At 70.7% G+C, this 109,537-nt stretch carries 113 protein-coding genes and 2 pseudogenes (2 of these 115 cut by a window edge); 51 read left to right on the top strand and 64 right to left on the bottom strand.

Translation table 11 applies throughout. From position 1 onward, the window contains the following. From ACQP1V_RS22790 to ACQP1V_RS22780, 3 genes are all read right to left on the bottom strand, one after another. Positions 1-262: the start of a DinB family protein gene (locus ACQP1V_RS22790; RefSeq protein WP_433411506.1), read on the bottom strand. Its footprint begins 284 nt before the window's first position; 262 of the gene's 546 nt are visible here — the first part of the coding sequence; the start codon lies at positions 260-262; its stop codon lies beyond the left edge, outside the window. Positions 263-272: 10 nt separating this feature from the next. Beyond that, positions 273-833 carry a hypothetical protein gene (locus ACQP1V_RS22785; protein WP_433411504.1) on the bottom strand — a complete coding sequence of 187 codons (561 nt, stop codon included), beginning with the start codon at positions 831-833 and terminating at the stop codon, positions 273-275. Positions 834-1,031: 198 nt separating this feature from the next. After that, on the bottom strand, positions 1,032-1,406 hold the full coding sequence (locus tag ACQP1V_RS22780; protein ID WP_433411502.1) for a nitroreductase family deazaflavin-dependent oxidoreductase: 375 nt from the start codon (positions 1,404-1,406) through the stop codon (positions 1,032-1,034). 200 nt (positions 1,407-1,606) lie between these two features. Here ACQP1V_RS22780 and ACQP1V_RS22775 point away from each other — a divergent pair, with 200 nt between their 5' ends. The 4 genes from ACQP1V_RS22775 (at position 1,607) to ACQP1V_RS22760 (ending at position 4,543) form a co-directional block, all read left to right on the top strand. Further along, a complete protein-coding gene (locus ACQP1V_RS22775; protein WP_433411500.1) occupies positions 1,607-2,221 on the top strand; it encodes a TetR/AcrR family transcriptional regulator in 615 nt (204 codons plus the stop codon). A gap of 660 nt (positions 2,222-2,881) precedes the next feature. Next, on the top strand, positions 2,882-3,310 hold the full coding sequence (locus tag ACQP1V_RS22770; protein WP_433411499.1) for a helix-turn-helix domain-containing protein: 429 nt from the start codon (positions 2,882-2,884) through the stop codon (positions 3,308-3,310). Beyond that, positions 3,307-4,182: an alpha/beta fold hydrolase gene (locus ACQP1V_RS22765; RefSeq protein WP_433411497.1), complete on the top strand. Its 876-nt coding sequence runs from the start codon at positions 3,307-3,309 to the stop codon at positions 4,180-4,182. The genes ACQP1V_RS22770 and ACQP1V_RS22765 overlap by 4 nt, the downstream gene beginning before the upstream one ends. Continuing rightward, complete coding sequence (locus ACQP1V_RS22760) at positions 4,175-4,543, top strand: DUF4180 domain-containing protein (protein ID WP_387416747.1); 369 nt, start codon at positions 4,175-4,177, stop codon at positions 4,541-4,543. The genes ACQP1V_RS22765 and ACQP1V_RS22760 overlap by 8 nt, the downstream gene beginning before the upstream one ends. Positions 4,544-4,558: 15 nt before the next feature. Here ACQP1V_RS22760 and ACQP1V_RS22755 read toward each other — a convergent pair whose 3' ends face one another. Next, entirely contained in the window at positions 4,559-4,741 is a 183-nt protein-coding gene (locus tag ACQP1V_RS22755) for a hypothetical protein (RefSeq protein ID WP_433411495.1), read from the bottom strand. A 231-nt stretch (positions 4,742-4,972) separates the two neighbouring features. On the opposite strand from ACQP1V_RS22755, the gene ACQP1V_RS22750 reads away from it, so the two are divergent. Further along, positions 4,973-5,617, top strand: coding sequence for a LysE family translocator (locus ACQP1V_RS22750; protein WP_433411493.1), 645 nt, complete (start codon positions 4,973-4,975; stop codon positions 5,615-5,617). 119 nt (positions 5,618-5,736) lie between these two features. Here ACQP1V_RS22750 and ACQP1V_RS22745 read toward each other — a convergent pair whose 3' ends face one another. The 5 genes from ACQP1V_RS22745 to ACQP1V_RS22725 all read right to left on the bottom strand — a co-directional run bounded on the left by ACQP1V_RS22745 (position 5,737) and on the right by ACQP1V_RS22725 (position 9,658). After that, positions 5,737-6,192, bottom strand: a complete 456-nt coding sequence (locus tag ACQP1V_RS22745; RefSeq protein ID WP_433411491.1) for a hypothetical protein — start codon at positions 6,190-6,192, stop codon at positions 5,737-5,739. A gap of 156 nt (positions 6,193-6,348) precedes the next feature. Further along, a complete protein-coding gene (locus ACQP1V_RS22740; RefSeq protein ID WP_433411489.1) occupies positions 6,349-7,188 on the bottom strand; it encodes an alpha/beta fold hydrolase in 840 nt (279 codons plus the stop codon). Then, positions 7,185-7,781, bottom strand: coding sequence for a TetR/AcrR family transcriptional regulator (locus ACQP1V_RS22735; RefSeq protein ID WP_387416782.1), 597 nt, complete (start codon positions 7,779-7,781; stop codon positions 7,185-7,187). The genes ACQP1V_RS22740 and ACQP1V_RS22735 overlap by 4 nt, the downstream gene beginning before the upstream one ends. Before the next feature lie 238 nt (positions 7,782-8,019). Then, positions 8,020-8,400 carry a VOC family protein gene (locus ACQP1V_RS22730; protein ID WP_433411487.1) on the bottom strand — a complete coding sequence of 127 codons (381 nt, stop codon included), beginning with the start codon at positions 8,398-8,400 and terminating at the stop codon, positions 8,020-8,022. 40 nt (positions 8,401-8,440) lie between these two features. Then, a complete protein-coding gene (locus ACQP1V_RS22725; protein ID WP_433411485.1) occupies positions 8,441-9,658 on the bottom strand; it encodes an MFS transporter in 1,218 nt (405 codons plus the stop codon). An 80-nt stretch (positions 9,659-9,738) separates the two neighbouring features. On the opposite strand from ACQP1V_RS22725, the gene ACQP1V_RS22720 reads away from it, so the two are divergent. The 5 genes from ACQP1V_RS22720 (at position 9,739) to ACQP1V_RS22700 (ending at position 13,106) form a co-directional block, all read left to right on the top strand. Further along, on the top strand, positions 9,739-10,617 hold the full coding sequence (locus tag ACQP1V_RS22720) for a LysR family transcriptional regulator (protein ID WP_433411483.1): 879 nt from the start codon (positions 9,739-9,741) through the stop codon (positions 10,615-10,617). A 9-nt stretch (positions 10,618-10,626) separates the two neighbouring features. Continuing rightward, positions 10,627-10,776, top strand: a complete 150-nt coding sequence (locus ACQP1V_RS22715; RefSeq protein WP_433411481.1) for a hypothetical protein — start codon at positions 10,627-10,629, stop codon at positions 10,774-10,776. A gap of 116 nt (positions 10,777-10,892) precedes the next feature. Then, a complete protein-coding gene (locus tag ACQP1V_RS22710) occupies positions 10,893-11,465 on the top strand; it encodes a dihydrofolate reductase family protein (protein WP_433411479.1) in 573 nt (190 codons plus the stop codon). A gap of 218 nt (positions 11,466-11,683) precedes the next feature. After that, positions 11,684-12,145, top strand: a complete 462-nt coding sequence (locus tag ACQP1V_RS22705) for a calmodulin-binding protein (RefSeq protein WP_433411477.1) — start codon at positions 11,684-11,686, stop codon at positions 12,143-12,145. Between the two features lie 352 nt (positions 12,146-12,497). Beyond that, positions 12,498-13,106, top strand: a complete 609-nt coding sequence (locus ACQP1V_RS22700; protein ID WP_387416759.1) for a TetR/AcrR family transcriptional regulator — start codon at positions 12,498-12,500, stop codon at positions 13,104-13,106. Between the two features lie 69 nt (positions 13,107-13,175). Here ACQP1V_RS22700 and menC read toward each other — a convergent pair whose 3' ends face one another. The 9 genes from menC to ACQP1V_RS22655 form a co-directional block, all read right to left on the bottom strand. Beyond that, positions 13,176-14,282 (bottom strand): o-succinylbenzoate synthase, encoded by a 1,107-nt coding sequence (gene menC / locus ACQP1V_RS22695; protein WP_387416760.1) that lies wholly within the window; start codon positions 14,280-14,282, stop codon positions 13,176-13,178. After that, a complete protein-coding gene (locus ACQP1V_RS22690) occupies positions 14,279-15,076 on the bottom strand; it encodes a GNAT family N-acetyltransferase (RefSeq protein WP_433411474.1) in 798 nt (265 codons plus the stop codon). The genes menC and ACQP1V_RS22690 overlap by 4 nt, the downstream gene beginning before the upstream one ends. A 55-nt stretch (positions 15,077-15,131) precedes the next feature. Continuing rightward, positions 15,132-16,700, bottom strand: a complete 1,569-nt coding sequence (locus ACQP1V_RS22685; RefSeq protein WP_433411472.1) for a PucR family transcriptional regulator — start codon at positions 16,698-16,700, stop codon at positions 15,132-15,134. Then, the gene (locus tag ACQP1V_RS22680) at positions 16,697-18,241 is read right to left on the bottom strand and encodes an N-acyl-D-amino-acid deacylase family protein (protein WP_433411470.1); all 1,545 of its coding nucleotides are present in this window, start codon (positions 18,239-18,241) and stop codon (positions 16,697-16,699) included. The genes ACQP1V_RS22685 and ACQP1V_RS22680 overlap by 4 nt, the downstream gene beginning before the upstream one ends. Before the next feature lie 100 nt (positions 18,242-18,341). After that, the gene (locus ACQP1V_RS22675) at positions 18,342-20,069 is read right to left on the bottom strand and encodes a dipeptide ABC transporter ATP-binding protein (protein ID WP_433411468.1); all 1,728 of its coding nucleotides are present in this window, start codon (positions 20,067-20,069) and stop codon (positions 18,342-18,344) included. Continuing rightward, positions 20,066-20,860 (bottom strand): ABC transporter permease, encoded by a 795-nt coding sequence (locus tag ACQP1V_RS22670; protein WP_433411466.1) that lies wholly within the window; start codon positions 20,858-20,860, stop codon positions 20,066-20,068. Before ACQP1V_RS22670 ends, ACQP1V_RS22675 begins: the two co-directional genes overlap by 4 nt. Next, positions 20,857-21,813: an ABC transporter permease gene (locus tag ACQP1V_RS22665; RefSeq protein ID WP_433411463.1), complete on the bottom strand. Its 957-nt coding sequence runs from the start codon at positions 21,811-21,813 to the stop codon at positions 20,857-20,859. Before ACQP1V_RS22665 ends, ACQP1V_RS22670 begins: the two co-directional genes overlap by 4 nt. A 1-nt stretch (position 21,814) precedes the next feature. Then, a complete protein-coding gene (locus ACQP1V_RS22660; protein WP_433411461.1) occupies positions 21,815-23,377 on the bottom strand; it encodes an ABC transporter substrate-binding protein in 1,563 nt (520 codons plus the stop codon). Between the two features lie 120 nt (positions 23,378-23,497). Next, positions 23,498-25,033 carry a serine hydrolase domain-containing protein gene (locus ACQP1V_RS22655; protein WP_433411459.1) on the bottom strand — a complete coding sequence of 512 codons (1,536 nt, stop codon included), beginning with the start codon at positions 25,031-25,033 and terminating at the stop codon, positions 23,498-23,500. A 151-nt stretch (positions 25,034-25,184) separates the two neighbouring features. Between ACQP1V_RS22655 and ACQP1V_RS22650 the strand changes: the two genes are divergently transcribed. From ACQP1V_RS22650 to ACQP1V_RS22640, 3 genes are all read left to right on the top strand, one after another. After that, the gene (locus ACQP1V_RS22650; protein WP_433411457.1) at positions 25,185-26,312 is read left to right on the top strand and encodes an alpha/beta hydrolase family protein; all 1,128 of its coding nucleotides are present in this window, start codon (positions 25,185-25,187) and stop codon (positions 26,310-26,312) included. 166 nt (positions 26,313-26,478) lie between these two features. After that, the gene (locus tag ACQP1V_RS22645) at positions 26,479-26,790 is read left to right on the top strand and encodes a DUF6247 family protein (protein WP_433411455.1); all 312 of its coding nucleotides are present in this window, start codon (positions 26,479-26,481) and stop codon (positions 26,788-26,790) included. Beyond that, on the top strand, positions 26,791-27,033 hold the full coding sequence (locus ACQP1V_RS22640; RefSeq protein ID WP_433411453.1) for a hypothetical protein: 243 nt from the start codon (positions 26,791-26,793) through the stop codon (positions 27,031-27,033). A gap of 76 nt (positions 27,034-27,109) precedes the next feature. On the opposite strand, the gene ACQP1V_RS22635 is transcribed toward ACQP1V_RS22640, so the two are convergent. Further along, positions 27,110-27,889 (bottom strand): crotonase/enoyl-CoA hydratase family protein, encoded by a 780-nt coding sequence (locus tag ACQP1V_RS22635; RefSeq protein ID WP_433411451.1) that lies wholly within the window; start codon positions 27,887-27,889, stop codon positions 27,110-27,112. Beyond that, on the bottom strand, positions 27,886-28,746 hold the full coding sequence (locus ACQP1V_RS22630) for an SCO6745 family protein (protein WP_433411449.1): 861 nt from the start codon (positions 28,744-28,746) through the stop codon (positions 27,886-27,888). The genes ACQP1V_RS22635 and ACQP1V_RS22630 overlap by 4 nt, the downstream gene beginning before the upstream one ends. Before the next feature lie 85 nt (positions 28,747-28,831). Between ACQP1V_RS22630 and ACQP1V_RS22625 the strand changes: the two genes are divergently transcribed. Continuing rightward, positions 28,832-30,289, top strand: coding sequence for a PLP-dependent aminotransferase family protein (locus ACQP1V_RS22625; RefSeq protein ID WP_433411447.1), 1,458 nt, complete (start codon positions 28,832-28,834; stop codon positions 30,287-30,289). 16 nt (positions 30,290-30,305) lie between these two features. Here ACQP1V_RS22625 and ACQP1V_RS22620 read toward each other — a convergent pair whose 3' ends face one another. The 6 genes from ACQP1V_RS22620 to ACQP1V_RS22595 are packed head-to-tail and all read right to left on the bottom strand — an operon-like array spanning position 30,306 to position 36,587. After that, complete coding sequence (locus ACQP1V_RS22620) at positions 30,306-31,934, bottom strand: amidohydrolase (RefSeq protein WP_433411445.1); 1,629 nt, start codon at positions 31,932-31,934, stop codon at positions 30,306-30,308. Between the two features lie 46 nt (positions 31,935-31,980). Then, positions 31,981-32,826, bottom strand: a complete 846-nt coding sequence (locus tag ACQP1V_RS22615; protein WP_433411443.1) for an ABC transporter permease — start codon at positions 32,824-32,826, stop codon at positions 31,981-31,983. Next, positions 32,823-33,758: an ABC transporter permease gene (locus tag ACQP1V_RS22610; RefSeq protein ID WP_433411441.1), complete on the bottom strand. Its 936-nt coding sequence runs from the start codon at positions 33,756-33,758 to the stop codon at positions 32,823-32,825. The genes ACQP1V_RS22615 and ACQP1V_RS22610 overlap by 4 nt, the downstream gene beginning before the upstream one ends. Further along, on the bottom strand, positions 33,755-34,912 hold the full coding sequence (locus ACQP1V_RS22605) for a polyamine ABC transporter substrate-binding protein (RefSeq protein WP_433411439.1): 1,158 nt from the start codon (positions 34,910-34,912) through the stop codon (positions 33,755-33,757). The genes ACQP1V_RS22610 and ACQP1V_RS22605 overlap by 4 nt, the downstream gene beginning before the upstream one ends. Next, a complete protein-coding gene (locus tag ACQP1V_RS22600) occupies positions 34,909-36,087 on the bottom strand; it encodes an ABC transporter ATP-binding protein (protein ID WP_433411437.1) in 1,179 nt (392 codons plus the stop codon). Before ACQP1V_RS22600 ends, ACQP1V_RS22605 begins: the two co-directional genes overlap by 4 nt. Further along, positions 36,084-36,587, bottom strand: coding sequence for a gluconokinase (locus ACQP1V_RS22595; protein WP_433411435.1), 504 nt, complete (start codon positions 36,585-36,587; stop codon positions 36,084-36,086). The genes ACQP1V_RS22600 and ACQP1V_RS22595 overlap by 4 nt, the downstream gene beginning before the upstream one ends. Before the next feature lie 142 nt (positions 36,588-36,729). Between ACQP1V_RS22595 and ACQP1V_RS22590 the strand changes: the two genes are divergently transcribed. Continuing rightward, positions 36,730-37,467, top strand: coding sequence for a FadR/GntR family transcriptional regulator (locus ACQP1V_RS22590; RefSeq protein WP_433211677.1), 738 nt, complete (start codon positions 36,730-36,732; stop codon positions 37,465-37,467). Positions 37,468-37,564: 97 nt separating this feature from the next. Here ACQP1V_RS22590 and ACQP1V_RS22585 read toward each other — a convergent pair whose 3' ends face one another. Further along, positions 37,565-38,155 (bottom strand): helix-turn-helix domain-containing protein, encoded by a 591-nt coding sequence (locus tag ACQP1V_RS22585; protein ID WP_067139217.1) that lies wholly within the window; start codon positions 38,153-38,155, stop codon positions 37,565-37,567. Between the two features lie 47 nt (positions 38,156-38,202). On the opposite strand from ACQP1V_RS22585, the gene ACQP1V_RS22580 reads away from it, so the two are divergent. Continuing rightward, positions 38,203-39,036 (top strand): class I SAM-dependent methyltransferase, encoded by an 834-nt coding sequence (locus tag ACQP1V_RS22580; RefSeq protein ID WP_433411433.1) that lies wholly within the window; start codon positions 38,203-38,205, stop codon positions 39,034-39,036. Positions 39,037-39,096: 60 nt separating this feature from the next. On the opposite strand, the gene ACQP1V_RS22575 is transcribed toward ACQP1V_RS22580, so the two are convergent. From ACQP1V_RS22575 to ACQP1V_RS22560, 4 genes are read right to left on the bottom strand one after another with little or no spacing between them, the layout of a single operon-like run. After that, positions 39,097-39,720: a hypothetical protein gene (locus ACQP1V_RS22575; protein ID WP_433411431.1), complete on the bottom strand. Its 624-nt coding sequence runs from the start codon at positions 39,718-39,720 to the stop codon at positions 39,097-39,099. Beyond that, entirely contained in the window at positions 39,707-41,251 is a 1,545-nt protein-coding gene (locus ACQP1V_RS22570) for a VWA domain-containing protein (RefSeq protein WP_433411429.1), read from the bottom strand. Before ACQP1V_RS22570 ends, ACQP1V_RS22575 begins: the two co-directional genes overlap by 14 nt. Beyond that, positions 41,248-42,390, bottom strand: a complete 1,143-nt coding sequence (locus tag ACQP1V_RS22565) for a toxic anion resistance protein (RefSeq protein ID WP_433411427.1) — start codon at positions 42,388-42,390, stop codon at positions 41,248-41,250. The genes ACQP1V_RS22570 and ACQP1V_RS22565 overlap by 4 nt, the downstream gene beginning before the upstream one ends. Positions 42,391-42,406: 16 nt before the next feature. Continuing rightward, positions 42,407-43,492, bottom strand: coding sequence for a hypothetical protein (locus ACQP1V_RS22560; RefSeq protein WP_433411425.1), 1,086 nt, complete (start codon positions 43,490-43,492; stop codon positions 42,407-42,409). 712 nt (positions 43,493-44,204) lie between these two features. Between ACQP1V_RS22560 and ACQP1V_RS22555 the strand changes: the two genes are divergently transcribed. Then, a complete protein-coding gene (locus ACQP1V_RS22555) occupies positions 44,205-44,453 on the top strand; it encodes a hypothetical protein (RefSeq protein WP_433411423.1) in 249 nt (82 codons plus the stop codon). 433 nt (positions 44,454-44,886) lie between these two features. Here ACQP1V_RS22555 and ACQP1V_RS22550 read toward each other — a convergent pair whose 3' ends face one another. Beyond that, the gene (locus tag ACQP1V_RS22550; protein WP_433411421.1) at positions 44,887-45,129 is read right to left on the bottom strand and encodes a nuclear transport factor 2 family protein; all 243 of its coding nucleotides are present in this window, start codon (positions 45,127-45,129) and stop codon (positions 44,887-44,889) included. Here ACQP1V_RS22550 and ACQP1V_RS22545 point away from each other — a divergent pair. After that, positions 45,056-45,550 carry a TetR/AcrR family transcriptional regulator gene (locus ACQP1V_RS22545; RefSeq protein ID WP_433411419.1) on the top strand — a complete coding sequence of 165 codons (495 nt, stop codon included), beginning with the start codon at positions 45,056-45,058 and terminating at the stop codon, positions 45,548-45,550. The two genes, ACQP1V_RS22550 and ACQP1V_RS22545, sit on opposite strands and share 74 nt — an antisense overlap. A gap of 204 nt (positions 45,551-45,754) precedes the next feature. After that, positions 45,755-46,198, top strand: a complete 444-nt coding sequence (locus tag ACQP1V_RS22540) for a YybH family protein (RefSeq protein WP_433411417.1) — start codon at positions 45,755-45,757, stop codon at positions 46,196-46,198. A gap of 328 nt (positions 46,199-46,526) precedes the next feature. Here the strand turns inward: ACQP1V_RS22540 and ACQP1V_RS22535 are convergent, their stop codons facing one another. Beyond that, a complete protein-coding gene (locus ACQP1V_RS22535) occupies positions 46,527-47,708 on the bottom strand; it encodes an MFS transporter (protein ID WP_433411415.1) in 1,182 nt (393 codons plus the stop codon). Between the two features lie 161 nt (positions 47,709-47,869). Here ACQP1V_RS22535 and ACQP1V_RS22530 point away from each other — a divergent pair, with 161 nt between their 5' ends. The 4 genes and pseudogenes from ACQP1V_RS22530 to ACQP1V_RS22515 all read left to right on the top strand — a co-directional run. Further along, positions 47,870-48,526 carry a TetR/AcrR family transcriptional regulator gene (locus ACQP1V_RS22530; RefSeq protein WP_433411413.1) on the top strand — a complete coding sequence of 219 codons (657 nt, stop codon included), beginning with the start codon at positions 47,870-47,872 and terminating at the stop codon, positions 48,524-48,526. Positions 48,527-48,770: 244 nt separating this feature from the next. Next, positions 48,771-49,328 carry a MarR family winged helix-turn-helix transcriptional regulator gene (locus ACQP1V_RS22525; protein ID WP_433411411.1) on the top strand — a complete coding sequence of 186 codons (558 nt, stop codon included), beginning with the start codon at positions 48,771-48,773 and terminating at the stop codon, positions 49,326-49,328. Continuing rightward, complete coding sequence (locus ACQP1V_RS22520) at positions 49,325-49,705, top strand: hypothetical protein (RefSeq protein ID WP_433411409.1); 381 nt, start codon at positions 49,325-49,327, stop codon at positions 49,703-49,705. Before ACQP1V_RS22525 ends, ACQP1V_RS22520 begins: the two co-directional genes overlap by 4 nt. A gap of 32 nt (positions 49,706-49,737) precedes the next feature. Continuing rightward, a pseudogene (locus ACQP1V_RS22515) lies at positions 49,738-50,195 on the top strand (IS30 family transposase); the annotation flags it as partial. 114 nt (positions 50,196-50,309) lie between these two features. Here the strand turns inward: ACQP1V_RS22515 and ACQP1V_RS22510 are convergent. From ACQP1V_RS22510 to ACQP1V_RS22500, 3 genes are all read right to left on the bottom strand, one after another. After that, positions 50,310-50,858 carry a YciI family protein gene (locus tag ACQP1V_RS22510; RefSeq protein WP_433411407.1) on the bottom strand — a complete coding sequence of 183 codons (549 nt, stop codon included), beginning with the start codon at positions 50,856-50,858 and terminating at the stop codon, positions 50,310-50,312. Between the two features lie 301 nt (positions 50,859-51,159). After that, entirely contained in the window at positions 51,160-51,354 is a 195-nt protein-coding gene (locus tag ACQP1V_RS22505) for a ferredoxin (protein WP_387418055.1), read from the bottom strand. Between the two features lie 37 nt (positions 51,355-51,391). Further along, a complete protein-coding gene (locus ACQP1V_RS22500) occupies positions 51,392-52,600 on the bottom strand; it encodes a cytochrome P450 (RefSeq protein ID WP_433411405.1) in 1,209 nt (402 codons plus the stop codon). Positions 52,601-52,785: 185 nt separating this feature from the next. Between ACQP1V_RS22500 and ACQP1V_RS22495 the strand changes: the two genes are divergently transcribed. Then, positions 52,786-53,412, top strand: a complete 627-nt coding sequence (locus ACQP1V_RS22495; protein ID WP_433411403.1) for a TetR/AcrR family transcriptional regulator — start codon at positions 52,786-52,788, stop codon at positions 53,410-53,412. Positions 53,413-53,502: 90 nt separating this feature from the next. Here ACQP1V_RS22495 and ACQP1V_RS22490 read toward each other — a convergent pair whose 3' ends face one another. Further along, a complete protein-coding gene (locus ACQP1V_RS22490) occupies positions 53,503-55,824 on the bottom strand; it encodes an HAD-IC family P-type ATPase (protein ID WP_433411401.1) in 2,322 nt (773 codons plus the stop codon). Between the two features lie 297 nt (positions 55,825-56,121). Between ACQP1V_RS22490 and ACQP1V_RS22485 the strand changes: the two genes are divergently transcribed. Next, positions 56,122-57,396, top strand: a complete 1,275-nt coding sequence (locus ACQP1V_RS22485) for an MFS transporter (protein ID WP_433411399.1) — start codon at positions 56,122-56,124, stop codon at positions 57,394-57,396. Between the two features lie 33 nt (positions 57,397-57,429). On the opposite strand, the gene ACQP1V_RS22480 is transcribed toward ACQP1V_RS22485, so the two are convergent. Next, entirely contained in the window at positions 57,430-58,236 is an 807-nt protein-coding gene (locus tag ACQP1V_RS22480; protein WP_433411397.1) for a MerR family DNA-binding transcriptional regulator, read from the bottom strand. Positions 58,237-58,344: 108 nt separating this feature from the next. After that, positions 58,345-59,493: an epoxide hydrolase family protein gene (locus ACQP1V_RS22475; RefSeq protein ID WP_433411395.1), complete on the bottom strand. Its 1,149-nt coding sequence runs from the start codon at positions 59,491-59,493 to the stop codon at positions 58,345-58,347. Between the two features lie 63 nt (positions 59,494-59,556). On the opposite strand from ACQP1V_RS22475, the gene ACQP1V_RS22470 reads away from it, so the two are divergent. Further along, a complete protein-coding gene (locus tag ACQP1V_RS22470) occupies positions 59,557-60,513 on the top strand; it encodes a helix-turn-helix transcriptional regulator (RefSeq protein WP_433411393.1) in 957 nt (318 codons plus the stop codon). Between the two features lie 19 nt (positions 60,514-60,532). On the opposite strand, the gene ACQP1V_RS22465 is transcribed toward ACQP1V_RS22470, so the two are convergent. Further along, positions 60,533-63,847 carry a serine/threonine-protein kinase gene (locus ACQP1V_RS22465; RefSeq protein WP_433411391.1) on the bottom strand — a complete coding sequence of 1,105 codons (3,315 nt, stop codon included), beginning with the start codon at positions 63,845-63,847 and terminating at the stop codon, positions 60,533-60,535. Positions 63,848-63,958: 111 nt separating this feature from the next. Between ACQP1V_RS22465 and ACQP1V_RS22460 the strand changes: the two genes are divergently transcribed. After that, entirely contained in the window at positions 63,959-64,486 is a 528-nt protein-coding gene (locus ACQP1V_RS22460; protein ID WP_433411389.1) for a hypothetical protein, read from the top strand. Positions 64,487-64,641: 155 nt separating this feature from the next. After that, complete coding sequence (locus ACQP1V_RS22455; RefSeq protein WP_433411387.1) at positions 64,642-65,055, top strand: glutaredoxin domain-containing protein; 414 nt, start codon at positions 64,642-64,644, stop codon at positions 65,053-65,055. 31 nt (positions 65,056-65,086) lie between these two features. Here ACQP1V_RS22455 and ACQP1V_RS22450 read toward each other — a convergent pair whose 3' ends face one another. After that, positions 65,087-65,938 carry an SDR family NAD(P)-dependent oxidoreductase gene (locus ACQP1V_RS22450; RefSeq protein WP_433411385.1) on the bottom strand — a complete coding sequence of 284 codons (852 nt, stop codon included), beginning with the start codon at positions 65,936-65,938 and terminating at the stop codon, positions 65,087-65,089. A gap of 252 nt (positions 65,939-66,190) precedes the next feature. On the opposite strand from ACQP1V_RS22450, the gene ACQP1V_RS22445 reads away from it, so the two are divergent. Continuing rightward, positions 66,191-67,132: an RNA polymerase sigma-70 factor gene (locus tag ACQP1V_RS22445; protein ID WP_433411383.1), complete on the top strand. Its 942-nt coding sequence runs from the start codon at positions 66,191-66,193 to the stop codon at positions 67,130-67,132. A gap of 68 nt (positions 67,133-67,200) precedes the next feature. Here the strand turns inward: ACQP1V_RS22445 and ACQP1V_RS22440 are convergent, their stop codons facing one another. Further along, positions 67,201-68,199: a DUF5937 family protein gene (locus ACQP1V_RS22440; RefSeq protein WP_433411381.1), complete on the bottom strand. Its 999-nt coding sequence runs from the start codon at positions 68,197-68,199 to the stop codon at positions 67,201-67,203. Positions 68,200-68,258: 59 nt separating this feature from the next. Here ACQP1V_RS22440 and ACQP1V_RS22435 point away from each other — a divergent pair, with 59 nt between their 5' ends. Next, complete coding sequence (locus ACQP1V_RS22435) at positions 68,259-69,470, top strand: MFS transporter (RefSeq protein WP_433411379.1); 1,212 nt, start codon at positions 68,259-68,261, stop codon at positions 69,468-69,470. 62 nt (positions 69,471-69,532) lie between these two features. Here ACQP1V_RS22435 and ACQP1V_RS22430 read toward each other — a convergent pair whose 3' ends face one another. Then, the gene (locus ACQP1V_RS22430; protein WP_433411377.1) at positions 69,533-70,225 is read right to left on the bottom strand and encodes a TetR/AcrR family transcriptional regulator; all 693 of its coding nucleotides are present in this window, start codon (positions 70,223-70,225) and stop codon (positions 69,533-69,535) included. Positions 70,226-70,344: 119 nt separating this feature from the next. Here ACQP1V_RS22430 and ACQP1V_RS22425 point away from each other — a divergent pair, with 119 nt between their 5' ends. Together ACQP1V_RS22425 and ACQP1V_RS22420 are read left to right on the top strand one after the other, a co-directional pair. Further along, a complete protein-coding gene (locus ACQP1V_RS22425; RefSeq protein ID WP_433411375.1) occupies positions 70,345-70,962 on the top strand; it encodes an NADPH-dependent FMN reductase in 618 nt (205 codons plus the stop codon). A gap of 6 nt (positions 70,963-70,968) precedes the next feature. After that, the gene (locus tag ACQP1V_RS22420; protein WP_433411373.1) at positions 70,969-72,465 is read left to right on the top strand and encodes a DHA2 family efflux MFS transporter permease subunit; all 1,497 of its coding nucleotides are present in this window, start codon (positions 70,969-70,971) and stop codon (positions 72,463-72,465) included. 100 nt (positions 72,466-72,565) lie between these two features. Here ACQP1V_RS22420 and ACQP1V_RS22415 read toward each other — a convergent pair whose 3' ends face one another. After that, the gene (locus tag ACQP1V_RS22415; RefSeq protein WP_433411371.1) at positions 72,566-72,901 is read right to left on the bottom strand and encodes a hypothetical protein; all 336 of its coding nucleotides are present in this window, start codon (positions 72,899-72,901) and stop codon (positions 72,566-72,568) included. A gap of 100 nt (positions 72,902-73,001) precedes the next feature. Between ACQP1V_RS22415 and ACQP1V_RS22410 the strand changes: the two genes are divergently transcribed. Continuing rightward, positions 73,002-74,135 carry an IS630 family transposase gene (locus ACQP1V_RS22410; protein ID WP_433411369.1) on the top strand — a complete coding sequence of 378 codons (1,134 nt, stop codon included), beginning with the start codon at positions 73,002-73,004 and terminating at the stop codon, positions 74,133-74,135. 44 nt (positions 74,136-74,179) lie between these two features. Here ACQP1V_RS22410 and ACQP1V_RS22405 read toward each other — a convergent pair whose 3' ends face one another. Beyond that, on the bottom strand, positions 74,180-75,634 hold the full coding sequence (locus ACQP1V_RS22405; RefSeq protein WP_433411367.1) for a transposase: 1,455 nt from the start codon (positions 75,632-75,634) through the stop codon (positions 74,180-74,182). 477 nt (positions 75,635-76,111) lie between these two features. Between ACQP1V_RS22405 and ACQP1V_RS22400 the strand changes: the two genes are divergently transcribed. Then, positions 76,112-77,080: a zinc-binding dehydrogenase gene (locus tag ACQP1V_RS22400; RefSeq protein ID WP_433411365.1), complete on the top strand. Its 969-nt coding sequence runs from the start codon at positions 76,112-76,114 to the stop codon at positions 77,078-77,080. On the opposite strand, the gene ACQP1V_RS22395 is transcribed toward ACQP1V_RS22400, so the two are convergent. Continuing rightward, the gene (locus ACQP1V_RS22395; protein WP_433411363.1) at positions 76,977-77,984 is read right to left on the bottom strand and encodes a GlxA family transcriptional regulator; all 1,008 of its coding nucleotides are present in this window, start codon (positions 77,982-77,984) and stop codon (positions 76,977-76,979) included. The two genes, ACQP1V_RS22400 and ACQP1V_RS22395, sit on opposite strands and share 104 nt — an antisense overlap. A 96-nt stretch (positions 77,985-78,080) precedes the next feature. Between ACQP1V_RS22395 and ACQP1V_RS22390 the strand changes: the two genes are divergently transcribed. Beyond that, positions 78,081-78,899 (top strand): dienelactone hydrolase family protein, encoded by an 819-nt coding sequence (locus ACQP1V_RS22390; protein ID WP_387417155.1) that lies wholly within the window; start codon positions 78,081-78,083, stop codon positions 78,897-78,899. A 69-nt stretch (positions 78,900-78,968) separates the two neighbouring features. On the opposite strand, the gene ACQP1V_RS22385 is transcribed toward ACQP1V_RS22390, so the two are convergent. From ACQP1V_RS22385 to ACQP1V_RS22375, 3 genes are all read right to left on the bottom strand, one after another. Continuing rightward, complete coding sequence (locus ACQP1V_RS22385) at positions 78,969-80,231, bottom strand: epoxide hydrolase family protein (protein WP_433411360.1); 1,263 nt, start codon at positions 80,229-80,231, stop codon at positions 78,969-78,971. Then, positions 80,228-80,746: a MarR family winged helix-turn-helix transcriptional regulator gene (locus ACQP1V_RS22380; protein WP_433411358.1), complete on the bottom strand. Its 519-nt coding sequence runs from the start codon at positions 80,744-80,746 to the stop codon at positions 80,228-80,230. Before ACQP1V_RS22380 ends, ACQP1V_RS22385 begins: the two co-directional genes overlap by 4 nt. 176 nt (positions 80,747-80,922) lie before the next feature. Continuing rightward, positions 80,923-82,068, bottom strand: coding sequence for an FAD-dependent monooxygenase (locus tag ACQP1V_RS22375; RefSeq protein WP_433411356.1), 1,146 nt, complete (start codon positions 82,066-82,068; stop codon positions 80,923-80,925). An 85-nt stretch (positions 82,069-82,153) separates the two neighbouring features. Between ACQP1V_RS22375 and ACQP1V_RS22370 the strand changes: the two genes are divergently transcribed. After that, a complete protein-coding gene (locus ACQP1V_RS22370; RefSeq protein WP_433411354.1) occupies positions 82,154-82,690 on the top strand; it encodes a TetR family transcriptional regulator in 537 nt (178 codons plus the stop codon). A gap of 197 nt (positions 82,691-82,887) precedes the next feature. On the opposite strand, the gene ACQP1V_RS22365 is transcribed toward ACQP1V_RS22370, so the two are convergent. Next, positions 82,888-83,376, bottom strand: coding sequence for a L,D-transpeptidase (locus ACQP1V_RS22365; protein ID WP_433425920.1), 489 nt, complete (start codon positions 83,374-83,376; stop codon positions 82,888-82,890). Between the two features lie 195 nt (positions 83,377-83,571). On the opposite strand from ACQP1V_RS22365, the gene ACQP1V_RS22360 reads away from it, so the two are divergent. From ACQP1V_RS22360 to ACQP1V_RS22345, 4 genes are all read left to right on the top strand, one after another. Then, a complete protein-coding gene (locus ACQP1V_RS22360) occupies positions 83,572-84,711 on the top strand; it encodes a sensor histidine kinase (protein ID WP_433411352.1) in 1,140 nt (379 codons plus the stop codon). 43 nt (positions 84,712-84,754) lie between these two features. Further along, complete coding sequence (locus ACQP1V_RS22355) at positions 84,755-85,393, top strand: response regulator (protein ID WP_067139308.1); 639 nt, start codon at positions 84,755-84,757, stop codon at positions 85,391-85,393. A gap of 123 nt (positions 85,394-85,516) precedes the next feature. Next, positions 85,517-86,719, top strand: a complete 1,203-nt coding sequence (locus tag ACQP1V_RS22350; RefSeq protein ID WP_433411350.1) for an alpha/beta hydrolase family protein — start codon at positions 85,517-85,519, stop codon at positions 86,717-86,719. 277 nt (positions 86,720-86,996) lie between these two features. Then, positions 86,997-88,088: a sensor histidine kinase gene (locus ACQP1V_RS22345; RefSeq protein ID WP_433411348.1), complete on the top strand. Its 1,092-nt coding sequence runs from the start codon at positions 86,997-86,999 to the stop codon at positions 88,086-88,088. Positions 88,089-88,118: 30 nt separating this feature from the next. Here ACQP1V_RS22345 and ACQP1V_RS22340 read toward each other — a convergent pair whose 3' ends face one another. The 3 genes and pseudogenes from ACQP1V_RS22340 to ACQP1V_RS22330 form a co-directional block, all read right to left on the bottom strand. Next, on the bottom strand, positions 88,119-89,120 hold the full coding sequence (locus ACQP1V_RS22340) for a pirin family protein (RefSeq protein ID WP_433411346.1): 1,002 nt from the start codon (positions 89,118-89,120) through the stop codon (positions 88,119-88,121). Further along, positions 89,117-89,593: pseudogene (locus tag ACQP1V_RS22335) on the bottom strand (GNAT family N-acetyltransferase); the annotation flags it as partial. The pseudogene ACQP1V_RS22335 and the gene ACQP1V_RS22340, both read right to left, overlap by 4 nt. Further along, positions 89,551-90,321 carry a pirin family protein gene (locus tag ACQP1V_RS22330; RefSeq protein ID WP_433411344.1) on the bottom strand — a complete coding sequence of 257 codons (771 nt, stop codon included), beginning with the start codon at positions 90,319-90,321 and terminating at the stop codon, positions 89,551-89,553. The pseudogene ACQP1V_RS22335 and the gene ACQP1V_RS22330, both read right to left, overlap by 43 nt. 151 nt (positions 90,322-90,472) lie before the next feature. On the opposite strand from ACQP1V_RS22330, the gene ACQP1V_RS22325 reads away from it, so the two are divergent. Further along, the gene (locus ACQP1V_RS22325) at positions 90,473-91,018 is read left to right on the top strand and encodes a MarR family winged helix-turn-helix transcriptional regulator (protein WP_433411342.1); all 546 of its coding nucleotides are present in this window, start codon (positions 90,473-90,475) and stop codon (positions 91,016-91,018) included. 145 nt (positions 91,019-91,163) lie between these two features. Here ACQP1V_RS22325 and ACQP1V_RS22320 read toward each other — a convergent pair whose 3' ends face one another. The 3 genes from ACQP1V_RS22320 to ACQP1V_RS22310 form a co-directional block, all read right to left on the bottom strand. Continuing rightward, positions 91,164-91,541 (bottom strand): DUF4440 domain-containing protein, encoded by a 378-nt coding sequence (locus tag ACQP1V_RS22320; protein WP_433411340.1) that lies wholly within the window; start codon positions 91,539-91,541, stop codon positions 91,164-91,166. A 184-nt stretch (positions 91,542-91,725) separates the two neighbouring features. Beyond that, positions 91,726-92,529, bottom strand: a complete 804-nt coding sequence (locus ACQP1V_RS22315) for an aminoglycoside N(3)-acetyltransferase (protein WP_433411338.1) — start codon at positions 92,527-92,529, stop codon at positions 91,726-91,728. Then, positions 92,526-93,512 carry an alpha/beta hydrolase gene (locus ACQP1V_RS22310; protein ID WP_433411336.1) on the bottom strand — a complete coding sequence of 329 codons (987 nt, stop codon included), beginning with the start codon at positions 93,510-93,512 and terminating at the stop codon, positions 92,526-92,528. The genes ACQP1V_RS22315 and ACQP1V_RS22310 overlap by 4 nt, the downstream gene beginning before the upstream one ends. A 178-nt stretch (positions 93,513-93,690) precedes the next feature. On the opposite strand from ACQP1V_RS22310, the gene ACQP1V_RS22305 reads away from it, so the two are divergent. After that, positions 93,691-94,344 carry a TetR/AcrR family transcriptional regulator gene (locus ACQP1V_RS22305; RefSeq protein ID WP_433411334.1) on the top strand — a complete coding sequence of 218 codons (654 nt, stop codon included), beginning with the start codon at positions 93,691-93,693 and terminating at the stop codon, positions 94,342-94,344. A gap of 274 nt (positions 94,345-94,618) precedes the next feature. Here the strand turns inward: ACQP1V_RS22305 and ACQP1V_RS22300 are convergent, their stop codons facing one another. From ACQP1V_RS22300 to ACQP1V_RS22285, 4 genes are all read right to left on the bottom strand, one after another. Further along, positions 94,619-95,794, bottom strand: coding sequence for an acyl-CoA dehydrogenase family protein (locus tag ACQP1V_RS22300; RefSeq protein WP_067139345.1), 1,176 nt, complete (start codon positions 95,792-95,794; stop codon positions 94,619-94,621). A gap of 113 nt (positions 95,795-95,907) precedes the next feature. Further along, positions 95,908-96,480 (bottom strand): TetR/AcrR family transcriptional regulator, encoded by a 573-nt coding sequence (locus ACQP1V_RS22295; RefSeq protein ID WP_432860514.1) that lies wholly within the window; start codon positions 96,478-96,480, stop codon positions 95,908-95,910. Positions 96,481-96,556: 76 nt separating this feature from the next. Next, entirely contained in the window at positions 96,557-97,231 is a 675-nt protein-coding gene (locus tag ACQP1V_RS22290) for a response regulator (protein WP_387417173.1), read from the bottom strand. Next, on the bottom strand, positions 97,228-98,373 hold the full coding sequence (locus ACQP1V_RS22285; RefSeq protein WP_433411331.1) for a sensor histidine kinase: 1,146 nt from the start codon (positions 98,371-98,373) through the stop codon (positions 97,228-97,230). The genes ACQP1V_RS22290 and ACQP1V_RS22285 overlap by 4 nt, the downstream gene beginning before the upstream one ends. A gap of 275 nt (positions 98,374-98,648) precedes the next feature. Between ACQP1V_RS22285 and ACQP1V_RS22280 the strand changes: the two genes are divergently transcribed. The 4 genes from ACQP1V_RS22280 to ACQP1V_RS22265 are packed head-to-tail and all read left to right on the top strand — an operon-like array spanning position 98,649 to position 101,450. Then, complete coding sequence (locus ACQP1V_RS22280) at positions 98,649-98,996, top strand: hypothetical protein (protein WP_433411329.1); 348 nt, start codon at positions 98,649-98,651, stop codon at positions 98,994-98,996. Beyond that, a complete protein-coding gene (locus ACQP1V_RS22275; protein WP_433411327.1) occupies positions 98,993-100,453 on the top strand; it encodes a multicopper oxidase family protein in 1,461 nt (486 codons plus the stop codon). Before ACQP1V_RS22280 ends, ACQP1V_RS22275 begins: the two co-directional genes overlap by 4 nt. After that, positions 100,453-100,815 carry a nuclear transport factor 2 family protein gene (locus ACQP1V_RS22270; protein ID WP_433411325.1) on the top strand — a complete coding sequence of 121 codons (363 nt, stop codon included), beginning with the start codon at positions 100,453-100,455 and terminating at the stop codon, positions 100,813-100,815. The genes ACQP1V_RS22275 and ACQP1V_RS22270 overlap by 1 nt, the downstream gene beginning before the upstream one ends. Then, complete coding sequence (locus ACQP1V_RS22265; protein WP_433411323.1) at positions 100,812-101,450, top strand: NAD(P)-dependent oxidoreductase; 639 nt, start codon at positions 100,812-100,814, stop codon at positions 101,448-101,450. The genes ACQP1V_RS22270 and ACQP1V_RS22265 overlap by 4 nt, the downstream gene beginning before the upstream one ends. Positions 101,451-101,754: 304 nt before the next feature. On the opposite strand, the gene ACQP1V_RS22260 is transcribed toward ACQP1V_RS22265, so the two are convergent. Continuing rightward, positions 101,755-102,006, bottom strand: coding sequence for a hypothetical protein (locus ACQP1V_RS22260; RefSeq protein ID WP_433411321.1), 252 nt, complete (start codon positions 102,004-102,006; stop codon positions 101,755-101,757). 238 nt (positions 102,007-102,244) lie between these two features. Between ACQP1V_RS22260 and ACQP1V_RS22255 the strand changes: the two genes are divergently transcribed. After that, entirely contained in the window at positions 102,245-102,700 is a 456-nt protein-coding gene (locus ACQP1V_RS22255) for a GbsR/MarR family transcriptional regulator (RefSeq protein ID WP_433411319.1), read from the top strand. A 9-nt stretch (positions 102,701-102,709) separates the two neighbouring features. Continuing rightward, a complete protein-coding gene (locus ACQP1V_RS22250) occupies positions 102,710-103,522 on the top strand; it encodes a class I SAM-dependent methyltransferase (RefSeq protein WP_433411316.1) in 813 nt (270 codons plus the stop codon). A gap of 51 nt (positions 103,523-103,573) precedes the next feature. On the opposite strand, the gene bla is transcribed toward ACQP1V_RS22250, so the two are convergent. The 3 genes from bla to ACQP1V_RS22235 all read right to left on the bottom strand — a co-directional run bounded on the left by bla (position 103,574) and on the right by ACQP1V_RS22235 (position 108,256). After that, on the bottom strand, positions 103,574-104,521 hold the full coding sequence (bla, locus tag ACQP1V_RS22245; protein WP_433411314.1) for a class A beta-lactamase: 948 nt from the start codon (positions 104,519-104,521) through the stop codon (positions 103,574-103,576). 149 nt (positions 104,522-104,670) lie between these two features. Next, positions 104,671-106,821 (bottom strand): RNA polymerase recycling motor ATPase HelR, encoded by a 2,151-nt coding sequence (gene helR, locus ACQP1V_RS22240; RefSeq protein ID WP_433411312.1) that lies wholly within the window; start codon positions 106,819-106,821, stop codon positions 104,671-104,673. A gap of 187 nt (positions 106,822-107,008) precedes the next feature. Further along, positions 107,009-108,256, bottom strand: a complete 1,248-nt coding sequence (locus ACQP1V_RS22235; protein WP_433411310.1) for a glycosyltransferase — start codon at positions 108,254-108,256, stop codon at positions 107,009-107,011. Positions 108,257-108,791: 535 nt separating this feature from the next. Between ACQP1V_RS22235 and ACQP1V_RS22230 the strand changes: the two genes are divergently transcribed. The 3 genes in view from ACQP1V_RS22230 to ACQP1V_RS22220 are tightly spaced (at most 26 nt apart) and all read left to right on the top strand, a layout consistent with a single transcriptional unit that may run on beyond the window. Next, on the top strand, positions 108,792-109,151 hold the full coding sequence (locus ACQP1V_RS22230; protein ID WP_433411308.1) for a hypothetical protein: 360 nt from the start codon (positions 108,792-108,794) through the stop codon (positions 109,149-109,151). After that, the gene (locus ACQP1V_RS22225) at positions 109,148-109,297 is read left to right on the top strand and encodes a hypothetical protein (protein ID WP_433411306.1); all 150 of its coding nucleotides are present in this window, start codon (positions 109,148-109,150) and stop codon (positions 109,295-109,297) included. Before ACQP1V_RS22230 ends, ACQP1V_RS22225 begins: the two co-directional genes overlap by 4 nt. Before the next feature lie 26 nt (positions 109,298-109,323). Then, positions 109,324-109,537, top strand: partial view of a sensor histidine kinase gene (locus tag ACQP1V_RS22220; protein ID WP_433411304.1) — the 5' end (the start) only. Its footprint extends 1,052 nt past the window's final position; the window shows 214 of its 1,266 coding nt (coding positions 1-214); it begins with the start codon at positions 109,324-109,326; the stop codon falls past the right edge of the window.

Below are 109,537 nucleotides of genomic sequence, written 5' to 3'. Positions count from 1 at the left end.
AGCCTCGCAGGCAGAGGTTGCCGATGTGCCAGATGCGCCAGGCGATCGTCGTGACGGGGTCCGGCGCCTCCGGACTCGATTCCGGAAAGAGCGTGGCGACACGGAAGACGCCGTCGTCGCCGGGGCGGATGCCGATGCAGTCGCCGACCGGCTCCCAGTGGTACTCGGCGTCGGTCAGGCCCTCCAGGCGCCCGAACAGCCGGGATCGCGCGCGTTCGAAGATCGCGAGAATGTCCCGCGTGGCGGGGTCGGGCACGATCATGTCAGCCATGTCAACTCCAGGGCTCGGTGGTTCCGTGTCGGTCGGGATGATCAGGATCGACGGGTCGGCAGACTCGGTCACGTGCCGCCGCCTCGGCGTGTGTCGCCGGGTGCGAGCAGGCTGGTGAGTTCGGCGGCCGCGACTTGGCCATCAACATCAGCAGGCTCGCCCCCTGCTCCCCGAGGTGGGTCAGCCCGGAGTGCCGGAACTCGTGCAGATCCCAGCCTGTGCCCGGCCCGGGGCAGCGGTGAGTGACGAACACCGGGCCGCGGGTGCGGTTCTTCAGCAGCCGGGCGGTGCCGGCGTCCCAGTACACGGGCTCCAGCACGAAATCCTCGCGGGCCTGGCCGCGGCGGCGGGCCTTGGACTGCGCGCCTTTGGCCTTCACCAGCGCGCGGCGGCCAGCGAAGTCCAGGTCCTCGATGTTCAGCGGCAGGATCTCCTCCGCCCGCGCCACGGTCTCATACAGCATCCGGTAGAAGCACTTCTCCCGCAGGTGCACCTCGCGGCGCTCCCGCGCCGACACCGCCCGCGTGAACCTGGGGTACGCCGTCCGATCGATCGACGCCACCCGAACCCCCGGAAACCGTCACGAACGGCACGGACACCGAGATCCTAACGACCAGCGATCACACCCGCGGCCCGTTTCTGCCGTACTCCGGTCGGCACCCCCAGTGAAGCGGGCTTAGCGAGGACCGCAGGTTCCCTTCTGGCGAAATGACTGATCCGGCCAAGATTCGCGGACACCCCACCCAGTAGGCGTCGATCGTCAGTGTGTGACGAGGTCCATGCGGAGGAACTCGGTGATGCGGAGCAGCCTCGGCGGGCGCGCCACCTCATCGGGGAGGGCCTGGAACGCCTCGGCTTCCCCGACGAGGCGTGGGGCGGTGAGTTCCACCTCCCTGCCGTCGGCCCGGAGCCGCGCACCGTCGGCCGCCAGGACGTTCTGCACCCAGTCCGAGCGCGATCCATACACCAGCACGAACAGGTAGCCGCCGTCGACAGGATGTGCGTCGAGCGGCGTGCGGTACGTCGCACCGGAGGCGCGGCCGACGTGAATCAGTACCGGCCACTTCCCGCCCGCGATCGCGCGAGGGTTGAACACCCTCTTGTTCACGTGCCCCCACCACTTCGGCATCGGCATCGGGATCTCCTTGTCCCACCCCGGCGGGGCGCGTCGCAGGTCAGGCATTCACCGAGCCGCCGGCTGATGCCGGCCCCGGAGGACTTACACCTGTAAGGCGGCTTACGCATGTAAGGCTGGCTTACGCTTGTAAGGTTGTCAACCGCCCATGCCCCGGAGCCGTCGTGTCGCCACCACTACAACCGCTCAGCAGAGGTCTCGTGCTGGAAGCCGCGATCCGGGTCGCGGATCGCGGCGGCGTCGAGGCGATCACGATGCGACGGGTGGCGCAGGAACTGGGCGTGGAGGCGATGTCGCTCTACCACCACGTACCGAACAAGGACGCGATCCTCGACGGCGTGGTCGACATGGTGTTCGCGGCGATCGAGCTGCCCGGTGCCGAGTTCGACGACTGGCGCGACGCGATCCGTGCGCGCGCTTCCTCGGCACGCGCGGTCCTGTCCCGGCACAGCTGGGCTCTGGGCCTGATGGATTCTCGTCGCAACCCGGGACCGGCGACCCTACGCCACCACGACGCCGTCCTCGGCGTCCTGCGGAAGGCGGGGTTCACGCTGCCGATGGCCGCGCATGCCGTCTCGCTCATCGACAGCTACGTCGGCGGGTTCGTCCTCCAGGAGGCGAACCTGCCGGTGATGACGCCGGACGACGTCGAGGAAGTGGCCGGCGGCATCCTTGAGCACCTGCCGGCGGACGAGTTGCCGTACCTCACAGAGATGATCGTCGACCACGCCCTGCGGCCGGGCTATGACCACACGAGCGAGTTCGGCTATGGCCTGGACCTGATTCTGGATGGGCTCGAAGCTCGCCGGAGGTAGAGCTTCCGGCACCGCCATGGTCGCCGGCCCGCGTTCCTGAACGTGAAAAGTGCCCTTGATGGACGCTGGCAGGACCTCGGGCGAGCCCTGTCCTTTCCGTTCAAAGGCACTTCTCTTCACCGCATGTTCATCAGCAGCAGACGGGCACATCGGCCGACGCGGACGATGCGACGGCCACGCCACCGGCCGTGGCGGACACGGCGAACAGCAAGGCGGCCGCCAGGCGTACGAACGTGCGCTTCATGGGATCTCCTTCGTTGGCAACAGCCGGCCACCTCGGTCCGGGGGTGGATCCGACGGCGACCGCGCCGGTTCGTAGACGACGATGCGCGGCCGACCTTGGACAATCCTTGCGAACAACCTTGAATCGGCGGCTCGGAACCGTCGCAGACTGACGATCGAGAGGTGGGGTGTCGGCACTCCGCCGCCGAGCCCGCCCGCGACGCCGCACATCGCCACGTACGCCGGTGCTCGCCCCCCCGGCCAGGCCGGGGGCGATGGTGTCATCCAGACGGGGCGCCGACAGGGCGCCGTTCAGGGGCACGCTCACGGGCCCGCTAACCCAAACCTTCCCTATCATCATCTATACTGCGCAATATTGGGCATTTAGGGAGTGATAGGGTATAAAACGTCATAAGGCGGGCCTCGGAGGGGGATGCGGTGGCGCAGCAGTACTACTCGGTCGACCAGGTGGCGGAGCTGCTTGATCTCCACGTCAGGACCGTGCGCGGCTACGTGCGGGACGGCCGGTTGAAGGCGGCCCGCATCGGCAAGCAGTACCGGATCACGCGCGAGGATCTGGAAGCGTTCACCGGCGGCTCGGCGCCGTCCCCGTCCCCGTCCCCGGCGGAGCCGAGGGCCGAGGTGTCCGGCATCGTGCAGATCGACGGGATCGACCGCGACGCCGCGTCCCGCCTGGCCAACGCCCTCATCGCCACCGTCAACAGCCCGCGCACGGACGTTCGCCTGCACGTCCAGACCGTCTACGACGAACAGAGAGCCGCGCTGAAGGTCGTCATCCTCGGCGGCCTGGAGGACACCGCTGAGCTACTCAAAATCATCGAAGCGTTGATCGGACCATCGAAATGAGCGACATTTACAAATCTGCCGAGGGCGAGCGCGTTCTGCGGGAGCGCTACCTCGCCTACCTGGACCGATGGCCGGTGCCCGCCGACCGGCTGCGCGTGCCGACCCGCCAAGGGGAGACGTTCGTCATGGCGAGCGGCCCCGAGGACGCGCCGCCGCTGGTTCTGTTGCACGGCTCCGGCGCGAACGCCGCGATGTGGATGCCCGACGTGCCGGTGTGGGCGCAGCACTTCCGCGTTCTCGCCGTCGACATGATCGGCGAGCCGGGCCTGAGCGCGCCCTCGCGCGCGCCCCTGGACTCCGACGCCCACGCGCTGTGGCTGGACGACGTGCTGGAGGCGCTGGGCGTCCGGAGCGCGGCGTTCGCCGGGACCTCGCTCGGCGGCTGGCTGGCCCTCGACTACGCCATCCGCCGTCCGGAGCGGGTCGAGCGGCTGGCGCTCCAGTGCCCGGGCGGGGTCGGCCGGCAGAAGTACGGTCTGCTGCTGGCGTCAGTGCTGCTGCTGCCGTTCGGCCGGTGGGGCAGGCGGCTGACGATGAACCGGGCCATGGGAGCCGCGTCAACCGGGGCGACGCCGGAGGACCGGGAGCGCAGCGAATATGTGATGCTCGTCCACCGGAACTTCCGGCCACGGATGGAGAAGCTGCCGATCTTCGGCGACGACGCCCTGCGCGGCCTGACCATGCCGATGCTGGTCGTCCTCGGCGGCCGGGACGCGCTGATGGACTCCCACGAAACCCGCCGCCGCCTCCAGCAGGCCGTGCCGCACGCACGGATCTCCTTCCTCCCCGAGGTCGGCCACCTGATCACGGAGCAGACGCGGCCGATCCTGGAGTTCCTGCTCGCGCGGGAAGGAGCGGCATCCAGTGGCTGACACCCTGCGGGACTTCGACGGCACCGCCGTCCTGGTGTGCGCGGCGGACGGCGATTCGCTGCGTGGGGAGCGCGACGCGACCGACGTCATCGGCGAGGCCATGTACCTGGGCGCGGCCTGGGTGGCGGTGCCGGTCGAGCGGCTGCACGACGACTTCTTCCGGCTGCGCACCCGCGTCGCCGGCGACTTCCTCCAGAAGTTCGTCAACTACCGCCTCGGCGTGGCCGTCGTCGGCGACGTCTCCCCGTACACCGAGGCCAGTACGGCGTTGCGCGACTTCGTCCGCGAGAGCAACCGCGGCACGCACGTCTGGTTCGTCCCCGACACCGAGGTGTTGCGCCTGCGCCTCACCGGGGCGTGACCCACGCGTCACAGCTCATGCCGCGCGGGCTTCGAACCACATCGAGCCGAGATCGTGTCCAGCGGTGAGACGCACGTCGGCGTCGAGGGCCGCGGCGAGGTGGCGGTGATCACGTTCGCAGACTTTCTGCGCCCGTACCGCCCGGTCGATCTGCCTCTGATCATGCTGTCTGGTCTTGCGAAAGACCGTGAGCAACACAATTGTCCTTTCCGGAGTACACCAGAGTGCGGCGTTTCCGCATGTTCCGTTACATCGGCCCGGACCTGTGGGGCGTCAGCGGATGGGGACCGGCTCTGCTGCGGCGCGGTCGTCGAAGTCGCGGCGGGCCACGAGGATTTGCCAGGCATGATCCATCGACCAGTCCGCGATGGCGGGCGTCAACGCAAAAGGCGTTGAACGGGCAGAACACGCACCACCATGATTCGCCTCATGGATCTCATCTCCTCTCTGCCCGCCTTCGCCCTTGCCGTGGTGCTGATCTCGGCATCGCCGGGCCCGGCGATGGCGCTGATCCTGCGCCGTGCGGCCCTGCACGGTTTCTCCGGCGCGGTGCCCACGGTGCTGGGCCTGGAGGCGGGCCTGTACCTGTGGGCGTTGCTCGCCGCCGCCGGGCTCACCACCCTGGTGGCCGCCTCAGAGGTGGCCTTCCTGATCCTGCGGGTGGTCGGCGCGGGCTTCCTGCTGTACCTCGGGATCAAGGCCTGGCGCAGCCGCGACACAGGCAAGGCGGCCGAGAAGGTGGCGGCCGGTGAGCAGGAGCCCGGCTCGTCACCGTCATGGTGGAGGGCGTTCGGCGAGGGATCGGTGGTGATGCTGGCAAACCCGAAGATCGCCGCCTTCATGATCGCGTTCTATCCGCAGTTCGTGCCGGCCGACCGGCCGCTGTTCGCCACGACCGCGCTGTTCGCCGTGCTCCAGGTGGCCGTCGAAACCGTCCTGTATCTGACGCTGGCGGCCGCGGTCGGGCGGGCCGGCGCGTGGTTCCGCCGCCCGGTGATCCGGCGTCGGCTGGACGCCGTCAGCGGCACGGTCCTCATCGCCCTGGGCCTGCGCCTGGCGGCTGAGAGCCGCTGACGATCAGGGCCGAGCAGCGGGCCCACTTCCGAAGGACCGGCCTACGAGGAGGGCGGCGCGCCGGCTTCTCCGGAAGCGGGAGCCTCTTGCGGCTGCCGGACGTCCGTGCAGTTGGGCGCTTACGTAGTTGCCGTGGGCCCTGCGGAAATATGGCGTGACGTCCCTGGTTGCCGGGCCGACCGCGTCGCGTCGTCGTCGCGTATCCCCGCTGTCCTTCGTACGAAGGGCCGATCGGTGTCCCATATTTCGTGTGCAGGTCCAGCCGTCCGCATGACGACGTCCAGGACGCGCTCGGCGTCCGCGGCGTAGGCGTTGCTGAACCCGCCGGTGAAGTTCGCGGGCAGGGCCGCAAGCAGATCGAGGGGCGGATCCACGAGGGCCATGTCCAGCGCGGACGCCACCGCGTCGGCGAAGCGTTCGCCGCCGTACAGGTGGGTGCGTCCTCTCAGGTCGGTCGGGATCGGAGGCCCGGGCAGTGTGCGCACGTCCATGCCCCGCCGCACGGCGGCCTCCGCCAGGAGCTGGCCCGTCGTGGTCGCGCGCGGCGGAAGCAGGAACGACCGACGTGTGCTCACCCGGGAATTCTCCCAGCGCGAAGAGCGCCCGGCGCAACAAGGTTTCCAGCGGCCCGCGCCGAAAATCGTGAGGTTCGCAACACCTCACCTGCGTCCCGGTGACACCCTCGCGGTGCCGTCCTTGGACCGGCTCGCCAACGTCCGTGGTCAGTACAACTAGGTGCTCAGCACCTTGCGGAGCAGCTCGCCGAACTCGGCGGGGTGCGTGCTGAGGCCCGTGTGCCCGCCGGGGAAGTGGATGAGCTCCGTGCCGAGCAGCTCGGCCAGGAAGGCGGCGGAACGATAGGGGAGTTCACCGTCTGAGTCCGCTCCGCCCGCGAGCACGAGCCGGTCCGACAGGGCCCTCAGACGATCCATGTCCGGGGCGTAGGCCATGAAGCTCGGCACGATACGCCCGATGAAGTAGGGCATGTCGGCCATCGTCCGCTCCGCTCGCGCCGCCGCCTGGGGCGGTAGCTCGGTGGCCGCCCGGACGTCGACGGGTGGGGCGCCGGGACGTCGGAGGCCCGCCGCGAACTCGGCGGCCGCGGGCATCAGCCCGTCCCGGTGGAACGCGTCCTGGACACGGGCGAGCATCGCGTGGTGCACGGCGGCGTCGGGCAGCACCTCCACCATCGGAGGCTCGTGCGCGACGACGCGTTCGACCCGCTCGGGATGGGTGGCGAGCAGGTGCAGCGCGACGATCGCCCCCGAACTGCAGCCGGCCACGTGGGCGGGCGCGTCCGGAGACAGCAGCTCCAGCAACCGGAACGCGTCGTCGGCGTGCTGCGCGACCCGCTGCCGGGCCTCCGGGTCGTCGAGCGGGCTGCGGGACAGGCCGCGTGGGTCGTAGGACGCGACCGTGTAATCGGCGGCCAGGTCGTCGGCGACGCCGTCATAGGAAGCCGCACCGCCCGTGCCGCCGGGGATCAGCAGTAGGAGCGGGCCCCGGCCGCGCACCTCGTAGTGCAGGGTGGCGCCGTCCACGCGCAGGTGGTCGATGGTCGGGCTGGTCACGCCGGCTCTCCTTCGTCGTCGTGTGCGGGCCAGTGCTCCAGGAGGGTGTGCAGGCCGTCGAGGCAGCGCGCCCAGGTGTCCTCCACTGGGCGCGCGTGCGCGAACCCGCCCGCGGCCTCGAGGCTGATGAAGCCGTGGAGCGTGCTGCGCAGCAACCGGACCGCGTCGGTCAGGTCAGGCTCGTCCAGTGCGTAGGCGCGCAACATGCTGTAGGTCAGCTCGACCGCGCGCCGCGGCCCGGGCGCCCGGGCCAGGAGCTCGGGATCGATCTGTATCGGGATCTGCGTCGCCGTGTACCGGCCTGGGTGGTCGTGGGCGTACTGCCGGTAGGCGTTCGCGTACGCGACCAGCGCGTCCTTCCCGGCCCGCCCGGCGATGGCCTCCGCGATGCGGATGGTCTTCTCGTCCGCCGCCAGCAGTGCGATCCGCCCGCGCAGGTCCTCGAGGTTGCGGACGTGCGCGTAGAGGCTGGCGTCTTTCACCCCGAGTCGTCGCGCCACCGCGGACATGGTCACGTGGTCGAGCCCGACATCGTCCGCCAGTTCGGCGCCGGTGAGCGTCACCCGATCCGCCGTCAATCCGGCCCGGGCCATGGCGCACACCACCCTTCTCCTAGAATCCTTTGGCTTTGTCTAGTAACTCTAGTTTAAACCTAGTGGTCCTAGGATAGCCAGACAAGTCACATGTTGGGCAACGGAATATCGGTTGCCCACGCTCCGGAGCCATGGCCAGGAGTGACGCCCTCCGGCGCGGACCGGCGCGCCGAGATCAGGGGAGAGCGGAGCTGCGCGCCGATCGCGGGATCGCGTGGCCGACCGGCCCCGGCACGACTCACCGCTCGGCGTCCTGGGGGTACCAGCGCAGCTCGACGGTGTTGCCGTCCGGGTCCTGCACGTACACCGACTGCGCGACGCCGCGTGCGCCGAACCGGCTGACCGGCCCCTCCAGCACGGCGAAGACGCCGGAATCGATCACCTGCTGCCAGTCCACAGGATCCACGACAAGGCAGATGTGGTCCACGTTGGACTCACCGCGCGGGCGGTGGACCAGGTCGATGATGGCGGACTCGTTGACCCGCACCGACGGGAAGGGCGCCTTGCCCGCCCGCCACTCCGCGACCCGCTCCTCCTCAAGTCCGAGGGTTCCCGCGTAGAACTCCAGCGCCCGCTCAACATCCCGCACGTTGAGCACCAGGTGATCAAAGGCTTTCACGTGCACTGACAATCTCCTTCGTCAGGGTTGGAGGACTGGCCTACATACCGGCGGGTGCCAACGCGTCGTCGGGGACGGTGCGTGCGGTCTTCCGGCGGGTGCCGAGCGTGAGGAGCAGCGCGGCCGCGGTCAGTGCCAGGCCGAACCAGACGACACTTGTGACGCCCAGATGGTCGGCGAACAGTCCACCGAAGAGCGCGCCGAGCGCGATGGACGTGTTGTAGGCCATGGTGTTGAGGGACATCGCGGCTTCGAAGGTGTCGGGTGCGGCGGCCTGCGTCATGTTGAGCTGGCACAGCTGCACGACGCCGAAGGAAACTCCCCAGAGGATCAGCGAGATGATCGAACCGGCCGGCCCGTGACCGACCGTGAGCAGCAACAGCAAGGACACCACGAGTCCCGCGAGGCCGGCGATGAAACTGCCCCGCAAGCTCTTGTTCACCGTGTATCCGGCGATGAAGTTCCCGGCCGCGCCTCCTGCACCGTAAAGCACCAGAAGCACGGTGATGAAGAGGGGCGTGGCGGATGCGCTCTGCTCCAGGAAGGGGCGCACGAACGTGTACGCGCCGAAATGGCCGAGCACGAAGAGGACGACGGTGAACAGCACCAGACGCAGCGGCACGTTCTTCAGCGGGAGTCCGAAGACTTCGCGCGCCGAGACCGCGTTCGTCGACGGCAGCGAGGGAATGGTGGCGACGACGGCGAGGAGCACCAGCGCGCCGAGACCGGCCCAGATGAGAAGCGTGGTCCGCCAGTCGGTGAGGCTTTCCAGAGCTGTTCCCAGCGGCATGCCCACGACCGCGGCGATCGAGATGCCGGACATCGCGACCGCGGCCGCCCGGCTCGCGTGGCGTTCCGGAACGAGGCGCATCGCCATGCTCACGCCGATGGCCCAGAACACGCCGTTGGCGAATCCCATGATGAGCCGCGTCGCCAAGACCAGCGGATAGTTCGGCGAGATGGCGGTGATCAGGTTGCCCAGGGTCAAAATCGACAGGAGGGTGGTCAGCAGAACGCGCCGGTTGACGCGCCTGGTCCAGGCCACGATGAACGGCACGCCCAGCCCGGCTGACACGCCGTACAGCGTGACCATCAGCCCGGCAATGCCTACGGAAATGCTCAGGCTTGTGCTGATCGGAGTAAGCAGGCCGACGGGCATCAATTCCGTGGTGAGGAAGACGAACAGACTGGCGGTGATCGCAGAAACCCCAAGCCATGACCGCAAGGTCGAGTGAGGGTGTCTATCGCGGGTGGTCATGGATCAAGGATGCGCGAGCATCGATCAATGAGTCCAACGCATACTTTTCATCGTGATCGATCGTGATGCACGATGGTTCGATGGAGCTGCAACAACTGAGGTACGTCATCGCGGTCGCGGAGACCAACAACTTCACCCGGGCCGCCGAACGCTGCCGGGTCGTGCAGTCGGCGCTGAGCCATCAGATCGCCGGCCTGGAACGGGAGCTGGGCGCCCGGCTGTTCGAGCGCACCAGCCGGCGCGTACGGCTGACGGCGGCCGGAGAGGCGTTCCTGCCCGCGGCCCGCGAGTGTCTGGAGGCCGCGGACCGCGCGCGGGCCGAAGTCGCGGCCGCCAGCGGGGAGGTCCGCGGGCGGCTCGCCGTCGGCGCCATCCCCACGGTCGCGGCCGTCAACCTGCCGGTTGCCCTGAGGGACTACCGCCGACGCTATCCGCGGGTGCAGATCACGCTCGCATCGGCGGGTAGCGAAGACCTGATCGAGCGGGTCCGGCGAGGCGACGTCGACGTCGCGTTCCTCGGCCTGCCGCCTCGCGCGGAACCGAAGGGCGTCCAGAGCCGCCGGCTCGGCGGAGGCGAACTGGTCGCCGTGGTCACGCAGGATCACCACCTGACGGAGAACGAGGTAGACCTGCGGAGCCTGGAGGACGAACCGTTCATCGACTTCCGCGTCGGCGCGGCCGGGCGAGCACAGTCGGACGAGGCCTTCGCGGCAGCAGGCGTCCAACGTGAGGTGCCCTTCGAGGTGTCGTCCGCCGAGTTCATGGTCGATCTGGTACGGCAAGGCCTCGGAGTGGGCATGCTGCCGGCCGCGTACGCGCCGCGCTTCTCCGACCTGCGCATGATCCGCCTTCGCGATGCCCCGACGCGGGTGGAGCACCTGATCTGGGACAGTCGGCCGACCCCGGCGGCCACGGCGTTCCTTGAGCTGATTCGTGCCGATCATGAGGGCCGATCATGAGGGCTGATCATGAGGAAGGTGCCTCCCGTCGAGCCGCGCCGAACGGGAGGCCTTCTTCGCGCGCCCGGCCGTGCGCGCGGAGTGCAGTTCCTCGGCGAGAACACCTCGATCGCGGATCCCACCGCCGGGCACCTGGCGCACCTGGTCCCCGGCCGGTGACCGGCATGTGGTCCCGGCTGCTCGGCGACAGCCGCTACCTCGTGCTGGCCACCGCCGATCGCCAGAGCCGCACATCATCATGAGATCCATGCTCAGGACAGGAAAGAAGGCTCCCCATGGGTAAGCTCGTCTACTCGATGATCACCTCCCTCGACGGCTACACGAGCGACAGGGACGGCGACTTCGGCTGGGGCCGCCCCGACGAGGAGTCGCACAGGTTCGTCAACGAGCACGGGCGATCGATCGGCACGTACCTGTACGGCCGCCGGATGTACGACACGATGGCCTACTGGGAGACCGCGCACACGGTGCCCGGCCAGGAGCCGTTCATCCTGGAGTGGGCACGGATCTGGCGGGCCGCCGACAAGATCGTCTACTCCACGACGCTGCGGGAGGTGGCCGGCGAGCGGACCCGGATCGAGCGGACGTTCGACCCGGAGGCGGTGCGGAGGCTGAAGGCCGAGACCGACCTCGACATCGCGGTCGCCGGGCCGCACCTGGCGGCGCAGGCGATCCGGGCCGGGCTGGTCGACGAGTACCACCTCTTCGTCGGACCGGCGATCGTCGGCGGCGGCACCGCGTTCTTCCCCGACGACGTACGCGTCGACCTGAAACTGCTGGACGAGCGGCGCTTCGGTAACGGCATGGTCCATCTGCGGTACGGCGTCAGGGGCGTCGCACGGGGCTGAAGCGCCGGCACCATCCCGACCGGCTCACTCTCCGCCGCCTTCCAGCCGATCGCAACCGGGCGCGGCGGCCGCCCGCGAGCTGCCGTCCCCCGCAGAGGCTGTCGCCGACCAAGTCAGCATCATCTGACCACCAGGCAAGTATTACTCTAAGTAGTTAGCTGATTACTCTTCGTAGCGGTCGGGTTGGGCCTCACTCAACCCCCGTACCGGAGGTGTCCATGCCAGGTCCCGTCCACAAGATCGGCGTTTCGCTCGCCGCGGCAGCACTCGCCATCCTGACCGCAGCGTCTCCAGCCACAGCGGAGACAGCGGCAAGCGCGGCACGACAAGCCGAGCCGGCGGCGTACTTCGTGATGACCGATGTCACTCACGAGCAATTCGTCATCCAGCTCACCGACCCCGACAAGATCCAGCACGCCCGCGACCTGCTCAGCGGCGCGACACTGGACCGGCCCCACGTCGTCGGCAGGATCGCGAAGTGGCCCGTCCCATACAACCCCCGCTGGAGCTACCACTACCAGCCCGAGACCGTCAACTTCTTCGATAACGCCATTGAGGTGTGCGACGCGACGATCCCCTACGTCGAGGACCACCTGGACGAGGCAGGCGGCGCGTTCCTTCCCGGGCTCGTGTGGTGCCCGTGGAGCTCGCGGCTGGTCAGGGAACTTCCCGCACGTTAACCGCCGTCAATACCGCGGCGCCGGGCCCGGCAGAGGCGACTCAACGCCGAGCCGACCCGGCGCTCTGACGGCGCTGGGGGCCGACCTGCTGGCGGCCGTACTGCGCTGAGTAGCTTCGGTCTGCCAGAACGCGGGCGACCGCCGCCTGCACCGACCTGGTCTTCCATGCCGTCCTGGGAGCGCTGGTAGAGCCGCCCCGAGCGGCCGTGGAAGATCTTCCGGGCGAGGGCGTGGCGGCCCTCCTGGAGCCATCCTGCCTCCCGGGTACGACAGACCCGCCGCAGCGGGCCCGGCCCGGCAGCGGCGGGGGAGGATATCCTCACGAGGTTTTCCTTCTGAATGCGATGGGCGGATGACTGACCGGACCAGGACGCAGGAGCGTGGCCGTCAGGCGCGCCGCACGGTGTTGGAGGCCGCGCTGGCCGAGATCGCGGAGCGGCCGGTGGCCGAGATCCAGGTCCAGCAGATCGCCGACCGTGCCGGGATGAGCCCGGCGCGGGTTCTGTATTACTTCCAGTCGAGGGACCGGATCCTCGCCGAGACCTTCCGCTGGAGCGAGCGCGTGCTGGCCGAGCGGCGGGCGCGCGAGCTGGACGGGGTCACCGATCCGGAGGAGCGGCTGGATCGCTACGTCCGGCTCTACCTGCCCGAGGACAGTCACGACGTCTCCTGGAAGCTCTGGCTGGAGGCCTGGCTGCGCTCGGTGACCAATGAGGAGATGAGCCGGACGGCGGACGAGATCGACAGCGGCTGGATGCGGGATCTCACCGCGATCATCGATGACGGCGTGGCGAGTGGGGTCTTTCGCGCGGTCGCCGTCGAGGAGTTCCTTCCGTGGTTCAACGCGCTGCTGGACGGCTTGGCGGTCCACGTGCTCATCGGGCGTCTCAGCCGGGACCGGGCCGTGCGGACCGCGCTGGGACGTGTCACCGATGAGCTGCGCATCACGCCCACGCCTTGAACTCTCGAAGTCTCACGAGTGCGAACGGCCGCCCGCCTCCGGCGCGAGGGGCGGGCGGCCGCCGGGTGTTCAGGGAGCGGGGATCCACTCCGTCGCCGTGGTGAGCGCCTCCAGGTCGGACGGCTCGGGCGTGATGCCGATGCCGGGCCCGGCCGGCACTGCCAGTTCGCCGTCCACCAGCGTGAACGGCGCGGTGATGTCCCGCTGGTAGTACCTCGCGGTGGCGGAGATGTCGCCCGGCAGGGTGAACCCGGGCAGCGCGGCGAGCGCCAGGTTGGCGGCCCGGCCGAGCCCGGTCTCCAGCATCCCGCCGCACCACACGGGCAGGCCGTGGGCGGTGGCGACGTCGTGGATGCGGCGCGCCTCCAGATAGCCTCCGACCCGGCCCGGCTTGATGTTGATGATGGAGCACGCGCCCTGCCGGATCGCGGTGACGGCGTCGCGGGCCGAGGTGATGCTCTCGTCGAGGCAGATCGGGGTGCCGATCATGGCCGCGAGCCGGGCGTGCGCGTGCAGGTCGTCGGGGGCGAAGGGCTGCTCGATCATGGCCAGTCCGTACGCGTCCAGCTCGGCGAGGTGGCGGGCGTCGGCGGGACGGTAGGCGGTGTTGGCGTCGACGGTGAGCATCACGCCCGCGCCGAAGGTCTCCCGGACCCGGGCGACGGGTTCCAGGTCCCAGCCGGGCTCGATCTTCAGCTTCACCCGGGCGTACCCGGCCGCGAGGTGGCGGTCCACGGTGTCGAGCAGTTCGTCGATGGTGTCCGTGATGCCGACCGAGACGCCGACCGGGAGGCTGCGCCGTACCGCGCCCAGGTAGGCGGCGAGGGACATGCCCCGGGCGCGCAGCCAGGCGTCGAGCACGGCGGCCTCGACCGCCGACTTGGCCATGGGGTGGCCGCGCAGATGGCGCAGGGCGGGCGCGACGGCGGCCGGGTCCAGGTCGATCGGGAAGAGCGCGGGGACGAGGAAGCGGCGGATCACGTCGGCCGCCCCCTCCAGGTATTCGGGGGAGTAGGTGGGCTCGTCCTCGGCGGCGCACTCCGCCCACCCCTCGCCTTCGTCGGTCGCCACGCGTACGAGCAGGGCGTCGCGCACGGTCTGGGTACCGAGGGAGGTGCGGAACGGGGTGACGAGCGGGAGCGCGACGCGGCGCAGTTCGACGCCTTCGAGCTTCACGCGGCGGCTCCCCGGGTGAGCAGGTACCACCCGGAGCGGGTGAACCCGGCGATCCGGTAGCCGTCGGCGAGCGCGCCGCCCAGCGCGTCGCCGAGGGCGGTCCGCCAGTGCCTGGCCGCGCCGGGGTCGTCCGCGCGTAGCCGCTCGACGTCCGGCGGGGTCGCGCAGCGCAGCGACGGCGCGCCCCCGCCGGCGCGTACGGCCCCGGCCTCGTCGAGGATCGGCACGGCGGCGGGCGCGGTGACGGGGGGCGCCGCGGCGGACGCGATACCGGACGCGGGGACGGGCCAAGTGACGAGGAGCCGGTCGGAGGCGTCGCCGTCGTTGATGCCGTCGCTCAGCGGGCCGTAGAAGTCGGGCAGGTACTCGACGGCGGTCGCCCCGAGCCGGGTCAGGTTGAAGTAGGCGTTGCGGCGGACCAGCGGGTCGAAGGTCCAGGTGATGGCGGTCAGGCCGCGTTCGGCCGCCCAGGCGCGTTGGTGTCGCTTGAGCGCCAGGCCGACGCCTCGCCCCTGCGCCTCCCGGGCCACTCCGGCGATGTGGGAGTGCAGGGTGCCGCCGGCGGCGAGGAACCCGGCGGCGACCCCCACCAGCTCGTCGTCGAGGAAGGCGCCGCCGACGTAGCCGCCGGTGTGGGCCAGGGCGCACATCATGTCCAGGGCGAGGGGCGCGTCGTCGCCGGGCTGGGTGCCCCAGGTCCGGCGCAGCAGCCGGTCGGCCCGCTGGAGGTCGGAGGTGGCGTGCAGGGACAGGAGGCGTACCCCGGCCGGAGCCGGGGCGAGGAGTTCGACCATGCCCCACAGCATCCCGCCGGGGGAGCGCACGCCGCGTTGGCGCGGACGCCGAATTTCACCCGGCCGGATTTGTGGCGCCGCTCAGCCGTAGCTGGAGTGCCAGCACCAGGCGGATGTCCGGATCATCCAGGCAGATCAGCTCGCCGATCCGCCGCAGCCGGTAGCGCAGCGTGTTCGGGTGCAGGGAGAGCAGCTCCGCGGCCTTGGGCACGTCGTAGTGCGCGGCCAGCCATACGCGCAGGCTGCGCACGTAGTCGGTGCCGTGCCGGCCGTCGTGCTCGGCGACCGGTCGCAGCGGCTCGCCGTACAGCGAGGGCCGGGCCCGCATGGAGGTGTCGACGTCCATCAGGAACAGCGCGGCCGACAGCTCCTCGTGGTGGCCGACCTCGGCGTCGGCGAAGGGCCCGCACAGCGCGCGCAGCGCCTCCTCGGCCTGGCGGGCACTCGTGGGGGCCGAGGCGACCGAGGGGACGGTCCGGCCGATGCCCGCGCGCCAGCGCCCGCCGAGCCGGTCGGCGACCCTGGCCAGGGTGTCGGCGGTGATCCGGCGCAGCAGCGGGGCCGCCGAGTCCGTGGCGACGATCGCGTAGGCGCGGCCGTCGACCGCTCCGGCCGCCGCCCGCATCCGGTACGCGGCGTACGCGGTGCGCAGCAGGTCGCCGGTGTGGGTCGCGGCGAAGGCGTCGGCCGGGCGGGCGTGCGGGCCGACCGTCACCACGGTCACCGGCTCGTCGGGGAGCAGGCCGAAGGACGTGGCCAGTTCCCTGACCGGGCCGATGCCGCGCAGCAGCCGGTCCAGGCACTCGTCGCGGCGGCGGCGCGCCTCGTCGGCGGCCAGGTTGATCCTGGCCAGGTGGGGCGCGGCGGCGCGGGCCGCCTCCGCGAGCACGTCCGCGGCGTCAGGCGTGAGCGGCTCCTCCGCCTGGACCGCCCAGATCGTGCCGAGCGCCTCACCGTGTGCGCGGATCGCGATGGCCAGCCGGGGATAGAACTCGCGCGGCTCGTAGCTCCACACCGCGTCCTCGGCGCGCAGCACCGCGGCGTACTCCTCGGTGTTGGTCGGGTGCGCGGGCACCCTGCGGCCGAGGATGCCCTCCCTGCGCAGGTCGTCGATCGGCTGGTCCTCGACCGTGGAGTACGCGAGGACCCGCATGGCGAGGTCCTCGATCGCCACGGCGCCGCCCACCCGGATCGCCACCTGGTTGGCCAGCGCGAACAGATCGGCCGCCCAGGCGTCGCCCAGGTTCTCGGCGGGGGCCACCACCGCGAGCAGCGCGTCGATGAGCGTGTAGAGCTGCCCCCAGGACAGGTCGGGGGCGGCGGCCAGCAGCGCCGTACCGGCGGCGCGGGCCGCCTCGGCCAGCGGCTCGGGGTCGCAGGTGCCCGGCTTGACGATCACGACCGCGACCCCCGCCTCGCCGGCGCGGGCCAGCACCTCGGCGGACGGCCGCCCGGCCACCAGCAGCACCGCGCCGTCGAGGCCGGTCATCGGCTCCTCGGGGTCGTAGATGACCGGCGTCCCGACCAGCAGCTCCCGCCCGCGCGGCAGGGCGAGCGCCTGCACCACCTCGGCGCCCAGGCTGTCCAGCAGCACCCCGAGGGTGACCCGCCCGCGTGCGGTCACGGGGCGCCCCGCCGCAGCACCGTGCCGTGCCTGCCCCCGGTGAACTCGCCGTCGGCGATCACCTGGTGCCCGGCGAGGAAGACGTGCCGTACGCCGGTGGGGCGCGTGTCGGGTGTCTCGTACGTGCCGGGGTGGCCGATGGCGGCCGGGTCGAAGACGCAGACGTCGGCGACGGCGCCGGGGCCGAGCCAGCCGCGGTCGGCGAGCCCGAACTGGGCCGCCACGGCCGAGCCGACCTTGCGGATCGCCTCGGCCATCGGCACGACCTTCCGCTCCCGGACGTACGTCCCGAGGAAGGTGGGGAACGTGCCGAACGTGCGGGGGTGGTTGGGGCCGACCGGAGGGCCGCTGTCGGAGCCGATGGAGACCAGCGGGTCCGCCATGATCGCGGTCACGTCGTCGTCGTGCATGGTGTGGAAGACCCCGGCCGCGTGCGGGTCGGCGCGCAGCAGGTCGCACAGGGCGTCCCACGGATCGCCGGGCAGGTCGGCCAGCCGTTTGCCGGCGACGGCGGGGTCGGTGTGGGTGAGGATCTGCACGTCGGCCGGGTGCAGCTCGCGCCAGAGGCCGACCCCGATGGCGGTCGCCGGGTCCTCCGCCAGCGCGCGGAGCGTGGCCCGCTCGGCCGGGTCGGCGAGCCGGGCCCGCAGCGCGTCCTCGCCGCCCTCGCAGGCGCGCGGGGGCAGCACGGCGACCAGGCCGGTGCCGAAGGCCCGGTACGGATAGACGTCGGCGCGCACGTCCAGGCCCGCCCGGCGGGCGGCGGCGAGCTTGGCCAGCAGCATGGCCGAGGAGCCGTGGACGGCCCGGCCCGACGCCTTGCAGTGCGAGACCTGCAGCCGCACGCCGGCCCGGGTGGCGACCGCGATCGCCTCGTCCAGCGCGTCGGCCAGGCCCTCGCTCTCGTTGCGCATGTGTGTGGCGTACGGCAGGTTCCACCGCCGGGCGACCAGCGCGAGCGCGACCAGCTCGGCCGCGTCGGCGTACGCGCCGGGGACGTACTCCAGGCCGCTGGACAGGCCGGCCGCGCCGGCCGCGAACGACTCGGCGGCGAGGGCGCACATGCGGTCCAGCGCCTTCGGGCCGGGTGCGGCCTCCATCCCGCCCGCGGCGAGCCGCAGCGTGTTGTGCCCGACCAGCACGGCCAGGTTGTTGCTGGGCCCGGCCGCCTGGGCCGCGTCGAGGTACGCGCCGAAGGTGGTGAACGCCTCCCCGGCCAGCACGGCGGGCATGAAGCCGGCGGTGTCGGGGTTGGCCGGGCCGCAGGAGAAGCCGCAGTTGCCGATGATCTCGGTGGTGACGCCCTGGTAGAGCTTGAACGGCTGGGGCTCGGCGAGGAAGGGCACGGTGTCGGAGTGGCTGTGCGGATCGACGAACCCCGGCGCGACCACCAGCCCGGAGACGTCGATCACCCGGCGGGCGGCCCCGAGGTCGCGCCCGACCGCGGTGACCCGGCCGTCGTCGATCGCGACGTCGGCCTCGCGGGCGGGGCCGCCGAACCCGTCATGGACGGTTCCGTGGCGGAGGAGCAGGTCGTGCATGAGACAAGGCTTCCTTTCCTGACACTCTGGCCACTATCGACCAAAGTATGGAAATAGGGCGACAAAGGCAGGTCGTTCGGGGCGGCCGGAACGGTGGCCGTCACGGGGTCGGCGGGACCGAGGCGAGGAGCCTGCGGGTGTAGTCGTGGGCCGGGGCGTCCAGGACCCGGGCGGTTTCGCCCGACTCGACGACCTCGCCCCGGAACAGCACCACGGTCCGATCGGCGGTCTGCCGGACGACGGCCAGATCGTGGGTGATGAACAGCAGCGCGGTGCCCAGCTCCCGGCGGATCGTGCGCAGCAGCTCCAGCACGTGCGCCTGGACGGACACGTCCAGCGAGGCCGTCGGCTCGTCGCAGATGAGCAGGGCGGGCCGGACGGCCAGCGCCCTGGCGATGGCGACCCGCTGCCGCTCGCCGCCCGACAGCGCCCGGGGACGGCGGGACGCGTACGCGGTGGGCAGCCCGACCAGGTCGAGCAGCTCGGCGACCGACGGCCGTCCCTCCGCCCGGCCCTGCGCGGCCGCCTCGGCGAGCGTCGCCCCCACCGTCAGCGCGGGGTTGAGCGAGGTCGAGGGGTCCTGGAACACGCACTGCACCAGCCGGTGCGCCCCCTCTCGCCGCGCCGCCCGCGCGCCGGGCGTCACGTCCAGTCCGGCCAGCTCGACGCGGCCCCCGTCCGGGGTCGCCAGGCCGAGGACGCAGCGGGCCAGCGTCGTCTTGCCCGAGCCGGACTCGCCGACGACGCCGACGCTCTCTCCCGCGCCGACATCGAGGGAGACCCCGCCGAGGGCGACATGCCCGCCGTACTCCTTGCGCAGCTCCTCGACCCGCAGCAGCGTCCCGCCCGCCGGGGCCGCGTCCGGCGCGAGGGCCGGCGGCGCCGTACGGGGGCGGGGGCGGACCTCGTACAGGCAGGCCGTGCGCCTGCCGGGGGAGAGCTCGCGCAGCGGCGGACGGGCCTGCCCGCACTCGGGCTCGGCCTGGCCGCACCTGGCCGCGAACGCGCACACGTCCGTCACGTCCTCGGCGTGCGGCACGGAGCCGGGGACGGCCTCCAGCCGCGGCAGCGTCACGGTCACCGAGGGGAGCGCGGCCAGCAACCCGGACGTGTACGGGTGGGCGGGCGCCCCGGCCACGCCGGAGCCGGGCCCGCTCTCGACGATCCGCCCCGCGTACATGACGGAGACCCGGTCGCACAGCTCGAACGCGACGCGCAGGTCGTGGGTGATCAGCAGCACGCCCATCCCGCGCGCCCGCTGCACGCCGCGCAGCAGCATGAGGATCTCGTGCTGGGTGGTCGCGTCCAGGGCGGTGGTCGGCTCGTCGGCGATGAGCAGCTCGGGGTCGCGGGCGAGCGCCGCCGCCAGCGCGACCCGCTGCCGCATCCCGCCGGAGAGCTGGAAGGGGTGGCGGCCCGCCACCGAGGGGTCGGCGATGCCCACCTCGGCGAGCCGCCGGAGCACCTCCGCGCGCCGGGCCGCGCGCGGCAGCCGCGGCAGGGACTCGGCGACGTGCGCGCCCGCGGTGCGCAGGGGGTTGAGCATCGCGAAGGGGTCCTGCATGAGAAGCGCCACCTGCGAACCGCGCACCGACCGCAGCAGGCGCTCGCGGGCGCCGAGCAGTTCGCGGCCGGACAGGGTGACGGATCCGGTCGCGGTCAGCCCCTTCGGCAGCAGGCCCGCGACGGCGCGGGCGGTCAGGGACTTGCCGCTGCCCGACTCGCCGACCAGGCCGACGGTCTCACCTCGGGAGACGTTCAGATCGACGCCGTCCACGATCAAGTGGCGGCCGGTGACGGTCAGGCCGCCGACGTCCAGCAGGGTCACCGGGCGCCTCCCTCGGACAGGGTCTCGAACAGCCGGTCGCCCAGCAGGGTGGCGGCGGTCGCGACCAGGGTGATCAGGATGACCGGGGCGAGCGCCGCCCACGGGTTGAGGTCGAGCAGGCCGCGGTTCTCCTCGACCATCAGCCCCCAGTCGGGGGTGCCCGCGGGGAGCCCGATGCCGAGGAACGACAGCCCGGCCAGGGAGACCAGCGCGGCGACGAAGCTGAGCAGGGCGTTCGCGACGACCGTCGGGGCGAGGTTGGGCAGCAGGTGGCGGAACATGACCCGCGCCGGGCGCAGCCCCAGCGTCCTGGCCGCCTCGGCGTAGGCCAGCCCGCGCTGCGCCAGCGTCAGGCTGCGGATCACCCGGATGTCGCCGGGGGTGAACAGCACGGCCATCGCCAGGACGGCCCAGCCGTACCCACCGCCGAGCACGCCGACCACCACGATCAGCACCAGCATCCCGGGCATCGCGATGGCCAGGTCGATGATCCGCATCATGAGCGCGTCCACCCAGCCGAGCCGGTAGCCGGCGAGCAGGCCGAGCGAGGTGCTGAGCGCGGTCGTGCCCAGCGCGACGAGGACGGGCCAGAACAGCGCCGACCCGGCGCCGGCCAGCAGCCGCGAGAGCACGTCCCGGCCCAGGTCGTCGGTGCCCAGCCAGTGCGCGGCGCTCGGACCGGCCGCGCCGAGCGCGAGGTCCTGCGCCGCCGGGTCGTACGGCGCCAGCCAGGAGCCGGCGACGGCGGCGACGGCCGCGAGCGCGAGCACGGTGACCAGGACGCCCCTCACGACGTCACCGCGCCGTGCCGCACCCGGGGGTCCACCGCGAGATAGGCCAGGTCGATGAGCAGGTTCACCGCGATCACGATCGCGCCGCCCAGCAGGACCAGCGCCTGCACGACCGGGATGTCCTTCTGCCCGATGGCGCCGATGAGCAGCGCGCCGAGCCCGTGCAGGCCGAACGCCTGCTCCACGAACAGCGACCCGGTCAGGTTGGCGGCCAGCAGCAGCCCGCCGACGGTCAGCACGGGCAGGGCGGCGTTGCGCAGCGCGTACCCGAGCCAGATCCGGCGGCGGGGAAGGCCGCGCGCCCGCGCGAACGTCAGGAAGTCCTGCCCGGCGAGGTCCAGCGCCGCCGCCCGCATCTGCCGTACCACCATCGCGGTCTGCGCCCCGGCCAGCGCGATGGCGGGCAGGGTGAGGTGGACGATCCGGTCCAGCGGCGTCTCGCCCGCGCCGAAGACGGGGAACCAGCCGAGCGCGACCGCGAAGCCGTACAGCAGGAGGATGCTCAGCGCGAACGGCGGGACGGCGAGCGTGACCAGCGCGGCCAGCGTGATGCCCTGGTCCAGCGCGCCGCCGCGCCGCATCGCGGCGACCAGGCCGAGCGGGACGCCGACGGCGACGGTGAGCAGCAGGGCGTAGCCGGCCAGGCTCGCGGTGACCGGCATCCGGTCGGCGATGACGTCCGTCACCGGCTCCCGGGAGTAGATGGAGACGCCGAAGTCGCCGCGTACGGCGTCGCCGAGCCAGCGCGCGTAGCGCACCGGGAACGGGTCGTCGAGGTGGTACTCGGCCCGGATCGCGGCGCGGGTCTCGGCCGTCGAGGGACGGCTGCCGAGCAGCACCTGCTCCGGGCCGCCGGGCGAGGCGGCGAGCAGGCCGAAGGTGAGCGCCGAGAGCACGCCGAGCAGGACCAGGGCGGCCGCCAGGCGGCGGGCGAGGAGGGTCAGGACCGCCATGTCAGCTCCCGGACGCGGGGCGGACGAGGGTGAGGTAGTTGAACCTCCAGGTGCCGAAGGTCGCGGTGAACCGGTCGCTCAGCGCCACCGCGTTGTCGGTGTAGAACAGCGGGACGTACGGCACCTGCTCGGCGATCTCGGTGAGCAGCCCGGTCAACTGGGTCTTCCTGGCCTCCCCGGTGGCCGAGGCGAACGTGTCCAGCCGCGCGTCCAGGTCGGCCGAGCCATACCCGGAGAAGTTGAAGCCCTGCGGCTCGGCCGCGCCCCGGCTGATCATGTCGGGCAGGACCTCGATCGGGTCCGGCGTGCCGTAAGTCAGGCTCACGTACTGGATGCCGAGCCGGTCGTGGGCCATCATCCTCGCCATGTATTTGTCGCCGGGGTTCGGCTCCAGGACGATCTTGATGCCGATCTTCGCGAGGTCGGCGGCGACGGCCTGCATGACGGTCGCGCTGTCCCCGCCCGTCGCGTACGGCACGCTCAGCGTGAACCCGTCCGGATAGGCGGACTTGGCGAGCTCGGCCTTGGCGGCGGCCAGGTCGAGCGGCTGGTCGGGGAAGGCGGGGACGGCGTCGCCGTAGACGGCGGTGAGCTGGGGGCGCGGCAGCATCGCCGTCGCGGGGCCGCCGTGGCCCGCGGTCATCAGGTTGGTGAGGGCCGCCCGGTCCACCGCGTGCGCGATCGCCCGCCGTACGTGCACGTCCTTGAGCGGGCCCGCGCCGACGGCCATGGACAGGTAGGCGATGTTGTTGCTCGGATAGAAGAACGTGGTGACGCCGGGCAGGCCCGTCCACTTGCGGGCGTCGCGGGCGTTCAGGCCGTCGGTCCCGTCCACCTCGCCCGACCTGACGGCCATCCGGAGCGTCTCGGCGTCGGTGATGCTCTTGATCTCTATCCGGCGCAGCGCGGGCTTGGGACCCCAGTAGGCGTCGTTGCGCTCCAGCACGGTGCCCGAGGTGAGGGAGAACTTCACGACCTTGAAGGGGCCGGTGCCGATCGTGCCGACCTCGGGGCTGCCCAGGTCCTTGGGATGGGCCTCGGCGAGCTTGCGCGGCACGACCTGCCAGGCGACGGCCGCGACGGCGAGGAACGCCGGGTTGGGCCGGTTCAGGGTGACCCTGACCTTGTCGGCGCCGACGGCCTCGACCTTCTTCACCGTGGTGAAGTAGCTGGCGGCCTGGGAGGCGACGGCCGGGTCCAGGTGGCGGCGCAGGGAGTAGGCGGCGTCGTCGGCGGTGAGCGCGCTGCCGTCGGTGAACTTCACCCCTTCGCGAAGGGTGAACTCGTAGCTGGCGGGATCGGGCTGGGTCCACGACGCGGCGAGGGCGGGGGCCGGCACGCCCCGGTCGTCGAGGGTGACCATGGTGTCCAGCACCGCCATCTGGATGGTCGTCGACGCGCCGTTGAAGCCGTGCGCGATGTCCAGGCTGTTCGGCGCGGCGCCGGACGCCCAGACCAGGGTGTCACGGCCCGCGCCGCCCGATTTCTGGGCGGAGCCGGCGCAGGCCGTGACGGAAAGGAGGAGTAGGGCGGCCGCGGCGGCCCTGATGCTCGGCGATGTCATGTGACCACCTCGGGGGGAGAGCGGGATAGTCGGACGCTAGAAGCCGTTCGCTCCGTGTTCACTGACCCCGCAGCCAAAACCGGCCGCCCCTCGCTCGTCCTCCAGGCCAATCGGCCGCTGTCAGCGCGGGATGCCGACCGGGCGGGTGTCCTCCGGCTGCCCGGTGAAACGCATCCGGCGCAGCCCGCCGCCGCTGATCAGCAGATCCCCGTGGTCCGGGCGGAGCGTGAACGGCCCCGCCCGCCACGCTCCCGCGGGCGCGGGCTCGACCGGCAGCCGCAGCTCCATCCCGACGCTCAGCTCGCCGTCCCGCACCGTGGCCAGGACGCCCAGTTCCTCGCTGAGATACACGCCGTCCGGCAGCGGCTCCGTGCCCGGCGGGTCGCACGGCACGTACGCCACCGGACGCCGGGCCGGCGACCTGCTGCCCAGCAGCAGCCGGTCGTCCTCCCTGGCCAGCCAGACCCCGTCCGCGTCGCCGGTGCCGTGCCAGCGGCCGTCCGCGCGGGGGGTGAACGTGACGGGCATGTCGCCGACGACCAGCTCGATCGTGCCGTCCGCGCTCTCGCCGATGGTGATGGTGTCGTCGCCCGCCGGGTCGTGCCAGTGGCCGGCGGGGACCGGCATGGGCTCACCGGCGGGCGTCGGTTCGGCGGTCGGCGGCTCACCGAGCAGGACGCGGGCGAGGCGGTCGGTCAGCCTGACCGGGTCGATCGCGGTCTGGTTGGACAGCACCGCGACGCCGAAGCCGGGGCCCGGCAGGTAGATCAGGTTGCACAGGTACCCCTGCATGCCTCCGGCGTGCGCGTACGCGGGACGGCCCGCGACGTCGGTGTGGTAGATCCCGAAGGCGTACGGCAGGACGGTGCCGTCGGCGAGCACGGCCCGTTCGAGCAGCGCGTCGCGCAGGTCCGCGCCGAGCACCCGCCCGTCGGCCAGGAAACCGAACCAGGGGGCGAGTTCGCTCACGCTGGTCGCCAGCCCGCCGTCGCCGACGGCGCTCTCCTGGGTGTCGGCCCGCCGGGGATCGCCGTCGGCGTTGGCGTAGCCGTAGGCCAGCCGCGGCAGCGCCGCCACCGTGTCGTCCCGGAACACGCTGTCGTCCATGCCGAGCGGGGCGAAGATCCGCTCGCGGGCGAACGCGGCGAGGGACTTTCCGGTGACCCGGGAGATCACGACGGCGGACAGGATGTAGCCGGTGTTGGAGTAGCTGAAGTCGGTGCCCGGGGGGAAGGTCGTCGCGCGGATGCCGGCGAGCATCCTGAGCAGCCGCTCCTCGGTCATCTCCGCCAGCGGCACGCCGGTGACCGCCTGCAGCGCGTACCACTCCGGCAGGCCGCCGGTGTGCTGCAGGCACTGCCGCAGTGTGACGGGGACGTCGAGGGCCAGCTCGGGCACGTGCGTCCTGACGTCGTCGTCCAGGCTCAGCGCGCCGTCCCGCGCCAGCAGCAGGACGCAGGCCGCGGTGAACTGCTTGCTGGCCGAGGCGATGTCGAAGCGGGTGCGGGCGTCGATCGGGACGCCGAACTCCACGCACGCCATGCCCGTGGCCGTGGTGCGCAGCGCGGAGCCGTCGGCGTACACCCCCACCGCGAGCCCGGGGTCACCCGGCTTGACCAGCCCGGAAATCTCGTTTTCTACCAGCTCAAGATGCATGTTTTCCAGTATCACGACGTGCGACGGCCCGCCTTTTGGCCGCCGATGCAAAGTTGCGCAGCGCGTTTTGGCGTCCGCGACGACGGGCGGCCGGGAATCTTTGGCGTACGACCACAAACCCGGCGGCGCGGGCCGGGGCTAGGTTCACCGCATGATCAAACTCCTGCTCAGCGGCGTCGTCGCCGCCTCCGTCGCGCTCGGGCCCCTGGCGGCCCCCGGGCACGCCTCCGCGCCCGCCCCGCCGGCGCCGGTCCTCCTCGCGCCGACGGGCCCGTACCCGCTCGGGACCGCGACCCTGCACCTGGTCGACTCCTCCCGCGCCGACCCGTGGACCCCCGCCCGGCGGCGCGAGCTGATGGTCACGCTGTGGTACCCGGCGCGCGCGAAGACAGGCGTCCGGGCGCGGTACGTGACGCCCGCCGAGTCGGCGCTGCTGCTCGCCGGGCTGGAGGTCGAAGGCGTGCCCACCGACCTGCTGAGCCGGATCAAAACGCACGCGGTTACCGGCGCGGCGCCGTCGCGGACCGGGCTGCCGCTGGTCGTCCTCTCCCCGGGCTTCGGCCTGCCCCGCTCGTCGCTCACCTCGCTCGGCGAAGACCTCGCCAGCCGGGGCTACGCGGTCGCCGCGATCGACCACACCTACGAGTCGAGGGCGACCACCTTCCCCGACGGCCGCACCACCACGTGCACGGCGTGCGAGATCGAGGATTCCCCCGGACGGGTCCCGGCGATCCGCTCGGCCGACGTCTCGTTCGTGATCGGCCGGCTCACCGGCCCCCGCCCCGCGTGGGGTCCGCCCGGGCTGATCGACGCGTCCAGGATCGGCATGGCCGGCCACTCCATCGGCGGCAACAGCGCCGCCCAGGCCATGCGGGACGACCCCAGGATCGACGCCGGCGTGAACATGGAAGGCGCATTCATCGCCCCGATCGCGGCCTCCGGGCTGGCCCGGCCGTTCCTGCTCTTCGGCGCCGCGGACACCTTCACTCCGGGAAGCCCGGACGAGGAGCGGTCCTGGCGGGACAACTGGCCCCGGCTGACCGGCTGGAAGCGCTGGGCGGCCGTCACCGGCGCCGGGCACGAGTCCTTCACCGACTATCCGATGCTGGGCGAGCAGCTCGGCATGCCCGCCGGAGCGCTGACGGGCGTTCGCGCCGTGGACGTCACCCGCACGTACGTCTCGGCGTTCTTCGACCGGCACCTGCGCGGTCGCGCACGACCGCTGCTGGACGGCAGATCACCGAAGTATCCCGAGGTCAAGTTCCAGACGGTCGGCTAGTCAGTCGAGGTCGTGTCTGACAGATCAAACGTGCCGAACGGCGCGAACGCGCTGGCCGGGAAGGGGTCCCGGCCAGCGGGGCAGGCATCCTGGGAGTGCCGCGTTCTGTCCGGCCCGCTCGATAAGCTGAGATGACACGTGGCCAGGCAGGAGGTAAGGCGTCGTCATGACCGTCCAGCAGCACGACAGTCCCCATCCGCAAGTTGAGCGGACCTTCACCGCCGTGCGCGCGGCCCTGCCCCCGGCCAACGTCGCCGCGTTCGACGCCGAACTCGAAGAGATCACCCACGCGCCCGTCGTCAACCTGGCGGCGCTGGACGACTTCCTGTCCGCATGGTGGCGCATCGCCACCCGCGCCGCCGCTGATCCGGCCGACTGGCAGCGGATGCACCGAGAGGCCGAGCAACTGCGGTCCGGTGCGCGTACGGCGGGCCCCACAATGGCCGAGGTACTGGCCCGCCGTGGAGCCCAGCGGTAGGTGTACACCATCCGAATGGGCAGCGACGTCGCCGAAGCCCAGATCGACGACCTGTCCGACGCCGAGATCAATGTCCTGCTGGAGATCTACGAAGTGCTCCGGCTGACCCCCGGCAACGGCCGCAAGCTCACCCCAACCAGCAACATGTACGTCTGGGACTACAAGGGCATCTCGGTGACCTACGTCGTGCTCGACCCACAGGGCGAGGTCGCGACACTCCGGGTAGACCGCTTTCCCGTCTGAAATCGCGCGTCACAGCCCACCCGCGATCCGCGTTCGCTACAGGCAGCATTTGTCGGAGACTTCTTGCCGGCCTCGGCTATCCGCGTGGCCGGTCGAGGAAGCGGCGCAGTCCCGAGGCCACGCCGTCCGTGGGCACGGTGACCGCGAACCAGGACGCCTCGACGGCGAGGCCCTCGTCGATCGGCACGTTGACGCCCCGCGTCACCGCGGCCAGGCACGCGCTCACCGCCGAGGGGGCGTGGCGGAGAATCCGCTCCGCCAGCTCCCGCGCCGCGCCGAGCAGGTCGTCGGCCGGGACGACCCGGTTGACCAGCCCCAGCTCGTACGCGCGCCGCGCGTCGATGGGATCGCCGGTGAGGATCATCTCCAGGGCGCGCTTACGCCCGGCGAGGCGGGGGAGCCGCTGCGAACCGCCGAACGGCGGCGGGAAGCCCAGCGTGATCTCCGGCTTGGCGAAGGTGGCGTGCTCGGCGGCGACGGCGAGCGGCGCCGCCTCGGTGATCTCGCAGCCGCCGCCGAAAGCGAGGCCGTTGACCGCGACGATGATCGGCTTGGGGAAGGTCTCGATCCTGCGGGTGAGTCCCTGCCCCCTGCGTACGACGTCGCGGAGCGCCTGGTCGACGCCTCCGGCGATACTGGCGGCGAGGTCGCCGATGTCGGCGCCCGCGCTGAAGGCGCGCCGTCCCGATCCCGTGAGGATCACGGCCCGGGTCTCCTCGTCGGCCTCAACCTGGTCGAGGACGCTCATCAGCGCGTCGATGGTGGCGTAGTTCAACGCGTTGAGCTTGTCCGGGCGGTCGATCGTGATCGTGGTCACGCCGCCCTCACGGGAAGCCAGAACGGTGGTCGGTGTCATGGGCGAGGCGCTCCGATCGGGTTGGGCACAGGGATGACGCGGGTGTCGACGAGGTGCCGGCTGATCGGCGCGGCCAGCCGGATGGCCTCCTCGACGCCGGTCTCCCCGAGCGTGGTGACGGGTCCGGCGGCCAGCCTGTCGGTGGCGCTCTCGATCTCGCGCCGCAGGGCGCCGCCGGTCTTGGTGAGCCGGGAGTCGCGATCCAGCAGCCCACGGGCCACCAGCCGGCGCCGGGCCTCGTCCCATTCGAGGTCGGTCCAGCCCCGGCTCTTCTGGATCAGCTCCCTGGAGACGTTCCCGGTCGCCACATGGGTGAGGCCGGCCTCGATGCCGGTGAGCCCGGCGTGGACCACCGCGACGACGTGACCGTCGCCGCGGTGCTCGCGCAGGACCGTGGCAGCGAGCCAGAGCCGTCCGACCAGATCGGCGGGGCGCGGCACCCGCGACCAGGCGGCGGCCAGGGCCCGCCCCTCGAAGCCGCACCCGGCGACGGCGCGTTCGAGCAGCTCGACCAGGCGTCCGAGCTCCTCGCCGCCGACGGGCAGCAGGACGCGCGCGACGGCGGCGCGCACCGCCTCGAGGCGGGTGGCGAGCACTGTGCCCGGGTCGGCCAGAGCCCACGCGTCCGGCAGGGCCCGCGCCACCTTCGCCGGCGAGAAGGCGAAGGACAGCGCCGCCCCGGTGGCCGCGTCCACCGCTCCGACCGGGGCGAGCCGTCCGGCGAAGTAGCCCATCCACCAGCCGCGCAGGCCGACGGCCGCGGCGGCCTCTGCCGGCTCCGGGGTGAAGTAGGCGACGGCGTGGATCGGCTCGATCGCCTCCCAGAACCGGCGGGCGAGCGTGGGGCTCGGACCCATGGACGTCTCCTTCCAGCCGCGCGGGTACGCGGCGCCGACCAGCCTGTACGTTGCCGGACTCGGATAACAGTGCCAATTTTGGACAATGGACCAAGATTTGGGGTGGTGGGTGCGGATCGCTCTGGACGGGTGGGCGGAGCGGAGCGGCCCTCGCTACCGGCGGATCGCCGCGGCCCTGGCGGAGGCGATGGAGCGGCGGCTGGTCGGCGCCCGGACCCGCCTGCCGGCCGAGCGGCCCCTCGCCGACGCGCTCGGTGTCAGCCGCGGCACGCTCGTCCGCGCCTACGACGAGCTGGCCGACGCCGGTCTTGTCGAGCGCCGCCAGGGGGCGGGCACCTACGTCCGCCCGCGACCCGCGTGGACCCAGGCCCCGGTGGAGAACGCCGCCTCCGCACTCCTGCGGCGCAGGCTGGCCCACGACGGCTCGGCCCACTCCGGCGATGTCATCGATTTGTCCCTGTCGGTGCCCGCCGGGGTGGACCACCTGCCAAATGTCGAGGGCGGCTTCCTCCCGCAGGACCCGCACGACCTCGCGTCGTACGGGCACGGCCTGCACCCGGCGGGGCTGCCCGAGCTGCGCGCCGCGCTCGCCGACCACCTCACCGGGCTCGGCCTGCCGACCACGGCCGAGCAGCTCATCGTCACCTCCGGCGCCCGGCACGCCCTGTCCCTGGTGGTCGCCGCGCTCGTCGCCCCCGGGCGTACGGTGATCGCGGGCTGTCCGGCGTACCCGGGGTTCTCGGCGGTCGCGGCGGCGCGCGGCGGCCGCCTCGTCGATGTGCCGGTGGACCCGCTCGGCGTGGACGCGCACGCGGTGGAGCGGGCCGCCGCGCAGGCGCGCGAACCGCTGGTCTACGTGGACTCGGCCGGGCACGACCCGACCGGCGCGTTCCTCGGCGCCGCTCGCCGCGACTCGCTCCTCCGCACGGCACGGCGGCACGGAGCGCTCATCGTGGAGGACCTCTCCCAGGCCGGGCTGGACCTCGACCCGGACGGACGGCCGGCGGCGCCCCTGGCGGCGGCGGACGACTCGGTGATCGCGATCGGCTCCCTGTCGAAGATGTTCTGGGCGGGCCTGCGCGTCGGCTGGGTCCGCGCGCCGGCCCCGCTGCGCGACCACCTGCTGCGGCTGCGGTCGGCGAGCGATCTCGCCCCGGGCGTCCCCGCCCAGATCATCGCGGCCCGCCTGCTCCCGGCCGCCGACGCCGGCTGGAGGGAGGGGCTGCGCGCGGCGCTGCGTGACCGCCGCGATCTGCTGCTGGAACTGCTGGCACGCCATCTCCCCGCCTGGCGGGTCGGCGGCCCGCGGGCCGGGTTGTCGGCGTGGGCCGTCCTGCCGGTCACCGAGAGCGAGACCTTCACCCACCTGGCCGCGCGTTACGGGGTGATCGTGGCCTCCGGGGCCACCGCCTGCGTCGACGGCGGCCACCACGACGGCGTCCGGCTGTCCTTCGCCGAGTCGCCGCGGACGCTGGAGTCGGCGGTGGACCGGCTCGTCGCGGCCTGGGAGGAGCACACCCGGCGGCTCGCCGCGAGCCGGTGAAACCGCTTCGGCGTGGTCAGCGCGTCCAGACGGACTCGCCGTCGACCAGCGTCAGGTCCACCCGGACCCGGCTGATCTCGTCGAGCGCGGTCTCGTCGAGACGGCGGTCCAGGATCACGACGTCCGCGCCGGCGCCCGGCTCCAGCGTGCCCGCCTCGTGTTCGCGGCGCAGCGCGTACGCGGAGCCCGCCGTGGCGGCCCGCAGCGCCGTGCGCAGGCTCATCGCCTCCTCCGGCGCGAACAGGGGGGCGTCCGGCTCGCCCGGGTGGCTCCGGTTGACCGCGACGTGGATCCAGTCCATCGGGTTCGGTGTGCTCACCGGCCAGTCGCTGCCGAAAGCCACCCGCACGCCCGCCTTCTCCATCGTGCCGAAGCGGTACTGCAGCGCCGCCAGCTCGCCCGGCAGGTACGGGATCGTCATGTCGAGCATCTGCGGGTCGGCCTGGGCCCAGTACGGCTGGACGTTCGCGATGACGTCGAGCGCGGCCATGCGCGCCACGCTGCGGTCGTCCGCGATCTGCAGGTGCGCGAGCTGGTGCCGCCGGTCGCGCGGGCCGTTGGCGCGGTGCGCCGCCTCCACCAGGTCGAGGCATTCGCTGACCGCGCGGTCGCCGATGGCGTGGAAGTGCAGGTCGAACCCGGCGGCGTCCATCTCCGGCACCGCCCGGCCCAGGTCGGCGTGGTCGAAGAAGGTCAGCCCGGTTCCCGCGCCCGCCACGCCGATGTACGGGCGCGAGAGCGCGGCCGTGTGGGTCTCGCACACCCCGTCGTACATGATCTTGATGGCGGTGCAGGCGAACCGGGAGTCCGGCGGGCAGCCGCGCCGCTGCTCGACCAGCTCGGCGAGCGTGCCCTCCGAAGCGTCGCGCGGCCACCACAGCGCGCCCGTGACCCGGGCGCGCAGGCTGCCGTCGGCGGCGGCCCGCCGGTAGACGTCGTAGATGTCGGTCGTGGGGACGAACGGCCCGACGATGGCGTCCTGCCACGACGTCACGCCGTAGGAGAACATCTGCCGCTGCGCCTCCAGCAGGCCGCGCCGCAGGTCCTCCGCGCCCACCGGCGGGACCAGGTCGGAGACGAGCTGCATGGCCGACTCGTGCAGCAGCCCGGTGGGCGTGCCGTCGGCGTCGCGGTCCACCCGGCCGCCGGGCGGCGGGTTCCGCAGCAGCTCGGGCGCCACCCGGTCGAGCGCCGCCGTGCTGACCCAGGCGCTGTGTCCGTCGCGGTTCGCCAGGTAGACGGGACGCCCGCCGCAGACGGCGTCGAGCTCCTGCCGGGTCGGGGGACGCTCGGCGAAGTGGGGCAGCGCCCAGCCGCGGCCGAGGATCCACTCCTCACCCGGGTGGGCGCGGGCGTAGTCGGCGACCGCGCGCAGCACCTCGTCCCGGCTCTCGCAGGAGGTGAGGTCGCAACGCAGCAGCTCGACGCCGGACTCGGGCACGTGGACGTGGGAGTCGGCGAAGGCGGGCAGGACGGAGCGTCCCTCCGCGTCCACCGTCTCCGTGCCGGCCGGGACCTCGGGAACTCCGGCGTCCACCGGGACGACCTCGGCGATCCGGCCGCCGGAGACACGGATCGACCAGGACGCGGCCTCCCGGTCGGCCAGCGGTAGGTGGGCGTTGCGGATCAACAGGTTTCCCGCCATCGGGGTGCACATCTCGCTTTCTGCGGAGGATAGGGCTGGGAAAGGATCAGCGGACGCCGGACAGGGCGTCGACCGCCTCCTTGGAGCCGCCGGTACGCCGCAGCACCAGCGCCACGGCGGCGAGCGCGGCCAGGGTCAGCAGCAGCATCACCGCCGACATCGCCGCCAGCTCGGGACGCAGTCCCGCGCGCACCGCGCTGAACACGTACACCGGCCACGGCGTCGAGCCGGAGACCTGCACGAACGCCGAGATGATCGTGTTGTCGAGGCTCAGCGTGAACGCCATCAGCGCCCCGGCCAGCACGGACGGCAGCAGCAGCGGCAGGGTGACCAGGCGGAAGCGGCGCATGGGAGGGGTGTACAGGTCGGCCGCCGCCTCCTCCAGCGAGGAGTCCATGCCCTGCATCCGGGCGCGGACGAGGAACGTCACCACCGCCGTCGCGAACAGCGAGTGGGCGACCACGAGACGCACCCAGCCGCTGTTGAACAGGGTCAGATCGTGGTCCACCCCCAGCGAGACGAACCACGGGAGCAGCGCCACACCGGAGACGATCTCCGGCGTCACCAGGACCAGCGCCAGCAGCGCGGTGACCACCCGCCCGATCCGCCCGCCCGGGTGGCGGGCCAGCGCGTACCCGCACAGGGTGCCGAGCACGACGGCGATCAGCGCCGCACCCGCCGCCGCGCGCACCGACACGGACACGGCGGAGAGGATGTCGTCGTTGGACAGCGCCGCGGCGTACGCGTCGAAGCCGAACCCCTCCCAGGACGCCAGCAGCCGTCCTCGGTTGAAGGAGTAGACGACGATGACGGCGATCGGCGTGAAGAGGAACGCGATCACGAGCAGGCCCCACACGCTCAGGACCCGGTCCACGATCGGCCGCGCTCTCATGCGGGGCTCCCTTCCGCGATCCCGGCGAGCTCGCGCCGCCGCCGGTGGGTGAGCAGCCAGGTGCAGGCCGCGCCGGCCGCGGCCGTGGCGAGGATCGTCAGGGCGATGACGACGATCAGCACGACCGCCATCGCCGAGCCGAGCGCCCAGTTCTGCGCCTGCTGGAACTGGCTGGCGACGAGCTGGCCGACCATGTTGCCGCGCGCGCCGCCGAGGACGGCCGCCGTGACGTAGTCGCCCATCAGCGGGATGAACACGAGCAGCAGCCCGGCGGCGATGCCCGGCCGGGCCAGCGGCAGCGTGACCTGCAGCGCCGTACGCCACCGGTTGGCGCCGAGGTCCTTGCTCGCCTCGCGCAGCGAGCCGTCGACCCGGTCAAGGGCGACGTACAGCGGGAGGATCATCATGGGCAGGTAGTTGTAGACGACGCCCAGCAGCACCGCGCCCCGGGTGAACAGCATCGAGAACGGCGTGTCGATCAGCCCGAGGCTCTGCATCGCCCGCGAGGCGAACCCCTCGGGCGACAGCACGACCTGCCACCCGATCGTGCGGATCAGGAAGTTGGTCCAGAACGGCACGAGCACCAGGGCCAGCACGACGAAGCGCCGGTGCGGCCGCACCTTGACCGCCAGCCAGTACGCGAAGGGCAGGCCGATCGCCAGGCAGAGCGCGGTGCCGGCCAGGCCGATGCGCAGGGTCCCGGCGAAGCTGGTCAGGAACGTGTCGCCGAGCGCCTCCCGGTAGCGGTCCAGCGTCAGCACGTCGTTGGCGTGGGTCTGGTACAGCCCCGGCTTGCGGCCGAGGGAGTACCAGAACACCAGCCCGACCGGGGCCACGAAGAACAGGGCGATCCACGCCAGGGCGGGCGTGGTGAGCAGCCCCGACGGGGCCGCTCGCCACGCCGCGCGCGGACCGCGGCGGTCGGGGCTCATGCGCCGGCCTTGGCCTTCATCCTGTTGACGATGGCCATCCGCCGCTCCTGGCCCTCGTTGATGACGCCGGTGTACATCGTGGTGAGCTGCTCGGCGGATGGGAAGATCATGTCGATCAGGCCGAGCTTGAGCTTCTTCGCCTCCTCCTCGCTGCCGGTGACGCCGCTGCCGTAGCCGACGAAGTCCACCTGCTTGACCGCCACGGCCGGGTCGAGCACGTAGTTGATGAGCTCGTGCGCGGCGTCGGCGTTCGCGCTGCCCTTCACGATCGCCCAGTTGTCCATCCAGAGGTTGGTCTTCGGGCCGGGCAGGACCCACTTCCAGCGGTCCTGGTCGCCGCTCGCGAGGATGCCGCGCCGGGCGTCGCCGTTCCAGCAGTGCATGAGGGCGTGCGTGCCCTGCGGGATCGCGCTGCTGCCGGGCGAGGAGTCGAACGCGGCGATGTGCCGGGCGAGGGTGTCGACGAGGAACGTCTCGACCTGGTCGAGCTGGGCCTTGTCGGTCGTGCTCTGGTGCCACCCTCGGGCGAAGCACAGCATGGCGCAGATCTCGCCCGGGTCGTCGACCAGAGAGGTCTTGCCGCTGGCCTCCTTCTGGGCGGCGTCGAAGAAGTCGTCCCAGGTCTTCAGGTCGCGCTTGACGACCCTGGTGTCGTAGACGAAGCCGGTGGTTCCCCAGTACTTCGTCACGGTGTACTTGTTGCCCTGGTCCCATTCCTGGTTCTGGAACGCCTTGTCCAGGTTGGCGAGATTGGGCAGCTTGGCGTGGTCGAGCTCCTGGAGCAGGCCGTTCGCCGCCATCTGCGGGACGAAGACGCCGGTCGGGATGACGATGTCGTAGCCGCTCGTCCCCTTGGCCGCTGCCAGCTTCGCGATCATCTCCTCATTGGAGCTGTAGGAGTCGACGAGCACCTTGGGGCCGTACTTCGCGGCGAAGTCCGCCAGCACCTTCGGGTCGTCGTACGCGCTCCAGGAGTAGGCGCGCAGTTCGGCGGCGGCCGAGCCGGAGCCGCCCGAGCCCTTCGAGCCGCCGCAGGCGGCGAGCAGAGGCACGCTGGCAGCGGCGGCGAGCCCGGCGAGGAAGGTGCGGCGGGGGAGACCGGCGACCCGCGCCGCGGGTGCGAGAAGGCGGGGAGTGTGGTCGTGGTGGTTCACTTGGCGCTTCCAATCGGGGCACGGGGTGTGGCTTCGGCGGGGAAGACGTGGACGTCGGAGGGGGCCCAGGAGCACCGGACCCGGGCGCCCTCGGCGAGGCGGCCGGCCTGACGGCGCGGCACGCGGGCCAGCAGTTCGTGGCCCGCGTCGGCGTGGACGACGTACTGCAGGACGTCGCCGAGCAGGGAGACCGCGGCGACCGTGCCGGGCAGGGCGTTGGCCGAGCCGTCAAGCTCGGTCGGCGCCGCCTCGGTCACGGCGACGGCCTCGGGCCGTACGGCGACGCGCACCGCGGCGGCTCCGGAGCCCGGCATCGTCACCGGTTCGGCGAGAAGGACCGTTCCACCGTCGATCTCGATCGCGCGGCCTCCGTCGGCGACGGTGCCGTCGAAAAAGTTCTGCTGGCCGATGAATCCGGCGACGAACGCCGTGGCCGGCCGCTCGTACACGGTGTAGGGGTCGGCGATCTGCTCGATCCGGCCGTTCAGCATCACCGCGACCCGGTCGCTCATCGACAGAGCTTCCTCCTGGTCGTGGGTGACGAAGACGAACGTCGTGCCGAGGCGGTTCTGCAGGAGCTTGAGCTCGACCTGCATGTTCTCGCGGAGCTTGCGGTCGAGGGCGGCGAGCGGCTCGTCGAGGAGCAGCACGCTGGGCCGGTTGACCAGGGCGCGGGCGAGCGCGACGCGCTGCTGCTGGCCCCCGGACAGCCGGTTCGGCTTGCGGTCGGCGAAACGCGTCATCTGCACCATGTCGAGTGCCTCGGACACCCGGGACCGGATCTCCGCCCGATCGACCCCGCGCCGCTGGCGCAGCCCGTACGCGATGTTCGCCGCGACGGTCATGTGCGGAAAGAGGGCGTAGGACTGGAACACGGTGTTGACGTCGCGCTTGTGCGGCGGCAGGTGCTGCACGGCGGCGCCCGAGATGAGGACCTCACCGCTGTCGGGCTGCTCGAAGCCGGCGAGCATGCGCAGCGTGGTCGTTTTGCCGCATCCCGAGGGGCCGAGCAGGGAGAGGAACTCCCCGGGGTTCACCGACAGGTCGAGGTCCTGGACGACGGTCACACCGCCAAAGGACTTGCGGACCGAACGGAGCTCGACGGAGCCGGTCCCGTCACCGGCGCCCGCCCGGCCCGCGGATGTGACGGAATGCCGGGTGGCGGAGCTGCTCATATGACCTCCTTGGAGGATTCGGCCTGGATTTCGGCGAGGGCGCGCAGCGCCCGCTCGACGATCTGCTCCGGGGGCAGGACGAACTCGACGGTGAGCCCGGGTTCGTCGTTCGTGAGCGGTTCGAGCGCGGCGTACTGCGCGGTGACCAGGGAGACCGGCATGAAGTGCCCCTCGCGCTCGCCGACCCGGGCGGCCGCGACGTCCGGGGGGCCGGCCAGGTGGAGGAACCACACGCCCGGGCCGCACTCGCGCAGGGCGTCGCGGTAGGTCCGCTTGAGCGCCGAGCAGGACACCACGCCGCCGGCCGCGTCGCGCGCGGCGAGCCAGTCGCCGACCGCCCGCAGCCAGGGCTCGCGGTCGGCGTCGTCGAGCGGCTCGCCGGCGCTCATCTTGGCGACGTTGTCCTCGCTGTGGAACGCGTCGGCGTCGGCGTAGTCGGAGCCGAGCGCCTCGGCGAGGGCGCGTCCCACGGTCGTCTTGCCGGCACCTGTCACGCCCATGACGACAACCAAAGGTGCTACGAAAAATGAAGAACTCACGCGATCTGATCCCCGATGAGATGATGTCTGAGCATCTTGAAGTAAAAGTATGATCAAAGACAAGACCATCGAGGAAAAAAGCATACTTATGAGAGGCGGACGCATGCCCGGCGTGCCGGACAGACAGCCGAGCGACCGCTCCGGAGGGCTGCACGATCGCGTGCTCGACCAGCTCGGGCCGGCGATCGTCTCCGGAGAGACCCCCGAGGGTGAGGTGTTGCGGATCGAGCGGCTCGAGGAGAGCCTGGGGGTGTCGCGCACGGTCATGCGCGAGGCCGTACGCGTGCTGGAGTCGATGCAGCTCGTGGCGAGCCGGCGGCGCATCGGCGTCACCGTGCTGCCGCGCTCGCAGTGGAACCTGTTCGACCCGCGGATCATCCGCTGGCGGCTGGCCGGCCCCGACCGCATGGCCCAGCTCGAATCTCTGAGCCAGCTTCGCTGCGGCATCGAACCGGTCGCCGCCTCACTCGCGGCGGCCCGCTGCACCCCGGAGCAGTGCGGCACACTCACGTCCGCCGTGATCGGCATGTCGGTGACGGCGAAACGCGGCGACCTGGACGCCTACCTGGAGCACGACATCACCTTCCATCGCACGATCCTGGAGGCGTCCGGCAACGAGATGTTCTCCGGTCTGGCCCAGGTCGTGGCCGAGGTCCTGGCCGGCCGCACCCATCACAACCTGATGCCCGCCGAGCCGGAGACCGCCGCGATCCGGCTGCACGGCGACGTGGCCGAGGCCGTACAGCTCGGACACACCCGCGAGGCCGAGACGGCGATGCGGGCGATCGTCCTGGAGTCGATCGAGGCCATGTCACTGAACACGGGTCTCGGCATGGCCTAGCCGGCGCCGTGCTGCGGCTCGCTCTCGGGTCGCCGGTGGCCTGCGGGGGAGCGGCCCGATGGCCGAAAGCCGGACCCGAGACTCGCGCGGCGTCCGCTCACGGGTGTGAAGCATCGCCGGTGGCGTGCAGGTGGGTGCGCTCTCCGTTGTGGTCGAGGATGGTGAGGATCTCAACGGGGCCCTCGTGGGCGCCGATGGCGTGCGGGGTCATGGTCGAGAACTCGGCCGCGTCGCCCGCCTGGACCAGGATCGTGCGCTCGCCCAGACGCAGGAGGGCCGTGCCGGACAGCACGGTGAACCACTCGCGCCCGGGATGCACCTTGAGGTGCTCGGCGTCCATGGGCCGGTCGGGGGTGATGCGCATCTTCGCCACGGTCACGCCGTTGAGGGAGCGTTCGCGGGACAGGAGCCAGCTCGTCATCCCGGGGGTGTGACACGGATGCGGCCGGATCACCACGTCCTCGTCGTCGGCGGACTCCACGAGCTGGTCGAGTGTGGTGTCCAGGGCCCGGGCGATGGGGACCAGCTGGTCGAGGGCGATCCTGCGGTGCCCGGTCTCGATGCGGCTCAGGTTGGACGGGCTGAGATGGCAGCGTGCGGCGAGGGCGTCCAGTGACCAGCCGCGCGCCAGCCGCAGACCGCGGATGCGCTGCCGCACCACGCCGTCCAGGTCGAATTCTTGCTCCATAGGCAAGACTGTATGTCTTGGGCGCATTGGACGCTTAGCGTGAAGCCATGAAACAGCACGCTCATCACCATCACGCGCACCACAACGAGTCGGGGTTGGCGGACATGCTCGACCTGGACGCGCAGGTGTTCAGCTCGTACCTGGACGAGGTGACCGACTGGGTCCGACGGCACGCCCCCGAGGCGCCGCGGAAGGTGGCCGACGTGGGCGCCGGCACCGGAGCCGGCGGCCTGGCGCTGGCCCGGGCCTTCACAGCGGCGGAGATCGTCGCGATCGACCTGTCGCCGGTGATGCTCGACCGCCTCCGCGCGGCGGCGTACGAGCAGGGGGTGGGTGATCGGCTGAGCGTCGTGCGGGCCGACCTGGACGCCGGCTGGCCTCCGATCGGCGCTCTCGACGTCGCCTGGGCGGCGTCGTCGCTGCACCATGTCGCCGACCCGGACCGGGTGCTCCGCGACATCCGCGCGGCGCTGAACCCCGGCGGCCTGCTGGCGGTCATCGAGATGGACGCCCTGCCGCGCTTCCTGCCCGACGACATCGGCCTGGGCCGTCCCGGCCTGGAAGCGCGCTGCCACGAGGCGGCGGCCCGGGCGGGCTGGAACGCGCACCCGGACTGGCGGCCCCACCTGGAGGCGGCCGGGTTCGCCGTGGTCGCGCAGCACAGCTTCACCGCCGAGGCCGGCCCGGCGTCGCCGAGCGCCCGGCGCTACGGGCACGCCGTCCTGAACAGGTTCCGCTCCGCCCTCGGCGATGGTCTGGCCGCCGACGACCTCGACACGCTCGACCGTCTGCTGGCGGACGACCACCCCGCCTCCCTCCGGAACCGCCGCGACCTGACCGTGCGGGCCGTCCGCACCGCCTGGGCCGCCCGCCGTCCCTGAACCGGGGCCTGATCCTCCCGCCGGTGTAGGAGTGGGTTCGTTTATGAGAGGGGGAGGATGTCAGATCGAGAGGTCGAGGTCAGAGCCGCCGAACCGGTCCTGGAGGAAACGACCCTGATCGCGCAGGGCCTGCTCGTCACCGCGGTGGATCGCGTCGGCGACCTTGCGCATCTGGGCGTCCAGGAGCGCGATCTGGGCGAGCAGTTCCTCGTGCGCACTGCGCCTGCGGTCGCCCCGTCGCGCCAGGGCGTAGCCGCGCGGCAGGTTGGCGTACGCCTCCAGGCTCGACGGCAGATAGCTCCGGATCGTCTGCGACACGACGTGCAGCTGGTCGGGGGAGGAGGTCAGCTGCTCAGCCCGGCCGAGGACGTCCCCGACGACCTCGGCCAGCGCGTTCACGGCGGCGTGCACGTCGTCGGGGAATCGCCGGTCGATTCGCCGGAGCAGCGCGTCCAGGTCGGCGCGGAGCCGCTTCGTCTCCACTTCCGCGGGCGAGATCGTCAGCCGGACCCGGTCAGGTGGGGCGAGCAGCGCGCCCACGCCGTACAGTCCGGCCACGACCACCGGCCAGAAGGCTCCCGCGAGTCCGAGGAAGTGGGCGGCGACGCCGAGCAGTGCCAATGACGAGCCCGCGATGTTCCGGGTCGAGCCCAGGTAGCGCAATACGCGGTCACTGATACCCACGGATCTCCTTGAACGCGCTGCTCAACGAGGTGGAGCGGGCGTCGAACACCGCGCCGCCGGTCAGGGCGGCGACCGCGCGCATCTCCTCGACGTCGCTCTCGCCGAAGAGCACGACGAACGTGGGTGTACGGCGCCGCTCCTCCGGCAGCGCGCGATAGTAGGCCTCGAAGTCGGCGTAGCCGGAACCGTTGGTGTTCTGGCCGTCGGTCATCAGCACGATCGACGTGTAGTGGCCCGGCGTGGCGGGCTGGTCGTAGGCCGCCCTGAGGCTGTCGTAGATCGCGGTGCCGCCGATGGCGTCCAGCCGCTCGGCGAACTCCCTGATCTGCGCGAGCACCGGCGACGGATTCCGATCGGGGACGGCGAACGCGGTCGGCCGCCCCGCCGTCCCGTTGAACGGGATCATCGTCACGGTTTCGCGATCGCTGAAGCGGGAGAAGGCGCCGGAGGCGGAGGTGTCCGCCCCGGTCAGCGCGACGAGCGCCTGCCGCAGCGCCTCGAGCCGGTCACCCCGCATCGAGCCTGAGGTGTCCAGCACGAACATCGCGTGGGCCGGGACCCGCACCTGGTTGAGATAGGTGGCGATCAGCAGGTCGGCGGTATCGCGCCGGTTGGGGAACGGCAGCTCGATGAGCTGGGAGGAGCCGAAGCGAGGGTCCAGCGCGACGCCGGGAACGATCGGCCGCCGATGGGTCGTGGTCGTGATCTCCTTCTGTACAGCAGGCGTGCGCAGCCAGGCGGTGAGCCTGCCGTACAGGACCTTCTTCTCCTCGGAGGCGGAGGCGAGCAGCGTGAGCGGATAGTCGGCGCTGACCACGCCATCGCTCGGATAGACGAGGGTGACCGGCTCGCGCAGACCCATCAGCACCGATTCGTAGTTGACCATTCCGTCGACGCTTGTGTCGCGGCCGTAGGCGTCGGCCAGCCAGCCGGACGAGCCCGCGGTCAGCCGTTGCGCGGAGAAGAAGTCCTTGAGCTTGGGCGTCACCGCGCTGATCTGCGCGGCGCTGAGCGCGCCGTCCGCGTCCGACAACGCAGCGGCCACCCCGACCAGCGCGGAGAAGCCCGAATTGGAGGAGGCGGGGTTGGTCATGCCGAAGGTGAACGTCCCGGCCTTGGCCGCCTCGGCGATGTCGGCCCAGGAGACCGCTTTCTTGTTCCAGCCGAGTTCCGCGGCCTTCGCCGGCTTGAGGCCCAGCACGACAGGCGAGACCATCACCTTGGTCTGGGTGGACAGCCTGGCCGGGGCGCCGTCGATCAGCGAGAGGTAGCGGTTGGAGGAGAACCAGATCGCGTCCGCCGCGCCGTCGGCGCGGCCGCTCGCGACCTGTTCGGCACCGTCGAGTGTGCCGGTGTAGGCCGGCTTCACCCGCACCCCGATCTCGGCGGCGGCCCGCCGGAGCAGCGGTTCGAGGTCCTTGATCTCACTGCCCGCCAATATCCGCAGCGTGTCGGGCGAATCCGGCGACTCGGCCCCGGACGAGCAGGCAGCAGCCAGCAGGAGAAGGAGGGCCGCGAACGCCCGCCTCATCGCTCGTCCTCCCGGGCCCGCTCCAGGTAGGTGTTCGCGTGGGCCAGTTCGACCGTCAGGCTCTCGACGGTGGCCGCCATGCTGTCCACGGCGCTCGCCTTGAACGCGTCGATCATGTCCATGGTGGCGTAGATGTTGTCGAAGGCCTTGCGCAGCGTGTCCATGTCGACGGTCGTATTGGCCGCCTGGTTCTGGATCGCCCCGGCCTGGGTGCGCAACATCTCGCTGGTGGCCAGGATGAGGTCACTCGTGGTGGCGTTGAGCGCGGTGATCTGGTCGAGCACCAGCTTCTGGTTGGCCAGGGCCTGTGCGACCGTCACCGCGGTCCGTAGCGCGGCGACGGTCGTCGTGGTGGCCCGGTCCACGCCCTTGCTCAGCTCCAAGTTGTTCTTGCGGATCAGGTCGAGCGCCAGATAGCCCTGGGCCGACACGGCCAGCTGGGTGAGGATGTCCTGGTGCTTCTGCCGTACGGCGAACAGCGCGTCGGAGCGCAGCGCCGTCGCCCGCTCCTCGTCGGCCAGCACGATGCGCTCCTCCAGGGCCTCGTCGATCGCCTTGGCCATGACCGCGTACTCCTGCAGGCGGGTCATGGTCTCCCACAGGTTGGCCTTCTCGCCCTCGATGGCCGCGTTGTCGCGCAACAGCTCGTCTTGGCCGGACTTGAGAGCACGGATGATGTCGTCGATGTGCTTCTGGGCCGAGTGGTACTTGGCGAAGTAGTCGCGCAGCCGGTCGCCGAACGGGATGAGTCCCAGCAGCTTGCGTGTCCCGCTCGCCGCCTGCTTCGGGTCCAGGTCCACCACCGTACGGCGGAGCGCCACCAGCCGGTCGGCGACCCTGGCCTGGGCATCGGCGCCCTCGCCCTTGGCCGAGGACAGCGCGGCGACGGGCCGCTTGAGCATGCGGTTGGCCACCTGTGACGCGGACCTGATCTCGGTGTCGCCCATCGAGGAGATGTCGTGCACCTTGCGGGTGAACTCCGGCGCACGCGGGTCGAGCCCGCTCAGCTCTCGCGCGAAGTCCTGCGCCTTGGCGGTCAGCTCGGCCGCGCGCTCGTCGAGCAGCGGCAGCATGGTGGACGCCGTCTCGGCCGGAATCGGCGTGACGGGTGCGGGTGGCGTGAGCACCAGATCGGACACGTGACGGATCTCCTCACTAGGGCCGGGAGGTGGCGCCGATCGCATCGATCAGCTTCTCCAGGTGCTCGTAGGTGGGCGGCTCGACGACGTCGATCAGGTCACCCGCCGTCGGGGCTTTGGTCTTGGTGACCAGGTCGGTGAAGGCCTGGGGGTCCGTGGTGCGGAAGCCGTACGCGGCGGCGAGAGCGAGCAGTCGCGGGTCCCGGGTGAGCAGTTCGCCTACCCGCACCCCCGGCTCGCTGAGCGGGACCAGCGTGTGCTTGCTGAGCACGGTCGGCGAGGGGTAGACCAGGCGCATGCCGGGCTTGATCGCCCCGTCTCCGGCGAAGACGTGGGACAGATACTGCGCCTCGTAGACGACGAGCATCGGCGTCTTGCCCGCGCCCAGCGCGAGATAGTCGTCGAACGACGCCTCGCTGGTGGTCTCGGAGAAGCCCTGGTCGAGAACGACCGGTGCGAGGAGCGGCGCGACCTTGGCGATCTGGGCGTCGGAGCCGACCACGTCGTCGCCGTTGGCGACGTAGCCGATCGCGGAGAGATACATGGCCGCGGAGTTGGAGGTGCGAATATCCGTGGTGGTGAGCAGCACCCTCTTGCGCGCCGGATAGACCGAGTTGCCGGGAATTTGATCCCACCGGGTGCCTTCAGCTGCTAATTCGAGATATTTCTTTATATCGAGTACCTGGTAGCCCTTGCCGGAATCGCGCAACACGCCGACCTTGGCCAGCAGGCCGCTGATCGGCTCGAAGGTGGCCACGGCCATCGGCGAGTAGAACGGAGAGAACGTCACGGTGGCCTTGCGGTCACGCTTGATCTTCTCAGCGGCCGGAGCGCTGGAGGGAAAGGCGAAGGCGTAGCGGCTCAGATCCACGTCGGTGGCGATCTGCCGCGATCCGGCGGTGTCCACCTCGACGCGCAGGCCGTGCTCGGCGAAGGCTGCCTTGACCTGCGGATCGTCGAAGAACGGCTTCTTCTCCGAGCCGATGACGCCTCTCACCACGGTCGGTTGGGGAACCTCGCTGCCCCGGTTGCCGGCGACGACCGCGATCACCACCACTCCGGCGAGAACAGCCGCCAGAATGACGCCGATCCACCGCTTCATCGCACTCCATTTCACGTAATAAACCGTGTAGTGGAATTATGTAGCGGCAGAACTCGGGTATGGGCGGCGAAAGATCGACCGTACGGAAGAATTCATTCGCCGTTCACGAGATCGAGCCTCTTGCTGAGCTGGTGGAGTTGCTGGAACTGCGTGTGATGGTCGAGGGCGCGGGCCAGAAGCTCGGTCAATTGGTGGCGTTCGTCGGGCGAGAGGGGGGCCAGTAGTGCTTCCTGCACACCTTGAAACCGGGATCGCAGTGGTGACACCCAGGGTTCCGGCGCGGGGTGCGGCAACCGCGTCTGCCCCGGCCAGGGATGCCGCGCTCACCATGGTCGTCTCCTGAGACCCAGGGTCCCGGCAAAGTCGGTTGGGTGGCGATCGATCATCTAGCTGGAGGGGCTTATCGAATTGATGGCCCGCGGCAGCAGGCAACAACTAGCCTGGCGAAATGATGTTGAGCGTCCGAAGTCGGGGGCACCCCTTCCGATGGGTTGCGGCGCCGCTGCTTGCCTGTGCCGTCAGCTCTTGCGCTTTGGGGAGCTCCGGAGACGACGGGCGTGGACCGTACATCAGTGATCCGCGAGCTTGCTCAGGCAGCAATCTGGAGTTACGGGAGGCAACGCGGCATTTCCAGCTCGCGATCCCAGTGCAGGCGGACGATCTGCACTTTGCCTCAGACAAGCATCCTGTGTTCGGGGAGTACTCCCTGACCTTGGAATTCACCACGACATCAGCGGGCCTGCAGGACTTCCTGAACTCCAGCCACCTGCCGCAGCCTGAACCCGATGACGACGCCCAGCCCATCGACCAGTACGTGAGTTGCGGCTTGACCGATGGCGATTTCAGCAGGCCCGCCTACGCGGATGAAGAGCGGCAGCCATCCGGCTACGTCCGGAGGATTGCCGTAGATCGAGCAAACCCCGCCAGACCGCGAGTGATTGTCGAAGCGACGGATACGTAAGGCGTCCCTACGCGATCGGGTGGGTGTCTTCGAGCTCGTGACGGTCGGCCGGGAGAAGGATCTCCACGACCACCAGCGCGCGGAGCTCCGGAGGCGTCGCGGATCGCGCCGAACACTGCCAACCGCACTGCCAACACAGGCGTGTTCTTCGGCATGGCGAGCCATCCGATTCATCGCCCGAGACGTCATCCGCCCTCCCCAGGTCCTCGGGATTAGGTGATCAATCGCCACTCAACCGACTTTGCCGGCCCCAGGGGCCGGCACGGCCTCCTCTGATCATTTGGCGTCGAAAACCTCATGATCACTCGGGTCGTTCCTGTTGGCATGTCGGCGGTCGTTCGCCTCTCACTGGCCTCTACTCCGCGGAGGCCGGCCCAGAACCGGACATTAAGCCACTATGTCGAGGCCCTGTCCTGAGACCGGGGCGAGCCGCCTATCCGATGGCTTGCATGATGGCCAAGGTGTTCTGGTACTCGCGCCAGAGGACGACCTTGCCGTCGCGCACCGTGAGAACTCCGATGAAAGCGGCCGTGGACTGCCGGTTCGTCTTCGTCGATGTGCCGGTCAGCTCGTACTCCACGATGATCGTTTCCGGATCTTGCGTGTCGTGGACGACGGTGGCGCGGCACGCGTCGACAGAGGAGGTGGCGCGGCGCGCGGGCGTGGCGGTCGGCACCGTGTTCCGGCACTTCCCCACGAAGGCCGACCTTTTGCGGGCGCTGATGAAGCGGTTGCTGCAGCAGGTCACGGATGACGCCGCGGATCTCATCGCGCACGGAGACCCGGCGACCGCCCTGTTCGATTTCTTCGCGCGACTCGTGGAGCGTACGGCGGCGAACCGGACGGTCGTGATCCTGCTCGCCGCCGAGGGCATGGAAGTGCCGATCACCGGCCCGCTCGGCTCGCTCGGTGACGCGGTGGGGGAGCTGCTGGCGGAGGGACAGGGCGTCGGCGCGATCCGCCCGGAGATCCGCCTCGACGAGACGATGGCCCTGCTGACCAGCGCCTGCCAGGGCGCCCTGCAGGGCGGCTGGGATCACGACCTGCGCCGGAGAACCCTCGACATCATGTTCGCCGGACTCCGCCCGTCCGGCTGACGGCTCGTCGGTCTGGTCCTGGTCGTCGAGGTCGCCTGGTGGCGGCTTGTCCGGCTCCTGCGGCGTGGTCCGAGCCAACGCGCCGAGCTGTGCGGCCGGTGCGCCGCCTCACATTTTGATGGGCTGCGTTGTCGGACTGTTGAGACCACCTGGACCGTCGCCGGGCGAGCTGGTTGCGGCCGGATTCTCTGAACGGAGGATGCAATGACTGTGAGCGATGCTGAAGTTAGGGCGCTCTTGGAGAGGCGAGTCGCCGCCTGTCAGACAAAGGATATCGATCGACTCATGGAGCTCTATTCTCCCGACATCGTTTATTACGACGTCGTCCCCCCGCTCCAGTTCGCGGGATTCGATGACGTTCGCCGTAACTTTGTACGGTGGTTCGATGGATTCGACGGCCCCATCGGACTCGAGACACACGACCTGACCATTGCGACGAGCGCGGATGTCGCGTTCGCGCACATGCTTCACCTGGACAGCGGTAAACGCAAGAACGGGCTCGACACCGCGATCTGGGTTCGGTCGTCCGTTTGTTGCCGACGGTCGGGCGGCAGATGGCTGATCACGCACGAACATATCTCACTGCCGATCAACCCGCAGAACCTCCAAGCCTGGTTCCCGCCGGACGGTGATGGCGATCCGGCCTGACTGTTCACCTGGGAAAGGCCTCCTGCCCGGGAAGATGAGGATTTCCGACGTCCCGATCCGGTCAAGGTGCGAAAGCAATTTCCCGTTGGGTGATCCTGGCGGCGTCCGGCGACGGCAAGAACGTCGGAGACCGTCCGGGTTCTGGCCTCAATACAACCGCCCCGCCGATGGCGATCTCCCATCCTCGGGTTGAGGCACGACTGCGATCGGTAACGACCTGCGGCTGACCCTGAGCAGGAGGCGGGCTCCCACTGCCCAGGAGCCTGCCTCCTGCTTACGCCGGCAGCCTGCCGGACGAGACCGGCGAGAGGGCGGCGAGGTGAGTGCTTCAGGTGATCAGTAAGGTGGCCAGCGCGGGGCCGAAGGCGCCACCGAGCTGGTAGGCCAGGGTGAACAGACCCACGGCGGCCTGCCGGTAGGAGGCCGGCATCAGGGCGCCGACGCGCGCCGCGTACCAGGCCATCGCCGCCGTGGCTGCGAACACCGCACACGCGACCGCCGCCGCGGCGCTCAGCGGCCAGGGAGTGCGGAGGGACAGGATCACGGCCAGTACGCCGCTGATCAGCACGACTCCTTGCGTCGTCCGCGCGCCGATTCGCGTGGTGCGCCGGGTGAACAGCAGTGAGCCCAAGGAACCGCCGGCGAGGCCGGCCAGCATCGCCATGCCGGTGTGGCCGGCGGTCCAGTGCTCCTCCATCGTGCGCGGTGCCGTGTACAGGATCGCGAAGTAGGAGGTCGACAGTGCGCACGCGGCCGCGGCCGCGGCGAGGAACACGCGTGACCGCACGATCGGCTGCGGGACGAATCCGTCAGGGTGGCGGCGCACGTGCCATACCAGCAGGGCGCCCAGCATTGCTGCGGCCGCCAACGCGTGCGGCGCGGAGCGCGGGAGCAGGATCAGGGCGCTGACGAGTCCCACCACCAGGGCGATTCCCGGGATGTCCGTGCGCGAGGTGTCGCCGACACCGGAGTGAAGGCGGGCACGGCGCAGGACGGTGGGCACCGCCGGCAGCGCGGCCAATGACAGGCAGAGCGGAAGGCGCCAGGAAACCGCCGACAGCGTGGAGCCGGCCAGCGGACCGAAGGCGCCGACCAGGCCGACGCCTGCGCTGACGGCGCCCGTCCGGCTGGACGTGCCGGCCAGCATGATGGCGACTGTCACCAGGCCACCGCCGCCGACGGCCTGCGCGATCCGTCCGGCGAGCAGTACTGGCAGCACGGGAGCGGTGGCCACCAACAAGGTTCCGCCGGCGACGAGGACGGCGTGCACCACCACGGCGGTGTAGAGCCCGTAGCGCCGCAGCAGCCCGGTGACCAGCGGGGTGCCGATGGCGGCGCCCCAACCAAAGGCGGTGGCGGCCCAGGTCGCGTCGGCGGCGGATACGCCCAGGTCACGTGCCAGGTCAGGGATGACGGTGGTCGTGGTGTTGGCGCTCAGCGAGGTCGGCGTGGCCAGTAGCGCCAGCCACAGGACGGAAAGGCGTTCGGTGGGGGAAGTCCGGTTGCTCACTCCGTCAAAGTACACCTGCTAGTGCACATTCTGCACTTGATGGTTTACTTTGGCGATGCTGCGGGAGCTGCTCGACGCGCCCGCCCGCAGGGCGGCCGAACACTCGTAAACTGCCCGGAGCAGCATTGACACCACATGGTTTCCCTGCGGGAGGAACGCCCATGACCGGCCGCCAGACCGAGTCCTACGGCAGACCGGACAAGCGGCAGGCGATCATGCGCGCGGCCCGCAGGGTGTTCGGCCGCGACGGCTATGCCCGCGCCGGCGTCGACACGATCGCCGCCGAGGCCGGTGTCTCCAAGCGCACGATCTACAACCACTTCACCGATAAACAGCACCTCTTCGAGACCGTCGCGCTGGAAGGCGCCCACGAGGTCACCGCCGCGATCGCCCAGATCATGGACCGTCACCTCCACAAGATCGTCGATCTGGAGGAGGATCTGATCGCGTTCTCCCTCGACCGTGTCGCGGCGGTCACCGCCTTCCCCGACCACTTCGCGCTCGTGCGCACCATTGAGGCGGAGGCCGCCCACATCCCCCCGGCCATCCTGCGCGCATGGATAGACGCCGGCCCGCAGACCGGCCACCTGCGCCTGGCGCCGTACCTGCGCCGGATCGCCGGCCAGGGTCTGCTGGAGATCGGCGACGCCGACCGCGCCGCCGCCCACCTCACCCTCCTGACCATCACCGACATCAACCAGCAGACCTTCTACGGGGCCGTCCCGCTCCCCGAAGAGAAGGTCAGGGCGATCATCACCGGCGGAGTGCGCGCCTTTCTGCGCATCTACGCCACCGCATCTCCTCCCGGTTCTCTCTGACTCCGGAAGCCCTCGCGCACCTGCGCGGGGGACGGAACCCTCCAGATCGACGGGTGGTCGCGCTCCCTGGAGGGGGAGTGAGGTTGATCAGCTCTCGGTGATGGCGCGCACGGTGCCGGCCTAGACGCCGTGCTCGCGGAGCATGCCATGACGGTCGCCGCAGAGCGGTCCGTGCCGCTCACCATGGCCGCGCCGCGCACCGGTTGGCAAGATCTGGAAGTAGGTACTAATCTCTAAAATTACTATGAATGACGTAGACAATTTTCAACGTGACCCGGACGGCTTCCTCTTTGACCCCCGGGCCAGGGCCGCGATGGCCCAGTTCATCGGTGGAGACGGGGACCTGCTCGCCCTTGAGGCGAGCGCCGCCGTCCGCACCGCGTATCACGCCGTCGAACGCATGCGAGCCCACGGCTCGGAGGGCAGGGGGGTCAGCGCGGGCGCTCTCGACGTGCTGATCCGGCTCAGCGGCAGCGACCAGGGGATCAGCATCGGTGAGCTCGCCCGCGCCGGCGGGGTCAGCTCGCGGAACGTCACCGGCTTGGTGGACACGTTGGAGCGTGACGGGCTGGTCCGCCGGGTCCCCGACCCGAAGGATCGCCGTTCGGTCCTGGCCGAGATCACACCCGCCGGGCAGGCATGGATCGACGCCTTCCGCAAGCCGTCACAGCTCGCCATGCGGGCGATGTTCCGGGGGTTCACCCCTGAAGAACTGGTCGTCTTCCGCGATCTGTGCCTGCGGATGGCCGCCAACCAGCAGCGCCTCGCCGACCACCTTCGCCAGAACGGATCCCAGTCATGACTCTGACCGCTCAGAAACAGACCCGCCATGCCGTACGCGGCTATCACGAGGCCCGCTTCCGCGGGGACGCGGCCGGGGCAGCGGCGCACCTCGGAGAGCCGTTCCACTTCCAGAGCCCGTTCATCAGCTCCGGCGACCGGACGGGGCATCTGGCGACGTTGCCGGGATTCGTGTCGATCGTGACCGGGGTCGATCTCATCAGCGAGCTGTACGGCGAAGCCGAGGCGACCCTCGTGTATGACGTGCACACCGCGACACCGGCCGGCACGCAGCGCACGGCCGAGCACTTCCGCCTGGAGAACGGCAAGATCGTCTCGATCATGCTGGTGTTCGACGCCGCGCCCTGGCAGTCGATGACGGCCCACATCAAGCCGTGAGGCAACGGGGCGCTCGTCGCCCGCGTGGAGACGAAGGTGATCTGATCATTGGCAGGAACCAGAACTCGGCCATCGGCACGCTGGTCGAGCGCACCACCCGCTACGTCATGCTCGTTCACCTACCGAACGACCACGGCGCGGTCAGCATGCGCGATGCCCTGCTCGACACCATTGCGACGCTACCGGCCCACCTCCGACGCTCCCTCACCTGGGACCAGGGCAGCGAAATGGGACGCCACCACGAGTTCTCCGTCGCCGCGGATATGCCGGTCTACTTCTGCAAGCCGGCCAGTTTCCTTGGCGGCGCGGCTCCAACGAGAACGCCAACGGCCTGCTGCGCCAGTACTTCCCGAAGGGCACTGACCTGTCCGTTCACACCCGCGAGGACCTCGACGCCGTCGCGGCTGAACTGAACTCCAGACCAAGAAAGACGCTCGACTGGGAAACCCCAGCCGAGCGTCTCGCTGTGCTTCTCGCACCCAGTAACTAATGCCTGATTTCAAGGGCGAGAACTGGCCTCTCTACGGGCCACTTCGTCCCTGGTAATCTCCAACGCGGGTTGTTCGCGGGGGTTCTGGCCCACCTCGACGAGGTCAAGTGACCATTACCGTCGCCCGCCGAACTCCCAGTCGTGGACCTCGATGTCAGCGTACCGGTCCAGGGTCAGGACGGCGCGTGCCGCATCCGGGTCCGGCGCCCGAACCAGTACTGCCGTACCCAGCCAGGTGGTGCTGTCGTCAGACAGCAGCGGCCCGTACGCGATCAGCTCGTCCCGGTCGGGCGGCGGGACAAGGTCGGCAGCCTGCCCGGAGCCGAGGCCCAGCACCAGATACCGGTTGCCGCCCTCCCGGCCACCAGGGAAATCCCACATGGTGCGCCCCAGCACGTTGCGCCATCGGCGCAACACCACGTCCCGGTACACACCGGCCTGCCAGTTGGGCTCTTCGAAGACGAACGCACGCGCGCTGGCGAGATCTGGCAGGTCGACGATGTGCACGCTGCCGGTGGCCAGGTCGCTGTCGCGGTCGAAGGTCGGGCCACGGGCGATCATCTCCGCCGCGTACCGATCCATGTAGGACCAGTGCTCTTCCAACAACTCGTCACGCAGCGCCGCAGAGTCAGACCGATCGCGGTGATAACAGAAGAACTCCATGCCGAGTACCTACCATGGACCGCAGCGACAGCTCCATTCCGGGCGCAGGGCGCCGTTTTCTGGCTTATGAAGTGCCTTCAGGATTCCTGAGGTCTCATCGTTGCGCGTATCGCGCTTGATGCATCGGGACCTCGAACCGGCCAACGTGATCCTGGCTGTCGACGGGCCGTGGCCGATTGACTTCGGTATCGCCCGCGCCCTGGACTCCACTCCCTAAGCGGCGTGGGTCGGGTGGCGGAGGTGATCCCCTCGCCACCCGACCGGCCTCGTCACAGCAGGCGTACGGGTCTCCTCGTCGCGCCTACTCGATCAGCTCGATGGCGGACGCGGGGCAGACGGCGGCGGCCTCGCGGACGGCGGCGTGCCGGTCCGCGCCGGGCTCGGGGTCGAGCAGGGTGACGATGCCGTCGTCGTCGCGCTGGTCGAACACCTCCGGCGCGAGCAGCACGCACTGGCCGGCGCCGCAGCACTTGTCTTCGTCGACGGTGACCTTCACCTCGGGTTCCTCTCAGTCGGACGGGTACGGCGGCGGCTCACCAGCGGACCGGGACGGTGCGCAGGCCGCCGACGGCCAGGCCCTCCACCGGCTCCAGTTCCTCGACCGGCACGGCCAGCTCCAGAGTCGGGAGCTTGCGCAGGAGCACCTCCAGGACGACCTGCAGTTCGGTGCGGGCCAGCGCCTGCCCCAGGCAGGAGTGAGCCCCGGCGCCGAAGGCCAGGTGCGGGTTCGGGCTGCGGCTCAGGTCCATCTGGTCGGCGGCCTCGAAGGCGCTCTCGTCGCGGTTGGCGGCGGCCATGCTGCACACGACGGTGGTGCCGCGGGGCAGGACCGTGCCGCTGACCTCGGTCTCCTCGGGGAGGTAGCGGGGCAGGCCGAAGCCGGAGTTGGCGTCGAAGCGCAGCGATTCCTCCACCGTTGTGCGGATCAGCGACGGGTCGGCCAGCAGCCGCTCCCACCGGTCGCGGTCGGCCAGCAGCATCGAGACCATCTTGCCGATCATGTTGGCGGTTGTCTCGTGTCCGGCCACCAGCAGCGCCATGCCGGTGACCAGGATCTGGAGGTCGGTCAGGCCGCCGTCTTCGGGGCCGCCCACCGCGATCAGCTCGCTCAGCAGGTCGTCGCCCAACTGGCGGCGCCTGGCGGCGACATGGTCGGACATGTACTGGAAGAACTCACCCTGGGCGGCCTCGGTCTCGGCCTTCTTGTAGCGGGTGAGGTTGAGCAGGGTGTCCGACCAGTACGAGAACCGGTCGCGGTCGGCGGCGGGCACGCCGAGCATGTCGCAGATGACGTAGACCGGCAGCGGGAAGCCGAAGTCGGCCCTGAGGTCGCCGGGCGCGCCACGCTTGACCATGTCGTCGATCAGGTCTTCGGCGATCCGGGTCATCGCGGGTCGCATGGCGGCCATACGCCTGGCCGTGAACCACTTCACGACCAGGCGCCGCCAGCGCTGATGCTCCTCGCCTCCGTCGGGGATGATCTGCGACATCTCGTTGTTGAACAGCCCGCCCTCGGCCGACAGCCGGGCCGCATCGGGCGCGGTGAGCTGGCGGGTGAAGCGCGGGTCGGCGAGCACCTGCTTGACGTCCTCGTAGCGGGTCAGCAGTGTCGCGCGGTCGCCGCTCGGCAGCGTCACGTGGGCTACCGGGCACGTGCTGCGGAGCCGCTCCCATTCCGCGGGCGGGTCCAGCGCCGCGTCATTCGGGATCGGGTAGTGCAGGACCTGCTCCTCAACGCTCATTCGGAATTCCCCTCCGGTGAATGGTTGGCCGCCTGGCAACAGGCAGGTTTCGATCACGCTCCGAAGCTGTTCGTGCGCACACTGCGACAGGTGATTACCCGTAATAGAGAGTCAACTCTCACATGACTCACGTCAAGATGCTATCCCTAATCGAGAGTTGACTCTCGGTTTGCTATCCTGATTTCGTGGCCATCGACGCCCCCAAACCCCTCCGCGCCGACGCGGCACGCAACTTCGAGAAGATCGTGCGAGCCGCGCGACAGGTCTACGCCGAACGCGGCCCGGAGGCCCAGCTCGACGAGGTCGCCCGCCGCGCCGGCGTCGGCAACGCCACGCTCTACCGCCATTTCCCCGACAAGGCCGCCCTGCTCCGGGCGGCCCTGGACCAGGCGTTCTCCGAACAGATCGCTCCCGCCATCGAGAAGGGCCTGGGCGACGACGACCCGCGGCGGGCGCTGGCCGCTGTGCTGGAGGCCGCCCTCTCCCTGGCCGTCCGCGAACGCAACATCGTGGCCACCGCCGCCAATCTCGGGGCCGTCACCGCCGATGTCGCGGCCCGGTTCTTCGAGCCGCTCACCCTGCTCGCCCGCCGGGGGCAACAGGCCGGCGTCATCCGGGGCGATCTCGTCCCCGAGGACATCTTCCGGGCCATGGTCATGCTCATCGGCGTGCTGGGCACGATGGACCCGAACACCGACGGCTGGCGCCGCTATCTGGCGCTCATCCTCGACGCCATGTCTCCCGAGGCGGCCAGCCCCCTGCCGCCCGCCGTCCCGCTGTCGTCCCGTCCGTCGAGCACCTGGCACGTCTGACGGGCCGGTCCCCGCTTCCGCAGGCGAGAAGGCCGGATGGATCAGCCTGATCCAGACCCCATTTGGGTGAAGGCGAGTCAGGGACTCCGCTCAACCGGACGAAACGGATGACTTGTCGGTCCGAGCCAGCGGCGGCGTGAGTTTGACGGCGAGGCTGATGACCACGGCCCCGACGGCGGCGATGCCGACGGCCAGCAGGATGTCGTACAGGCCGTCGAAGTCGAAGGCGAAGAAGTCGCGCACGTACGGCACGGCGAGGGCGACCACGAAGAGCCCCGCCATGGCCGCGACCAGCCCCAGCCGCCAGGCGGTCCCGGGGCGTACGACCATCACGAGCACCCACCAGGTGACCAGGAACAGGGTGATGACGGCGGACGTCCGGTCCTGCTCCAGCGAGGAGTCGGGGATGTGCGCGGCCCAGAAGGACGCGAGCACCGCGGCCGCGCACGCGACGCCCGCCGGTATGGCGAAGCGCAGCACTCTGGGCACGAACCCCGGCCGGGCCCGCTGGATCGTGGGCGCCAGCGCGAGGAAGAAGGCGGGGACGCCGATGGTGAGCGCGTTGACCAGGGTGGAGTGCCGCGGCGCGAACGGGAAGGCCAGCCCGGTCGCCACGGTGAGCAGCGACAGCGTGATCGCGTAGAAGGTCTTGGTGAGGAACAGGTTCGAGACGCGCTCGATGTTGGCCAGCACCCGGCGTCCCTCGCCGACCAGGTGGGGGAGGGTGGCGAAGCGGTTCTCCAGGAGGACCACCTGCGCGACCGCCTTGGTGGCGGGGCTGCCCGCGCCCATCGCGATGCCGAGGTCGGCGTCCTTGAGCGCCAGCACGTCGTTGACCCCGTCGCCGGTCATCGCCACCACGTGGCCGCGCGACTGGAGCGCGCCGACGAACATCCGCTTCTGGTGCGGGGTGACCCGTCCGAAGACCGTGTTGGAGTCGAGGATCTCGGCGAGCTTGTCGGGGTCGTCCTCGGGGAGGGTGCGCGAGTCGACCGCCCGGTCGCCGCCGGGGATGCCGAGATCGGTGGCGATGGCGGAGACCGCCTGCGGGTTGTCGCCGGAAATGACCTTGACGGTGACGCCCTGCTTGGCGAAGTAGGCCAGGGTTTCCCGGGCGTCGGGGCGCAGGCGCTGCGTGAGCGTGATGAGCGCGACGGCCTCGGCGTCCTGACCGTCCAGGCCGGGGGCGCGGCAGAGGGCGAGCACGCGGGCGCCGGCGGCGGCGAGGTCGCTCGCCCTGGCGTACGCGGGGCTGTCGGGGTCGATGAGGACGTCCGGCGCGCCGAGGAGCCACGCGCCGTGGCCGTCGAAGTCGGCGCCGCTCCACTTCCGGGCGGAGGAGAAGGGCACCCGCTGCCCGGCTGCCCAGCCGGGCGGGGCCGAGGGGTAGCGGGCCTGGATGGCCTGGGCGGTGGGATTCGGCCGGGGGTCGACGTTGGCGAGCGCGGCCAGGGCGTCCTCGACCGGCGCGTCGTCGCGCAGGGGCAGCACCGCGCCGAGGTCCATGCCGCCCGCGGTGAGGGTGCCGGTCTTGTCCAGGCACAGGACGTCCACCCTGGCCAGGCCCTCGATGGCGGGGAGTTCCTGCACCAGGCACTTGCGGCGGCCCAGGCGGACGACGCCGACGGCGAAGGCGATGCTGGTCATCAGCACCAGCCCTTCGGGGATCATGGTGACGATGCCGGCCACGGCGCCGGTGATCGCGGTGCCGAAGTCGGCGTGGTGGCTGACCTGGCTGTAGATCAGCAGCGCGCCGATGGGGACGACCAGCCAGGTGATGTATTTGATGAAGCGGGCGACGCCGTCGCGCAGCTCCGAGCTGGCCAGGGTGAACTTGCTGGCCTCGGCGGTCAGCCGGGCGGCGTAGGCGTCCGCGCCGACCTTGGTGGCGGTGAACGCGCCCGAGCCCGCGACGACGAAGCTGCCCGACAGCACCCGGTCGCCCGGCTCCTTGTGCATGGGGTCGGCCTCGCCGTTCAGCAGCGACTCGTCGACCTCCAGCCCCTCGGACGCGACGACCTCGCCGTCCACCAGCAGCCGGTCGCCCGGCCCGAGCAGGATGAGGTCGCCGAGCACGATGTCGCGCGGCTCGATCTCCCGCTCCGCGCCGTCTCTGCGTACTCTGACCGGGGCCTCGTTGACCACGGCCAGGCGGTCGAGGGTGCGTTTGGCGCGAAGCTCCTGCACGATGCCGATCAGCGAGTTGGCCACGATGACCAGACCGAACAGGCCGTCCTTCCACTCTCCGAAGATCATGATGAGCAGCCAGAGAACGGCGATCACCAGGTTGAACAAGGTGAAAACGTTGGCCCTGATGATCGCGCCGAAGGATCGGCTGGACCTGCGCGGCACGTCGTTGCGTTTCGACGTGGCGACCTGCGCTGACGTGAGCCCGTCCAATCGATCCCCCATAGGCCTCTGAATTCGGCAGAACTCAAGGCTAGGAGACCGGCGAGGAATTCGGGCACGGCGACGATCAGGTTCCGCCACGATCGGCCCAGATTCGGCGGTTTTGTCCGACCGCGATGTGCTTCATGCCATACTCGGCCGCGCGATGATCAGGGCGTCACGCGGGCGTGCGCGTCGCGGGGCGACCACTGATATCGTCCGGAATGGAATGTTCCCCAGCGCAAGGGACATTCCGCCATAGAAAGACCGCTCGGCGGCCGACCCCTGCAGCGTCGGTAACAACCCCGGTCGAAGCCCACCATGACGGTGAGCTCCTCCGGGCTCTCCGTCACCACCTGGACGGAGACCATGAAGTCCTACCTGAACGTGCTGGCGACACCGGGGGCCTGGCGGTTCCTGGCGCCCGCGCTCATCGCCCGCCTGCCCTTCGCGATGGTGCAGATGGGCGTTCTGCTGCTCGTACGGTGGTCCACCGGCTCGTACGGCGCGGCGGGCGTCGCCGCGGCCGCGGCCGCCGTCGCGCAGGCTCTCGCCGGACCGCAGACCGGACGGCTCGCCGACCGGCACGGCCAGGCGCGCGTCCTGGTGCCGCAGACCGCCGTCCACGCGCTGGCGCTCGGCGCGCTGCTGATCCTGGCCGCCGCGCACGCCTCCCTCCCGCTGCTCGTGATCGCCGCCGGGCTCGTCGGAGGGTCGGCGCCGCAGGTCTCGGCGATGGTCAGAGCCCGGTGGGCGCACCGCCTGGACGGCGCCCCCACCCTCAACACCGCCTTCGCCGTCGAGTCCATCACCGATGAGCTGTCCTTCACCTTCGCCCCCGTGCTGCTCGTGGGTCTGGCGACCGCGTTCTCGCCGGTGGTGGCGCTGGTCGTCGCCCTCGCCCTGAGCGTCGTGGGCACGCTGCTGTTCGCCGCCGTCCGTACGGCCGCGCCCGAGCCGCGCCCGGCCCGCGTACGCTCCTCCGGCGGCGTCCTCGGTCTGCGCGGCGTCGCCCTGGTGGCCGCCGCCTTCCTCGCCATGGGCTCGGTGTTCGGCAGCCTCCAGGTCGGCGTGACCTCGCTGACCGCCGAGCTGGGCCGGCCCGGACTGGCCGGGGCCGTCTACGGGACGCTCGGGGCGGCCAGCGCCGTGGGCGGGTTCCTCTACGGGGCCGTCAGCTGGTCGGTGAGCGCGCGGGTCAGGCTGGTGACCGGCCTGCCCCTGCTGGCCGTCGCGATCCTCGCGTTCACCTTCGCGGAGACCGTCCCGCTCCTGTACGGCGCCGCGGCGCTGGCCGGGTTCGTCATCGCGCCCGTGATGATCACCGGCTTCACGATCATCGAGAGCCTGGTCCCCGACGGCGTACGCACCGAGGCGTTCACCTGGGTCATCGGGGCCAACGGCCTCGGCATCGCCGTGGGGTCCCTGGCGGCCGGTCAGCTTGTGGACCGCTTCGGCGCCGTGACGGCCTTCCTCGTCGCTCCGGTGACGGTCGGGCTGGCAGCGTTGCTGCTGCTCGTCCGGTTGGGCAGCCTTCGCCCCCAGATCGCGCCGGCGCCGAGCGCCGTACGCGTACCGAGTGGGAATCCGTCGTAACCGCGGCTTTCCGCTGCCGGGTGACAGACCAGATCACTCCGCCACGCGGACGGCCACCTCCATGCCCACCGGCTGGCCGTCCTCGTCGAGCAGGCCGATCTGCCGTACCTGGGCGAGGGACACGCTCGCGCCGCGCCGCTCGGCGTCGGCGAGCAGCGCCAGCACCGCGGGATGCGTGGCGCCGTCGACGACGGGGGCCTCCTGGTCGAACCGCCAGCGGGTGACGAGCTCCGCTCCGGACTCGATGGTGCCGGACTCCACGCCCCAATCGGCCGGCGGCGGGGCGGCGACCGGCCAGCAGCAGAGCACCTGGATCTCGGTCTCGCTTTCGGGTGCGGTCCTAATCGTGGTCCAGAACGTCCCCGTCGGCGCGTTGCCTGCCTCCGACAGCCGTCGCCAGAGCTGGGCGAACAGCTCGTTGGCCTGCTCGTTCGCGCTGTCGACGTCGCTTTCGTCGACGGGAAGGACCACCCCGGCCCAGTGCTGCGCCGCGGCCTGGCGCACCTCCGTCTCCCATCGCACCGGCTCGGGCAGGAGCCGTTCGAGCGTGTCGAGCGCGGCGTCCTGGCGCTCCCGTTCGGCCGCCAGTCTCGCTCGGTGCGCCGCCAGCGTCGCGGCCGCGCCTCCCTCGTCCGCGAGCAGCGCGGGCATCTCGGCCAGCGGCAGGTCGGCGGAGCGCGCGCTCCGCAACCGGAGCGCCTGCTCGAACTGGGCGGCGGCATAGCGACGGTGCCGCGACCACGGGTCCACCACCGCGGGCGACAGCAGGCCCCGCTCGTCGTAGAGACGCAGGGCTTTCAGGCTCAGACCTGTCAATTGCGCGAATTCACCGATGCTCATCACGCGACCAGTGTGGGACCTCCCCCTGGGGCAGGTTCCACCGTGAGCCTCTCCACTGTGACGCGGACGTCCCGGGGGGCGGCGGGCGAGCCGCCGCCCCGGGGGACGTCAGCGGAACCGGCGGAAGAAGCCGCGCAGGTCGTCGACCAGCAGGTCGGCGGCGTCGTGGGCGGCCCAGTGGCTGCCGCGGTCGTACTCGTTCCAGGACACGATGTTCTTGTGGTCGCGTTCGGCGAAGCGCCGCAGCGGCCGGAAGTCGTACGCGAACGAGGCCAGACCAATGGGGAAGGTCGTCGGCTCGGCCACGCGCTCGGCGTGGTGGTTCTCGTAGTAGAAGCGCGCCGAGGACGCCGCGGTGTTGGTGAGCCAGTAGATGGTGGCGTTGGTCAGGATGACGTCGGGGTCGGGCACCCCGGCCAGGAGCTGGCCGATCCAGGCGAGCTGACCGGCGGGGGAGTCGGCCAGGGCGTGCGCGAGGGTCTGCGGCTGCGCCTGCTGGGCGCGGTCGTGGATCGCGTGCTCGACGAAGCCGCCGAGGAACTGCAGATACCCCTGCTCCTCGGGGGTGAGGCCGGACAGCTCGGCGGGGTCGCCGGAGGGGAACGAGAAGATCTGGTTGACGTGCACGCCCAGCACGCGGTCGGCGTGGCGGCGGCCGATCTCGGGGCTGACGATCGCGCCCGCGTCGTTGCCGTGGGCGGCGAACCGCTCGTAACCGAGCCGCCGCATCAGCTCGGCCCACGCGTCCGCGACACGGGCCGCGTCCCAGCCCTTCGTACGGGTGTGGCCCGAGAAGCCGAATCCGGGCAGCGACGGGATCACCACGTGGAAGGCGTCGGCCGGGTCCCCGCCGTGCGCGGCGGGATCGGTGAGCGGGCCGACCAGGTCCAGGTACTCCATGAAGGTGTTGGGCCAGCCGTGGGTGAGCACGAGCGGGACCGCGTCGGGATGGGGGGAGCGGACGTGCACGAAGTGGACGGTCTGCCCGTCGATCTCCGTCGTGAACTGGGGGAAGGAGTTGAGCCTGGCCTCCTGGGCCCGCCAGTCGAAGTCGTCGCGCCAGCGCGCCACCAGGTCGCGGGCGAAAGAGCCCGGCACGCCGTACTCCCAGCCGGGCTGGATCGGGCCGCGCTGCACGCCGTCGGTCACTTCCTCGTACGGCAGCTCCTCGGCGAAGCGGGTGTGGGCCAGGCGGCCGGCCAGGTCGTCAAGGTCGGCCTGCGGGACGTCGATGCGGAACTCGCGGATTTCGCTCATGACGGCAACTATGTCGGCCCTTTAGGAGAGGTTCGTTCCTAATGGTGCGGCATGCTGGGATTCATGTTGGAAACCTCGGCGCGTCTGCTGCGCCTGCTCGCCCTCCTGCAGACTCCCCGCGACTGGATGGGCGGTGAACTGGCCGAACGGCTCGGCGTGAGCGGCCGCACGGTCCGCACCGATGTCGAGCGGCTGCGGTCGCTGGGCTACCCGGTTCTGGCCACGCGCGGCTCGGCGGGCGGCTATCGGCTCGGCGCGGGCGCGTCGATGCCGCCGCTGCTGCTGGACGACGAGGAGGCCGTCGCGGTCGCGGTCGGGCTGCGCACCGCCGCCGGCGGCGTCGCGGGGAATGCCGAGGCCTCGCTGCGCGCGCTGACGAAGCTGCAGCAGGTAATGCCGTCCCGGCTGCGGCACCGGGTGGACACGCTGCAGACCTACACCGTGCCGGTGCCGAGCGACCGGCCGGGACCGGCGGTGGCCCCGGACGTCCTCACCGCCCTCACCGCCGCGTGCCGCGCGCACGAGCGGCTCCGTTTCGACTACACCACCCACGCGGGCGACGCCGTCCGTCGCGAGGTCGAACCGTACCGGCTGGTCACCTGGGGACGCCGCTGGTACCTGCTGGCCTTCGACCTGGACCGCGCCGACTGGCGCACCTTCCGGGTGGACCGCCTCACACCGCGCGTGCCGACCGGGCCCCGCTTCACGCCCCGCGACCTCCCCGACGGCGACGTGGCGGACTATGTCTCGGGCCGGGTCTCCGCCGCCGCCTGGCGCTACCGGGCGCGGGTCACGGTTCACGCGCCCGCCGAGGTCGTGGCGGACCGGATCAGCGCGGCGGTCGGCACCGTCGAAGCCGTCGACGCCGGCACCTGTGTCCTGCACACCGGAGCCGACACCGTCGAGACCCTGGCCGTCCACCTGGGACTGCTGAACGTCGACTTCGTCGTCACCGAGCCGCCCGAGCTGGTCGCCCACCTGCGCACCCTCGCCGCCCGCTACGCCGCCGCCACGTCCTGATTCATCAGGACGAACGGCGTCACGGCACGCGCGCGATCGTGGACGGGCAGATCTCCCGGTACGGGAGCGCGGAAACGAAGCGGGCCCACTCCTGGGTCGTCAGCGACCGTCCGGCTTTGGTGCAGACCGCCGCGGCCATGGCCGGCGCGGCCACGGGGAACCGTCTGATCCTGGCGGAGCTGTCCGCGGTGAGCAGTTCGGTCCCGTCGGGAGTGAAGGCCACGGACCAGAGCATGTCGATCTCAGGGTCGAGCCCGCCGCCCGTGTCGGCGGAGTGGCCCAGCAGGGTGCCGGACACCGGGTCCAGCAGCAGCGCCCTGCCCTTGTCCTCCGGGAGCGCCATGAGGTCTTCGACGGGCGAGTACGCGGCGTCGCGCCCGAAGACGCGCGTCGGGACCCCGACGACTGCGCGGCTGTCGGTGTCCCAGCGGGTGAAACGTCCCCTGTCGTCGAACACGGCCAGCACTTTGCCCGAGCGAGTGAACCACACCTCGAGGCCACCCTTGTCGCCGAAGGGCCGGCCGATCTGCTTGCCGGTGGCCACGTCCAGGAGCCGTTGGTCTCGTCCGGTGACGGCAATACGCCGCCCGTCGGGTGAGAACGCCGCCGCCGCAGGCGCCGGGACCGCCGCCTGCCACAGCCTGCGGCCCGAGCGCCAGTCCCAGAGCTCGACGGCGGACCTCCGCACGATCGCGAGCCTGGTCCCGTCAGGGCTGAAGGACGGAAGAGGGCTCCCTTTCCCTGCCGCGAAGGCGGCCAGCGCCTTGCCTGTGGCCAGATCCGTCACCTTGACCTGGCCGCCGGCTATGGCCGCCAGCCGGCCGTCACCGCTGAAGTCGAAGGCGTCCGGGGTAGGGATGGTGGCCGTCGTCTTCCCCGTTGCGACCGCGCGGATCGTGGCAGAGCCCTCGTCGTCGGTGACCATCAGGTACCGGCCGTCTTTGCTGAACGTCGCCCGGTCCACGGGCTCCTCCTCCGGCGGCCCCTCACGCGACTCCATCAGGTCGGAGACGTCCACGGAGAAGACCTGATCACCCATGAGATACCGGAAGGTCGAGCCGTCGAAGGCGCCGCCGGTCGGCATCATCCCCGTGTCGCCGTCGCCCAGGACCGCGGCCTTGGAGAGCAAGTGGAAGTCGGGCAGCCGCCAGAACTGGACGTCATTCCGCGACAGCGTGGCCAGCAACCGGCCGTTTCCGCTGAAACTCGGCTCACCTCTGTTGTAAGTGCCCTTGCCGACGTCCTCGGACCAGCCCTCTTTGAGGTTGGTCATCGTCAGGAACAGGTCGTACGCGACGTGCCAGGTGCCGTCGGGGCTCACGATGCCGTTCTTGCCCTTCACCCGCCGCGAGGAGTGGGTGAGCGCCTCGGCGCCCTCGTTCTTCCTGATGGCCGCGATCCAACCGGGGGTCAGAAAGGCCAGCCGGCGGTACGCCCACGAGCTGACGAGTTTCCCGGAACGGGTGTCCCATGCCTTGGCGTGCGTGTTGTTCGCACCCATGAGCGTGCGACCGGAGGACGACAGCTGAATCGCCGTCAGTTTGCCGCCGTCGAGCCGGAGATCGGGGATCGACGCGATCTGCCTGCCGCTGCGTACGTCCCACAGCCGTGCCTGGCCGTTGCCGACGCTCACCAGTGTGTGCCCGTCGGCACTCAGCTCCGCCAGGCTCGATCCGTACGGGTCGCGGAACATGTCCCGCTCGCGCTGGGCCAGCGAGGCGTTCAGCGCCGCCCTGGCCTGCGGCGTGGCCTGCAGCCGCCAGGCCGCCACACTCAGCAGCATGCCCAGGCGCGGGTCCGTACGCCTGGTCGTGTCGGCGAGCGCGGCCAGGCGGATCGACTCCGACGTGTTCAGCTGCGCCGCCAGCAGCTCGGCCCGGGAGTCGGCGACCGCGCCCTGCCATACGGCCAGCCCGCCCGCCGCCACCGCGATGACCAGGAGGCCGGCCAGGCTCAGCGACACCAGCCTGGTCCGCCTGGCCCGGCGTCTGGTCAGTCGCGCCGACGACTCCAGGAAGTCGCGCTCGGCCGGGGAGAGCGTGATGTTCTTTCGCGAGGTGGCCGCCCACTGCAGCGCGTTCTCCAGGGAGGTGCCCTGGAACAGGTCGCCGTCTCTGTTCCCGCCGACCGCCCACCGCTTGGCGGCGGTCAGGATCTGCCCGTGCACGCTCAGCCCGTCACGGTTGGCGTCGACCCAGCGGCGCAGGCGGGGCCAGGCCAGCGGCAGCGCGGGGTGGGCCAGCCAGATCTCCTCGCCGTCCCTGACCAGCAGGTACGCGAACACCTCCAGGATCCTGGTGATCGCCGACACCTCCGGCAGCGGCCGGTCCTCCATCAGCTCGGACAGGCCGGCGTGCCGTACCGACAGTTCGTCGCGCTCGCCCACCGTGACCAGCCGCAGGAACACCTCCGGCGCCAGCTCGCGCTCGGCCGGGCCGAGCAGCTCGTACGACTGCTCCGCCAGCGTGCCAAGCGCCGGGTCGTCGTCGGCCCCGGTCATCTGGGCGGCGGCCAGGTTGCCCCGGGCGAGCAGCCGCCCGGTGTCGATCCTGCCGTCGCCGCTGACCAGCGCGAGCAGGAGCTGCCGCGCGGACGGGCGTTCCCGCGGGTCCTTCACGAACGCGGCGGCGGCCAGCGACCGCAGGGACTCGGGCAGCACGCTCAGGTCGGGGCTGGACGACAGGACCTGGTGCATCACCCCGCCCAGGCTCTCCGCCTGGAACGGGTCGTTCCCGGTCGCCGCGAACAGCACGATGCCGCCCCAGGCGAACACGTCGGCGGGCGCGCCCGCCCGCTGCCCGCTGAACACCTCGGGCGCCATGTACGTGGGAGTACCGGTCACCATTCCTGTCGCGGTCAACGACATCTCGGCGGTCCTGGCGATGCCGAAGTCGATGACGCGCGGCCCGTCGGGGCCGAGCAGCACGTTGTCCGGTTTGAGGTCGCGGTGCACCACGCCCGCGTCGTGGATCGCGGTCAGCGCGGTGGCCACGGCCGTCGCCAACCGGTGCAGGTCACCGCCGTGGAACCTGCGCCCGTCCGCGACCGCCCTGCGCAGGCTGGGCCCGGCAACGTACTCGCTGACCAGGTAGGGCCTGGGCCCCTCCAGGTTCGCCTCGATCACCTGCGCCGTGCAGAACGAGGAGACCCGCTGCGCGGCCGCGGCCTCCTTGGCCAGCTGCGCCGCCTGATCACCGTGCAGCACCTTGATGGCCACACGGGTGCCGTCCTCGGCGTAGCCCTCGTAGACCACCCCCTGGCCGCCGGCGCCCAGCCGGCCTGCAAGCCAATATCCGCCCAACCGCTGGGGATCGCCCGAAACGAGAATTTCCACGGGACATTGGATGCCATGATCGCTCAGAGAGTTTTGCGAAACAGGGGTGCTTTTTCGCACATTCCAACACCCTTGACGATGCTGAGCGTGATCACCCTAGGATCACCGCCCATGATCCTCACTCTCGCGCTCAGCGCTTCCCTCGCCCTGACCGGTTCGACCGCTCAGGCCACCACCAAGCCGGTGACGTTCCAGGGGTTCACGATCCAGGTCCCCCTCCAGTGGCATGTCAAGAAGGAGGGGTCCAACCTGCGCGTCATCACCGGCGCCTGCTCTCCTCAGGCCGCCGAGTGCCAGAGCTTCCTGCTGGGCGGCGCCCAGGCGATCAAGTACGCCTACGAGGCCAACCCGTACCGGCCTGACCAGCCCTACCACCCCAGCAGCGGCGTGACCCAGTGCGTGCCGATGAAGAAGTACTCCAGCGGGCAGGCCACCCGGGTCAAGACCTCGAAGGCGGCGTTCGGGACCGGGCAGCAGGCGCTGTTCACCGAGTGGAAGGTGTCCTGCGACGGCCGCACGCTGAACGTCGCCTCCTACACCCAGCACCTCTGGTACGTGAAGGCCAAGAAGGTGCTCGTCGTCGACCACTGGAAGACGCCGGGATTGGGCGCCATCCTCGCCAAGGCCGTGTGGGGGTAGCCGATGCCCGCGGGCGGCGACCGTGAACCGTCGCCGCCGAACCGCGGACGGTTCCCGGCGCTCGCCCGCCACCGTCGATCGTCGGAGTTCGGCCGAGAAGCCTCGCGGCGCCTCCGATAGCCTGTGGCATCGTGGCGCGCGCATGGATCTTGCCGATGTTGTTCGTGGTCGTCGGCGTACTCGTTGCGGCCGCGCGAATCGCCGCGGGGTCCCCGGTCGCCGCCGCGGTATCGCTGCTGCTGTTCGTGCTGCTCGCCGGACTGTACTCGCCGCTGGTGTTCCCGAGGTCGATCGGCGCGGTTGAGGCGCAACGCCGCAGCGCGGTCGACGGCCGGCCGATCGTCTACTGGCGGCCGGGCTGCAAGTACTGCCTGCGGCTGCGGATGCGGTTGGGCCGCGACGCCCGCCGACTGCATTGGGTCAACATCTGGCGTGACCCGGCGGGTGTGGCGGCGGTGCGGGCCGCCACCGGTGGCGATGAGACGGTTCCGACCGTGGTGCTGGCGGGCCGGCCGTACGTCAACCCCGACCCTGCATGGGTGCGCGGGCAGCTTCCCCGATCCACCTGACCGGGAGCGGTCCTGCCCGCCCGCCCGGGGGTCACCGATCTTCTTGATCGAGGTCGCCGTGAGCCTCCGCCGAAAGGTCCTGCCAGTCGGCCCAGGTCTTGAGCCGGTCGGCGTAGGCCTGCTGGATCATCGGGTAGAAGCCCTGGCCGAACAGCACCCGCAGGGGCGGGTTGTCGGAGTCGATGATCTTGAGGAGGGCCTGCGCCGCGGCGGCAGGGTCGCCCGCCGGCTGCTTGCCCGCGACCTCGGCGAGGCGCCGGCGGAGACCGTCGTAGGCCGGGTTGAGCTCGGCCATGTGACCGTTGGCGAGGGGATCGGGGTTCTTGCCGGACCTGGTGGCGAACCCGCCGGGCTCGATCACGGTCACCCTGATGCCGAAGTCGGCGACCTCGTGGGCGAGGGCTTCGTTCAGGCCCTCCAGCGCCCACTTGGAGGCGTGGTACGCGCCGCCGAGCGGCATCGCGATGAGCCCGGCCGCCGAGGACAACTGGATGATGTGCCCCGTGCCCTGCTCGCGCAGGTAGGGGAGTGCGGCCTGAACGACCCACACCGCACCGAACAGGTTGGTCTCCAGTTGGTCGCGCAGCTGCCGCTCGGTCAGCTCCTCGATCGCGCCGATCTGGGCGTAGCCGGCGTTGTTCACGATGACGTCGAGCCGGCCGAAGTGCTCCTTCGCTCGCTTCACGCCCTCGAAGGCGGCGTCCTTGTCGGTCACGTCCAGCGCAAGCGGAAGCACCGCGTCGCCGTAGACGGCGACCAGCTCGTCAAGGCTTGCGGTGGTCCGGGCGGTCGCGGCTACCTTGTCACCGCGGGACAGGGCGGCCTCGACGAAGTTGCGGCCGAGGCCGCGGGACGAACCGGTGACGAACCAGACCTTGCTCATGATGTTCCGTTCTTTCCGCGGTGGCGATCGAGCGGCGGTCACCACGCAACCGGGCCACGGCGATCACTCGTGGAGTTGTGCGCCGCGCGGATCGTTCGCGCGGCGTCCTGACGAGCATGAGGCGTCGGCGACCCGATCCCTGTGACAGTTCGGTCATGTGATGTACGCCACTGGTCAGGGGTGTCACACAGCGGTGAGGGCCGGCGTCTCGTGCGTGGAGCACAGTTGAGAGCGAACAGACAGGAGCCGCCCATGAACGCGCGCCGCGAGCCGACGACGGGCACAGCCGAGCCGCTCGCCGGTGGCGGCCGGATGGATTCCGCCACCGAGGCGTTCGTCGCCCACCGCAACCTGCTGTTCACCGTCGCGTACGAGATGCTCGGATCGGCGGCCGACGCCGAAGACGTCCTCCAGGAAACCTGGCTGCGGTGGATCAAGGTCGATCTGGGACAGGTGCACGACCAGCGCGCCTACCTGGTCCGGATCACGACCCGGCGCTCGATCGACCGGCTGCGCACCTTGACGCGCCGCAAGGAGGCGTATGTCGGCCCCTGGCTGCCCGAGCCGCTGCTCACCGCGCCGGACGTGGCCGAGGACGTCGAGCTCGCCGAGAGTGTGTCGATGGCGCTGATGCTCGTCCTCGAGACGCTGTCGCCGACCGAGCGCGCTGTCTTCGTGCTGCGCGAGGTCTTCGATGTCGGTTACGACGAGATCGCGGCCGCGGTCGGCAAGAGCCCCCCGGCCGTCCGCCAGATCGCGCACCGCGCCCGCCGGCACGTCGATGCCCGCCGTCCTCGCGAGGTGGTCACCCCCGGCGAGGCCCGGGCGGCTCTGGAGTCGTTCCGGCACGCGGTCGAAACCATGGACCTGCAGGGACTCCTTGACGTGCTCGCCCCTGAGGTCGTCCTGGTGAGCGACGGCGGCGGCGTCAAGCAGGCCGCACTGCGGCCGATCAGCGGCGCCGACAAGGTGGCCCGCTTCATCGTCGGCGGCATCGGCAAGGCCGATGTCGCGCTCACCGGTGACCGCATCGTGGTCAACGGCAGCCCGGCGCTCGTCCTGCGCGTGGACGGCGAGATCGACGGCGTCCTCGCGCTCCGCGTCGAGGACGCCCGCATCACCGGCCTCTATTACGTCCGCAACCCGGAGAAGCTGACCCGCGTTGAGTCCGAGATCTCGCTCACCCTGCGCTGAACGCGCCGCCGCCGAGGTGTCAGCCTCGGGCGGCCAGGTGGGCGGCCAGGTGGACCGCCCGGTGGCGTTCAGCTGTCCGCCAGGGCCGCGCCCAGCGGGGTGTGCTCGTAGCGGACGGCCCGGCCGGTGCGGGTGCGGGTGACCAGGCCGGCGTCGCGCAGCACCGCCAGGTGGCTGCCGACGGTGCCTAGGCTTAGGCCGAGCTGGGCGACCAGCTGCGTCGTCGTCGCAGGCACGTCCAGCGCGCGCAGCACGTCCGCGCGGCGCGGGCCGACCAACCGGCTCAGGGCCTCACCGCCCGGTGCACGCGCCACAGGGCCGAGCAGGTCCGCGATGCCCCGGGCGGGATAGACCAGGGCGTAGGGCCATGGCGGCTCGACGTAGCTGATCAGATTGCCGAACACCGTCGGCATCAGCAGCAGGCCCTTGCCGGCCAGCCGGTGCCGGTCCCACTCGGTACGCGAGCCCGTGCGGACCTCGATGGTCCCGGCCTGCCCCTCGGAGCGCCAGCTCACCCGCGGGTCGAGATCGGACAGCGCTGCCGCCCAGCCGTACATCGCCAGGTACCCGGCGCGGCGGACCAGGTCACGCTCCAGCACCGCCCGAAGCCGCGGCCAGTCCGGCTCGACCAGCGCCTGCCAGCTCGCCTCGAGCGCATCGGCGAGCCGGGTGACCACGTCCGGCGCGTCGAGGATGCGCTGCACGTAGCGTGGCGGCGTCCGCAGTCCCGCCAGGTTGCGGGCCAGTTCCAGGCGTGCACGGTGCAGTGGCGTGGCGCGCACGGCGGTCAGCTCAGCGGCGAAGTCGCCACCGGAGCCCGACGGCGGCGGATGGATGAAGTCGGCGTTGTAGCCGCCGCGGCGGAACAGCGCCGTCAGCGCCCCGACTGCGGGCACCTGCCGGCGTAGCTGCTCGTACCGGGGCGCAATGCGCTCGGCCCACGGCCTGAGCGGGCCGGCGGCCTGCAGGCCGGCTGCGACGCGCAGCGCCTGCATCGCCTCGCCCAGCGGCGAGATCGCGTAGCGGGTACGCGCCACGTCGACGGGCCCCACCTCGATGGTCAGCACGTTTCGCCTCCACACGAAAGCATAGTCACCGTAGCCGGGCTGCCGTGATGCTGTCGGCCATGACCACCACGTCCGTCGCGCCACGCCCGGCCACCTACCGCGAGGTGTTCGCTGTCGGCCAGTTCCGCGTGCTGTTCGGCAGCTACACGCTCTTCCTGATCGGCGAGACGGTGCGGATGCTCGCACTGTCCGTGACCGTCTACGCGGCAACCGGGTCGCCGCTGATGTCGGCGCTGGCGTATGCGGCAGGCTTCCTGCCCTATGCCCTGGGCGGCACGCTGCTGCTGGCTTTCGCCGACCGCTTGCCCCCGCGCACCGTCATGATCTGCTATGAGGTGCTGCGCGCCGCGGTCAGCGCCGTGCTCGCCGCCGGTCTACTGCCGGTACCGGCCATGCTGGCGCTCGTGTTCGTCACGGGTTTGCCCAGCGCCGTCGCCTCCGCTTCGCGCACCGCCCTTCTGCCCGACCTGCTGGACGGCGACCGCTACGTGCTCGGCCGTGCCGTGTTCTCCATGGCGGCCGGCGGCACGCAGGTACTCGGCTTCGCCGCCGGCGGCATGCTGATCGCCGCTGTCGGCGCACCGGGCGCGCTCTGGATCACCGCCGCGACCTGCCTGGCCTCGGCAGGCCTGCTACGACTGCGCTTGGCCGACCACCCACGCCGCCGCACCGGCGGTTCGGCCGGCATCAGCGAGACCTGGCAGGTGAACCGGGCGCTGCTGCGCCGGCCTGCGGTCCGGGCGCTGCTGCTGGCGCAATGGCTGGCACCGGCGCTGATGGTCGGCGCCGAGGGCGTGCTGGTCCCGTACGCCGCGCAGGTCGGCGCGCCTGACGCGGCCGGTCTGCTGTTCGCAGCGGTCGCCGCCGGGATGTTCGCCGGCAACCTGATCGTCGGCCGCCTGGTGCGCCCTGCGGTCCGGGAGCGGCTGGCCGGCCCCCTCGCGCTTGCGCTCGGATTGCCGCTGCTGGCGTTCGCGCTGCGCCCCGCACCGGGATACGCCGCCATCCTGATGACAGTGTCCGGTTTCGGCGTCGCCTACCAGCTCGCACTGGCCCGCAGGTTTCTCGACGCGGTGCCCGAGACGCAGCGCGGTCAGGCGTTCGGCCTGCTGCTGACCGGAACGATGACGCTGCAGGGCCTAGCCGCCGCGGCCGGAGGCGCGCTGGGCGAAGTCGCGGCCCCGGGGCTGGTCGTCACACTGGCCGGCGCGGCTTCGGCCATCGCCGCCCTGATGTCCTGGCGAACGCTGTCGCCCACACGGCTACCCTGACCGCAGCCCATGTGCCGAATGCGCCGGCACGCCAAAGCATCCGCACAGGGCGGCAGCGAGCGTCAGCCTGCGGAGCCGTACGCCCGCAGGAACGTCCGTACTCCGGCGGCGGTCAGCCGGTCGGCCTCCTCCTGCGGGAGCGGGCTGACCCCCCAGTAGGACCGTTGCGTGATCTCGGTGGAGATCAACGCCATGAAATGAACGGTGGCCTGGGCCGGGTCGCCGTGGACGTCGATCAGGCCGAGTTCGTCCAACGCGGCCATGGTTGAGGTCACCTCGCCGCCCACCGCGCGCGGCCCGGTCTCCTGCCAGGCGTCCAGAACATCGGCCGGGATGTGCCCGGCTTCCGCGTAGATGTGCCGCACCAGGGCGAAGTGGTCGCGGAAGTCCGTCATCAGGCCGACCCAGGCGCGGGCCAAGGCGAGCAGGTCACGTTCGAGGTCGGCGGGATGCGGCGGGCGCTCCAGATCCAGATACCTGCGCAGTTGCGCGAGCTGCTCATCTCGGACGCGCTCCGAGCTCCACCGCATGACGGAGCGGAACAACTCCGCCTTCCCGCCCGGGAAGTGGTTGTAGATGGTGCGCGTCGAGACGCCGGCCTGGGCGGCGATCGCGTCGATGCCGGCTCGGGAGTAGCCGTCCCGTCCGAAGACCTGGCACGCGGCCTGCACGATCGCCGTCGCCTTGTCGGCCCGGCCGCGCCGCGGCTGGGCCGTCCTTGTCCTGTCGCTGGAGCCCGAGCCCGCGTCGGTCATCGCTTCATCTCCCACACGTCAGTAATTACAACCATCGTTTTAATTTTTGCAACGCTCGTTGTATGTTACCCGGCGTGCCCCGCAACGTGGCAATGAACGAGAGAACCAGGGAGACCCCGATGCCTGACTCCGCGCCTTCGAACGACCCCGCACTCCGGGTCGCCGCCATCATCGGAAGCGCCCGCGGCGGCCGCGCCGGCCCGTCGGTCGCCGAATGGTTCATCCGACACGTGAGCCACCGCACCGATGTCGAACTGGACGTCATCGACGTCGCCGACCTGGACCTTCCCGTGGCCATGCCCGGATGGGACGGCCTTCCCGCCCCCGCCCCGGAAACCCAGGCGGTGCTCGCCGACGTCAGCCCACGGCTGGCCGCCGGCGAGGCGTTCGTCGTCATCACGCCTGAGTACAACCACAGCTTCCCGGCCTCGTTGAAGAACCTCATCGACTGGCACTACACGCAGTGGCAGGCGAAGCCGATCGGCTTCGTGTCCTACGGCGGGCTTGGCGGCGGGCTTCGCGCCGTCGAGCAACTCCGGCAGGTCTTCGCCGAGCTGCACGCGATGACCGTACGCGACGCCGTCAGCCTGCACGGCCCCTGGTCGGGTCTGGGAGAGGACGGCAGGCCACGCGACACGGCGGTATGCGAGAGCGCCGCCAAGAACATGGTCGACCAGTTGTTGTGGTGGGGACGCGCGCTGCGCACCGCCCGCGCCGCCCACCCGTACGGCGGGTGACCGGTGATGGACACCGTCACCGGATCCGTACGGACCGCTGGATCTTCCCCGGTTCTCGCCCGCACCCTCACGGTCGTGGTCATCGGCTCGATCATGGCCGTGCTCGACGTAACCATCGTCAACGTCGCCATTCATCCGCTGGCGACGGCGTTCGGCGCGCCCCTCGCGACCATCCAGTGGGTGGCGACCGGCTATACGCTCGCCCTCGGCGCCGTGATCCCCGTGGCAGCGTGGGCCATGGGTCGCTTCGGCGCCAAGCGCACCTACCTCACCGCCTTGGCCCTTTTCGCCGGCGGCTCCGCGGCGGCGGCGCTGTCATGGAATGTCGAGACTCTGGTGCTGTTCCGAGTGGTGCAGGGGCTCGGCGGCGGCCTGCTGATGCCGGTCGGCATGGCGATGGTCATCCGTGCCGCCGACCGGGAGCGCATGGGCCGGGCGATGGCCGTGCTCGGCGTCCCGGTCCTGATCGGGCCGGTGAGCGGACCCGTCCTGGGCGGCTGGCTGATCGACGCCGTGTCCTGGCGCTGGATCTTCCTGATCAACCTGCCGGTCGGCGTGGTCGCGCTGGTACTCGCGGCACGACTGCTGCCGGGCGACGTGACGCGGCAGACGCGCCGATTGGACGTGCCGGGTCTGCTGATGCTGTCACCGGGGCTGGCGCTGCTGATCTACGGCCTGTCCACCGGCGGCGAGCGTGGCGACGTCATGACCCCGGGAGCGCTGCTGCCCGCCCTCGCGGGCGTGCTGTTGATCGCCGGATTCGTCGCGCGCGGCCTGACCGCCCGTCATCCGCTTCTGCACCTGCGTCTGTTCCGCGACCGTACCTTCGCCGCCGGCTTTGCCACGCTGACACTGTTCCCGGCCGGCTACTTCGGCTCCATGCTGCTGACGCCCATGTACTACCAGACGGCACGGGCACTCACCGCGACCGAGTCGGGACTGCTGGGCATTCCGCTGGCCCTCGCCGTGGGAGCCTCGATGCAGATCGCCACGCGGCGGATCGACAAGGCGTCTCCCAGGGTGACCATCGTCTCCGGCATCGTGGTCAGCGTGCTCGGGCTGTCCCTGTTCGGCGCTCAGCTCGGACCGGACACGCCCTACTGGCGGTTGTGCGCGGCGATGCTGGTGATGGGCGCCGGCGTCGGCATGGTGATGATGCCGGCCAACGCGACAGCGACCCGCACGCTGGCCCCCGACGACGTTCCCTCCGGCAGCACCACCCTCAACATCGCCTCCCAGATCGGCATATCGACAGGGGTGGCGCTGATGTCGGTGGTCCTGGCGTCGAACGTGGCCGGTACTACGGACCCGAGTCAGCGGGCCGCCGCCTTCCAGCACACCTACTGGTGGGCGGTGATGCTGCTGGCCCTGGCGGGCGTACCCGCGCTGCTGCTGCCGCGCCGGCGGCGTTCCGCCGGCGGATCGACCTCGGCGTCGGAGACCCCGGCCCAGATCCGCACCCGTCGATCCCTTGCGAACACAGCTCCGGCTGAGGGCCGGTGACCGAACGGCGCACTGGCGAATGCGGATTCGCCGACAACCTTCAGCGCCATCTAGTGCAGTGCCGCAAAGATCCCTGAGGGGTTCAGGTGATCACTCGGAGTCAACCCTCTGATTCTGCAAGGTGGACACGGCAGGCACACTCCAGTGCCTCGCTGGGCGTGCCGACGCGGCTGCCGCTCGGCAGGATCGAGGGCTCGTAATCCTCGCTACTGGCCCGGTAGATCGCGAACCCCCAGGCGTCGGGATCGCCGAGGTACTCGATCCGGGCCAGCGGGAAACCCTCATCGCTTTCGTCGTCATCGAAATGCCCGGTCAGATAGCCGAAAGAGCCCTTCCAGCGGACGGTCACCTCTCCCAGCTGAGGCCAGTGCGTGAAGGCATAGGAATCGGCGTCCTCTTCGACGAGGACTTTGACCTGCTTGGGCGGTACCGGCATGGTGACGATTGTGGCCGATAGCGGTGTGTTGGTCCCGCTTCGACACCGTCAGCACTGCATCCTCGGGCGATCACTCGTGACCACCGAAGGATGGGAGTTCATGGCTGGACCGGTCAGCGAGGTCGTCATCACCATCGGTCATCGCCGCAGGAGGCGCCTCAACAAAATCATCAGCAGGCACTCCAGCCCGCAGTCGTTGGTGCTGCGCGCCCGGATCATCGTGCTGATCGCCGACGAGCGCCTGCCGGTGGCCGCGGTCGCCGAACGCTTGTCCACGACAGAGACGACCGTCCGTAAATGGCGCGACCGGTTCGCCGCGGGCGGCATCAAGGGGCTGGTCGACCTGCCCCGGCCGGGCCGCCCCGAACTCTACGGCCCCCAGGTGCGGTTACGGGTGATCGCCTGCGCAACCAGCACCCCGCCCGAGGGACAGGCGGCCTGGACGCACACGACGATCGCCGCCCACCTGGCCGATACCGGAATCTCCGCCTCCCAGATCGGGCGGATCCTGGCCGAGGCCGACCTGCGGCCGCACCGCGTCCGGGGCTGGCTCAACCGGCTCGACGATGAGCAGTTCTGGCACCTGGCCGGCGCCGTCTGCGACCTGTACCTCAACCCGCCCGAAGGTGCGGTCCTGCTCAGCGTGGACGAAAAGACCGGAATCCAAGCCAAATCCCGTAAACACCCCGAGATCTGCGCTCGGCCCGGCCGGCCCGGCCATGCCGCCCGGCGGGAGTTCGAATACATCCGCCACGGCACCGTCTCCATCCTCGCCGCGATGGACGTCCTGACCGGCCAGATCCTGGCCGAACGAATCGACCGCAACACATCTGCGACCTTCATCGCCTTCCTCATCCTGCTCGATCAGATGATCGACCCGGCCCTGGACATCCACCTGATCCTGGACAACGGCGCCAGCCACACCTCCAAGGCCACCCGCGCCTGGCTGGCCGCCCACCCCCGGTTCACGGTCACCTACACGCCCAAGCACGCCAGCTGGCTCAACATGATCGAGATGTGGTTCTCCGTGCTGACCCGCCGCCTTCTCCGCCGCGGTGATTTCACCTCCCGCGAGAACCTGATGCAGCAGATCGACACGTTCACGATCCGCCATAACGCCACCGCGCAGCCGTACCGGTGGCGCTACGACGCACGCGCCGACCACATCCGCTACCTCACCCGGCGCGATCAGGAACGGACACGTGCCGCACTCTTGAAGAAGACAGCAAGTTGAGCACGTACCGTTACGACTCGGACCCCTTAACTTGCGATTTAACGTCACTCTCGGTGTTCGTTGTCGGTCGTTACGGTCTTTCGGTAAGGCGGACGCTTGTCCTTCGGCCGGTTCCTTGATCCTTTGGGACGTCCGGGGCCGGGTCGGGTGAGTTTCGGTGAGTCGGTGGGTGTCCCGAGTTTTGCGCGGAGACGGCGAAACCCGAGGCGGACCCGGTACGGGCTGAGCGGCTTTCCCCGTTCGGGGCGTGGATGCCAGGGACGGCGCAGATCATCGACGTGCGGACTGGCCAGCCGAAGTTGGGCGTAGGCGGCCATGATCAGATGCATCCAGCGATCGGTGGCCTGCGCCGAGGCCAGATGGGCGCGGGCCATGCCCAGGTAGACCTTGGCGAACCGGTGAAAATGCTCTTGGTCGAAGCGACGCAGGTAGGCCTTCCACAACAGATCCACCAGATCCGGGTCGACCTCGACGGGCCCGGCGTGCCACAGCCAGAGATCTTTGGTGGGTCTGCGGCCGTCGGGCAGCCGGTCCACGACTATCTGCAGGACGGTGCCGCGCACGATGGGCAGCCGCTCATCGGCGGAGTGGCCGGCCCAGCGGCCGGTGCGGGTGAGCTTTTGATGTAGGCCCTTCCAGGCGCGCACCGTCACGGTGCCGTACCGGACCGAGCCTGCGGTCAAGTCGATGTCCGGGGCGTGCCGCTTGGCCGCATCCGAGCAGGAGAACTCCCGGCCGTGACGCTTACCCGCGCCCATTTCGCCGGGTCGGCGGGGTTCGGGGTCGGCGTAGAAGACGCGGGTGGCGCGCAGCCGGACCAGGATCTGAACGTGCCGGCCGGCCAGGGCGTGGGTGATGTCGGTGGCGTAGTTCCCGGCGTCCAGCATGATCAGCGGTGGCGGATCGCCTGCGGTGAGCCGGCCGGTCGCCTCCAGGTCGGCCAGCAGGCCGGTGATCTGCTCGATGGTGACATCGGTGTGTTCTTCGCCCGGCCGCAGCCGGCGCGCCTCGATCGGGTCCACCCAGGAGGAGTCTCCCCACTGCACGCCCACCAGCAGGCTGTAGGGCCAGCCGGGCAGGAACTTGTCCCCGCCCTTGCCGCGAACCTGCACCATCACCCGCTCATCGGCGTATTCGGCGTCGGGTCGCGCGTCCGGCGTGACGTCCAGCGCGAACATCAACGGCTCGCCCGGCCGGGCCGCGGCAGACACCCCGAGCAGCAGGCGCCGCAGCCCGCCCGTGTCGATCCGGCCCTGATCCAAAGCGGCATAGACCGAGCCGTGCCCGCGGCGGAACTCCGGCTCCATCGACAACTCCACCGGCGAGCGCACCGGCCCCTGAGCGCACAGCATCGCGTCGGTGAGCTCGAACAACGCGTCCGCCCGGCGCCATAAGAGCCGGTGGAGGCCGGCCCGGAAATCGATCAGGGAACGAAGATGTGACCGACTGGATGCGCCGATGTGCTCCGTCACCTCGCGCACCGATGCGATAGTGAGCATCTGCGGCCACCTCTCGGGTCTCCGGCGTCTCGACAACACCGAAGATGGAGATGGTGGCCGCTCTCCTGGGTGCGACACGCCGTACCACAACGGTCACATTCCGGTGCATCCCGCTATGTCGCGATAGTCCTGCTATCGGGCGCTATCCACCCCAGACCGCACCAACACCCGGACCTGCTTAAATCGCAAGCTTAAGGATCTTTGCGGCGCTGCACTAGCCAGGAACCTCGGGCGTATCACGCCCGAGAGGAATGGCTTCTCTTTTCGTGGTTTTGTTGTTACGGTTCGTGTTGCGGTGGCGGGACTGAACGCACCCGGTATGCCGGGGAACGGCTCTCTGGTCTGTTATCGACATCGCAACGCGGTGTGGTTCGCCACGCTGGGCAGTGAGTCACGCTGCCGTACGCGGCCTGAACCGTCGAATCCATCGATGGCGAGGAGCTGCAAGCTCGGTCGGTTACGGCCGAGAAGCTGACTATGAGCAGATCGCTCCACCGGTTCTTGGCGAGGGGCAGGTCCGAATCGGGGGTGGGACCTCATGCCGCTCCCGAACTGCCGGTCGTTCTGGGGGGTGAGGTGGCGGGTGTCGTGAGCGCGCTGGGCCCGGACACCGACAAGAGCTGGCTGGGCCGCCGGGTAGTCGTCGGGCTCGAAACGTACGGCGGCTACTCCGAACAGGCGGTGGCCAGGGTCGACGCCCTTCACCACATCCCCGACCATCTGACCGCGGAAGCCGCAGTGGCGATGATCACCACGGGCTCGACCGCGCTCGGGATTCTCGACTGCGCGGACGCCAAGCCCGGAGACGTCGCGCTGGTCACCTCGGCGGCCGGTGGCATCGGCGCCCTGCTCGTGCAGGCTCTCCACCACCGGGGCGTCACCGTCGTCGGCGTGGCCGGCGGGCCGGAGAAGGTTCGGCGAGCCATGTCCCTCGGCGCCGATATCGCCGTTGACTACCGCGACCCGCACTGGCTGGACGCGGTGCGCGACGCCCTCGGGGGCAGCGGGTTCAGCATCGTGTTCGACGGCGTCGGAGGAACCGTGGGCCGCCAAGCATTCGACCTGCTCGCCCCTGGCGGGAGGTTCCTGCTGCACGGCTGGTCCTCGGGAACCGCCACCCAGATCACCACCGACGACATCATCGAGCACGCCGGCACCGTCATATGGGCGATCGGCCCGCAGATGCTGGAGCGCGCCGGCACCATCTACGCACTGCAGGACCGCGCGATCCGAGCAGCCGCCGACGGTGTGCTCCAACCGCTGATCACCCGCTATCCCCTCAGCCGCGCCGGTGATGCACACGCCGACCTGGAGAACCGCCGCACGACGGGAAAGATCGTTCTTATCCCTCAGCGTGGCCCGCTTCGCGAACATGAGCGGGCCGGTGGAACGTGGCGCGGTAGTCCCGCGGCCGCTGGCCCGTGCGCCGGGCGAAGATGGCACTGAAGGTGCTCGTGTCCGCGTATCCGAGGTCGGCGGCGATGCGCGCGACGGTCCGGTCGGTCGTCTCCAGCAGATGACGCGCCCGGCGGACCCGAGCGGATTGCAGGTACGCCAGCGGCGTCTGCCCGGCCTCCTCACCGAAGCGGCGGAGCATGGTTCGCGTACTCACGTGAAATGCTTCGGCGAGGACGGACAGGTCGTAGCGAGCCCCGAGATTCTGATCGAGCCACCGCTTCACCGCGAGTGAGAACTCACGGCCGACGGCGGGCATCAGCGCCAGGTCGACGTAGGGAGCCTGGGTGGAGCGTGCGTCGTCGACGAGCGCGATGCGTGCGGTGCTGCGGGCGACGCGGGGGCCGTCGTGCTCACGGATCAACTGGAGCGCGAAGTCGTACATGGCACTGAAAGCGGCGGTCGTCGTCACACCGCGATCGGTGACCACGAGGCGCTCGGGGCGCACCTTCACATCGGCGTATCGACGAGCGAGCTGGTCCGCGAACAGCCAGGACGTGGTCGCCTCGCGCCCGTCGAGCAGGCCGGCCTCGGCGACGAGGAAGGCGCCGACACAGATCGACACGACGGCGATGCCGGAGGCGGCCTGCGACCGGATCGACGCCGCTTCGGGCCTCAGATTCGCGAGCGTCGCGTCGAGATCGAGCCTGGGCGAAAGCTCGAAACCCGGCACGATCAGGACGTCGACGGGGCGCACGGCCGTGGCCTCGATGGCCCGGCCGCCGGACGCGACCACCCGCCGCCGGGGCGAGACGACGGACACCTCGTGCGGCGGGCGATCCGACCCGTGCGCCGCCGCGATGTGATCGGCCATGGTCAGCAGGTCGGGGATCCCGAACACCTCCGAGGCGAAGCAGCCGGGATACGCCAGCACGCCCAGGCGCAGCGGTTTCATGGTTCCTCCGGCTCCCTGCGGGGGTGGCGATATTGCCGCTCCATATGGCGATATCGCCACTTCTCGTGGGGGCAGTGTCCCAGCACACTCTCGGCCATGACAACGATGCGAACGCGGCGTGACGACCCCTTGGATGACTTCTCCCGGAGGATCGTCAGCGTCGACGACGTCAGCAAGACCGTGTACGTCGCCGGGACAGGACCCGGCGTCATCCTGATGCCCGAGATGCCGGGCATCAGCCCCGACGTCGCACGGTTGGCACGCTGGGTACGCGATGCCGGCTTCTCCGTGTATCTGCCCTCTCTCTTCGGCGTCGACGGCGCCTACCCGACCACCGAGGCAGGCGAGGACATCATCCGGCGCGCATGCGTCAGCGCCGAGTTCCGCGCGTTCGCCGGGGGCGGCACCAGCCCTGTCGCGGCGTGGCTGCGCGGCCTCGCGCGCATCGCGCACGCGGAGTGCGGTGGGCCGGGCGTCGGCGCGGTCGGACTGTGTTTCACCGGCAACTTCGCGCTGACCATGGCACTCGAACCGGCCGTCATCGCCCCGGTCGTCAACCATCCCTCGCTGCCGCTCGACGACCCCGGGGGGCTGGAGATCGGAGACGACGACGCGGTCGCCCTGGCCGAACGTGTCGAACGAGACGGGTTGAAGGTGCTCGCCTACCGCTTCGACAACGACAGGTGGTGCACGGGCCGGCGGTTCGCGGCCTACCGAAAGCTGCTCGGAGAAGCGTTCGACGGCCGCGTGCTCCCCGCCGACGTGGCGAACACGAACCCTCCACCTTTCTTCCGCGACGTCGTCGGGTGCGCGCACAGCGTCACTACGGCACATCTCGTGGACGAGCAGGGTCACCCGACGGTGCGCGCCCGTGATGAGATCATCGCCTTCCTCAAGGAGCGGCTCAGAGGGTGACGCGCGAGTCCGGCCTCCCGCTGGTCCAGGCCCAGGCCGGCCGGTTCGGCGCCGATCCGACCCCGCGCGCTATCGCCGACTGCGGAAGGTGCGCCGCAGGTCGTCGACCCATTCTCCGGGGATCTCCCAGGGGATGAAGTGGCCGCCGTGGTCGTGGGCGGTGGGGTTGACGAGGTTGTACCAGGCGCCCCGGTCGCTGTCGAGGAAGTGCCGCACCCGCTGGTCGGTGCGCACGCCGGGCGGGTTCTCATAGCCGACGAAGGTGATGCCCGTGGGCGCCTCGACGACCGGCCACCGGTCGTGGGACGGCGTCCACGGGTAGCGGTTGTTGTTCGCGTAGGTGCGGATCGAGGTGCCGATCGAGTTGGTCACCCAGAAGATCATGGCGTGGGTGAGCAGGTCGTCCTTGGTGAAGACGGTCTCGATGTCGCCGCCGTTGTCGCTCCACTTCACCCAGCGTTCGAGGATCCAGGCGAGCATCCCGGCGGGTGAGTTCGACAGCCCGTGCGCGAGCGTGCTCGGGGCGAGCACGTGCGCGGCGAGGTGGACGGCGAAGCGCCTGTCCAGGGCGACGACCCGGGCGTGGACGTCGGCGGGCAGCCCGTCTGGGATGGGGCGGCCGCCGCTGAGGTCCCAGGCCCGGTCGCCATTGAACAGGGTGAGCTTCTGGCCGGAGCCGATGTGGACGGCGTGCAGCGCGTGGGCGTACTTGTGCCCGAGTTGCCCGGTGACCAGGGCGCCGACGTCGCAGCCGGCCGCGCCGTACGTGTCGTGGCCGAGGACCTCCGTCATGAGCGTGTGCCAGAGGTCGGCGACCTTCCAGAAGTTCATGTCCGGGTTGTTCGGCAGCGGGGTGGAGAACCCGAATCCCGGGAACGAGGGCACGATCACGTCGAACGCCTCGGTGGGGTCGCCGCCGTACGCGCCGGGGTCGGCCAGCGGGCCGACGACCTTGGACCAGTGCCAGAACGTCCACGGCCAGCCGTGCGTGAGGATCAGGGGAGTGGGGGCGGGGCCGACCCCGGGCTTGCGCATGAAGTGCACCGGCACGCCGTCGACCTCGACGTGGTAGTGCTCGTAGGCGTTGATCTCGGCCTCGGCCGCGCGCCAGTCGTACCCGTCGCACCAGTAGTCGACGAGTTCGCGCAGGTAGGCGGCGTTCACGCCGTAGTGCCCGTCGTCGTTGCCCACGTCGTCGGGCAGGCGGGTCAGCTCCAGGCGCCGCCGCAGGTCGGCGAGCACCTCGTCGGACACATGGATCGGCGCGGGTTCCAGGGGGAACGGCCGGGCCCCGGCGGACGGGGTGCTCGCACGGCTTGTCGCATGGCTCATCGTCGTCTCCTCGTACTCTCGCGCGGCCTGTCCGTGCCGGACCCCGCGGCCTCCGGCACAGCGGCGTCGCGCTCACCGGCCGGCCGCCCGTGCAGTTCGACCATCCGGGCCAAAGCCGGGAGGGCGTCCGCGATGGACGCCCGCTCCGCCGGCGTCAACCGGTCGGCCAGCTCTGAGAGCCGGGCCATGCGTTCGGCACGGCGCCCGTCCACGATCGCGGCGCCCGCCCCGGTGACGTGGACGAGGACCGCCCGGCCGTCCGACGGGTCCGGGTGGCGCTCCACCAGGCCCTCGCGCTCCAGCTTGGTGACGATCTGCGTGATCGCCGACTGCGTGACCTGTTCGTTGCCGGCCAGCTCGGTGAGCCGCTTCGGGCCGCTGCCCGCCAGCGTGTGGAGCACGGACAGCGTCGTGAAGCTCAGTCGGCGCTCCGACGGCAGCCGGATGTGCATCCGGGTGAAGTCCTCGAGCACATGGGTCAGGTCGGCGATGCTCAGCTCGGCGGATTCGGGCACGCGCCGAACTGTATCAGTAACTTAATTAAGTTACTGATACAAATAGCGGCCGGAAAAGCGCCGACCCCCGGCGGTGACGGCCTTCGCCCGTCCAGTGTGTGGATGGACGTGGGGAAGGGGCCCCGCCAGGTTCCGGTCTCGGCGGCGAACAGCAGGTAGCCGCGGTCGTTCGGCGTTCACGAGGCGTGCCGTCTGTTCAGACCGGACAACTGCCAGGCCAGCCGGGTGCGGACGGCGGGGATGCGGCCCGCCAGGGCGAGGACGAGGTTGCGCAGCACGCGGCGGCCGGCGGCGGCGGTGGCCAGTGCAGTGAGCCGCCCGGCGAGGGCGACCACCTGCTCGGCCTGTGGGCGGCGGGTGGCGGCGTAGGAGTCGAGCAGACTGTCCGGTTCGCCGTCGAGTACCCGGGCCAGCGCCTCGCCCAGCTGCACGGCGTCGTCGATGCCCAGGTTCATGCCCTGGCCGCCGGCGGGCGAGTGGACGTGGGCGGCGTCGCCGGCCAGCAGGAGGCGGCCCTGGCGGTAGGTGTCGGCGATGCGGTGGTGGACCCGGAAGCGCGAGCTCCAGATCAGCTCCTGCACCCGCGCGGGGTCGGCCTCGGGGCCGCGGGTGTCGAGCAGGTGCTGCACGAAGGGGATGCCGGGCTGCTTGGGGGCCTCGTCCACGGTGGCGACGATGCGGTGCAGGCCGCCGGGCAGCGGGGCGAGGACGACCAGTCCGGCGGGAGAAAAGTACAGGATGACCTCGTTCTGCGGCACTCCGCCGGACAGGCGGACGTCGGCCAGGACGAACGACTCGGCGTAGGTGCCGCCGGTGAAGCCGATCCCGGCGCTCTGGCGGATCGTGCTGTTCAGGCCATCGGCGCCGATCAGGTAGGCGCCGCGGATGTGCCGGCCGTCGGCCAGGGTGGCGGTGACGCCGTCGGCGTCCTGCTCGATGCCGGTCACCCGGGCTGGCCTGATCACCTTGCCGCCGAGCTCTTGCAGGCGGGCCAGCAGGTGGGCCTCGGTGTCGGCCTGGGAGATCATCAGGGTGTAGGGGTAGGCGGTGGGCAGGTCGTCGAACGGCACCGGCACCAGCACCTTGTCGCGGTCGCGGATGGTGAAGACCGGGGTGTGGATGCCGTGCGCGGCCAGCCGGTGGGCGACGTCGTACGGCTCCAGCACCTCCAGGGTGCGTGCGTGCACGACGGCGGCGCGGGAGGTGTTGGCACCGTCTGCCTGCGCGTCCACGATCATGACCTGCCTGCCGCGCTGGGCCAGGACGATCGCGGCGGTGAGCCCGGCGGGCCCGGCTCCGGCGATGAGCACTTCGGCGTCCATGTCGCCTCCTTGGTCAACGGCTGTTGGCATCAACGTAGGCAGCGGCGCTGATGAAGTCAACAGATGTTGGCCTACAATTGTTGACATGAGGAGATCCTCCGTCGAGACCAAGGCTGTGATCCTGGCCGCGGCCCGCGAACGCTTCGCCGCCGACGGCTACGACAAGGCCACCATCAGGGCCATCGCCGCCGACGCGCGGATCGACCCGGCCATGGTGATGCGCTACTTCGGCACCAAGGAGAAGCTGTTCGCCGCCGCGGCCGAATTCGACCTGGAACTGCCCGAGCTGGCGCCGGACCAGGCCGGCGCCGGCCTGGTCCACCACTTCCTGCGCAAGTGGGAGGCCGACGAAGGGCTGCAGGTCCTGCTCCGTACCGGCGTGACGAACGAGGCCGCCGCCGAACGCATGCGGACGATCTTCGGCGGCCAGGTCATGCCGCTCGTGATCGGCCTGACCGGCGATCCGGAGCGCGCTCCCCTGCGGGCCTCCCTGGTCGCCTCGCAACTGCTGGGCCTGGCTCTGTCCCGCTACATCCTGAAATTCCCGCCGATGGTGGCAGCATCGGAGGAAGAGCTCATCGCCTGGCTGAGTCCCATGATCCAGCGCTATCTCACCGAGTGAAACCACAACGCCCGCCCATCGGTCCACGATGTAGCGGGGGTGCGCCGCCACGCCTGCACGGGAGGGGTGAGGTTTCAGGACCCGGACGCGTCGTGGTCGTCGCGTACAACCAGCCGCTCCGACCTGCGCTGAGCAGCATCATCGGCAGGCGCCCTCCACGGGAAACTCCCGCGCATCGGCCTCTCGCTGAAGGGACGTTATGGACCGCTCGGGCCGCCGGTGAGGCCGCCGGCGTTCTTGATGATCACCGTGTCGCCGGCCCGGCTGAAGTCGTAGAAGCGGCGGGCGTCCTCCGTGCTCAGGTGGATGCAGCCGTGGGAGCTGTCGACCTGGCCGATGGCGGGATCCCAGGGCGCCGCGTGGACGAACAGGCCGGAGTCGGTCAGGCGCACCGCCCAGTGGGCCACGAGGTCGTAGTAGTTGGGATCATGCGGATCGCACGTGATGTTCGCGCTGCACGAGGTCATCCTGACAGCCGCGTCCTTGTCGAGCACGTGGAAGGTTCCGGTCGGCGTACGGAAGCCGGGCTTTCCGAAGCCCGCGGTGAAGGTCATCACGGTGCGGCCGTCGTCCGTGACGGTCATCTGGTGAGTCTCCGCGTCGAGCGTCGAGACATGGCCCGCTGAGGCCGCCCGGGCGGGACCGGTGCCCAGCGTCAGGGCGGCCGCCAGTGCGCCGGCCAGCACGAGCCGGGCGGCGTCACGAACGTGTGAGCGTGAGACTTGGCGTTGGTGGACCACTTCTGATCACCGTCGCTCTCTACCTAAACAAGACTATTCCTCCTTCTAGTGGACAGGCCGGACAAAGTCCGTGACTGCCGGGGGCACTGTGCCTACCCTTGGGCCGTGCATGTCGAGGGGCATCAAGGCCCGCTTCCGCTGATGATCCGGCGAGTCCGGCCGGGGCACTGGCTGGCTCTGGATCGGCTCGCCGCCGTAACTTACGCGCTCCCCGTCTTCCTGTTGCTGGCCAATGAGGTCAGGGGAGCCGAGCGGTTCGCGGTGGTTCCCGTGGGCGTGGTCGTGTCGGCGTTGCCGATCGCGCTGCGCCGTCAGCGGCCTATCGTCGCGTTCGGGCTCGCCCTGGCCGGGCTGGTCGCGGCGGAGCTGGTCGAGCGCGGGGCGATCATCTTGGGGATCCTGTCCGTGGCCTACGTCTTGTACGCGGTGGCGGCCATCTGCCGCCCGCGCACCGCCTTCGTCGCGCTCGGGATGTCGCTGGTCGCCGCCGTGGCGACCGGGATTCCCGGATTCCCGCGCATCGGCGGGCCTCCGGTGATCTCCGTGCTGCTGTTCACCACGGTCTGGACCGTCGGGTACACCGTGGGCATGCATCGCCGCCACCTCGGGGAGTTGCTGCGTAACCAGGCCGGCCTGGCCAGGCAGAGTGTCACCGACGAGCGGATGCGCATCGCCCGCGAACTGCACGATGTCGTCGCGCACGGCATGAGCGTGGTCACCGTGCAGGCGGGATTCGGCGCCCTGGTGATCGACGACAGGCCGCAGGAAGCGCGGGCCGCGCTCACGGCCATCGAGACCACGGGACGCCAGAGCCTGGCCGAGATGCGGCGGCTGCTTGGCGTGCTCCGCGAGGAGGACCGGAGCGAAGGGCCCGATCTCGCGCCCGCGCCCGGGCTGGCCGACCTCGACCGGCTCCTGGAGCAGATCGCCGGGGCGGGAGTCCGGGTGGAGCTCACCATCACCGGGCCGCCCCGCGCGCTGCCTCCCGGGATTGACCTTTCGGCGTACCGGATCGTGCAGGAGGCCCTCACCAACGTGGTGAAGCACGCCGCCACCGGCTCGGCCAGGGTGACCCTGTGCTACGGGCCGGACGAGCTCTCCATCGAGGTCGCCGATGACGGCGTCGGCTCCCCGGAGGCCGGCGGTCCGCACCTCGGACACGGCCTGGTCGGCATGCGTGAGCGCGTGCACCTGTACGGCGGCGCGTTCCACGCGGCGCCCCTGCCCGGACGTGGCTTCCGCGTCACCGCCACCCTTCCCGCCACGGAGCACCCGGCATGAACCTCAGCCTGACCGCCGCCCTCGCCGTCCCCGGGCGCGCGGCATGACCGTCCGCGTGGTGGTCGCCGACGACCAGACCCTCGTGCGCGCGGGGTTGTGCGGCATCGTGGACACCGCCAAGGACCTGACCGTCGTCGGCGAGGCAGGCACCGGCCTGGAGGCCGTCAAAGTGGCCCGCGCGCAGGCGCCGGACGTCGTGCTCATGGACATCCGGATGCCCGGCATGGACGGCCTGGAGGCCACCCGCCTGATCACCTCGTCCAGTGACACGAAGGTGCTCATCCTCACCACCTTCGACCTGGACGAGTACGTGTACGCGGCGCTGCGCGGCGGTGCCAGCGGATTCCTGCTCAAGGACACCCCCGCGAGGGACCTGCTGGCGGCGATCCGGGTCGTCTCGGCGGGCGACGCGCTGCTCTCCCCAGGCATCACACGGCGGCTGATCAAGGAGTTCGCCGGCCGCGCTCACCCTGAGCCGCTGGAGGGCATCACCACGCGCGAGCGGGAGGTGCTCGCACTGGTCGCCGAGGGCCTGTCCAACGACGAGATCGCCGAGCGACTGCACATCGGGCCGGGTACGGCCAAGACCCACGTCAGGCATCTCCTGGCCAAGCTCGGCGCCCGCGACCGCGTGCACCTGGTGATCATCGCCTACCGCAGCGGGCTGGTCGCCGTGCGCTGAACCCGGCATCGGCCGGAAGGCGTAGCCCCCCGGCGCGAAATGAGCCCTGGGGTAGACGACCTTGGCCGGGGCGGGTCACTAGCTTCGGAGCACTCCCACTTCCAATGATCAGAAGGAGTGCGTGTGATCTCCCCGCGAGTGGTGTGCGCCGCCGCCCTGCTGGCCGTCGCGTCGCTGACCGTACCGACTGCCGCCGAGGCCAGGACACAGTTCACGACCCAGGCTCGGCGCCAGGCCGCCGCCCCGCCCCAGCTGACCCTTCCGGCGCCGACGGGCCCCTCCCCGCTCGGCACGGTGTCCCTGCATCTGGTCGACCGCTCAAGGAAGGACCCGTTCGCGGGCGCCGGCCACAACCGCGAGCTGATGATCAGCCTGACCTACCCGGCCAGGAAGGTCGCCGCGTACCCGGTCGCGCCCTGGCTGCCGCCCAAGGCAGCGGCCCAGTACCTGCGCCAGGAGGGCCTGCCTCCGGGAGCCGTCCTGCTGCCGCGGACCCACGGGCACGAGGGCGCTCCCGCCGACCGGCGCGAGGGCCGGTTGCCCGTCGTGCTGTACTCCCCGGGCAACGACTCCTTCCGCTCGGCCAACACCGTGGTGGTCGAGGAACTGGCCAGCCGGGGATACGTGGTGGCCACAATCGACCACACCTACGACGGCCTGGTGGAGTTCCCCGACGGCCGGGTGGTGGGCCCCGTTCACGACGGCGCCGGGACCGGCTGGGTGATCTACGAGCAGCGCATCGCCGACACCCGCTTCGTTCTGGACCAGCTCACGGTGCTCGACCGCGGCGGCAACCCCGACGCCGACCACCGCAAGCTCCCCAAGGGGCTGCGCGGCCTGCTCGACCTGAGCCGGGTCGGCATGTTCGGCTACTCGGCCGGCGGGCCCACGGTCGCGTCCGCCATGTTCGAGGACCGGCGGATCAAGGCCGGGTTGGCCATGGACGGCCCGGCGGCGGGCCCGGTCGTCACCGCGGGGCTGGCCCGGCCGTACATGCTGATGACCGCCACCAAGGCCGTCCGCGACCGGATCCCCGACCTGGCCACGTTCTGGTCGAATCTGAAGGGCTGGAAGCTCAACATCAGGACCGAAGGGGTCGAGCACGCCTCCTACGGCGACCTGGAAATGATCGCCCCGCAGGCGGCGGCACTGCTGAAGTGGACGCCCGCCCAGCTCGCCGAGCAGATCGGCACGCTCGCCCCCAAGCGCGGCGAGGCCGTTCAGCGGGCCTACCCGTTGGCCTTCTTCGACCTGCACCTGCGGGGCAGGGGCCACCTGCTGGACGGCCCGTCGCCGAGGTTCCCCGAGGTCACACTCATTCCGTAGCGTCGGGACGTTGGGAGCCTCGACTCCCTCAAGCAGGCGGGCGCTAACGTCGTCGTCCATGTGGATCAATCAGGTGACCGAGATCCTGCTCGAGGCCGCCGATGATGCCGGCGGACCGGCCGCCAGCGCGTGGAGATCGGACGTCAGGTCATCGGAAGGTAATGAACTAGTCAGACTTTGATAATGCTTGACGCTCTTTGACCATTGTTGGGATTAGTCAGGGTCTTTCGTAAGGTTTGTCGATTTGATGGTGCCGGAGGTCAGAGGGGAGACCGCCATGAGATCGCGAAGGCCGCACCTGCCGTTGCCCCGCTCCATCCAGGGCCGGTACACCCTCCTCGTCGGAGCGCTGTTCCTGGTGGTTCTCATCACGGGCGGCGCGGCCATCGACTTCGTGGCCCGCGGCAGCACGCACGGGCCTGTCCCGCAAGGAACGCAGCCGCTCACCGTGGCGTGGATCGCCGCAGGCGTCCTGTTCGTGGCGGCCGCCGCCGCATGGATCACCTGGATGGTGGTCGGCCGGATCCTCCACCCCCTCAAGGCGATCACGAAGCGGATCGACCTCACGACCAGTGACCTGAGCCTGCGGCGGCTGCCCCAGGCGCGCGGCGACGACGAGATCGCGCGGCTCGCCCGCTCCTCCAACAAGCTGTTCGAGCGGCTGGAGGAGGTCATGACCAACCAGCGCCGGTTCGCCTCCCTGGTCTCCCACGAACTCCGGTCACCCGTCACCGCGCTGCGCGCCCAGATCGAGGAGGCGCTCGACTACCCCGACGAGGTCGACCCGCACGAGACGCTGCGCGCCGCCCTGCGCAGCGCCGAGCGGTTCCAGGTGATCATTGACGAGCTGCTCGCGTACACGAAGGTGAAAAACACCGGTTCGGCGGCTCCCGAGCCGCTCGACCTGACCGAGCTGGTGCGGGAGGAGATCGCGGTTCGATCCCAGGGCATGCAGGTGCGACTCCACGCCAGTGGCGACCCGACCGCCTTCGCCACCAGGCTGGCCGTCACCGGGGCCGTGGGGAACCTGCTGGCCAACGCGCAGCGGCACGCGCACACCCGGGTGGACGTCGAGGTGGAACGCGCGGGCGATCAGGCCGTGGTCGTGGTGCATGACGACGGTGACGGCATCGCGCTCGAGGACCGCGAGCGGGTCTTCGAACCCTTCGTCCGGCTGGCGGACGGGCGCCGCCGTGACCCCGGCGGCAGCGGGCTCGGCCTCGCCTTCAGCCGGGAGGCCGCCATGGCCAACCACGGCTCCCTCGCCATCGAGGATTCCCCGCGAGGGGCGCGCTTCGTGCTGCGCCTTCCCCTGACGACCGCCCCCGCCGGCGTTCCGGAGCGTCCCGCCCAGCCGCTCCCCTCCTGACCGGGGAGGCGGCTGGGGCGCCGAAACGGCCTATCCGGCCTGGACGCGGCCGTGCCGGTCGCGGGCCTTGAGCCATACGGTGGGCATCTCGGGCGCCGGGAGCGGCCCCTCCTCACAGGAGCCGACCATGCCGAAGCGGGTGGCCGGGTGACCGCCACCGTCGAAGCCGGCGTCCCGCATCCAGTCGTCACGCGCCCGCACGATCTCGTCGTGCGACCGCCCCACGAAGTTCCACCACATGACCAGCGGCTCCTCGAACGGCTCGCCGCCGAGCAGGAACAGCCGCGCGGACGCGTCGGTCTCCATCACCAGTTCGGAGCGGCCCTCCCCGAGGTACAGCAGAGCGCCGGGGGAGAGCGGCACGCCCGCGACGCGCGCCGCGCCGGACATGACGAGCACGGCGGTCTCGAACGACGGATCGACCGGCAGCCGGTGCCGGCCGGGGCCGTGGAACAGCACCTCGGCGCCGAGCAGCGGCGTGTGCACCAGAGCGGGGGAGCGGAGCGACCCGATCTCGCCCACCACGACGGTCACCGTGACGTCGCCCTCGCGCAGCTCCGGCAGCGCGGCGTGATGCTCGAACCGTGCCCCGCCGTGCCTGGCCTCCTCCGGCAGCGCCACCCAGAGCTGCAGGCCGTGCATGACCGCCGGATGCTCCGGCGGCGTCTGCTCGGAGTGCGCGATCCCGTGTCCCGCCGTCATCAGGTTGAGCTGGCCGGGCACGATCGTCTGGGCGTTGCCCAGGCTGTCACGGTGCAGGATCTCTCCCTCGGCCAGCCAGGTGACCGTCTGCAACCCGGTGTGCGGGTGCGGCGGCACCTGCATGCCCGGACGGTCGCGTACGTCGTCCGGGCCGAAGTGGTCGACGAAGCACCAGGCCCCCACCATCCGGCGCGGCCGCTGCGGCAGCAGCCGCCGCACCGTCGTGTAGCGGCCGAGCGGGACGTCGTGTCCGGCGAGGAGCACACTCTCCGGCTCGGCCGCCGTCGCCTCCTCACACTCGTACGCCTCGGGTGTCGGCAGGGTGGTCACGCCGGCTCTCCGCCGCTGCCGTCCGCACCAGCGGGGAGGGAGAAGCGCTCGCGCTGGTCGGCCGGCACCAGGTCGAGATAGCCGGGGTGCCGGGCGATGTATTCGCGGACGAACGGACAGTACGGCAGGACCGACAGCCCGGCGGCCCGGGACGCGTCCAAAGCGCCCCGGACGAGCGTCGAGCCGAGGCCGCGGCCGCCGTACGCGGGGTCGATCTCGGTGTGAGGGAACGAGATCCGCGATCCGTGGCGCCGGTAGTCGGCGAAGCCGACGACCTTCCCCTCCACGGTGATCTCGAACCGGTCGGCCTCCGGGTCGTCGACGACCCGTGGTTCGGTGTGTTCCATAACGTCTCGGCTCCTTCGACGGGCGCCCGGATCGCCCACGATATCCCGGGTGTGTACAGAACGGACTCTCAGCGCCGTGGCCCTCAGGCGGCGATCGTGGCGTGCATCTCCCACACCAGGATCTCGGCGGGCTCGACCGCGGTCACCCGCTGTCCGCCCGTCGCGGTGAACCGTACGGCGTCGCCGGGGCCGAGCGTGCCCGCGCCCTCAAGGGTGACCGTGCCGCGCGGCACGAACAGGTGCAGGAACGGGGCCTCGGGCAGCTCGACGCTCTGCTCCGGCCGCAGTCGCGCGGCGTAGAGCGCGGCGTACCGGTTCTTGATCCGGATGGCGGAGAGGCCGTCATGCTTGTCCATCCCGGACGCCACCGGCACCAGGCCGCCGGACAGCAGATCGGCCTCGATCTCGAGCTGCTCGTAGCCGGGCGTGATCCCGGGCTCGTCGGGGACGACCCACATCTGGACGAAGTGCACCGGCTCATCGTGCGCCGCGCCACCCCGCAGCCGCCAGGAGTCGTTCTTCTCCGAGTGCAGGATGCCGGTGCCCGCGCTCATCCGCTGCGCCAGACCGGGGTAGATCACGCCGGAGTGGCCGGTCGAGTCCTGGTGGACCAGGGAACCCTCCATGACCCAGGTGACGATCTCCATGTCTTGGTGCGGGTGGGTGTCGAACCCGGTGCCGGGGAGGACGCGGTCGTCGTTGTTGACCAGCAGCACGCCGTGGTGGGTGTTGCCGGAGTCGTGGTGCCGGCCGAAGGAGAAGGAGTGGTGGGAATCCAACCACGTGGTGGCGGTGGTGAACCGCTCGTCCGCGCGGTGGACGTCCACCCGCGGGGTCGGCGTGATCCTGGTCATGGGATCCCCTTCCGGAGGTCTCGCCCGAAGGGCCGGACGCGGGTCCGGCTCCGTAGATGATCTGTCATCTACATTCGCCCCGCAACGTACATGACGCGTCATTTATTTCCAACCGCATGACGTGTCATCCGTTCTGGATAGGGTGAGCGGCATGGACGGTCCCTCCCTGCCCGGCCCCTCCTTGCCCGGCCCCTCCGGTGGGGCGGCCTCCGGACGCGACGCGCGCTGGCTGGACGCCGACGAGCAGCGCGCCTGGCGGGCCTACCTGAGCATGCAGGGCCGGCTGGCGGCGGCGCTCAACCGCCAGCTCCAGCTCGGTTCGGGCCTGTCCCTCGCCGACTACGAGGTGCTCGTCCACCTCACCGACACCCCCGAGGCGCGGCTCCGGCCGTACGAGCTGCAATGGGCGTTGCAGTGGGAGCAGAGCCGCCTGTCGCATCACCTGACCCGGATGCGACGCCGCGGCCTGGTCGACCGTGAGGAGTGCTCCGAGGACGGGCGCGGCGCGTTCATCGTGCTCACCGAGAAGGGGCGCCGGGCCATCACCACCGCCGCGCCCGGTCACGTCGGCGTGGTGCGACGGTTCTTCTTCGACGGGCTCAGCCGCGAGGAGGTCGCCCTGCTCGAACGGCTGAGCACCAGGATCCTCGACCGCCTCGACGATACGGACGCCACCCCCGAGGGCGACGTCGGCTGACAGGGACCGCAGGCCCTGGGATAGACGCCGACGTCGCCCCACCGGCCCTGCCCGGCGCCGGGTCTGGGTCACCCGCTACATGGGCCACGGATACGGCGATGAGTTCAGTGCGCCCGAAACCCTGGGACTCTCGGTCTGGGAGACATCACTGCTCAAAGCGGCCGGCCAAAGTGCCCTGATGAAAGTAGACGCGCCAGCCAGTCTCCGTCAGGCGCCACAGAGAGCTCCGCCATGCCCGGCGCCCCTGATTGTCAGCAAAGTACGTCAGGTGAACGATCCCCCGAGCCAGCACGACCCCCGACATCTTGCTGACCTTGACCGGCGACCCGGGGGACACCGTTCCCGCACTCGTCACCGTGAGGATCGACTCCGCGTCCCACCAGCGTCCAGAGGCTCCGATTTCGGTGAACTCCGGATCCAGAAGCTCCCGAACAAGGGCCGGGGAAGCGCGCACCTCAGGATCGAGAAGCCGCAACTCACCATCGATGGCCGCCTGCACTGCCCGCTCGTTCTCGTCCGTCATGCACGGATCCTACGAATGCACGTCGCCCAGACACAGCGGATATTCAGTCAGGAATGGCCGACCACATGATCGGCTACTGGACTCGTTCGCTCGGGAGCCGGTAGCTCCGGAACGAGCGGTCACTGCCTCAGGGCACCTCGCCGGGCAGGGCCTGCCTCGGCAGACAGCCTGTTGCCCATGCCTGCTACCCGGCGCCGGGGGGGAGTAGTTCGGTGAGGCGGGGGACAGCAAAGGACACGAAGGGTTGTACGGGGATCAAGCGGCAGGGAGCGTCACCGACCATGACCTCGAGGATGCCGGCGTGCTCTTCGAACTCGTGGCCGACGGTGGGGAAGTGCATGTCATTGTCGTTACCGACGTCGAGTGTCTCCAGCCAGACTCGTTCGCCGTCGATGTCCATCGGAAAGCGGCGTACCTTCAGGCGGGGGTGGGGCGTCAAGGTCTCGGCGTAGTGCAGGAACGTGTTGCGATTGTGGCCGACGCCGATGAGCAGGATGTAGCCGCCGATGTCGTACAGACGGCCGAACGGCGATGTACGACCGACGGCGAATCCCAGCGTCTGGCGACCCGCGATGGTGGCGGCATCAGCACCGACGGCAGCCACGGATGCCTGAGGGTGCGGACTGCGCACGCTGTCGGGCAGGGAGCGCAAGGCCTCGGGTATCGCGCCCATGCTGGACGGCAGGTCAACATCGAAGATCGGCACCGTCGCACGTCGTTCGCGTACCGCGGCGCTGGGCATGCCGGCATGGTCGGGGTCGGGGTCGGTGACTTGCCAGGTGAAGGTGGGCGTCACGATCGTCCCTGTGGGTCCGACTGCGGTACGTAGGCTTTCGACCACGGTCGCCGCGCCGCCTTCGACGTGGCCAAGGCTGGACAGCGAAGAGTGCACGATCAGGGCCATGCCTTCCTCGACCCCGACCTCGCGCCAGCCCTCCACCAGTTCGGCTGCGGTGAGCCCACCGGTCCTCGGCTTCGTCGTCGTCATACTCGGCATCTCCCATCGTGACACCCTGCCAGGGCCGCGCGGAGGAACTCGAGGATCTCCGCCCGGGCGGTCTCGGCCTGCGGTTCCACGCCCGGCATGGAGAGGAACGCATGCCTCGCTCCGGGGTATTCGGTCAGCCGCGCGGATGTCCCGGCCGCCCGCAGTCGTTCGGCGTAGCGGCGGCCGTGATCGGCCACCGCGTCCCGGGTCGGCACCACCACGAGTGCCGGGGCCAACCCGCCCAGGTTCTCGGCGTACAGCGGTGAGAGCGCGCGGGCGTCGGTTCCCGGCGGAACCGCGAGCCGCTGGAACAGCCGCAGCAGCGGCACCGCCCGGGTCGGGCTGTAGCCGTACTCGGCGATCGAGGCATGGTCGAACATCGTCTCGGTCACATCGACGGCGGGGTTGACCAGCACCTGCGCCTTGAGCCGCAGGCCGGCCTCCCTGGCTCGTATGGCAGCCAGCGCGCTGATCAGCGCACCGCAGCTCTCGCCGAACACGACCGTGCGCGTGGGGTCGATGCCCCACTGCGCGGCGTGCCGCATCACGTGCCGGAGCACGTCCCAGGCGTCGTCGGCGGCCGCCGACAGCGGGGTTGCCGCATCGAGGAGGCGGTGCTCGACCGAGACGACGATGGCGGGCAGCCGGGCGGCGAGGTGGCTGTTGGTCCAGTCGCACTGCACCGCCGTGCCCACGAAGCTGCCTCCGTGTACGTGGAGCAGGAGCGGTAGCTCGGCCGGGGCGGCCTCCCTGGCGCGGTTCTCGTCGGCGGGCCGGTACACCCGGACCGGGAGGTCGCGGTCGGGCAGCGCCACCTCCTGCCAGTCGATCGCGGCGCCGGGATCCGGATCCCCGGTGATCGCCCGCGCCGCGCTGGAGGCTCGGAAGCGGTTCTCCGCGTCGCGGTAGGCGATCAGTTCCTCGGCTGTTATCGCCGACCAGTCCGGCTCCAGCGGCCGCGTCGTAGCGGTGGGCTCGCTCATGTCTCCTTCTCCCCTCCCCGGCTGGCGGCCGGGTGTGTCGTGGTGGCCGTGCATTTCGGGCGTTGCGCAGGTCGTGCAGTCTCCCGAAAAGCATGCGTCCTCATTATGCACGCAGTGCGTGCATCAGCAAGTGCATAAGTTAGGCTGAGTCACGACGAGGAGCGGCGAGAGGGGCGAGATGGCAGGCCGAAGGCGTTGGTCGACCGAGGAGATCCTGGACACGGCGGCAGAGTTGCTGCGCACGAGCGACGCCGAGTCGTTCAGCGTTCGCAAGCTCGCCGCAGCGCTCGGAACCGACTCCTCCAGCCTCTACCGGCACTTCCGCAACAAGACCGAGCTGCTGCGCGCGGTCGCTGACCGGGTCCTGCTGTCCGCCATGGACGGCTACCACCCCGAGGGCGACTGGAAGCAGCGCATCACCACCCTGGCTCTGCGCCTGAGAGAGTCATTCGGCGAGCAACCCCAACTCGCCGCGATCTGGGGACGCTACGCGTCAGGCGGCACCGGCTCCCGGCTGGTCATGGAGGAGCTGCTCCAGGCACTGCGCGCCTCGGGCCTGCCCGACGCGGAGATCCCGGCGCGCTACCACCGGATCGTGATCCTCATTGCGGCGCTGATCTCCTCCGAGGCCGGGTTTGGCGCCATCACCCCCAAGGAGCACGAACAGGGCATGGAGCAGTTCCGCGTCGCGGTCCTGGGTGCCGACCCCGAACGCTTCCCCGCCCTGGCCCACTTCGCCCGCGACATCCGCCCCCTCGGGGCCGACCGCCGCGCCTCGTTCGAGGAGATCCTCGCCGCCCAACTCGCCCACCTCGAGGCCCAGATCCCCTGACGCGCCCTCACGGTCGGCCGCCGCCGGGGCCGGACTCCGGTCAGCCGAAAGGGGCGTCCGAAGCCATAGCTTCGGACGCCCCTTTCGGCTGTACGAACCGCGGCTACCCGTCCTCGCTGTCGTCCGTCTCGACGTCGCTGTGCGGGTCACGCAGCTGCCGCGGGTCCGGTGCCGGCGGCCGGGTGAAGGCGTGGCGGCCCAGGAAGATGATGTGGTCGTACTGGAGCGGGGACAGGTGGGCGAGCGGGTCGTCGGTGACGGGGAACCCGTTGGGCTACTCGCCGACCACGGTGATGCCACCCCTCCCGGGGCGAGTGAGCGTCCGGCTGATGACCATGCGCTGGATCTGGTTGGTGCCCTCGAAGATCTGCATCACCTTGGCCTCGCGCATGTACCGCTCGACGGGGAAGTCACGCGTGTAGCCGTAGCCCCCGAGCACCTGCACGGCGTCGGTGGTCACCTTCATCGCGTTGTCGGTCGCGACGAGCTTGGCGACGGAGGCCTCGGCGGTGAACGGCAGCCCGTGGTCCCTCAGCCGGGCGGCGGCCAGGGTGGTGGCGCGGGCGGACTCGACCGCCGCCGCCATGTCGGCCAGCACGAACGCCAGCCCCTGGTGTTCGATGATCGGCTTTCCGAAGGTCTCGCGCTCCTGGGCGTAGCGCACGGCGTGGTCCAGGGCGCCCTGCGCCAGCCCGGTGGCGACGGCGGCGATGCCGAGCCGGCCCGAGTCCAGCGAGGAGAGCGCGATCGCCAGGCCCTGACCCTCCTCGCCGATCCTGCGGTGCACGGGGACGCGGACGTCCTCCAGGTGCATGGTGGCGGTGGTCGAGCCGGTCAGGCCCATTTTCCGCTCGGGCGGGGCGGCGGTCAGGCCGGGCGTGTCCGCCGGGATGAGGAAGCACGAGATGCCCCGCGTGCGGTGGTCCGAGGTGCGCGCCATCACGGTGTAGAAGTCCGCGTGCCCGCCGTGCGTGGTCCACGCCTTTGCGCCGTTGAGCACGTAGTGGTCGCCGTCCCGGACGGCGCGGGTGCGCATCGCCGCCGGGTCGGAGCCGGCGTGCGGCTCGGACAGGCAGTACGCGCCCAGCAGTTCGCCGCCGAGCATGTCGGGAAGCCACTCCCGCCGCTGCTCCTCGGTTCCGTAGGCGGCCAGGCCGTAGCAGGAGAGCGCGTGCACCGAGACGCCGACCGCGACGCTCGACCAGACGGTCGCGATCTCCTCGAGAACCTGGAGGTAGACCTCGTACGGCTGGGCGCCCCCGCCGTACTCCTCGGGGTAGGGCAGTCCGAGCAGTCCGGCGCGACCCAGCGTGAGGAAGACGTCCCGGGGGAACCGCTCCTCGCTCTCCGCCTCGGCCGCGCGGGGGGCGAGCTCCTTGCTCGCGAGCGCGCGAGTCAGATCGATCAGATCGGCGGCTTCGCGGGTCGGAAGGGTACGGGTGGCGGGCATCGGAGCCTCCACAAGAACGATACTGATGAGAGTACGACAGTATCAATAACAGTACGCTCACCGCCCGCCAAGAGCGGAGACAAAGGGACAGATGCCAATATAAGCGGACTGGCTCAGGAGGAGACGGCGTACACGATCAGCGACGCCAGTTGCGCGTAGGCCTCGGAGTCGCTCAGCCCGGTGCGCGCCCCCACCTCGCCCTGCTGGATCTGCCGCATCGTGGCGGCCGCGACCTCGCCGACGAACGCGGCGTGCACCTCCCGGAAGGCCCCGGCCGCGACGCCTTCGGCGATCAGTTGCCTGACCCGGTCGGCGGCCAGCCGGGTGTTGGCCTCGTACACTTCGCGGGCGGGCCGGAAGTCCGCCATGTCGTCGAGGAACCGCCGCGACAGCGGGCGCAGCTGCTCGGCGACGGTCTCCAGGTAGACCAGCACCCGGTCCGCGGGGGCGGTGGTCGCCGCCACCCGCTTCTCGATCTCCTCGGCCGCGCCGCGGAAGTAGTGCTTGACCGCCTCCTTGACCAGGTCCTGCTTGCTCCCGGCGAGCTGGTACAGCGTCGTCTTCGAGCAGCGGAGCCGCTCGGCCAGGTCGTCCAGGGTGAACGACGCGAACCCCTCCGCGGTGAGCAGCGCGACCAGGCGCTCAAGCAGGTCGGACTGTCGGGCGGTACGGCGGGTCGACGGCATGAACTCAGCCTAGTCACAGGCGTCGCATGCTCCCCGCCCGCAGCTCCCGCCGTACCGAGCCCGCCGTCGACGGGGGTCAGCTCCTCCTGGGAGGTGCGTCGTCCGCGCTGACCAGACCGGACTGGTAGGCGAAGACGACGAGCTGGGCGCGGTCGCGAGCGTGCAGCTTGGTCATGGCGCGGCTGACGTGGGTCTTGGCCGTGGACGGGCTGATCACCAGATGGGCGGCGATCTCGTCGTTGGACATCCCGTGCGCGGCCAGCGCGGTCACCTCGCGCTCGCGCTCGGTGAGCAGGCTCGCCCCCGACGGAGCCGGCTGCGGACGGCGAACGACGAACTCGGCGATGAGGCGGCGGGTGATGGCCGGCGACAGCAGCGCCTCCCCGCGGGCGGCCACCCGGATCCCGTGCAGGAGGTCGGCCGGCTCGGTGTCCTTCACCAGGAACCCGGTGGCGCCGGCGCGCAACGCCTCGTAGACGTACTCGTCCATCCCGTAGTTGGTCAGGATGATCACGTGGACGCCGGACAGGCTCGGGTCGGCGGCGATCCGCCCGGTCGCCTCGATGCCGTTCATGCCGGGCATCTGCACGTCGATGAGGGCGACGTCGGGCAGCCGTTCGCGGATCAGGGCCAGTCCCGACGCTCCGTCTGCCGCCTCGCCGACCACCTCGAAGCCGTCTTCGGCCTCCAGCAGTGCGCGGAAGCCGGCGCGGATGAGGGGCTGGTCGTCGACCAGGAGGATGCGGATCACGAGAGGTCCTCGGTGGGGAGGTCGGCGCGAACGGTGAACCCGCCATGCGGGCGAGGGTGGGCGTGCAGGCTGCCGCCGAGCGCGGTGACGCGCTCGCGCATGCCGGTCAGGCCGTTGCCGGGGGTGGGCGGATCGGACGGCGAGGCCAGGCCGTCGTCGTCGATCTGAACCGTCAGCTCCCGCGTGCCGTAGGCGAGGGTCACCGTGGCGGTGGCGGGGCCGGCGTGACGGGAGGCGTTGGTCAGCGCCTCCTGGATGATGCGGTACGCGGCGCGCTCCACGTGGGCGGGCAGCGCGCGGGCCGGGCCGGTGACCGTCACCGTGGTGGGCAGCCCCGCCGCGCCGACCCGGGCGACCAGGTCGTCCACGCGATCCAGGCCGCTGCCCGCCGAATCGTCGGCGTCGCGCAGCACCTCCAGGGTGGCACGCAGCTCCCGCATGGCATCGGCGCTGGCCTCCTGGATGGCCAGCAGCGCTTCGGGTACATCCTCGCCGCGTTTGCGCGCGAGGTGGACGGCCACACCGGCCTGCACCTTGATGACCGAGATGCTGTGGGTGAGCGAGTCGTGCAGCTCGCGGGCGATGCGCAGCCGCTCCTCCCCGGCACGGCGCAGCGCGGTCGCCTCCCGGGTGCGCTCGGCCTCGGCGGCCCGCTGTTCGGCCTGCTCCAGGTAGGCCTGCCGGTGCCGGCTCACGGTGCCGCTCACGCCGGCGGCCAGGAACCAGCCCATCAACAGGATCGTCCGTTCCACCAGCGCCTGGGCGGGCTGCGCCGCGCCGGCGGTCAGCGCGGCCGTCAGCGAGCCGGCGAGGAACACGAGGCCGGCGATCGCGGAGATCACTGCGGCGTGCCGGCGCCCGTGCCTGACGGCGGTGTAGACGGCGATCATGACGGGGAAAGCGGCCGCCTGAGCGGGGTCGGCGCCGCCCGTGTAGGCGAGCATGCACGTCGTGGTGACGAGCAGCACCAGGGTCGGCGCCCGGCGGCGTACGGCAAGCGCGAGACATCCGACAGCGATGGCCGCGTAACTTAATGGGCCGATGCCGGGCACCGTCGCGGCGCCGGCACTGAACACGACCGCCAGAACCAGCCCGAGGACGGCGTCGGGCACGGTCGCGTGCCCTTTCAGATCAAACCGCACCTCCGCACCATACGGGCGAAGCGGAAATCTCTTCATCCATGCGGTGTGGTATCTCCGGGATACTCCCCACGGCGTATATGGGCGCGGCAGATCACCCCCGGCGTGGTAGCGGCAGTCACTCCCGGTGTGGGACGCCCACGAGCGGCGGCTCGACGACGATTTCGAGCTATGAGAACCCCCGTCAGGACACCCCGCGCCCCCTGAGAGCGCTGACCGCTTTCGTGCGGATCGTCACGATCGCCTCCGTCGCCAACCCCCTACCCGTAAGGAAAACCATGTTCCTGCGTATCGCGCTCCTCGCGCAGACCGTCGCCGTGCTGGTCCAGGCCGTCACCGCGGGGCTGCTGCTGTCCACACCCGGCGGCCGGACGGCGCACAGCGCCACGGCCATCGGCGTGGTGGTCACCGTGCTGCTGCACCTGGTCGCCGCGCTGCTGACGCGGCAGCGGAGCACCATCCTGCCCGCCGTCGGCATGCTGGCGATGACCCTGGTCCAGGTAGCCCTGGGCATGGCCCACATGAAGGCCTTCCACGTCCCGCTCGGCGTACTGATGTTCGGGGTGAGCATGGTCCGGCTCAACCAGGTCTGGTCCGTCGGCCGTGCCAAGACGGCGTCGGCATGACGGTGACCAGACGGCAGGCGCTGCGGCTGCTCGGCGTGGGCGCGGCGCTGAGCGTCTCGGGCTGCTCGCTGCTGGGCCGCACCCCGCTGCCCCGGCTCCTGGCGAGCAGCGCGCCGCTGCCCACGCCGTACACGGTGCCGCTCCCACTGCCCACGGTGGCCAAGCCGCACAAGACGGACACGACCACCGATTACTACGAGCTCGTCCAGCGGACGGCGGAGGTGGAGATCCTGCCCGGCCTGCGCACCCCGATCTGGGGGTACGACGGGCAGTTCCCCGGCCCCACCATCCGGGCGCGCAGCGGCCGCCGGACCGTCGTCCGCGTCGCCAACAACCTGGGCGCGCCGACCGTGACCCACCTGCACGGCGGCCACACCCCGCCGGAATCCGACGGCTATCCGACCGACCTGGTCCAGCCGGGCGCCCACCGCGACTACGTCTTTCCGTTGGAGCAGCGGGCGGCCACGCTGTGGTATCACGATCACCGCATGGACTACACGGGGCCGCAGGTATGGCGCGGGCTGGCCGGGTTCTTCCTGATCGACGACGACGAGGAGAAGGCGCTGCCGCTCCCGTCGGGCGAGCGGGACGTGCCGCTGATGATCTGCGACCGCTCCTTCGCCCCTGACGGCACCATGCCGTACCCGGCCCGGCAGGACGGGCCCGGCGCCCGGGAGGCGTTCATGGGCGGCGTGTTCGGCGACGTCATCCTGGTCAACGGAGCGCCCTGGCCACAGCTCGGGGTGGACCGCGCCCGCTACCGGCTGCGGTTCCTCAACGGCTCCAACGCGCGCACGTACGAGCTGGCCCTGTCGCCCGGTGGCAAGCTGGTGCGGATCGCCGGGGACGGCGGGCTGCTGGCCGCGCCCCAGACCGTCGATCGGATACGGCTGGCACCGGGCGAGCGCGTGGAGGCGGTGGTCGACTTCGCCGCCTACCGGGTGGGCGACCACGTCGAGCTGCGCAACCTCGCGGATGAAGGGCCCCAGGCCCGCGTGATGCGCTTCACCGTCGAGCGCGACGCCCGGGACGACTCGGCCGTGCCGGCGACGCTGTCGCGCGTTGAGCGCCTCGACCCGGACCGGGCCGCGGTGACCCGGGACTTCGAGTTCAACAGCGGCAACATGCACGGTCACACCGGCTGGCTGATCAACGGCATGCCCTTCGACGTGCGTCGCGTCGACGCCCGGCCGAAGCTCGGTGACATCGAGATCTGGCGGCTGACCAGCGACGTCGCCCACCCCGTGCACCTGCACCTGGCGCCCTTCCAGGTGCTGTCGGTCGGCGGCGATCGCCCCAGCGGACCGCCCGAGTGGAAGGACACCGTCGAGTTGCGGGAGGCGCAGACCGTGGAGATCATCACCCGTTTCACCGGCTACCGGGGCCGGTACGTCCTGCACTGCCACAATCTCGAACACGAGGACATGGCCATGATGAGCACTTTCGAGGTCGTCTGATGCCTGACCTCCACGCCTTCCTGACCCGCCTGCCGCATGAACTGGCCTTCAGCTCGGAGGATCCGGCCGCGATCGTCGACCGCTACTACGCGCCTGAGATCGAGTACCGCAACGACGGGATCGCCCTCGACCGCCAACGGCTGATCGACCACACCGGTCCGGCGCGCAAGAACGCCCGCGAACTGGAAATCCAGGTGCACGAAACGCTGCTCGACGGCGATCGGGCCGCCGCCCGGTACACCATGACCGTTCTGACCAGGAAGGGCCAGGCCCTGCAGATCGAGGCCTACCTGTTCGCCCAGTTCGCCGCGGACGGGCGGGTCCTCCGGGTCGACTCGATCACCCGGACGGCGAGCGCGTGAATGTCACCCTCATCGGCTCCACGGGACGCACCGGCCGCCATGTCCTGGCTGAGGCGCTGCGCCGCGGCCACCGCGTCACCGCGTGCACCAGGAACGCCGCCGCGCTGCCCGAGAACGTGGAACCGCACACCGTCGTCGAGGGCGACGGCCGCGACCCCGACAAGATGCGCGCCGCCGTCGCGGACGCCGACGTGGTGATCTCCATCATCAACGGCGGTGACAGCCACGACCCGCACCGGGCGGCCCAGGCGACCCGCACCGTCATTCAGGCCATGGCCGAGACCGGGGCACGGCGCCTGGTCGTCACCACGCCGTACCCGATCGTCGCCCGGCGGCCGTACCTGCTGATGGGGCTGCTGCGCCGCCTGCTGGCCACCCAGTACGCCGACGCCCGCGACCTGGAACAGGCCGTCGCCGCGAGCGGCCTGGACTGGACCGTCTCCCGGCTGACCAGGCTCACCGACCGGCCCGCCACCGGCTCCGTGCTGGTCAACCGCGGCCTGCTGGCCAAACCGCGTGCGCTGACCCGGGCGGACGTGGCCACCGCGCTCCTGGACATCGCCCAGGACGACGGCCTGTACCGCGTGGCCGTCAACGTCTGCGGCGGGAACGCCCGGCCACACAGCGGTTCCTGACGCACACGGTCCGAGGGGTCAGGGCCGGGCCCCGCTTCCTTCCAGGCCGCCGCCAGCCGCTCCGCCATCGCGGCCTGGTCCCACAGCTCGGCCGGATCGTCGGGCATGGCGACCGGTGCAGCCGCTCGGGCGTGGCCCAGCCTTCGGGCACGGCGTGGATGTCGAGAAGACCTGCGGGACGGTAGCTGAATCGGGCGGCTTCGCCCGGCACCCGCAGCCGACGCTCCGCGATGCGGCCGTCGGGCCCGATCGCGATGGCCTTCTCGCGGTCGTGGACGGTCAGGACGGGCCAGCTCGCCCGGCATCAGAAGTTCTCGCCCGAGAGCTCGGCGGCGGCCTCGTCGAGGGCGGCCCAGCCCAGCTCGTCGAGGATGCCCGCCCGCAGCGTGCGGGTCAGCGGCGGCACCAGGTCGAGCTCTGTGACCCGGGCGAGCAGGTCGGGCATCTCTTTCAGCATGTCCGCACGGATGTTCGCGTCCATCCAACGGAGCGCGCGGGCCGCGTCCGCCAGTGCCGATATGCCGAGATGCCCGGCGATGCCCGCAACCCCTTCCACAGACGCGACCCCGGTGTTGCTAGTGCTAGTAATTTCAGTCATGATTGAAATAACTAGCAACCTCACACGAGGGCGAGCCATGGAACATGTGACCTTCAGCAGCCTCGGCACCCGCTGCGCGGGTGATCTGTACCTGCGCCAGACCCGGCTCGCGGACGTCACCCCGACACCCACCTGCGATTCGGTAGCCGCCATGACACAGTGATCCGGCACACGATCAACAACGGAGGATACGACGATGGGCAGCGAGGAACAGCGGGACCGCCTGCTTCGATGGGTGGAGCGGGTGGCCGCCTTCTGCGTCGAGGAGTGGGGGCTGCCGCCCATCACCGGACGCATCCTCGGGTGGCTCATGATCTGCGACCCGGCCGAGCAGTCCGCCGGCCAGATCGCGGAGGTGATCCAGGCCAGCCGCGCCTCGCTCACCTCGAACATGCGCTTCCTCACCGCCATCGACCTGGTCAAAAAGGTGAGAAGGCCCGGTGATCGCACCTCCTACTACCGCATCGAAGACGACGCCTGGCAGAAGGTCATCCAGCGCAAGCTCGAAAGCCTGAGCGCGTTCGGCGAGATCGCCGACGAAGGGCTCGACATCGCGGGCGGCCAGGGCCACCGCGCCGAGCGCATCAAGGCCGCCCACGACTCCCTGACGTGGCTGCAGAACCTCGCAGCCCGCCATCCGCTACGCCGTTAAGGAACCTCCATGCACCGCCGGCAACCCAAACTCGGGCTGATCCAGGAAACGCTGCTGCTCACTCTCCACGCCAGAGCCCTGGACGCCAGGCTGCCCGCCCCGATCCTCGGCGACACGCTCTCCGCCGACCTGGCCGACACCATCGACTACGACTTCGGCAAGCTGAAGGTCAAGCCCAACCTCGTCGCCACCACCGCACTGCGCGCCAAGAAGCTCGACGACGTCGTCCGCGCCTACATCGCCGCCCACCCCGGATGCGTGGTGCTCGACCTGGGCTGCGGCCTGGACACCCGGATGTTCCGTTGTGATCCTCCGCCGAGCGTCGACTGGTACGACATCGACTTCCCCGATGTGGTTAACCTGCGATCCGAAAGCCTGCCCGGCCGGTCCCACCTGGTCGCGGCCGACCTCACCACATCCGACTGGCTTGCCGCCGTCCCCGGCGACCGGCCCACGATGATCGTCGCCGAGGGGCTGTTCCCCTTCATGCCCGGCGACTCCTTCCAGACGATGACCCGCGAGCTGACCGGCCATTTCCCCACGGGCGAACTCGCGCTCAACGGCTATACCCGCTTCGCCGCCTGGGCCATGAAGTACCACCCGAGCATCAAGGCGCTCGGCATCAAAGCCGCCCAGGGCTTCGACGACCCGCACGAACCGGAATCCTGGGGCGCGGGCCTCGAACTGGTCGAGGAGCAGATCCTCACCCGCGCACCGGAAGTAGCCCGGTTCCCACAACCGCTTCGGGCGCTGACCCGTCTCACCGCCCGCAGTACAGCCTTGTCCCGGCAAGGCGCGCGCATTCTCCGCTACCGGTTCTGACCGCGCGCCGGCCGCGCCGGCGACGGTGGACGCGTCAGATCCGATGGTCGCTCACAGCCTGCCGAGGGCCTTGGCCAGCGCGGTCGCGGTGGAGGCGATCACCGTGTCATCGTTCGGAGTGTTGCTGACGTTGCGGTTGGTGAACACCGACAGGATGATCGGCGCGTTCGAACCGGGCGTCCAGACGATCGCCAGGTCGTTGGCGGTGCCGTAGTTGCTCGCGCCGCCGGTTCCGGTCTTGTCACCGATCGTCCAGTCCTTGGGGAGCCCCGCCCGGATCCGGTTGTCGCCGGTGAGGTTGGCCCTCAGCCACCCGACCAACCGCTCTCGGTCGCGGGGGTGGAGGGTCTTGCCGGTGGCGAGCTTGGTGAAGGTCTGTGCGGCCGCCGCGGGGGTGCTGGTGTCGCGCTCTTCACCGGGCTTCCACTGGGTCAGCGTGGGCTCCGGTCGGTCCAGGCGGCTCGTCCGGTCACCGGTGGCACGGAAGAACTCGGTCAGCCCGCCCGGCCCGCCGATCTGCTTCAGCAGAGTGTTGCCCGCGAAGCCGTCGGATTTGGTGATCCCGGCGCGGCACAGCTGCGCAGGTGTCATGCCGGTGTCGGTGTATTCGGTGGTCTCGGGGGAGTTCCCGGTCAGCTCGGCCATGTCGGCAGGCTTCCAGCGAACCACCTTGTCCATCAGCCCGGGGGCGCTGGTGCGTGCTTTGTGCAGCACTGCCGCGCACGCGAACACCTTGAACATGGAGTTGAACGGGAAGCGCTCGTCGGCCCGGTAGCCGACCGTCTTGCCGGTCCCCAGGTCGATGCCCACCGCGCCGATACGCCCGTTGTAGGACTGCTCGAGTTCCTGCAGCGTCTTGTCCAGGTCCCTGGAGGGGGCGCTGCTCCCTGTCCGCGCGGGGGCGCCGGTGGCGGCACCCGCCGTAGAGGCGGTGCCGCCCAGCAGCGCGGAAGCGGTCAGTGTCGCGACGCCCAGCCGCAGCAGTAGATGTTGTGCCATGCCGACAAGAAGATCAGAAACGGTGCAAGCATGTCCAATATTGATATTGCTCAAACTTATATATCGATATCGATATCCATGCTGGTCAATGACCTCCACCGGGTGGCGTGTCGGCCGCCAGGAGCGGGTGTTCGTCCGTCCGGCCGACGTCAGGAGCTCGTGAGGATGACGAGTCGCTGGGTCGCTCGGGTCATCGCGACATAGCGGTCGACCGCTCCTTCGATGCCCTCGCCGAACTTCTCCGGGTCGATGAGGACGACCAGGTCGAACTCGAGCCCCTTCGACAGCTCCGGGGTCAGCGACCGGACACGGGACGTCTCCCGGAACGTGGGGTCGCCGATGACACAGGCGATCCCATCGGCATGTTCGGCGATCCAGGCGTCGAGGATCGAGCTCAGCTCCGAGGCGGACCCGTGGACGACGGGGACGCCACTGCTGCGGATGGACGTCGGCACGTTGGCGTCCGGGAGCGCGGCCCGGATGACCGGCTCGGCCTCCGCCATGACCTCTTCCGGCGTCCGATAGTTGACGCTCAGGGAGGCCAGGCCGATCCGGTCCAGCCCGACCCGCTCGAGCCGCTCCTGCCACGACTCGGTGAACCCGTGCCTGGCCTGGGCACGGTCCCCGACGATGGTGAAACTCCGGGACGGGCAGCGGAGCAGCAGCATCTGCCACTCCGCGTCGGTGAGCTCCTGAGCCTCGTCCACGACGATGTGCGCGAACGGACCGGCGAGCAGGTCCGGGGTGAGGGTGGGCAGCTCGGACTCGTCGACCAGATTTCGCTGGAGGTCCTCTCGGCGCAGCTGCGTCACGAGGCCTTCGCCGTCGTCATCGGCCTCGATCAGGTGGTCGACGACCTGGGCCATGCGCTCGCGTTGGGCGGCGAGAGCGGCTTCCTGCCGGCGCTTGCGTCGTGACGCCTCCGGGTCGCCGAGCCGCTGCCGTGCCGCGTCCAGCAGCGGCAGGTCGGACACCGTCCAGGCCTGGGCGTCCTCGCGCTGTAGCTTCCGAACGTCGTCGGGGCCGAGCCAGGGAGCGCACAGCCGCAGGTAGGCGGGCACCGACCACAGGTCACCGACGAGGTCGGCCGCTTCGATCAGCGGCCACGCGCGGTTGAAGGTCGTGAGCAGCTCCCGGTTCCGCAACAGCGACCTGCGGAGCAGGTCGGCCGGTGCTTCGTCGTCATCGTGCTTGTCCGTCAGGATCGTGAGCAGTTCCTCCCAGATCTGGTCGCGCGCCTCGTTGTGCGGAGTGCCGGGTTCTGGCGCTTGGAACGCCTCGGCCCAGTCGTCGGCGCTCAGCCGGATGTCGGACCAGGGGGTCGTGACCGTCATCCCCGTGGTGGGCGGGTTCTCGTAGAACCTGACGGCCGGCTCGATCGCCTTCACCAGGTCCGCGGACGATTTCAGGCGGGCCACGTCCGGGTCGGCCTCGATCGCGGCCGCGGCTCCCTCGGGGACGAGATCCCGCAGGGTGCAGGTCTGCACGCCCTCCTCCCCGAGGCTGGGGAGGACGTCGGCGACGTAGGCCAGGTAGGGCTGGTGCGGACCGACGAACAGCACGCCGCCCCGTCGGTGACCGAGGCGGGGGTCTGAGTAGAGGAGGTAGGCGGAGCGGTGCAGAGCGACGACGGTCTTCCCCGTGCCAGGACCGCCGTCGACGACGAGCGCGCCGCGGGATCCCGCGCGGATGATGGCGTCCTGGTCAGCCTGGATGGTGCCGAGCACGTCGCGCATCCGCGCGGACCGGTGGCTGCCCAGGCTGGCGATGAAGGCGGACTGGTCGTCGAGCGCGGCGTGCCCTTCGAACCCGTCCGAGGTGAACACCTCGTCCCAGTAGTCGCCGATCCGGCCGCGGGTCCAGCGATACCTGCGGCGGCTCGCCAGCCCCATCGGGTTGGCGTGGGTGGCTCCGAAGAACGGCTCGGCCGCGGGGGAGCGCCAGTCGAGCAGCAGCCGACGACCCGTGCTGTCCGTGAGGCCGAGCCGTCCGACGTACACGGGCTCGGGGGCATCGGCGCCGACCATGCGCCCGAGGCACAGGTCCAGACCGAAGCGACGCAGTGTGCGCAGACGAGCGGTCAGCCGGTGGATCTCCATGTCCCGGTCCATCGCCTGCCGGCCTTTGCCGCCGGGCGCCTTGCGCGCGGCATCGAGGCGGTCGGACAGGTCGGTGGTCGACTGCTCGAGGCTCTCCGCGATGGCCGCGAAGTGCCGCTCATCGTCGGCGATCAGCGTCGGGTCGGCCTTGCGGTTGAGGCGGTCGGGAAGGTCGAACGCGCTGGTGGTCACGCGGTTCACGTCATTAGCTCCGATCAAAGGTCGCTGGCGACCATCACGCGTTCCAAGGCGTCCGAACCGGTGTGCCGAACCGGGTGGTCACGACGAGCAACGCTCCTCCTGACTGGACCCGGTGGTCGATGCCGGTTCAGGTCGCCAGGGTTCGCAGATTCTCGTTCTGGGTCCTGGCTCGGCTGTCCCGGGTGGTTCACGCGGACACCGGCGGCCGTTCACCGGTGACCGCGTCGAGCAGCAGCTTCGCGGCCACCGCCGCCCCGTCGGCGCGGAGCGTGCCGGCCACGGCGGCCGCGCGTGCCCGGGTCTCGGGGGCCAGGGCCGCTTTGAGCGCGGCCGACAGGGACTCGACGGTCGGAGCCGGACCCTCGTGGGCCGCGCCGACGCCCAGCTCGGCCACCCGGCCGGCCCAGTACGGCTGGTCCGCCGTCTGGGGGATCACCACCTGAGGCGCACCGGCCCGCGCGGCGGTCGTCGTCGTGCCCGCGCCGCCGTGGTGCACGACTGCGGCCACCCGGCCGAACAGTGCCTGATGGTTGACCTCGCCGACGACGAAGCAGTCGTCCCGGTCGTCGATCAGGGCAAGCTCCGCCCAGCCGCGCCCGACGAGCACGCGGCGCCCCTGCGCGCGGATCGCCTCGACGGCCACCTCGGCGACGTCCGCCGACGCGCGCATCGGCATGCTGCCGAAGCCCACGTACACCGGTGGCGTGCCGGCGTCCAGGAACGCCACCAACTCGGCCGGGAGCGGGCGCTCGTCCGGCAGGATCCACGCGCCGGTCTGGACGACGTCGAGGTCCGGCGTCTCCTGCCACGGGTCCAGGATCGGGTCCGTCGCCAGCCACGGCCGGCCGCCGATGACGTAGTCGCGGACGCTCTCCACCGGGGGCAGGCCGTTCGATGCCCGGTTCGTGTTGAGCGCCGCACCGAACAGCGCGTTGATGCTCTGGGCGTCCAGGTCCCACAGCGCCCGGTTGTCGGTTACCTCCGGCGGGAACGACCGGCCCGGATACGCCAGCGGCGGGCGGTCCGGCGACGGCAGGGTGAGCTGCTGGAAGGTCACGGACACAGAGCGGATGCCCAGTTTCTCGGCCACCGACAGCGCGCCGGCCGCGGCGGGCATCATCCCGGTCGCCACCAGCGCGTCACATCCCTCGGCCGCCGCGGTGACCGCGTCGAACTGGCCGGCGATCAACTCGGCCGCGCGCCGGGGCAGGTCCGCCGGCGACGACGACGGCGACGGTGGCGCGGTCGTCAGTGCGCGCGCCGACCGGCCGACCGGCACCATCGGTACGCCGACACCGGCCAGCCGTTGCGCGAAGTCCTCGTCCGGCGGCGCGCACACCCGCACCTCCGCACCGAGCTCCCGCAAGCGCACGGCGAGCCCCACCAGAGGTTCGACGTCCCCGCGCGACCCATACGTCGACAACAACACACGCATTCCGCGTCCCCGTTTCCGCAGCTTCCGGCCTCGGCCGGCGACCAGGTTCTGGCCTCGGCCGACGATTCTGCGGTACGACCGGGGTCTTGCCGCAAGCCCCCCGGTGCGCTATACGTTGAGAGTGGAAAGGCGCGGTTGTTCCCCTTTCCCTTCATCGCCCACCCCGGGCGGACATCCTCCTCACGACGCGACGGCACCCCGCGTACGCCGGTGCCGTCGGTGGGAGAGGGTTCCCCGCCAAGAACGCCGGCGGTCGTGCTCGCGGCGAACGTGTGCGAGGCCGAGCGAGGCCCGGACCCGCCCACGTCTTCTTCCGGCCCGTCGCCCGACGCCCACGGCCTGTCGCGGCAGCTCGCCGTCGAGGTTCGTGACCTGCTTCCACACCTCCGACTCCACCGATCGGTGGAGTCGCTCCACCACGTGAGTGAGCGACCGATTCCACCGCCCGCTCGGGAGATCGGGCGATCCGCATGGGGTGCCTCCGTTGCGACGCTGATACTCATCGGCGAACAAAGAAGACGGAGGCAAACCGAACATGCGCAATGTGGTCTGGCTGATCAGCGGGTACGCCGCGGTCAGCCTGCTGACACTGGTGGCGATGATCGTGTTTCGGCACGACGTGACGATGGTCACCGAAGCGGTCTGGGTCCGCGGCACCATCGTCGCCGCCGGCTCGCTGCTCACGCTGTTCTTCGCGGTCCGGGCGGCTCGCGGCGACCGCCGGATGGTGCTGCGGCTGCGCATCGTCACCGCGATCATGCTGGTCGCGATCGTGGTGATCATCGCGCTGCCTGGTATGTTCCCGTTCTGGTTCAAGCTCGAGCAGGGTGTCTGCGGACTGCTCCTGCTGCCCGTGGTCGTGCAGATCAACCGGCGCCCGGCGGTCCGGCCGTGAGTGCGGTGATCGAGAAGGAGAACCTCCACAAGAGCTACGGGGGCACGGTGGCCGTGGACGACGTCTCGTTCGCCGTGGCAGGGGGAGACCTCCGGCATCCTCGGGCACACCGGCGCCGGGAAGACCACGACCGTGGCGGCCGCTAGATTGTTCCGCCGGGAGTAGGTGCGCGATGCAGAATTGGCGGATGGCCGGGTCGGCGGGCTGGAACCAGCGGTTCCAGCCCGCGGTCACCGTGGCCCCGTACGTGCTGCTGGCCGTCATGGCCGCCCTGACCATCGCCTTCAAGCACAACCGGCCGGGCTCCCTCGCCGTCGACCTCGCGCTCTGCGCGGCGGCCGCGCTGTGGAGCCTGGTGCTTTTCACACTGCGCCCGCAGTGGCGCG

Origin of the sequence: Microtetraspora malaysiensis (genome assembly GCF_050947145.1) — a bacterium.
Classification (GTDB): Bacteria; Actinomycetota; Actinomycetes; order Streptosporangiales; family Streptosporangiaceae; genus Microtetraspora_A; species Microtetraspora_A malaysiensis.
This window is presented reverse-complemented; position numbering and strand designations above follow the sequence as displayed.

Excerpts from the sequence above, each read along its gene's own strand:
- ACQP1V_RS22780 (WP_433411502.1), bottom strand. The coding sequence starts at position 1,406 with ATGCCGATGCCGAAGTGGTGGGGGCACGTGAACAAGAGGGTGTTCAAC.
- ACQP1V_RS22765 (WP_433411497.1), top strand. The coding sequence starts at position 3,307 with ATGAGCGACATTTACAAATCTGCCGAGGGCGAGCGCGTTCTGCGGGAG.
- ACQP1V_RS22750 (WP_433411493.1), top strand. The coding sequence starts at position 4,973 with ATGGATCTCATCTCCTCTCTGCCCGCCTTCGCCCTTGCCGTGGTGCTG.
- ACQP1V_RS22735 (WP_387416782.1), bottom strand. The coding sequence starts at position 7,781 with ATGGCCCGGGCCGGATTGACGGCGGATCGGGTGACGCTCACCGGCGCC.
- ACQP1V_RS22725 (WP_433411485.1), bottom strand. The coding sequence starts at position 9,658 with ATGACCACCCGCGATAGACACCCTCACTCGACCTTGCGGTCATGGCTT.
- ACQP1V_RS22720 (WP_433411483.1), top strand. The coding sequence starts at position 9,739 with ATGGAGCTGCAACAACTGAGGTACGTCATCGCGGTCGCGGAGACCAAC.
- ACQP1V_RS22715 (WP_433411481.1), top strand. The coding sequence starts at position 10,627 with ATGAGGAAGGTGCCTCCCGTCGAGCCGCGCCGAACGGGAGGCCTTCTT.
- ACQP1V_RS22710 (WP_433411479.1), top strand. The coding sequence starts at position 10,893 with ATGGGTAAGCTCGTCTACTCGATGATCACCTCCCTCGACGGCTACACG.
- ACQP1V_RS22705 (WP_433411477.1), top strand. The coding sequence starts at position 11,684 with ATGCCAGGTCCCGTCCACAAGATCGGCGTTTCGCTCGCCGCGGCAGCA.
- ACQP1V_RS22700 (WP_387416759.1), top strand. The coding sequence starts at position 12,498 with ATGACTGACCGGACCAGGACGCAGGAGCGTGGCCGTCAGGCGCGCCGC.
- ACQP1V_RS22690 (WP_433411474.1), bottom strand. The coding sequence starts at position 15,076 with ATGGTCGAACTCCTCGCCCCGGCTCCGGCCGGGGTACGCCTCCTGTCC.
- ACQP1V_RS22680 (WP_433411470.1), bottom strand. The coding sequence starts at position 18,241 with ATGCACGACCTGCTCCTCCGCCACGGAACCGTCCATGACGGGTTCGGC.
- ACQP1V_RS22665 (WP_433411463.1), bottom strand. The coding sequence starts at position 21,813 with ATGGCGGTCCTGACCCTCCTCGCCCGCCGCCTGGCGGCCGCCCTGGTC.
- ACQP1V_RS22660 (WP_433411461.1), bottom strand. The coding sequence starts at position 23,377 with ATGACATCGCCGAGCATCAGGGCCGCCGCGGCCGCCCTACTCCTCCTT.
- ACQP1V_RS22655 (WP_433411459.1), bottom strand. The coding sequence starts at position 25,033 with ATGCATCTTGAGCTGGTAGAAAACGAGATTTCCGGGCTGGTCAAGCCG.
- ACQP1V_RS22650 (WP_433411457.1), top strand. The coding sequence starts at position 25,185 with ATGATCAAACTCCTGCTCAGCGGCGTCGTCGCCGCCTCCGTCGCGCTC.
- ACQP1V_RS22645 (WP_433411455.1), top strand. The coding sequence starts at position 26,479 with ATGACCGTCCAGCAGCACGACAGTCCCCATCCGCAAGTTGAGCGGACC.
- ACQP1V_RS22635 (WP_433411451.1), bottom strand. The coding sequence starts at position 27,889 with ATGACACCGACCACCGTTCTGGCTTCCCGTGAGGGCGGCGTGACCACG.
- ACQP1V_RS22630 (WP_433411449.1), bottom strand. The coding sequence starts at position 28,746 with ATGGGTCCGAGCCCCACGCTCGCCCGCCGGTTCTGGGAGGCGATCGAG.
- ACQP1V_RS22625 (WP_433411447.1), top strand. The coding sequence starts at position 28,832 with ATGGACCAAGATTTGGGGTGGTGGGTGCGGATCGCTCTGGACGGGTGG.
- ACQP1V_RS22620 (WP_433411445.1), bottom strand. The coding sequence starts at position 31,934 with ATGGCGGGAAACCTGTTGATCCGCAACGCCCACCTACCGCTGGCCGAC.
- ACQP1V_RS22615 (WP_433411443.1), bottom strand. The coding sequence starts at position 32,826 with ATGAGAGCGCGGCCGATCGTGGACCGGGTCCTGAGCGTGTGGGGCCTG.
- ACQP1V_RS22610 (WP_433411441.1), bottom strand. The coding sequence starts at position 33,758 with ATGAGCCCCGACCGCCGCGGTCCGCGCGCGGCGTGGCGAGCGGCCCCG.
- ACQP1V_RS22600 (WP_433411437.1), bottom strand. The coding sequence starts at position 36,087 with ATGAGCAGCTCCGCCACCCGGCATTCCGTCACATCCGCGGGCCGGGCG.
- ACQP1V_RS22595 (WP_433411435.1), bottom strand. The coding sequence starts at position 36,587 with ATGGGCGTGACAGGTGCCGGCAAGACGACCGTGGGACGCGCCCTCGCC.
- ACQP1V_RS22590 (WP_433211677.1), top strand. The coding sequence starts at position 36,730 with ATGCCCGGCGTGCCGGACAGACAGCCGAGCGACCGCTCCGGAGGGCTG.
- ACQP1V_RS22585 (WP_067139217.1), bottom strand. The coding sequence starts at position 38,155 with ATGGAGCAAGAATTCGACCTGGACGGCGTGGTGCGGCAGCGCATCCGC.
- ACQP1V_RS22580 (WP_433411433.1), top strand. The coding sequence starts at position 38,203 with ATGAAACAGCACGCTCATCACCATCACGCGCACCACAACGAGTCGGGG.
- ACQP1V_RS22570 (WP_433411429.1), bottom strand. The coding sequence starts at position 41,251 with ATGAGGCGGGCGTTCGCGGCCCTCCTTCTCCTGCTGGCTGCTGCCTGC.
- ACQP1V_RS22560 (WP_433411425.1), bottom strand. The coding sequence starts at position 43,492 with ATGAAGCGGTGGATCGGCGTCATTCTGGCGGCTGTTCTCGCCGGAGTG.
- ACQP1V_RS22540 (WP_433411417.1), top strand. The coding sequence starts at position 45,755 with ATGACTGTGAGCGATGCTGAAGTTAGGGCGCTCTTGGAGAGGCGAGTC.
- ACQP1V_RS22530 (WP_433411413.1), top strand. The coding sequence starts at position 47,870 with ATGACCGGCCGCCAGACCGAGTCCTACGGCAGACCGGACAAGCGGCAG.
- ACQP1V_RS22525 (WP_433411411.1), top strand. The coding sequence starts at position 48,771 with ATGAATGACGTAGACAATTTTCAACGTGACCCGGACGGCTTCCTCTTT.
- ACQP1V_RS22520 (WP_433411409.1), top strand. The coding sequence starts at position 49,325 with ATGACTCTGACCGCTCAGAAACAGACCCGCCATGCCGTACGCGGCTAT.
- ACQP1V_RS22510 (WP_433411407.1), bottom strand. The coding sequence starts at position 50,858 with ATGGAGTTCTTCTGTTATCACCGCGATCGGTCTGACTCTGCGGCGCTG.
- ACQP1V_RS22500 (WP_433411405.1), bottom strand. The coding sequence starts at position 52,600 with ATGAGCGTTGAGGAGCAGGTCCTGCACTACCCGATCCCGAATGACGCG.
- ACQP1V_RS22490 (WP_433411401.1), bottom strand. The coding sequence starts at position 55,824 with ATGGGGGATCGATTGGACGGGCTCACGTCAGCGCAGGTCGCCACGTCG.
- ACQP1V_RS22485 (WP_433411399.1), top strand. The coding sequence starts at position 56,122 with ATGACGGTGAGCTCCTCCGGGCTCTCCGTCACCACCTGGACGGAGACC.
- ACQP1V_RS22480 (WP_433411397.1), bottom strand. The coding sequence starts at position 58,236 with ATGAGCATCGGTGAATTCGCGCAATTGACAGGTCTGAGCCTGAAAGCC.
- ACQP1V_RS22475 (WP_433411395.1), bottom strand. The coding sequence starts at position 59,493 with ATGAGCGAAATCCGCGAGTTCCGCATCGACGTCCCGCAGGCCGACCTT.
- ACQP1V_RS22470 (WP_433411393.1), top strand. The coding sequence starts at position 59,557 with ATGTTGGAAACCTCGGCGCGTCTGCTGCGCCTGCTCGCCCTCCTGCAG.
- ACQP1V_RS22460 (WP_433411389.1), top strand. The coding sequence starts at position 63,959 with ATGATCCTCACTCTCGCGCTCAGCGCTTCCCTCGCCCTGACCGGTTCG.
- ACQP1V_RS22455 (WP_433411387.1), top strand. The coding sequence starts at position 64,642 with ATGTTGTTCGTGGTCGTCGGCGTACTCGTTGCGGCCGCGCGAATCGCC.
- ACQP1V_RS22450 (WP_433411385.1), bottom strand. The coding sequence starts at position 65,938 with ATGAGCAAGGTCTGGTTCGTCACCGGTTCGTCCCGCGGCCTCGGCCGC.
- ACQP1V_RS22445 (WP_433411383.1), top strand. The coding sequence starts at position 66,191 with ATGAACGCGCGCCGCGAGCCGACGACGGGCACAGCCGAGCCGCTCGCC.
- ACQP1V_RS22435 (WP_433411379.1), top strand. The coding sequence starts at position 68,259 with ATGACCACCACGTCCGTCGCGCCACGCCCGGCCACCTACCGCGAGGTG.
- ACQP1V_RS22430 (WP_433411377.1), bottom strand. The coding sequence starts at position 70,225 with ATGACCGACGCGGGCTCGGGCTCCAGCGACAGGACAAGGACGGCCCAG.
- ACQP1V_RS22425 (WP_433411375.1), top strand. The coding sequence starts at position 70,345 with ATGCCTGACTCCGCGCCTTCGAACGACCCCGCACTCCGGGTCGCCGCC.
- ACQP1V_RS22420 (WP_433411373.1), top strand. The coding sequence starts at position 70,969 with ATGGACACCGTCACCGGATCCGTACGGACCGCTGGATCTTCCCCGGTT.
- ACQP1V_RS22415 (WP_433411371.1), bottom strand. The coding sequence starts at position 72,901 with ATGCCGGTACCGCCCAAGCAGGTCAAAGTCCTCGTCGAAGAGGACGCC.
- ACQP1V_RS22410 (WP_433411369.1), top strand. The coding sequence starts at position 73,002 with ATGGCTGGACCGGTCAGCGAGGTCGTCATCACCATCGGTCATCGCCGC.
- ACQP1V_RS22405 (WP_433411367.1), bottom strand. The coding sequence starts at position 75,634 with ATGCTCACTATCGCATCGGTGCGCGAGGTGACGGAGCACATCGGCGCA.
- ACQP1V_RS22400 (WP_433411365.1), top strand. The coding sequence starts at position 76,112 with ATGAGCAGATCGCTCCACCGGTTCTTGGCGAGGGGCAGGTCCGAATCG.
- ACQP1V_RS22395 (WP_433411363.1), bottom strand. The coding sequence starts at position 77,984 with ATGAAACCGCTGCGCCTGGGCGTGCTGGCGTATCCCGGCTGCTTCGCC.
- ACQP1V_RS22390 (WP_387417155.1), top strand. The coding sequence starts at position 78,081 with ATGACAACGATGCGAACGCGGCGTGACGACCCCTTGGATGACTTCTCC.
- ACQP1V_RS22385 (WP_433411360.1), bottom strand. The coding sequence starts at position 80,231 with ATGAGCCATGCGACAAGCCGTGCGAGCACCCCGTCCGCCGGGGCCCGG.
- ACQP1V_RS22375 (WP_433411356.1), bottom strand. The coding sequence starts at position 82,068 with ATGGACGCCGAAGTGCTCATCGCCGGAGCCGGGCCCGCCGGGCTCACC.
- ACQP1V_RS22370 (WP_433411354.1), top strand. The coding sequence starts at position 82,154 with ATGAGGAGATCCTCCGTCGAGACCAAGGCTGTGATCCTGGCCGCGGCC.
- ACQP1V_RS22360 (WP_433411352.1), top strand. The coding sequence starts at position 83,572 with ATGATCCGGCGAGTCCGGCCGGGGCACTGGCTGGCTCTGGATCGGCTC.
- ACQP1V_RS22355 (WP_067139308.1), top strand. The coding sequence starts at position 84,755 with ATGACCGTCCGCGTGGTGGTCGCCGACGACCAGACCCTCGTGCGCGCG.
- ACQP1V_RS22345 (WP_433411348.1), top strand. The coding sequence starts at position 86,997 with ATGAGATCGCGAAGGCCGCACCTGCCGTTGCCCCGCTCCATCCAGGGC.
- ACQP1V_RS22330 (WP_433411344.1), bottom strand. The coding sequence starts at position 90,321 with ATGACCAGGATCACGCCGACCCCGCGGGTGGACGTCCACCGCGCGGAC.
- ACQP1V_RS22325 (WP_433411342.1), top strand. The coding sequence starts at position 90,473 with ATGGACGGTCCCTCCCTGCCCGGCCCCTCCTTGCCCGGCCCCTCCGGT.
- ACQP1V_RS22320 (WP_433411340.1), bottom strand. The coding sequence starts at position 91,541 with ATGACGGACGAGAACGAGCGGGCAGTGCAGGCGGCCATCGATGGTGAG.
- ACQP1V_RS22315 (WP_433411338.1), bottom strand. The coding sequence starts at position 92,529 with ATGACGACGACGAAGCCGAGGACCGGTGGGCTCACCGCAGCCGAACTG.
- ACQP1V_RS22310 (WP_433411336.1), bottom strand. The coding sequence starts at position 93,512 with ATGAGCGAGCCCACCGCTACGACGCGGCCGCTGGAGCCGGACTGGTCG.
- ACQP1V_RS22305 (WP_433411334.1), top strand. The coding sequence starts at position 93,691 with ATGGCAGGCCGAAGGCGTTGGTCGACCGAGGAGATCCTGGACACGGCG.
- ACQP1V_RS22300 (WP_067139345.1), bottom strand. The coding sequence starts at position 95,794 with ATGCCCGCCACCCGTACCCTTCCGACCCGCGAAGCCGCCGATCTGATC.
- ACQP1V_RS22295 (WP_432860514.1), bottom strand. The coding sequence starts at position 96,480 with ATGCCGTCGACCCGCCGTACCGCCCGACAGTCCGACCTGCTTGAGCGC.
- ACQP1V_RS22280 (WP_433411329.1), top strand. The coding sequence starts at position 98,649 with ATGTTCCTGCGTATCGCGCTCCTCGCGCAGACCGTCGCCGTGCTGGTC.
- ACQP1V_RS22275 (WP_433411327.1), top strand. The coding sequence starts at position 98,993 with ATGACGGTGACCAGACGGCAGGCGCTGCGGCTGCTCGGCGTGGGCGCG.
- ACQP1V_RS22270 (WP_433411325.1), top strand. The coding sequence starts at position 100,453 with ATGCCTGACCTCCACGCCTTCCTGACCCGCCTGCCGCATGAACTGGCC.
- ACQP1V_RS22255 (WP_433411319.1), top strand. The coding sequence starts at position 102,245 with ATGGGCAGCGAGGAACAGCGGGACCGCCTGCTTCGATGGGTGGAGCGG.
- ACQP1V_RS22250 (WP_433411316.1), top strand. The coding sequence starts at position 102,710 with ATGCACCGCCGGCAACCCAAACTCGGGCTGATCCAGGAAACGCTGCTG.
- bla (WP_433411314.1), bottom strand. The coding sequence starts at position 104,521 with ATGGCACAACATCTACTGCTGCGGCTGGGCGTCGCGACACTGACCGCT.
- ACQP1V_RS22235 (WP_433411310.1), bottom strand. The coding sequence starts at position 108,256 with ATGCGTGTGTTGTTGTCGACGTATGGGTCGCGCGGGGACGTCGAACCT.
- ACQP1V_RS22230 (WP_433411308.1), top strand. The coding sequence starts at position 108,792 with ATGCGCAATGTGGTCTGGCTGATCAGCGGGTACGCCGCGGTCAGCCTG.